The organism is Billgrantia endophytica (assembly GCF_002879615.1).
In the GTDB taxonomy this organism is placed as follows: Bacteria; Pseudomonadota; Gammaproteobacteria; order Pseudomonadales; family Halomonadaceae; genus Halomonas; species Halomonas endophytica.
The window spans coordinates 1-115,343 of record NZ_PNRF01000013.1; the positions used below are offsets into that span (position 1 = coordinate 1).

Sequence of the window (115,343 nt, forward strand, 5' to 3'; positions counted from 1 at the left end):
TAAGTGGCTTTTCAAAATTAATCGCGTACTCAGATCCGTAGCCACCGAGTAGGCGATCGACCTCGTTGCAGAGCCGATCAAACGAGAGATAGGCACTCAACGGCAACCATGCGTACTTCATCTGCCGCCACAGAATCTCAATCAGATTCAGCTCCGGCGAGTAAGCCGATAGGTAGACCAGGTGTACACGATGCGACATCCACTCCACTATCTTCCGTCTGAAGGCTTTGGAACGATGCATGCTGGCATTGTCGAGCACCACGACGGCGAAGGTATCGGGGTCTTTCTGGGCCACAAACTGGTCAAACGCTTCGATGACCGTCTCGGTGGTCACCGCTTTGGTGGCGGTGTGGTAGATCAGCTTCCCGGCACGGCTGAGGAACCCCAGTACGTTCAGCCTTCGGCTATGAGAGTAAGCGGTCACCTCGCAGGGCTTGCCGATGGGGCTCCATGCATATGGGACCGATGACGATTGTGAGAAGCCCGATTCATCAAAGTAGTAGAGCTCATGTTCCCCTTGGTCTTCACGCTCCTGGAGCGCTTTCAGCAGGCCCTGAGTGTTGCGGAAATCCGTCTCGTCACGCCGCGCCTTGAGGGAGTGCCGAATGCGCTTGAAGCTGAAGTCATTTTTTTTTCAATGCCCGGCGAAGGGTCACCGTGCTGACCGTCTTGCCGGTCTCTTCTTGCAGACGTGCCTGCAAAGATCGAATCTGATGAGGTTGCTCGGCGACCAGCTCCTGCAGCCGCTGGTGATCGCACTCATCCAGGATCGGCGTGCGTCCACTGCGTGGCTTATCGATGAGCCCGTCGAGGCCCGACGTCTCCCACTGTTTGAGCCATCGAGATACGGCATCGCGGCGGACCTGCAGTATCTCACTGATCTGGTCGATGGTATGGCCTTGATCACTCAGCAGGATGGCATGCGCACGCCGACGTGAGGCGCGCTTCTCACCGTGGTGATAGGCGGAGGTCAGCGTCTGCTGCTCAGATTCAGTGAGAGGGGCAACGAAGCGCCTAGCCATGGTTCCATCCGTGTTAGAGATCCTAGCATGGATTCTACACGAAAATTTTTGATCAGGTACTTAACGCACGGCGAAGCCCACGCCGTTCGTTAGCGGCTAGCTTGGTTGCACCGGACCGCTCAATCAGTGCCTCTGCAGTCAACTGCTGGTCGAAGCGCAACCTCAGCACATCCGAGAAAAGGCTTGCCTCGGCTGCCGGCGCGGCCTGGAAGGGTCTCTCTTCGAAAAGATGGTGGTCAAGGCCAAGGTGGTCAGCAATTAACCGCGCTGAGTGCTGATGTCGGCACAAAATAGCGACCTTATCTGCCGATGCAACTTGGTAGTAGTGCATGAGATGGGGAACGGCGGTTGCCAACCAGGCACTCATCTCACGTTGGTCACCATTGATCGTCTTGATGAACACTCGCATGTCGTTCGTCGACACGATCGGGTGATTCGGGTCAAGTAAGCGACGCGCAAAGTTGTTGATGGACGGATGGCTACGGAAGTTGGTGGTAATGGAAAAGCACGCAAAGCCGCTGCCTGGCTGCGTAAGGTCCCTCAAGTAAGTTGGGTCTTTATGGGCGAATGCGTAAATGGATTGATCAAGGTCACCGACCGCGACAGCGATCAATCCTAGAGCCTTGAGCTGCTGAAAAAGTCGATTCTGAAAATACCCGCAGTCCTGATACTCGTCGATATACACGGCGCGATACCTTGCAACGAGGTATTTCTGACAGGCAATTGACTGTTTGACAATGTAGCAGGCAAGCATACCCACCGCTTCAAGGGGGACGAATCCCTGTGCCAGCGCCCCCTGTAAAAAAGGCAGGGATTCTAGCGTGTCTGCAACGATAACGTTCTGGATCGGTTTTACCGGCAGCAGGCGTGTCACTGACTCGGGCAGCTCCCTGATCTTGACCGTCTTGATTTCAGCGGCCACAGGCATCAGCTGCCGCGCGAACGGAAACACGATCTCACGAAGGCTGAAATCGTCTATCGTGCCGAAGAAAGAACTCTTCACATCGAAAGCGTCGGCTTTGCAGCGACGCTCCAACTCATCGCTCGCTTTGTTAGTGAAGGAAATGGCGATGATGCCTTGGTAGGGGCGCAGCTCCGAAACTAGCTGCCTGACCTTACATGACAGAACGCTGGTTTTTCCGCTACCGGGACGGGCGACAATAACCATGTTGCTCTGGCATTGAATGGCTTGGTCTTGTTCCGCACTTGGAATGAAGGGAGCCATTATTAGGCCTGCGCAGTAGCGTTTATGCAATAGAGCAGCGGCTTTAGCAGATGCCCATGGGCCGGTGCGCTGAGCTGATCACCGCAGTGTTCAACAAACTCATGCATACGGATGGCTTTCTTGCCTTGCAGATAATCGACAGCTTGAGCCAATGCATGGCCCTTGAAGCCGTTCAACAGCATCGGGAGCTCGGTGGCAATGTCATGCTCCAGATCGATCTGCGAGAGAAATATGCCATAGGGGGCAACGGCGACACTGACTGCTTGCCAGGTGCCATCTGCTAACGTGGCTCTTTGATCGTATGGCGTCCGGCGGTGTGGCTGGGTAGGCATACCTGCCAACGACAGAGCGCGATTGATGCCAGCAACTTGGCGCCACACCACTTGCGACCCTTGGGGGCCGAGCTGGATATTGGAGATGTCGTTGTCGGTTCGCATGGCCCATGGAATTTCCAGCGCGTCCAACACACGCTTGTAAACCTCAAACGCCACCCCATCGACAGACAGCAGGGATATATTGTGATGATCAAGATCGAAGCCGTGTGCGCGTGCCAGCGCGGCGTAGAACAGCATTTCCGACGGACCCTCGACCAGCATGACTGCTGAGGCGAAAAACGCTTCCGCAGGAAGGATGCTTATTCGATAGCCAAGCCCTGTCCATGCACTCTCGATGCAATCAGAGCGCCCCTGACTTGCCGCGCGAGACGCTCCGTTGTCACGTAGTAGGCGGACGACCGAGTCAGGTCGGTAGCTTGCAGCGATCTGCGGAGAATGCGAGGTTACAATGGTCTGGCCGGGCAACGCGCTGATAAGATAGCTCGCAAGCTTGCGCTGCTGATGGGGGTGCAGGTGCGCTTCGGGCTCTTCGATACAATAGATCACCACCTCGCTGCTTTGATCGTGCTCAAGCACGCTCTTGGCCTTCCACAAGGCCAGCAGGATTTGGTTATTGCGGCCGTCGCCCCCGAGCATCACGCGCGAGCCGTTGGTGCTTGCCCCCAGCTCCAACTGTTCGATGAACTGCTGAATGCCGATTGCACCGGTATCCAGCGACACGTTGTACCCTGCATGATGATGGGAGAGCGCCCTCAATTCGTCGTTGAGGTCTTTGGTCGCTTCGGCTACGTAGTGTAGATTCTTCACCCCATCATTCACAGACTCCAGCAGCACATTTAGCGCCTGCAGTTGCTGGGCGTCGGCATCCGCCTCAGCCTGGCTGCGGGCCGCCTGCGCAAGACGTAGTAGGTGACGCTTCTCCGAGCGGATATATCGCACCAAGTCACGCTGGGAATGGATGTACTTCAGATGAAGATACTTCAGATAGAAGCGGCTAGGAATAACCTCCATCGCATCGGGGTCATGGCCGGCAGCAATCTCATAGCTGTGGTCCGCCCTGGTGGCGCGGAACTCAAGGAAAAAGTGACCAGTAGCACTCACAAGGCCCTTGAGCTGGGAAAGAACGGCGTCCTGCGTTACTTCGGAGAACGCAACCCGAATGAAGAAGTAATCAGCCTGCGTGCTATCTTGCGCACAATGGAAATCACGTGTTGACGGCTCGATATCCGCTTCCGACATACTCTTGTCCAGCAAGAGCCGCAACGCATGGATCATGTTCGTTTTTCCAACGTCATTGCTTCCGATCACCAGGCTTTTGTTGGCCAGATTGATGTGAGCATCAGTAAAATTTCGGTAGTGCTTTAATTTTACGTAGTCAATTTTCATAAGAAATGTAGAATAGCGTGCCGTGTGTTATTGGGAAGCCTACTAGAAAATGGAGCCTAATGATGGGGAACCATAAGTTTGGATAAATAGTCCATAACGCCATGCTAGCCGCTAAGATTTCAAAGGAGCCAGCAGCGCGCGCCGAAAAGAGCACCCAAAAGGCCGTCTAGGGTCGCCATCTTCCAAGTTCGTTTCATCAGCCTAGACTCAAATTTCTCATTCAGGCCGAAGCGGCCATTGAGATTTTTTTGATATACAGCCCCTGAGCTCTGGTGCGTTTAAAACAACACCTGTTTTCGGTAGAAAAATGGGCAGTGGCTCTAATATCACCTGCATCGATTTGTTAGGCTTTTCCTGTCATGAACCAATAATCTTCCTCACAAATCTCTCTTATCGCGATTACAAGGGATACAAAGCATCTGGCAGTTTTCCGCTACCGTCTTGCCCCCTTTTGACCACGGGGTGATATGGTCACCATGCATTTCTTCAAGCTCAAAGACATGACGACCATCATCGTTTCCTGGTGTTTTGCACTTGGCTCCGGCGCCACACATGCCGTTTTGGGCTTGGTAGGCGGCATGTTTCATATTGTCATCAAACTGCCGGATGCTCAGGTGCCGCTCATCTCCGGTGAGTATGTACGTATAGATCCCTTTTTTCTTGGTCACATCCGGATCACGCACTAAGGCGACAATCCTCTTCTCTAGCTCGGCCGGGTCGTACGGCTCATCCTTGAACTTGTCGTAGAGCGGCCCCCACTCGATACCTTTCATCTCTTTACGGTATGTTGTGAACGTTAGCTGAACCCACTCTATTACGTTCCGGAAGTAAGTCCATAGCTCGTTGGCAGTTGGATCGTGTTGATGATCGGACATGTAGTACTCGATCTTGCCGCCTGACTTCCACTTGAGCGCAATCTCCAGCAGCTCCTGACGAATGGGTGAGCCCGGGACATACTTGCTAGCCAGTCCGTAGGCCGCTCCGTTGGATTTGCTGAAAATTGACTTAGCGTGAGTCAGCCAAGGCCCAGTATAGACGGCATTGCGCAGTTCTTGATCGGTAAGCTTTTCACCAGCAATATTAATCGTTCGGAACCAGTCGAGCTTTTCGGTTTCGTTGCCTTCACAAACATAGACCATCAGCTCGTAGTCGAGAATAGCCTCTTTCTGGGGTTGTGTGAGATTATGGAAGGCCATCGGGCGGCCATCAATCGAAATCGAGAAATCACCAGCAACATACTGACAAAATGAGATCGTGCGTTGCTGACCATCTAACACCTCGTAGGTGCCATCCTCATTAAGTGCCCAATAAATAACATTCAATGGGAATCCTCTTCGGATCGTATCTAGGACAGCTCCTCGCTTTTTCTCATCATAGACAAACTCCCGCTGATACTTTGGTCTTATATTGAGCTTGCCTTTATAGCCGGTTACGCCTTGCTCATCGTTATCAACGAAGTCTTCGGCGACATCGCGGATTGTCACCTCTTTTAGCTCAATCTTCACGCCTCACCCCCCCTCACATGCTTAATTACAACACGCTGATAAACGCCGCGGTGCTTTCCGTCCCCGATAGGGACGAAAAATTTTCCGGTTCCACCCACAATACGACCGGATGCGCTGGCGTAGTCTTCCTTTGCCGCATATCGTGACATGGGTTCTGCAAGCTCTATGCTTTGACCAATAATTTCAAACTGGTCAGGACTATACTTATCCAGAAAAGTTACAGGGACACCCATTTCTTTATCGTAGTTCATCGGTATTTCGGAAACCTTTGAAACTTCAATTGCCGGATAATTAGTATAGGTTGGATATTCCTCGGGGGAATAACGCTTATACAGGGTTAAGGGCTCGTGGCGCTTACTGTGGTCAAGGTTTGTAAACCAGCATGCTCGTCCCATGCTGAAGTATTTAACCCCGTCAACGATTTTCTTGCGTGTTTCTGTCTTTATCTCGTAGTCGTTGGGCACTCGGAACCATTTTGTGCCGCCGTTGTTATAGCCGAACCACAGTTTATTGTTCTGAATTTCTCGAAATATCTCGCGATACGTCACGAAATTCTGATCGCCGAGCACGAGGAATTGCTTACCGTGGTCCAAGAGCAGTGGGATGAATGACCGAATCAAGCTCCATGGGGGGTTCGTTACAACAATGTCGGCCTCGCTCAGCAGAGCTACACATTCTGGACTGCGGAAGTCGCCATCATCTTGCAGTGGAATAACAACATTCGAGTCGTAGCGCAGAAGGTGCTCAACGTCAAGCAGATCAATTGCACCGTCAGCATTGAGGTCTGGGACTTCGGTGATCTCAACCTTGTAAACGCCACGAACGGGTCGAGTGGTGCGCAGACCTTCAACATCGAAAAGAGACAACTGCTTGCCAGTGATTGGCGAGCCGGCATAGCTGGTCGATATTAGCTTCTTTAGGCCAAGGTGATGGAAGTTCATGGCAAAGTACTTGAAGAAATTGCTCTCGAACGGATCGTCGCAATTGCACAGTATGACTTTCCCCTGAAAATGTGCACGGTAGTGCCGCAGTTCATCTTCGATATCGGCAAGCTGAGTGTAGAACTCATCTGCTGAGTTCCGATTTCTTGCGCTCAACGCCTCGTTAAGTGCCATTCGTGATGCCTCCTAGCAGACAGTTGTTCTGTTTCGCCCCTCATTGTACCTGCTGGAGCATTGGCTGTCCCTCGGAGAAGCCTAAAGGCATTGACGCCCAAACTCTTCGGTGGCGATAGAGCGTAGCGGAATTGCCATCCGATGCAGCGTCTGGTTCGGCTTCAGCACCTCGCCACCACAATTGAGGCTATTTGGTTGACAGGACCGGGATCAATCCTAGGCATTCGCCGGAAACCATTCCCAGCATCCTTATACGCAACATAGATATCCGAATTCTCGGTAGGCCTGAGTTCAACTGTCCCAGTGGGGAGAGTGATCGTAGGGATGTTATTTTGCCAACGCCAATTTTGAATACGTGTTCGCATCGAGGTAAGTTCTGCGGCCACATCCGCCGTACTTGCCAATCTATTATTTGGATCAGGGTGCGTCATTCGTTTAATCGCCCGCCGAGATGCACCATCTATCCATCCTGGCAGCGTACTCATGTCAACCATTCGTCCGGCTTCTGCCTTTTGTTGAATCACGTCGTCTATGAAGAGTGATCGTTCAACCTCGTCAGCGATTGCAGCATATTCGTTCCTCTGGCGCGCTGAAAAATATTCGGTCCCGTCGTACGGCAACAACCCACCGAGAAGCTGATAGGTAACCAAGCCAATCTGATAGACATCACCTCTTACTGAATAGCGGCCAGATCCGAAGGATTCTGGCGGCCTATAAAGAATGCTGTGTTTAGATGCATTAATATCTTCTGTATCATTAGAAAGCCGCCTGACACTACCAAAATCGGCGATTCTTGGCTGTCCTGACGAAACCACGATATTGCCTGGCTTGAGATCACGGTGAAGCATTTTAAGAGCATGGATTGCGCTACACCCTGAACATATACCGAGAGCCACATCAATCGCACGGTGCGCTTCCGGGCATGCACTTATCAAGTCATCCAAATCACCTTCAAAACAACGCGGCGTAATGAAGTAACCCCACTCATCGGAAACCACCCTTGCGTCCAAAATCTGCAATACATTAGGATTGGCTACCGCGGTCAACTGTCTGGGCTCATCGTGCCTACCATCACCGGGTTCTCCGTAATAAAACTTGATAGCAACATCCATGTGAGAAACCGAATTTCGCGCGAATATCATGTATCCATTTGCGCCTCGATCGTTTCGTTCGAAGCCTTCGTAATGTTTCTGCAGATGATCCAAAGCTTCGATTATCGCTGGCGGCAGATCGTCAGTTTCCATAAAAAGTATTATCCTAGGGCTACTACGGCGGCCCTTAGCGCAGGCTCAAAGTACTTTGGCAGCACTCCCCGAGAAGCTGTGCATTGATTTATGCGGGCACCAGAGATAAATTCGACAGGGCAAGGGGCGTTTGCCAATGTGATTCCCTCCATTTTTAACGCTGCAGCGCCCGCCTTCATCCTGCCTGACTCCGGTTTTTCCTTTATTGCTACGCGGTCCGGCGCAGTGGCGTTGTATAATGTCTGCATCGCATTTTGAAATGCAATCAACGCATCTCGGGAACGGGTTTCGGCAAGCACCAGGCGATTACTCTGGAGAACCTGGAAGTCTTCTCCGCCTTCTTCCACTAGCACATAGTGAAGGCTGTTGCCGCTGAATTCGATTCCCAATACTTTCATATTTATCCTAGGCAGGCCTCACATGTATGACGTCGAACAGAGAAAAACGTGCACGTCACTTATTTGGTAATGCACGCTACCGCCCGGGGATGACATCCTTTCCCTGCGACAGCCCTGTCTGCGTTGTGCTACCTGTTCTATCGGCGGTCGTCTCAGCAACCTTAACCTGAGTTAACTAGACCCTGTAACGAATTGCAAAGAAAAAGGGCCTACCCTTTGGTAGACCCTTGATCCCGATCATCTTAGCCGCATCAGACGTTCTGCCTAGGCGTGCCTCACTCCCACTCAATCGTCGCCGGCGGCTTGCTGCTGACGTCGTACGTCACGCGGGATACGCCAGCGATCTCGTTGATAATGCGGTTGGAGACGGTCTCCAGCAGCTCGTAGGGCAGATGCGCCCAGCGGGCGGTCATGAAATCAATGGTTTCCACGGCGCGCAGGGCGATGACCCATTCGTAGCGGCGGCCGTCGCCGACCACGCCGACGGACTTCACCGGCAGGAACACGGCGAAGGCCTGGCTGGTCTTGTGGTACCAGTCGGCGTTGTGCAGTTCCTCGATGAAGATGGCGTCGGCTTCGCGCAGGATGTCGGCGTACTCCTTCTTCACTTCGCCGAGGATACGCACGCCCAGGCCCGGTCCCGGGAAGGGGTGCCGGTAAACCATGTCATACGGCAGGCCGAGTTCGACGCCGAGCCGGCGCACTTCGTCCTTGAACAGCTCGCGCAGCGGTTCGACCAGCTTGAGCTTCATGGTCTCGGGCAGGCCGCCGACGTTGTGGTGCGACTTGATCACGTGGGCCTTGCCGGTCTTGCTGGCGGCGGATTCGATCACGTCGGGGTAGATGGTGCCCTGGGCCAGGAAGTCGACGCCTTCGATCTTGCTGGCTTCCTCATCGAACACGTCGATGAAGGTGTTGCCGATGATCTTGCGCTTGGCTTCCGGGTCGTTCTCGCCTTCCAGCTTGCCGAGAAAGAGCGCTTCGGCGTCGACGCGGATCACCTTGACGCCCATGTGCTTGGCGAAGGTCTCCATCACCTGCGCGCCTTCGTTCTTGCGCAGCAGGCCGTTATCGACGAACACGCAGGTCAGCTGGTCGCCGATGGCGCGGTGCAGGAGTGCGGCCACCACGGAGGAGTCGACGCCGCCGGAGAGGCCGAGCAGCACGTGGCGGTCGCCCACCTGGTCACGCACGCGGGCGATCTGGTCCTCGATGATCTTGGCCGGGGTCCACAGGCATTCCGCTTGGCAAATACCGACCACGAAGTGCTCAAGGATGCGCTGGCCCTGCAGGGTGTGGGTTACCTCGGGGTGGAACTGCACGCCGTAGAAGTGCTTTTCGGCCCAGCTCATGGCGGCGATGGGGCAGCTCGGGGTGGAGGCCGTCACGGTGAAGGTGTCCGGCGCGCGGGCGACCTTGTCGCCGTGGCTCATCCACACGTCGAGCAGCGCCTTGCCGTCGTGGTCCACATGGTCCTTGATGTCGCGGAACATGTCGTCGCTGCTGTCGATGGTGACCTGGGCGTAGCCGAATTCATGCTTGTTGGAGCCTTCCACGGCGCCGCCGAGCTGCTCGGCCATGGTCTGCATGCCGTAGCAGATGCCCAGCACCGGCAGGCCCAGCTCGAACACGCACTGCGGTGCCCGAGGCGAGCCCTCAGCCACGGTGGACTCCGGCCCGCCGGAAAGGATGATGCCGTTGGGGGCGTACTCGCGGATCTCGTCTTCGGTGATGTCGAAGGCGCGAACCTCGGAGTAGACGCCGATCTCGCGCACGCGGCGGGCAATCAGCTGAGTGTACTGGGAGCCGAAGTCGAGGATCAGGATCTTGTGGGCGTGAATATCGGTCATCTGGGCGTCTCTACTGGCAACGTAATGCGGCGGGCCAAGGGCAAGGCATAGGTAAGAGCGAGCGGTGTCGCTGGCTGAGCGTCAGGCTAGGCGAAAACGGCCGAAGCAGCGGAGTTGACGTGGTTGTCAATGAGCATGCTGAGGCCGTTTTCGACAACGCATGGCGCCAGATCAGCGGCGCCGCTATCCCGCTCGATAGTTCGGCGCTTCTTTCGTTATCTGCACATCATGCACATGGGATTCGGCGAAACCGGCACCGGTGATCTGCACGAATTCCGGCTTGGTGCGCATCTGCAGGATGTCGGTGCAGCCGGTGTAGCCCATGGAGGCGCGCAGGCCGCCCATCAGCTGGTGGACGATGGCGCTCATCACACCCTTGTAGGGCACGCGGCCTTCGATGCCTTCCGGCACCAGCTTGTCGGTACCGGCGTCCTTGTCCTGGAAATAGCGGTCGGAGGAGCCCTGGCTCTGGGCCATGGCACCCATGGAACCCATGCCGCGGTAGGCCTTGTAGGTACGGCCCTGGAACAGCTCGACCTCGCCCGGGGCTTCCTCGGTGCCGGCCAGCAGGCCGCCGACCATCACCGCGCTGGCACCGGCGGCAATCGCCTTGGCCAGGTCGCCCGAGAAACGCACGCCGCCATCGGCGATCAGCGGGATATCGTAGGGCTTGAGCGCCTCGGCCACGTTGGAAACCGCGGTGATCTGCGGCACACCGACGCCGGCCACGATACGGGTGGTGCAGATGGAACCGGGGCCAATACCGACCTTGACGCCGTCGGCGCCGGCTTCGGCCAGGGCGCGGGCGGCATCGGCGGTGGCGATGTTGCCGCCGATCACCTGGATGTGCGGGAAGTGCTCCTTCACCCAGGCGACGCGGTCGATCACGCCACGGGAATGGCCGTGGGCAGTGTCGACGATGATGGCATCAACGCCGGCTTCGGCCAGGGCGGTCACGCGGTCCTGGGTCTCGGGGCCGGTGCCGACGGCGGCGCCAACCAGCAGGCGGCCGTCGATGTCCTTGGCAGCGTTGGGAAAGGTACGGGCCTTCTCGATATCCTTGAAGGTAACCAGGCCGCGCAGGTGGAACTGGTCGTTGACCACCAGCATCTTCTCCACGCGGTGCTCCTGCATCCTGGACTTGATCACGTCCAGGGTGGTGTCCTCGGTCACGGTAACCAGGCGCTCGCGAGGGGTCATGATGTCGGCCACGCGGTCGCCGTGGTTGGGCTGGAAGCGCATGTCGCGCTCGGTGACGATGCCGACCAGGGTCTCGCCCTCCACCACCGGGAAGCCGGAGAAACCGTGCTCCTCGGCCATGGCAAGCAGGTCTTCGAGCTTGGCCTTGGGGCCCACGGTAACAGGGTCCTTGACGATCACGCTTTCGTGCTTCTTGACCTTGCGCACCTCTGTCGCCTGCTGCGCGATAGTCATGTTCTTGTGAATGATGCCGATGCCGCCTTCCTGGGCCATGGCAATAGCCAGTCGCGCTTCGGTCACGGTATCCATGGCGGCGGAGACGAGCGGAATGTTGAGAAAGAGGTCGCGGGTCAGGCGGGTCCGGAGGCTGACATCCTTGGGCAGGACCTCCGAGTAGCCGGGTACGAGCAAGACGTCATCGAACGTAAGAGCTTCTTGTGCCATGCGGAGCATAATCGGCAACACCCAGTGCGCTGGTGGGAGGGGAGAAGGTTAATCGACCATTATAACGGGCGGGCTCGGGGTCGGGCAATGCGTAGACGCGGGCCGTGGCAGCAGCGAAAGCGGAAACATTTTGCAACCCAAGGAAACGTCTTCTCACTTACAGGATGGCAATCCTGATCTAGGGTGAGAAGTGCATGCATGGAATCACTCGAGGCGGAACCACTCAAGGATAGGAGTGTTGACATGAACTGGGACCAGATCGAAGGCAAGTGGAAGGAAATGAAAGGCAAGGCTCGTTCCAGTTGGGGCGACCTTACCGACGATGAACTGGATCAGGTCGGCGGCAAGAAAGATGAGTTGATCGGCAGGGTGCAGAAGCGGTATGGCCTGGAGCGCGAGGAAGCGGAACGCCAGGTCGACGATTGGGCCAAGGGTCTCTAAGAACTGAGACAGGGCTTCAATCGGCAAGGAAGCAGGAAAGGCAGTTTTCATGGATGTCAGCAAATCAAGATCCAAGGTCTAAGGATAGGTCTAAGGAGAATCAAGATGAAGAAGCGTGTAATGACAATCGCTGTTGCGGCCATGGCCGGTGGGCTTGCCTTCGGTACCCAGGCGGTTGCAGAGGAGGATCTCAGAACGGCACAGGGTCTGTATTCAGCCAATGATATTATCGGTGCCAATGTCTACCACGCTGATGATCCCGACGATGAAGTCGGTACCGTCGAGAACATTCTTCTGGACGATGACAGGCAGGTAACCGCGCTGGTGGTGAACGCCGGCGGTCTGTGGGGCATGGGTGGCGATGACGTCGTCGTCGATGTCGATCAGTTCAGCCTGGAAACCGAACTCGACGACGACCAGATGTTCGGTGATGGCAATGTCACCCACCGCATCGTGGTCGATGCCAGTGAGGAAGAGCTGGAAAACTTCCCGGAATACAACGAGGATTGGTTTAACGAAGAGCGTGAGCAGCGCCGCACCGACGGTGAAGGCTCCTGGTAGGGTAAGCCACACTGGAAACCGTCATGACCCACCGGTCATGACGTACTGAACGATGATGACGCCGGGCCTTGCCCGGCGTCATTTCGTTGGTGCCCCGTATGATAAAGTAGTGCCTTCCCCGTCAGGAAAGACACCGTATGCCCCGCTCCGACGACCCAGCCCTTTCGGTCAGTGAAGTGAACCGCCGCGCCCGGCAGCTGCTCGAGAGCGGCATCGGCGAGCTGTGGGTGGAAGGCGAGCTGTCCGGAGTGTCTCGCCCTGCCTCGGGGCATATCTATTTCACCCTCAAGGATGCCTCCGCTCAGTTGCGCTGCGCACTGTTTCGCACCCGTGCCCGCTTCGTGGCGGCCCCGATGCGCGATGGCGATAGGGTCAAGGTACGCGGACGCGTGTCGCTGTTCGAACCCCGTGGCGACTACCAGCTGATTGCCGAAGCGGTGCAGGCCGCCGGTGAAGGCGAGCTTCTCGCGGCATTGGAGCGATTGAAACAGCGCCTGGCCGCAGAAGGGGTCTTCGCCAACGCACGCCCCCTGCCCTGCCCGCCGCGCCACCTGCTGGTACTCACCTCGCCTACCGGAGCGGCGATCCGCGACGTGCTGGCGGTACTGGCCGCTCGCTGGCCGCTCGCCCAGGTCACGCTGATTCCCGTGCCAGTGCAGGGGCATGAATCGGTGCCGGCATTGATCGCCGCCCTCGGGCTGCTCAACCGCCAGCAGACGCTCGACCCTGGCCAGGACGTGATATTGATCACCCGCGGCGGCGGTAGCCTGGAAGACTTGTGGGCGTTCAATGACGAGAACCTGGCCCGGGCCATTTTCCATTCACGGCTGCCGGTGATGTCGGCGGTGGGCCACGAGGTGGACACTACTCTCTCGGACCTGGCTGCCGACGTGCGTGCACCGACACCCTCGGCGGCGGCGGAACAGCTGGTACCGGACCGACACGACCTGCTTCGCGGCCTGGATAGCCTGGAGCGTCAGCTAACACGCACCACCCAGGCCCGACTGAATCGCGAGGCGCAGCGCCTGGATCACCTGAGGGCACGGCTGCGCCACCCCGGCGAGGTGTTGGTCCGTCAGCGGCGCATGCTGGACGAGGTCGATGCCCGCCTGTCCCGGGCCCTGAAACGCCGGATTGGCGAAGAATGCTACCGCCTGGACCAGTTGCAGCGGCGCCTTTCGGCGCGACCGCCCAGGCGTGAGGTGGAGCTGGCCGGCAAGCGGCTGGCAAGTGCCGGGGCCCGACTCGGCCAGGCCATGCAGCACGGCCTGACCCGCCAGCACGAACGGCTTGCCGGCCTGGTCCGCCAGTTGCAGGCGGTGAGCCCGCTGGCGGTATTGGGGCGCGGCTACGCCATCCTGCAGGACGATTCGGGCAAGGTGGTGCGGCGGGCGGCCGACACCCAGCCCGGCCAGGCACTGACGGCCCGGCTGGGCGAAGGGAAGCTGAAAGTGGAAGTGAAGCGCCGCCTGAAGTAGGGAGAAGTTAAAGGTTTCTTCTGCGTCGCCGATATACCTAATATTCCTTTCTCCGCTACACGGAAGCTGCCCATGGAAATGGCCAACGGCCTCGGCCCGACTTTCCGTCCCCTGCCTTCCACCGGCGAGTCGCCGCTGGCTAAGCGCATGCAGACGCAGCTGAAACAGTTGCAATCGCTACCGAGCCCCGATGAGATCAAGAAGGAGAAGGATCGCAACAAGATCGGCATGTTGCTAATGCGCCTGGAAATGCTCAAGGCGATGTTGAAATACGCCTCGCCCCAGCAGCTCAAGGCATTGGCCCGGGAGATCAAGGAGATCGCTCAAGAGCTGGCTGCCCTGGCCAAGCAGGCCGGCAGTACATCGCGCGCCACGGATCACCGCGAAGGGCTGGTCCAGCCCCAGGTAGAAGGCACGCCGGAACCGGCCGAGGCTGCATCGGTCGCTCCCACACAGCCACCTTCCGCTTCCGCCACTGGCGATGTGGAGCTGCGTGCCTTACTGGAGCTGGCAAAGGAGAGGTTGCAGGAGGTAATGGACCTGCTGCGTACGCGGGCGGCCGAACTCGACCGAGAATCGAAGCGTGATCTGAAAGAGGCCGAGGAGGCCTTGGGCGAGCTCACCCGCGGCCTCGACGCCACACCTCGCGGCGATTCGTTCTATGACAGCTTGGGCCAGATCGGTTCCACCGCCTTGGGCGGGGGAGTGGGGTTGGTCTCAGTCGACGTCTAGCAAGCTTTTCGAGCAAGTTGAAAGCAAAGGCTACCGCACTCGCCGCCGTATCACTCCGGCTTGAAGGTGCTCGGCTCCAGCTCATGCCGGGCCAGCAGCTTGTAGAAGTCGGTTCGGTTACGCCCGGCGATACGGGCCGCCTGTGTCACGTTGCCCTCGGTGATCTTGAGAACCTTGACCAGGTAACTGCGCTCGAAGGTGGCGCGGGCGTCATTGAAGGTGGGCAGGGCACACTCTTCAGCGACCAGGGCCTGGGCCACCAAGGCCTCGGGGATCATCGGCGAACGGGTCAGTGCCACACACTGCTCTACCACGTTGACCAACTGACGCACGTTGCCCGGCCAGGCGCTGGTCGCCAGCAGGTTGAGCGCTTCCGGCGAGAAACCTTTCACGAAGGGCTTGTGCCGCGCCGCCGCCAGGGCCACCAGGTGGCGCGCCAGCAGCGGCACGTCCTCGGCACGCTCCTTGAGCGGCGGAAGCTTGAGATTCACCACGTTGAGCCGGTAGAAAAAGTCCTCGCGGAACTCGCCCTGGTGCATGGCCTGACCGAGGTCCCGGTGGGTCGCGGAAATGATGCGCACGTTCACCGGCATCGAGGTGGTGGAGCCCAGCGGGCGAATCTGGCGCTCCTGCAGGGCCCGCAGCAGCTTGACCTGCAGGGCCAGCGGCATGTCGCCGATCTCGTCGAGGAAGAGCGTGCCGCCGTCGGCCGCCTGGAAAAGGCCCTGGTGTTCGCTCACGGCGCCGGTGAACGACCCCTTGGCATGGCCGAAGAGTTCGCTCTCCAACAGTTGCTCCGGCAAGGCACCGCAGTTGATGGCGACGAAGGGCTTGCCGGCTCGCGGACTCGCCTGGTGAATGGCCCGGGCCAGCAGTTCCTTGCCCGAACCGGAGGGGCCGGTGACCAGTACGCTGACGTCCGAGGCCGCCACCATGCGCGCCTGTTCCAGCACCCGCTCCATCTCCGGGCTGCGCGTAATGATCTCGGCACGCCAGGCGTCGTCGCCCTCGCCGCCTGCCGGCGCCTGTGACAGGGCTTCGTCGATGGACTGGAAGAGCTCGTCCCGATCCACCGGTTTGGTGAGAAAGCTGAACACGCCCTGCTGGGTGGCATTGACCGCATCGGGTATCGAGCCATGAGCGGTCAGGATGATGACCGGCAGGCCCGGCACCTGGCGCTGGATCGCCTGGAACAGCGCCAGGCCATCCATTTCGTCCATACGCAGATCGGAGAGCACCAGATCGGGCCGCTCGGCACTCAGGCAGCGCAGCGCTTCCGAGCCACTCTCGGCCGTGGTGACACGAAAGCCGCGGCTCTCGAGCCGCATGCCCAACAGGCGCAGGAGACTGACGTCATCGTCTACCAACAGAATATGTGCGCTGGATACCTTCGCGCCGGGTATCCGGACGCTGGCATGTCGAGCCTCGGACTTACGAGCATCAGTCAGTCGAGCCGCATCCATCACGTCGTTTCTCCCATGTCGCTCAGGGCGACTGCTGTCTCAAGTTGATATTCTGCTCGATGGCGGTCAACGCCTCGAGCTTTTCGGCGAGCTGTTCGTTTTCCTGCTTCATGGCGGCCACGTCGCCGCGGGCGCGCGCCAGTTGGCCGGACATGGAGCGTCTTCCCTCCAGCTCATTGAGCCAATAGCGCAGCAGCGGCTGCAGCTTGGCAGGCGCCTCGTGGAGGTTGTCCCTGTAGAGGTCCGCAGCCTGTGACCACTGGCGCTCACTCCCCCAGGCCAGGGCCACGGCCCGGGCCAGGCTCAACTCGATCTCTCGCCCTGCCAGCCGTGCTTCCAGCGTTTCCAGCTTGGCGTTACGCCACGTGCTGTCGCCTCGCTGGGAGGCCAGCCCGAAGGCGATCCAGTCGGGCAGCAGACAAACTTCCTCGTCAAAGGTCGGTACGGTGGCATGGCATTCCAGCGCCTCGGCTGCTTCTTCTGGCCGGGCGTGAGTCTGTTCGGGCAGAAGCTCGCAACCCGCCAACCACAGGGCCGAAAAAAAGGCACAGAAAATCTTCGTCGTCTTCATCGTTCGCTCCTTGCGCCGATACCCGCCTGCACGGGTTTCCTATTATTTATAGTGGTACTCAGCGGTACCGCCCGATGCGGCAGCGTCAGGCGGAAACACACATCCAGCTGCCTATCCTCGACAAGCTGCAGGCTGCCTTGATGAAGCCGGGCGCAGTCGGCGGCCACGGAGAGCCCGATGCCCGAACCCTTGAGCGGCCCCTTGCGCCGGGAGCGCCCCTGGTAGAAGGGTTCGAAAAGCTGCATGCGGTCATGCTCGGCAATGGGCTGGCCACTGTTGGCCACGTCCAGCACCAGATGCTCATGCCCTGCATGTGCCCGGATCAGCATGACGCCGTCATCTTCGCCGTAGGCGATGGCGTTGGACACCAGATTATCGAGAATGCGCCCCATGGCGGTACGATCGACGACCCATTCCAGCGGGCCATCGAACGCGGTCACCCGCATGCCCTTCTGCTCCAGCGCCAGCCGATGCTTGGCGAGGGTGCTCTTGACCAACGTAGCCAGATCCACGGGCTCGAGGGTAAGCCGATGGTTATGCTGCAGCAAATTGTAATCGAGAAGCTGCTCGATCAGTCGCTGAAGCTCGCTGCCACTCGCGTCGATCAATGTGAGTATCTCGCGCTGATGCGGGCTCAGCTCACCCGCCACCCCATCGGCAAGCAGCGCGGAACCTTCCCGGACGCTGGCCAGCGGGGTCTTGAGTTCATGGGACATGTGACGCAGGAACTGCTGCTTCTGTGCCTCCAGCTCGTTGAGGCGAGACGAAAGCCAGGTCAGCCGTTCGCCCAGTTGCACCAGTTCTGCCGGGCCCTGGATCTTCTCCATCTCGGTATCTTCAACACCGCTGCCGATACCCAGGATACGGCGCTCCAACTGACGCACGGGCCGGATGATCAGCCAACTGAACAACAGCATCAACAGCAGACTGGCCGAGACCAGGGCGCCAGTCTGCAGCCAGAGCCGCGACTGCACGGCCACGGCCTGCTCACGGATCATCTCGATACGAGCATCGATGTGGCGGTTGGTGGCCCGCCGCATGGCTTCGGTATGCTGGGCGAAGGGGGCGAAGAGCGACAGCCAGACCTCCAGCTCCTCGGCATTCAGCTCCGGCAGCTGGGACAACAGCAGCAATTGTTCACCCAGGGCAATGACGTCGGGGTTATTGGGCAGCAAACGACGCTGCTGCGCCAGCAGATCCGCGAATTCGGCATGCCGCTCGGCATAGATATCGAGCAGGCTCTCCTGTTCGATAACCGCATACTGGCGGGCGCTGCGCTCCATCTCCAGGGCCAGGCTGCTGAGTACTCGGGCGCGGCGGGTTTCTTCGATTGCCTGACGCGCGCTGACATCCGCCAGTCGGGACAATTCGGAAAGGGCCTGACCAGCCTGGAACATCAAGATACCCAATGGCAGCATCACTACCAGAAAGGCCATCAGCACCAGCTGCGGCAGAGAGCGTGGACGCCATTGGCGCGAGACCCGTTCGGTCATGACCAGTGTTCTATTCAATAATAAAGAGGGAACCACCATGGTGCATGCCTGAAGGATAACAGAAATCGTCGCATTTAACGGCGCCTGGTTCAGCCCACCGTGCGCCTTGGTCCTATAAAAAAAGAGGCCGGCATAGCCGGCCAAGTACGCAGGGAACTGAAGGGGTTGAAAAATATGGGCATCGGTCGCCTGGCCGAGCCATGTCCATACTTTTCATGGGCCCGAGGGCCCCGAAGCACTGTTGCCGAACCATGGCCACCAGGAGCAGGCCGAAACAGGTGAGCGGTGAACCACTCGGCTTCGTTTCCGTTGCACCACCGCCGGTGTCGCTTAGCCAGCGGTGGTCGTGCGCAATTCGATCCCCCGAGGGGGAGAGGCATCCTTGCCGGGGCATCCTTGCCCTACTGGTACCATTCCTTGCCTGTTGGCGGTACCCGTCTCATCGCAACCTAAGTTACACATCGCGGAGCAGACGCCGATCATCGTTGGGCCCGGGTGCACAGGGCATGGGGGGTGGTACCCGAGCTTCCCGATGATCAAAAGTGGTTCGAGCCGTTTGAACCACTTCCGTTGCTCACCATGCATAGTGCCAAAGGCATGCCATAAGCAGTAAATTTCATGTAAATGAATAAGTTATACCCAAAAAAACATCCAGCTCGTTTATTGATCCGCAAAACAGGAGGAAAAAGCGGGCTCGCAAGGCCTTTTCTGTCACCATATGGCGACAGTAAAATCACTTAAATACATATAGCCTTTTGAATCAATGGTTTGAAACGTAGCTTTTTAGAGACAAGGCTTCAGGCAGCGTTGCCCCGAAGCGACAACCCGCCGCCATCGGCGGGAGTCGGGGCAACAAGGTCTTCACGCGAGGGATTTGATAAGGATTTTCGACTTGCGGGCATGGTTATAGGTGTCCCGCTTCAACGGCGGGAGCGCCTCTATATCGGCATCGCGGAAGCCTTGCTCGACGAACCAGTGCGCCGTGTGAGTCGTCAGTACGAACAGGGCAGAGAGCCCCATTCGCCGGGCCCGGTGTTCGATCGCAGCCAGCAATAGCGCTCCCCGGGCTCCACCCCGGTAATCGACGTGGATCGCCAGGCAGGCCAACTCGCCCATCTCGGCCTCACCGAAGCGATGCAGCGCCGCGCAGCCGATGATCATCCCGTCCCGGTCGATCACGTGATAGTCGTCGATTTCATGTTCCAGTCGCTCGCGAGAACGCGGCACCAGCATGTCGCGGCGTTCCAGCGGCTCCAGCAGCTCCAGCAGACCACCGATGTCAGCCAGTTCCGCGGGACGAAGCTGTTCATATCGATGCTGGGTGATCATGGTACCCACCCCGTCGCGGGTGAACAGTTCGCCGAGCAGGGCGTTGTGATCGTGCCAAGACAAGAGGTGGGTTCGCGCCACGCCATGGCGGGCGGCCGCACAGGCGGCGGCCAGATGACGTGCCTGCTCGCTGCCCGGCTCGGACTGCCCCAGCAGCGGTTCGGCTTCGGATGGCGTCAACTGACGCTGCAGGGCCCCGCTTTCATCGTAGAGACCGACGGCCTCGCCCAGCAGGATCAGTTTGTCGGCTGCCAGTGCCATGGCCGCATGCTGCGCCACCTCGGAGGCATCCAGGTCGAATACCTCGCCGGTGCTGGTAAAGCCCAGTGGCGGCAGCAGCACCAGCGAACCCCGGTCCAGCAGCCCCTGAACGGCCGCCGCCCTCACCCGGCGTACTTCGCCACTATGGTCGAAGTCGATGCCCTCACGTACGCCCAGGGGCTTGGCCATTACCAGATTGCCCGATACCGCCGTCAGCTCGACGCCGTGCAAGGGCGTGTTGGGCAGGCCCAGCGAGAGCCGGGCCTCCAGCCACAGGCGCTGTTCGGCGGCCACCCTTTCCACATGCCCCATGATGGCGGCATCGGCTACCCAGCGGCCAACATGGCGAACCGGATCGATTCCCGCGGCGTCCAGCGCCTGCTGCACCTGGGGGCGAATACCAAACACCACGACCAGTCGCACACCCAGCGTATGCAGCAGCGCCAGGTCCTGGATCAACTGCTCGCCTCGCCCTCGCGCCATGGCTTCTCCTTCGATGAGAATCACGAAGGTTCGGCCCCGATGCGCATTGATATAGGGCGATGAATTGCGGAACCAGTCAACGAAAGGGAAACGAGTATCCAAGGCCGCTCTCCGGCAGCAGATGAAAAGGAAGTGTCTGCTTTTCGACTATATCAGAGCAGCGAAACGGCGGTAGGCATGTCGCCGTTTCGCTGTTGGAAACAGGCCAGGGCGTCAGCCGCCGAAAATGGCCTTGAAGAGGAAGAAGAACATGATGGCCAGGCCGGCGCCAGCCGGCAGGGTAATCAGCCAGGACATGACGATGGTGCCGATCACGCGCATGTTGAGTGCCGCCATGCCTCGCGCCAGGCCCACGCCCAGCACCGCCCCCACCAGGGTGTGGGTAGTGGAAATCGGCAGGCCGGTTCCCGAAGCCAGTACCACCGTGGTGGCGGCAGCCAGGGTGGCAGCGAAGCCACGACTGGGGGTCAGCTCGGTGATACCGGTACCGACGGTGGCGATCACCTTGTGGCCATAGGTGACCAGGCCGACCACGATACCGCCGCCGCCCAGTATCAATACCCACCAGGGTACCAGGGCCGATGTATCGATCATCCCGTCGCTGTGGACAACACTGATGACCGCGGCCAGCGGGCCGACGGCGTTGGCCACATCGTTGGAGCCGTGGGCGAAAGCCATGGCGCAGGCGGTGAAGATCATCAGCACGCCGAACACGCGCTCGACGTTGTCGTAGCCGAACTGGTCGCCGGCACGGCGTTCGACCTTGACCCGATTTTCCAGCACGATGCCGATGCCCGTGATGACGAGCCCCAGCGCCACCGAGAGCATGAAGCTTTGAGCGAAGGTGAAATCCAGACCCACATGGGTGAGACCCTTGGTCAGGGTCACCATGGAGACGACGAAGCCGACCAGGAAAATGTAGAACGGCACGGTGCGCTTGGCCGCGGCGAAGGGGTCGCGGGCTTCGAAGATGAGATGCTGTACCGACTTGAACAGGATGAAGGCAACGGAGCCGGCCAGCAGCGGCGAGAACAACCAGCTCGAGGCGATGATGCCGACCTGGCCCCAGGCCACGGCCTCCACACCCAGCCCCACCGCGCCAAAACCGACGATGGCGCCAACGATGGAGTGGGTGGTCGAGACCGGCCAACCCTTGGCCGAAGCGATCAACAGCCAGATGGCCGCCGCCAGCAGCGCCGACAGCATGCCGTATACCAACAGATGCGGGTCGTTTCGCAGCAGGTCCGGATCGACGATGCCGCCACGAATGGTCGCGGTGACTTCACCACCCGCCAGCCAGGCACCGAGGAATTCGAAGATGACGGCGATGATGATCGCCTGCTTGATGGTGATGGCCTTGGACCCCACAGAGGTACCCATGGCATTGGCGACATCGTTGGCACCGACACCCCAGGCCATGAAGAAACCGAAGAGGCAGGCCAGGATGATGAAGATTTCACCATGCTGCGCGATGATCGACATAGGGGGTTGGTTCCTATGTGGCTGTCAAAGTGGGAGAGCATCGCCCCGGGATCGCTGGGGGGAAGGCTGTCTTACCGGGCAGTGAGTATCTGCAGGCGGCTGCCGACACGTTCAGCACGGTCGGAGAGTTCACCCACCCAGTCGATGATCTTGTAGAGGAAGATCACATCCACCGGCTTGAGCCGGCCCTCCAGGTCGAAAAGCTGGCGGCGAATCGCCACCTGCTGGTGGTCGGCCTGCTGTTCGAGAATGTGCAGCTCGCGAATCATGTTCTGCATCACGTCGGAGACATGCCTGCCGAAGCCGGATTCCAGAAGATCCTCGAGCTCTTCCAGGGCCTGGCGGGCCTGGGCCACACAGGCGACGGCCGTCTGCATGTAATCGCGCATGGGCTGGGCCAGCTCGGCAGGCACCTGCATCTTGCGGCCCAGCATGATCCCGGTGATGTCGCGTACCTTGTTGGCGATCTTGTCCTGTACGGTGATCAGGTCCAGCAGGTCGCTGCGGGACACCGGCAGGAAAAGTGTATTCGGCAGGTTGAGGCGCAGCTCGGTCTTCAGGCTATCGGCTTCATGTTCGAGCCGGGTGATGGTCTCGCGGACCCTGCCTGCCTCCTCCCAGTCACCTGTCAGTGTGGCTTCGAAGAAGGGCAGCAACTGATCGGCACATTCACTGGCCTTGACGATATGCGCCAGCAGGGGCTGGAACGGCGAGCGACCGAACATCGCGGAAAACGGATTGGGTTTGACCATGGCGTATCATGCGCTTGGGAAATGGCGGCGCCAGTATAAAGACAGCCGCCCTGCTACGTCATTGAAAAATTACCGATGCTTGTACTGACCAGGGTCGTTTCACAGGGAGCCGTACCGTGAGCCAAGAGATCGAACTCAAGCTGGCACTGGGTAATGAAGGAGCCGAAAGCCTTTGTTGCCATTCACGTCTGTCCACTCTGCAGGCGGAAACACAGCGGCTCGCCAATACGTATTTCGATACACCCCAGGGCGATCTGGAAGCCGCACGCATGGCCCTTCGGCTGCGGTGCCGGAACGACAGATGGATACAGACCCTGAAGACCAGCGGCAAAGCCTCGGGGGGGATGAGCCACCGCGGCGAATGGGAGTGGACGGTAGCGGGCCCGGAACTCGACCGGGAAGGACTTGCCGCCCTGCCGCCCTTGGCGGAGCTTGGGGCCTCGGTGCTCGACCGGCTGACACCACGCTTCACCACCGATTTCCAGCGCCGGCTCTGGCTGCTCGACCACGCCGGCGCCACCATCGAGGTGGCACTCGACCAAGGCGAGATTCGCACTGCCGGCCATGCCGTGCCGATCCGCGAGCTGGAACTGGAGCTCAAGCGTGGCAACCCCGACGCACTGTGGGAACTAGCTGTCGGGCTTGCCGAGACGATACCGCTGCGCCCCGCCGACGCCAGCAAGGCCGCCCGGGGTAGCGCCCTGCTCGCCGGCCACTGGACGCTGCCGGAAGGCGACACTGCCAGCGAGCGGCTGCACCACGCCATCCTGGCGTTGGACGCCCTGGGCGATACCGGCAACGATACCTGGAGGATGACGGCCCGGGATGCCTTCAGGCAATTGGCCGAGAACGGCGAGACCGAAGCCGGCGCGCTCGCCGCCATGCTCGACGAGCCGGACTGGCTGAGCATCGACTTCGGCAGACAGGCACTGAGACTCGCGCATCGCCTGGCCCCGTGAGACGGCACAACCAGCAGGGGATGTCACGCTAATGAGCGAAGCACGGCAGGGAGCAATCGTATGACCGAGCCATTTCGGCCGGCCGAAGACGGCCTGCGCACGCGCCTGTTCCAGGTCATCTTCGAATCGGACACGCCTCTGGCCAAGGGCTTCGATATCGCCCTGATACTGATGATCCTGGCCAGTGTGCTGGTGGTAATGCTCGATACCGTCGAGCGGTTCGGCGCCACCTATGGCGTATGGTTCTACTGGATCGAGTGGGGCTTTACTCTCGCGTTCACCATGGAGCTTGCGATACGTATCTACATTCTCGACAAGCCGCTGCGCTACCTGCGCAGCTTCTACGGCATCATCGACATCGTGGCTATTTTACCCACCTGGTTGATGCTGTTGATTCCAGGCACCCAAACCCTGGTGATCGTGCGCCTGCTGCGCGTGCTGCGCATTTTCCGCGTGCTGAGGCTGATGCAGTTCGTCGGTGAAGGACGCCTGCTGGTGGAAGCACTGAAGAACAGCTGGCATCAGATCTTTCTGTTCCTGTTCACGGTATTCCTGCTCGTCACGCTGTTTGCCGCGCTGGTCTACATGATCGAACCCGCCGAGGCCGGCTTCACCAGTATCCCCATCTCGGTCTATTGGGCCATCGTCACCATGACTACGGTCGGCTATGGCGACATCGTTCCCGTCACGCCCCTCGGCCAGGCCATCTCGACCCTGGTGATGCTGATCGGCTATTCGATCATTGCCGTACCCACCGGGGTGTTCTCGGCCGAAGTGATCCGCTCGATCCGCGCCGACCGCTACTCCGACCAGGCCTGCCCCGGCTGCGGTCACGACCGTCACGAGAAACGCGCGCTCTACTGCCTCAAGTGCGGCACCTGGCTCGATGAGGAGACGCAGGACCCCAACGCACCAAAGGCGGGGGATGAGCGGTAACCCCGCTCCCCCCTTTACACCCTGAACGGTGTCAGGTCGCCACGTCCCTCTCGGACGATCGTTGGCGGCAGTTCGCGCAGGTCGATGACGCTGGTGGCGTCCAGGTGACAGGCGCCGCCGTCGATGATCAGGTCGAGCTGTGTACCGAAACGGTCGCGGATCTCTTCCGCATCGGTCATCGGCAGGTCGTCGCCCACCGGAATCAGCGTCACGCTCATCAGCGGCTCGCCCAGCGCCTCGAGCAGCGCATGGGTGATCCGATGATCCGGCACCCTCACGCCGATGGAGCGCCGTTTGGGATGCAGCAACAGGCGCGGCACTTCGGTCGTGGCGTTGAGGATGAAGGTGTAGGCCCCGGGCGTATGCGCCTTGAGCAGCCGGAATACCGCATTGTCGACCTTGGCATAGGTCCCGATCTCGGAGAGGTCGGAGCACACCAGGGTGAAATTGTGCTTGTCATCCAGTGAACGCAATCGCTTGATGCGCTCGACGGCCTTCTTGTCGCCCAGATGGCATCCAAGGGCATAACCCGAGTCGGTGGGATAGGCCACGACACCGCCATTGCGAATGATCTGGATCGCCTGGTCGATCAGACGCTTCTGGGGGTTCTCCGGATGCAGCTGGAAATACTGGCTCATGATCACTCCCTGACGGTCATCGTTCAAAGCGGGTCGACTCCTAGTCTCGTGCGATGCCCCAGTTTATCGTGCGGCCGGGCCATGCGCGACATCAGGCCGGGTCGTTGGCTGACTGGAGAAAGCCGGCCAGGCGCGGGTGCGTCCAGACCGGCGCCACGGCGGTACGAGGAACCGGGCTCATGCTCCCCGGCGCCAGGTGGCCACCGAGGAAATGGAAGTCGCTGCCCACCGAGGCATAGAGTTCCCGCTCGTCGAGCTGGCGGGCCAGGTCACGGGTGACATCGGCATTCTGGAAACCGCTGATCAGCTCAGCGGCTTGCCCGCCGGTCTCGCGGAAGTCGTCCAGCAGCAGCCCCCTCTTGCGACGGGTCAAGCCATGCCGCAAGGGGTGGGCCAGTACCGCCACGCCACCGGAGTCGACGATCCAGCCCACGACTTCGCTCATGGCCGGCCAGTACGCCTTGACATCACCGGCCTTGCCGTTGCCCAGATGCTTCTTGAAGGCAGTCGTGATGTCCGGCACCAGCCCCGCCGCCACCAGTGCACGAGCAAAGTCCGGGCGACCCAGCGGCCGGTGCGGCCCGGCCTGTTCACGGGCCAGGGCCAGCGCGTCATGCAGGCCAACCTTCTCGAGCCGCCTGGCAATATCCACGGCACGCGCTTCACGTGCCTCGGCCTGGGATTGCAACCCCAGGGCCAAGGCACCGCTGGCTCCCTGGGGCAGCAGGCCCACCACATGGATGTTGATGCCATGCCAACGGGTCGAGAGCTCGGTGCCCGGCAGCAGTCGAATCGCCAGACGGCTGGCCGCGTCATGGGCCTCGTCGATGCCGGCCATGCTGTCGTGGTCGGTCAAGGCCATCAGCCTCACCCCCCGTTCGGCACACAGGCCGACCAGGTCGGCAGGTGCCAGGGCACCGTCCGACGCAGTGGAATGCATGTGAAGGTCGACACCCAGAGGCACGGGATCGCCGGTAAAATTGGCGGGAAATAAGGACATTGGCATGACGCAGGGGAGCGATTTTGTCAGAATAATGGCCCCATGGTGCGCGCCCGGCGATGACCGGTCAATGTCAGCGCCCCGTTCGAGACCTGCGGCTCACGCCGCGCAAGCCCGAGGAAACACTGCGATGCTTTACGCAATCATCAGTGACGACGTCAAGAACAGCCTGGAACGCCGCCTGGCTGCCCGTCCGGATCACTTGGCACGCCTTGAGAAACTGCGTGACGAAGGCCGCCTGGTGCTGGCCGGCCCCCATCCCGCCATCGATGCCGACAACCCCGGCGACGCCGGTTTCAGCGGCAGCCTGGTGGTGGCCGAGTTCGACAGCCTCGAGACCGCTCAGGCCTGGGCCGATGCCGACCCCTACATGATCGCAGGCGTCTATGCGAAGGTCACGGTGAAGCCGTTCAAGAAAGTCCTGCCCTGAGCGCGAGCCGACAGCTTCCGGTTCCATATCGTCATCCCCTGACGAACGAGAACACGGCTGGCCGCAACGGGAATCGAGGCCGCTGAGCCATAGCCTGCGGTCATGGAGGGGCAGCCATTGTCCACGGTCATCATCCACAACGCGTTACTCACAGCTCCTGTGGATAACACTGTTGAAACGACGAGTATGGCCGCCGCTACGCCCCATGATCGGCCGCTGACATGAAATTGATCATATCTTGAGCACCGGCCAACCAGCTCGTGCTCCCTGGAGAGGCCCGTGTCCGCCAGCCCCCCTACCCTGCCCCCACTGGCCGGCCTCGAGACGGCCAAGCTCGACTGGTCGACCAACGACCTCGGCGAGACGGCCCCCCTGTCGGCCCAATTCGACGATGTCTATTTCTCTCGACAGGATGGCCGAACGGAAACCGAGCACGTCTTCCTCGCCGGCAACGACCTGTCGAACCGCTTCGCCAGTTGGCCGGCCGGCCGCCCCTTCGTGATCGGCGAGACCGGCTTCGGCACCGGGCTCAACATGCTCTGCGCGTGGGCCTGCTTCGATGCCCACGCGCCGTCAGCGGCACGGCTGCACCTAGTGTCTACCGAGCGTTATCCGTTGTCCCGGGAGGATATCGAACGGGCACTGTCCGCCTGGCCGACGCTTGCGTCGCGCGCCGAGCGGTTGGTGCGCCAGTGGCCCCAGCCGGTGGCCGGCGTGCATCGCCTGTGGCTGGATGAACGGGTCACCCTGGACCTGCATTTCGGGGATGCCGCCGAGCGGCTGCAACTGCTGGAGGGCGAGGTCGATGCCTGGTTCCTGGATGGCTTCGCACCATCGAAGAACCCCGACATGTGGCGACCCGAGCTTTTCGCCGCCATGGCGTCACGTTCACGGCCGGGAGCCACCTTTGCCACCTTCACCTGCGCGGGTATCGTCAAGCGTGGACTGGCCGAAGCGGGCTTCACCTGGCGCAAGGTACCGGGTGTCGGCCGCAAGCGGGAAATACTCACCGGCCACATTGCCGAACCACCGACACTGGCGCTGCGGGGATCGTCCCCCTGGTTCACCCCGCCTCCCCGCCGTGCAGCCCGGCACGTGGCGGTGATCGGCGCCGGTATCGCCGGCACCAGCATGGCCCGCTCACTGGCCCGGCGCGGCCTGCGCGTCACCCTGCTCGACCGCGAGGCACCGGGCGCGGGCGGCTCCGGCAACCGACAGGGAGTGCTCTACATCAAGCTGGCAGCGGACCCCAACGACCACAGCCGTTTCTACCTGGCCGGGCTGCAGCATACCTTGCGCTGGCTGCAGCACCTGGACCCCGGCCATGAGCTCTGGTCCCCCTGCGGACTGCTGCAGCTGGCCATGACCGACCGGGAAGCCCGGCGCCAGGTGCGCTTCCTTGCCGCCCATCGTCTGCCCCAGGCGCTGCTCGCCGGCGTCGATGCCGACACGGCCACGCAGCAGGCGGGCGTCGAGCTCGATCACAGCGGGCTGAGTTACCCGGCCGCCGGCTGGGTCCGCCCCGGGGCCCTGTGCCAGTTCCTGGCCAGCGGCCCAGGCGTCGACTTCCGTCGCGGCGAAGTCACGGCGCTGGATGTCACGCAAGCCGGCTGGAAACTATCGCTGGCCGACGGCGAAGCCCTGGAGGTGGATCAGGTGGTTATCGCCAATGCTGACACGGCCAACCGCTTCGCACCCACCCATGGCCTGACGTTGCAGGTCATTCGCGGCCAGATCAGCCAGTTGACCCTTCCCGAGGGGGCCCCGGCGCTCTATCGCGTCGTCTGCGGCGGCGGCTATGTCACCCCGGCGCTGGATGGCGTACTGACGTTCGGTGCCACCTTCCTGCCCAACGATGCCGGCACGGCCATCCGTGAAGATGACCATGCCGCGAACCTGGCGGAACTGGAAAAGGGACTGCCGGCCTTCACCCGTGCGCTGCGCGAGGCCGGTGTGTCACTCGACCCGGCGAGCTGCCAGGGGCGCGCCTCCGTGCGTGCCGCCAGCCCCGACAAGTCGCCCTACGCCGGCCCGGTGCCGGATGTCGCCGCCTGGCGCAAGGACTACGCCGTGCTGGCCAAGGACGCGACCCTGAGACCGGCCGTGGCCGGCAGGCACCATCCGGGTTTGTGGATCAGCGCCGCCCATGGCGCCCGCGGCATGGCCAGCGCCCCGCTGTGTGCCGAACTGATCGCTTCGAGGATCTGCGATGAGCCGCTGCCACTGGAGTGGCCGCTGGTGGATCACCTGCACCCGGGCAGGCGGGTGCTGCGCGACCTGGCACGTGGGAAGTAGGGCGGCGCTGGCGGACAGCCTTGTCTACCGGGCCGTCCGCCGGGTCAGTCGGGGAAAGTGAGCCGATACGGCTGCCTGGCGGGGGCTCGATCCATGACAAAATTCAGCGACGGCCGCCCCAGGTGATAGCCCTGTCCGAAGTCGATGCCCAGCTCCGCTACCGCCGCGAGCACGTCCTTGTCCTCGATGAATTCGGCAACGGTACTGACTCCCAGGCTCTGGGCCAGGGTCACGATACTCTTGACGAAGGCCATGTACTTGTCATCGTCGAGCATGTTGCGGATGAAATCGCCCTCGATCTTGATCACGTCGATGGGGAACTGCTTCAGGTAGCGGAACGATGAGTAACCCGAACCGAAGTCGTCGATGGCGAAATTGAAGCCTTCCAGCTTCAGGTCGAGCACGAATTTTTCCAGCAGCTTGAGGTTGCTGACGGTTTCCCGCTCGGTCAGCTCGAAGACGATGCGTTCCGGCAGTATGTCGTAGTCGATGGCGAGCTGGTGAATGTGGCCGATGAACTCACCGATGATGAGGGACCTGGGCGACAGGTTGATGAACAGCAGGCCCTGGTAGCCCTGATCGTGGATCTGGGCGAAGGCCTTCTCGATCAGCAGGTAATCCATCTTGTGGATGACGCCGATGCTCTCGGCGATATCGATGAATTCGCCCGCCGGCACGATCCGGTCATCGACCTGGATACGCATCAGCAGCTCATGGATGTGCACCTGCCCCGTGCGTACATCGACGATGGGCTGGAAATAGGGCACGATCCGCTCTTCCTCCAGCGCGCTGAGCACCATCTGGTTCTTTGCTCCCACCTCGCGGAAGACCGCGGCCACTTCCTCGCTGTCAGGCAGGGCAACGCAGTTTTTCCCCTTGCGTTTGGCCTTGTACATCATGTTGTCGGCCATCAGGAAGAGATCGCGGGCATTGGTGGCATGGCGCGGGTAGGTGGCAACGCCGATCGAGATCGTCGCCCTGACGGTCGACCCGTCCGGGGCGGCCAGCGCCTGGCTGGTCAGGCTGTCGGCGATGCGCAGCGCCACGGAGTAGGCCTGCTGGTCCCCGGTTTCCGGCAGGATGATGGTGAACTCGTCGCCGCCATAGCGCGCCAGGAAGTCGCCGGGTCGCACCGAGCGTGTCAGGGTCTCGGCAACCGCCTGGAGGAAATGGTCGCCGAAGGCGTGGCCATGCCGGTCGTTGACGGTCTTGAAGTTGTCCAGATCCAGCATCAGCAGGCTGAAGTGATCCTGGTGCCGGGACGCCCGGCCCACTTCGTAGCTGAGCATGTCCTTGAAGATGCGCTGGTTGTGCAGGTTGGTGAGGGGATCGCGTGTGGCGTAGAACTCGAGGTCCTGCGTGTACTTGTAGATGGCCTTGACCGACCCCACCAGGTTCAGCAGTGTCGAGAGGATGCCGTCGATGACGATGTGCCGGATGGGGTCCTGTGCCAGATCCGACTGCACGCCGATGCCGACGATGCCGCCGATCTTGGGCGCTTCCAGCAGCAGCGACTTGGTCTGCAGCCGGATGTCATCGGGAGTCAGATCCATCACCATGCGCTCCCCCGGCCCACAGGGGTGAACGGTGTGGTGGATCACCTTGAGTACCGTTGCTCCCGTCAGTCCCTGGGGCTTGTCTTCCAGCAGCTGCGTCAGGATTCGCTCGAAGGTTTCGCGCGTTTCCGCCGACACCTCGCGGTGCCAGAAGATTTCCAGCTCATAGCCTTCCTCCTCCACCTGGAAAATGGTCACCAGCGTATGCGCCTGGACGATGGTGTTGATATCCGACAACAGCTCCTTGATGAATTCCCGCCAATCCCTCACCACGTCGGAGGTGATGATGAACTTGCTCAGCAGGCGAATCTCGAACTCCAGGATGTCCTTATCGACGGCAACGTTCTTGAGCCGCCCCACCAGCTCATTGACGTGCTGGAAGGCAGCGTCGAGCTCCCTGAAGTGCACATTGGCGACGCTCACATCCAAGTGGCGGAAGTCTTCGACGGAATTCACCGCCGAGAGACGCGAGCGGAAGGTATTCAGCGATTGGCGAATACGGCTGGCAAAGAACGTGGAAAGGGCCATGGCCAGCAACAGCACCATCATGGAGGCAGCGAGGAACAGGGCCACGTAGTTGCCACGCATTTCGCTGCTGATGGGGGTCATGTCGTGCTGGATATCGATGACTCCGAGCACGTCCCCGATAGCGGCGTTCTGGTGGCAGCCCAGGCAGTCGGACGTGGCCACCAGCGGCATGACGCGACGCACCTGGCCACTCTCCCGGTAGACGCGCTCCTCGCCGGATTCGAAGGCCTCCCCGATGGCGATATCCCGTGGTGGCTGATCGATCTCGCCGTACCGCTCGGATACCAGCTCACCGCGATATATCTCGAACTGGTAGGGAGAGCCGGCGTGAATGCTCCTGGTGTCGGCGATGAAGGCTTCCCTCTGCTCCCGGCTCCAGCCCTGGCGCATCACCTGAAGCATGGAATTGAAGCTCTGTCGCGCCAGGGTTTCGGAAGTTCGTTCGGCCTGCCGGGCGATGATGTCCTCATAGAGCAGGGAAGCGACCAGGGTGACGCCGAGAAATACGATCAAGGAAGTCGACAGGATGGCCACCAGCACGAACCCCTTGAGGGTTCGCAGGTAGGCAAGGAGAAGGCGGGCCATGGTTAGCATTGTTATCCCCATCGCACGAAGACAGAATCCTGCCAAAACCATTACCCTAGATTAACGGCCGCCAATTCAGATACTAAAAAATTCATCCCCCATGGGGCAAAAAAGCCATGCCCTGACATGGATCAATTCCCGGTGAACCTCTCAGGCTACGGAGCTTGGACGATGGTAGGGCTCGCATTTCTCTAGCCCTCCTCCTCGTCATCCGCCAGGTCGCGACCGAAGGCACGCCACTGGGCAAGCGTCATGACTTCGGTCGTCTCGGTCCGCAGGTCGTGAGCGATGAGCAGATCACCGCGCTCGAGCTGCTTGCTGAGTTCACCGACCCAGCCTTTCATCCCCTCCCCCGTATCGGTCGTGTCGTACCCCTGGCGCGTCACGAAGCTCTCGAGCAGCGCTTCCAGCGTATCGGGAGGAAGCATGCGATAAGGCACCTCGATGAAACGACCGCTCATGATCCCGTCTCCCACGCCCGCAGCCGTTCGAGAAAGGCTGGCTCGTCGAGTACTGGCACGCCAAGCTCCTCGGCCTTGGTCAGCTTGCTGCCGGCCGCCTCACCGGCCACCACGCCGGCGGTCTTCTTCGACACGCTACCGGCCACCTTGGCGCCCAGCGCCTGCAGGCGCTCCTTGCCCTCGTCGCGGGTCATGCTCTCCAGGGTACCGGTGAGTACCCAGGTCTGGCCGGCCAGGGGCTGGGGGCGCTCGCCAATCTCCTCCTCTTTCCAGGTCAGGCCCAGGGCACGCAGTTCGCCGATGGTGTCGCGATTGTGGGGCTGACGGAAGAAGGTGTGCACATGGGCGGCGACCACTGGACCCACGTCCTCGACGGCTTCGAGGTCGGCGACTTCGGCCTCCATCAGGGCATCCAGGGTGCCGAAATGGCGTGCCAGGTTGGCGGCCGTGGCCTCGCCCACCTCTCGGATGCCCAGCGCATAGACGAAGCGCGCCAACGTGGTATCCCTTGCCTTGTCGAGGGCCGCCGCCAGGTTCTCGGAGGACTTCTTCGCCATGCGCGGCAGTTCGGCGATGCGTTCGGCGTCGAGGCGAAACAGGTCGGCCGGGGTCTTTACCCAGCCCCGCTCCACCAACTGGTCGATCAGCTTCACGCCCAGGCCGTCGATATCCAGTGCGCGCCGCGAGGCAAAGTGCTTGAGCGCCTCCTTGCGCTGGGCACCGCAGTAGAGCCCGCCGGAACAGCGCGCCACGACTTCGCCCTCGAGCCGCTCGATCTCGGAATCGCAGACCGGGCAGCGCTCGGGAAAGACGATGTCGCGGGCATCGGAGGGGCGCTGCTCTTCCAGCACTCGCACCACCTGGGGGATGACATCACCGGCGCGACGAATCATGACGGTATCGCCGATCTTCACACCCAGGCGGGCAATCTCGTCGGCATTGTGCAGGCTGGCGTTGGACACGGTGACGCCGGCCACCGTCACCGGTTCGAGCCTGGCTACCGGTGTGATCGCCCCGGTGCGGCCGACCTGGAATTCCACATCGTTGAGGCGTGTCGTCTCTTCCTGGGCGGGAAACTTGAAGGCGATCGCCCAGCGCGGCGCCCGGGCCACGAAGCCCAGCTCCCGCTGCAGGCGCAGGTCATCGACCTTGATGACCACACCGTCGATGTCGTAGCCAAGACCATCGCGCTGCTCGCCCAGCCTGCGGCAATAGTCGATCAGCTCCTGGCTCCCCGTTACCACCTTGAGTTCCGAACCGGAGCGGAAACCCAGGTCGCCCAGGCGGGCCATCAACGCGCTGTGCGTGCTGTCGCCCAGGTCGGGCTCGATGCGCGCCACCTGATAGGCACTGAATTCCAGCGGCCGGGTAGCGGTGACCTTGGGATCGAGCTGACGCAGGCTGCCGGCGGCGGCATTGCGTGGATTGGCGAATATCTTGCCATCGTCCTCACGCGCCTTGTCGTTGAGCTTCTCGAAGCCTGCATGGCTCATGATCACCTCGCCACGAACTTCCAGCAGTTCGGGATACTCCTTGCCACGCAGTTTCAGCGGAATCGAGCGCAGGGTACGCAGGTTGGAGGTGATGCCTTCGCCGGTACGACCATCGCCGCGGGTGGCGCCGCTGATGAGCACCCCCTTCTCGTAAACCAACGATACCGCCGCGCCATCCAGCTTGGGCTCGCAGCAGAAGGCCAGGGACTCGGCATCGGCCTCCAGCCGGTCGGCGACCCGCTTGACGAATGCCGTGAGCTCACCCTCGCTCAAGGCATTGTCCAGGGACAGCATGGGGACCGCATGCTTCACCGAGGGGAAGCCGGCGTCCGGCGCGGCACCTACCCGCTGGGTGGGTGAGTCCGGCGTCACCAGCTCGGGATGCGTCTCCTCGAGCTGGTGAAGACGGCGCAGCATGCGGTCGTAATCGGCATCGGTGAGCCGTGGGTCGTCAAGCACGTAGTAACGATAGTTGGCGTCATCGAGCTCGGCGCGCAGACGCGCCACCTCGTCGAGAATAGTCTGGCTGGGCTGAGTCATGCGTGTCGGTGTCTCGGTCGATGTCTCTCAACAAGACAACCCCGTGATCGCTCACGGGGTTGTCGGTACGGCAGGCAGCAGCTGGCTTCGTGCAGGCCTTCAATTGACCTGGTAGCGATTGAGGCGGTTGCGGCGCTCGAACTCCTGAACGCGCTGACGGGCGAATTCCACGGTCTGTGCCGTCATGACACTATGGTTCTCGTCCTTCAGCTCACCACCCAGGTGACGCACGATGACCATGGCTGTCTCCACCATGGCCTCGAAGGCGGCAGCGGTGTCCAGCGCGCCCGGCAAGGGCATCAGCAGGGTGATGCCCGGCGTGTGGAAGTCGTCCATGGCTTCGATGGGGAAGGTGCCCGGCTTGAGCACGTTGACCATGGAGAACTGCAGTTCACTTTCCGGATCCTCGGTCTCGAAGCGGTGGAAGATGCCCATCTCCCGGCTGTAGCGCAGGCCGCAGGCCAGCATCAGGTCAAGCAGCGCCTCGCCGGAGAAACCCTCCTCCTGGCGGGACAGAACGCTGATGACGATGACTTCGTCGGCATGGCTGAGCGTATCCCGGGCACGCTCGGCGTTGACATCGTGGCGCAGTGCCTTCGCCAGGCTCGGATGCGCACGCACCACGTCATCATCGAGAGCAGCCTCTTCGGCCGCACCGACGTCTTCCGGCCTGGCAGCAGCGCTGCCAGACACCGGCTCGAAGCTGCTGTCAGCGCTGTGATCGAACGCCTCGTCTCGGGCCGTCGGAGACGCCGAGTGCCGTGGACGCGGTGGCGCGAACAGTGGATCGTCGTCATCGGCCTGCTCGATGGCCTGGGCTTCCAGGCGACGGCGTTCGGCGTCCCTTGCCGCCTGCTCGGCTTCCGCCTCACGACGACGCTGGGCATCCAGGGCGGCCTTTTCGGCACGAGCCTTCTCGCGACGCAACTTCTCCTCGCGCTTCTGTTTACGACGCTTGGCCAGTCGCCGCTGCATCGAGACGCCGAATCGCTGAACCGATTGGCCCATGCGGCGTGAGCCGCTCTTCAGGGAGTCTCCCATGCCTTCCAGGTCGACGAGCCGGTAGCGCTCGTCTTCGTCGCGGAGTTCTTCATGATCCTCGGGATCGGCTGCAAGCGGCTCGGCAGCCGTGGCGGCGGGCGCCTCGTCGTCATCCAGCGCAGAGAGCGTCGGCTCACGACGCTCCGCCCGTGCCTCGGGCGAGCCCGAGGCTTCCGCGCGCGCATCGGCGATTTCCTCGTCTTGACGCTGGGTCTGGCCCGTCGGTTCCGAGCTCATTTGGACCACAGGTTCTACGCTCCGCGACTCGGCGGAACGGGACTTGACGGGTTCAGGCGCAGCAGGCTCGGCAACATCGTCCCTGGCGCTCATGGCCGCGGTCTCTGCTTCTTCTGCACGCGCGGAAAGGCCGGCATCAGAAGCCGACGAAGACGAAATCGGAGCAGCGGGTTCACGCCGGGCAGCATCGGGCCGCAGTGGCGTTTCGCCACTGCGGGGCGCTGCCACGTCATCCGACAGGCTCGCACTCGACAGGCCGGGCTCGGGCCGCCCGGGAGACACCGGCGCCCGTTCCGCCCGGAGGCTAGCCAGCACCCGAGACGGCCCGGGGTGCTCCTGACGCTTCAGCTTCGGCTTGCCCTGCACGCGTTCATAGCTGGCGGGCTTGACAACACGAGCCCCTCCATTGGGCAGTTCCCAGTTGGTGTCATCCCCAGACTCGGCAATCGCATCGGTGCCCTTGCCGTCGAGGTTCCTGTTATCCCCTACCTGGTCCAGGCGGGGCACTCGGCGCTGGCGTTTAAGGCGACGAACCCCATCTACAACGATGAGGGTCACCAGTGCCAGCCCCAGAATGATCAGCCATTCTCTAAGTTCCATGGGTCGTCTTGCCTATCACTAGGGCGCCATGCCGGATGGATGTCCGTCAACAGCATAGCGCGATTGCCAAAAAAAGGGCTACTTTTTTTGTTTGTCAAGCCCAGGCATTCTCGCTTGAGAGTCCAATCGACCCTGCGCCTTTCCCTGTCATATCACTTTTCAAGAGAGCGATACGACCATGATGATCTTTCTGATATCGCGTTTAATACGCGCTTGCAAGTCCTGTCAGGCTTCAGCAAGGGCGGCCGCTTCTTCCACCCCAACGGCAACCAGTCGCGAGACCCCCGGTTCTTGCATGGTCACCCCCATCAATCTTTCCGCCGCTTCCATGGCGATCTTGTTGTGAGTGATATAGATGAACTGTACCGAATCGGACATGTCCTTCACCAGCTTTGCATAGCGTCCTACGTTGGCATCATCCAGTGGCGCATCCACTTCGTCTAGCATACAGAAAGGAGCCGGGTTGAGCTGGAAGATGGCGAAGACAAGAGAGAGGGCAGTCAATGCCTTTTCCCCACCCGAGAGCAAATGAATGGTGCTGTTCTTCTTGCCGGGAGGGCGCGCCATGATGGCGACACCGGTATCGAGCAAATCCTCCCCGGTCAGCGTCAACCATGCGGCTCCACCGCCGAAGACTCGAGGAAAAAGCGACTGCAGACCCTGGTTGACACGCTCGTAGGTGTCACGAAAACGGGTGCGGGTTTCCTGGTCAATGCGACGAATCGCCTTCTCCAGTGTTTCCAGCGCTTCATTCAATTCGGCCTGCTGAGCCTCCAGATAGTCGCGCCGCTCGGCCTGTTGGTCATACTCCTCGATGGCGGCCAGGTTGATGGCGCCCAGCCGTCGGACCCGGTCGCCGACCTCCTCCAGCCGGGTTTGCCAGGCGGATTCCGTGGCGCCGGGGTCCAGCGTTTTCGTCAGTGCCGCGGCGTCGTGGCCCAGCTCCTGTAGCTGTTCGTCCTGGGTCTCGGCCTTGAGCGCCAGTGCCTGTACCTGCATGCGGGCTTCCTGCAGGCGCTCGCGTATGCCGTCCAGGTTACGCTCGTGTCCCTGGCGTGCCAGCTCATCCTCACGCAACCGCTCGACCAGCTCGGCGGCCCGGCCACGGACCTCGTTCAGGTCGCGCTCGTCGCGTTCGCGCCGATGCAGCAGCTCGTCGAGGCGCTCACGCTGCTCTTCATCCGGTTCTCGCAGTCGCTCCAGGGCTTCCGCCAACTCGCTGCAGCGCGCGGCGAGCCGCTGTCGAGCGTCGCCAGCGCGCCCTTGCTGTTCGGCCAGACCGGCACGCTCGGTGAGCAGTCGCTCGTGCTCCAGCGCCAGCTGTTGGGTACGCTCGTTCAGCGGACGCTGTCGGGCACGCAGCGCGGCAAGCCTTTCCCGAGCCTCGCTGCGCGCACGCTCGAGCCGTTCACGACGTTCGGCTCCCTCCTCCAGCCGGGCCATGACCAGTTGCCACTGCTCCCGGGCCTGTTCGATGGCCAAGCGCGTCTCTTCCCCGGTTTCACGCAGAGCCTCTATTTCGTCGGTCAATTCCGCAGAACGGCCCTTCAGGTGTTCGAGCCGGCTGGCCAGGCCAGTGTCCTGAACCGCCAACTGTTGGTGTTCTGCGGCGAGGCGGCGCTCGTCCTGCCGAATCGCCTCGAGGGCCTGATCCGCCTGCTCGACCCTCTCCCGCTCCTCGGCAAGGGCCGTATCCTGAATGGTCAGACAGGTTTCCACCTCGTCGAGTTCCGCGACGACTTCATTCCGGCGGCGCCGGCTGACCAGCAGGGCGTCAGGACCCGCGCCCTCTCCCCGGTGCCGGACCCAGTCGACTCCCAGCCAGAGTCCCTGCGGCGTGACCAGACTTTCGCCAGGCGCCAGGGTGTGGCGCTCGCTCCAGGCCTGTCGAGGCTCTTCCACGCAACGAATCGGCGCCAGCCAGGCCGCTGCCGCACCGGCCCCCCGGACCCGGGCCGCCAGGCTTCGGGGCGATACCTTGATGTCAGTATCGGGGGATAACGCTCCCAGCTCGGCGGGCGGCGCGCCCGTGGCGGCCTGAAAGGAGTCGGGTGTGGCGAGCCTCGCCTTGAGCCATGGTGCCAGTACCCAGGAGACGCTGGCCTCCCAACCGGAATCGACCTCGAGGGACTCACCCAGGCGCGGTGCGTTGCCCAGCCCATGGTCGGCCAGATGCGTTGCCAACGCGTCGTCAGGATCGGTCAGGGCGGCCTGTATCAGTGCATCCAGTGAGGAGAGCTCACCTTGAAGGGTGCTGCGCCGGGCACGCTGCGCTTCGCGTTCCTGCTCCAGCGACGCGGCGCCTGCCCGGGCGGTATCACGCTGTTCCTGCAACTGCCGACGTCGCGCCTCGACGCTCTCCTGTTCCAGGGTGAACTCGGCCAGCCGCTCACGCAGCTCGTCCCGGCGCGCCTGCAGCTCGGCAAGGTCGGGCAGTTCCTGCTGCTGCTGACGACGGCGCTGCTCGTCGGTATCCAGTCGTGCCAGCCGGTTCTCCAGCTCGCGCAGGCGATCCTGGGCGCGCTCCGCCTCGCGGCTTGCTTCACGCCAGCTTTCATTGAACGTTTCAAAGGCCATCTCGGCCTCTTCGGTACCCGGCTCGGCCTCCTCCAGCATGGCCTCAAGCTCGGCGAGCTGTCCGGCGAGCGCCTCCTGTTCGGGGCCTACGGTCTCGAGCCGCGCTTCCAGCCCAGCCAGGCGCTCGTCGTCATCCTCGCCAAGGAGATCGAGTTCGGCGAGCTCCCGGCTGGCATTCTCCAGGTCCCGCGCCAGCTGCGCTTCACGACTGCGAGCGTGCTCCAGAGTCTGTTCGAGGCGGGCGATGGCGTTGGTGGTCTCGAAGAAGCGCGCCTGGCGGGCCTCGAGGGTTTCGGCCAGCTCATCGTGGTCGGCACGGGCCTCCTCCAGGCGGGCCTCGCACTGGCGCATGCCGAGGATCTCGCGTTCCACGGCGGTTTCGAGCTCGCGGACCCGTGTCTCCTCCTCGCCCTGCCGGGCACGCAGGGCACGGCCGCGCAGCAGCGCCAGCTCGCCCTTGAGCCGGTGTTCCTCCTGCTTGAGGGTCTGGTAGCGGCGTGCCGCCTCGGCCTGGCGACGCAGGCGCTCCAGTTGCTTGTCGAGCTCCTCGCGGATGTCGTCCAGGCGCTCCAGGTTCTCGCGGGTCCGCCGCATGCGGTTCTCGGTTTCGCGGCGACGCTCCTTGTACTTGGAGATACCGGCGGCCTCCTCGAGGGTGGCACGCAGTTCCTCGGGCCGCGCCTCGATGAGACGCGAGATCATGCCCTGGCCGATGATGGCGTAGGAGCGGGGGCCGAGACCGGTGCCCAGGAAGAGATCGGCGATGTCGCGGCGGCGACACTTCTGGCCATTGAAGAAATAGGCGGACTGGCCGTCGCGGGAGACCTGGCGCTTGACGGCGATCTCGGCGTACTGGGCGTAGAGGCCGCCCATGCCGCCGTCGCTGTTGTCGAAGCGAAGTTCGATGGCAGCGAGCCCCACCGGCTTGCGCGCGGTGGAGCCATTGAAGATGACGTCGGTCATCGATTCGCCGCGCAGGGTCTTGGCCGAGGACTCGCCCATGACCCAGCGCACCGCATCGATGATGTTCGACTTGCCACAGCCGTTGGGCCCCACGATGGCGGTCATGTTGCCATCGAAGGGTACCGTGACCGGGTCGACGAACGACTTGAATCCGCTCAGGCGGATCGAGGTGAGTCGCATCCTGGCTACTCGATGACGCGGTCGATCACGACCTCCGCGGGTTCTCCGTCGACACTCCCCACGGCAACGCCGTCCAGGTCGCCGTACATGTCGCCCGTCTCGGGGGTGGCATCGCCGCTGACCGTGACACGCACCAGCAGGCGCACCTCGCTTACCTGGGAGAGCGACGCCTCGCCGGACATGGCATGCCGGTCGTCGAGCACCAGCGTCGTCGGCAGGTCACCCAGCGTCACCCGAGCCACGGCCAGGGGAGGCAGTTCGCCCTCCATGTCCCGGGCCACGATGAACACGCGGGTATCGTCACCGAGCCGGCCCTGCAGGGCCTCGTCCAGACTCACCCGGAGATTGATGCCGGGCCCCTGGGCAACCGGCTCCGGCTCTTCCGGTGCCACACCCATGCGCTGCTGGGCAATGCGAATCCCTTCACGCAGGGCTTCCGACGAACTGGAGTCGGACATGCCGGCGATGGCACGCCGCCAGTTATCGATGGCCAGTTCATAGTCGCCGCTGTCGAATGCCTGGACGCCGAGCATGCCGAGGATGGTCGGCTCCCGGGGGTCGCGTTCGAGGGTTTCATCGACCAGTGCCTGTACCTCGGCGGTCACGTTGCGGTCGGCCATGAAGAATTTCAGCTGCGCCTTCTGTGCCAGCAGCGATGGTACCCGCCCTTCCAGACCGATCAGGTTCTCCAGCGCATTCAGGGCATTGTCGCCCTGGCCGGAGTCGCGATAGATGGGATAGAGGGACGCCCAGACGTTGGGATTGCCCGGCTGACGTGCCGCCTCGCCTTCCAGGCGCTCCACCAGCGTCGGCAGGGAATCACTCTCCTGGTAGGCGTTGTACAGGGCCAGGTCTCCCTCGGCCCCATGCTGCTGATACCAGACCACCGATACGATCACCACGGCCACCGCCACCAGTGGCACGACAAAACGCCCGGATGTCGGCGAGTGCAGCGGCCCACGCTTCAGGGACTCGGTGTCCTCGAGCAGGCTGCGGTCGAGCTCCAGGCGATCCTCCTCGAAGGTCGCCTGGTCGATATCGCCCCGTTCCAGCGCGGCCTCCAGCGATGCCAGCCGGCGACGATAGATCGACACGTTCTGCTCCGCAGACTGGTCGTTGGTCTCGAAGGCGGTCTGGGCATCGTAGACCAGGCGTGCCCGGCGCAGCGGGGCGACCAGCAGCCAGAGGGCGGGCAGCAGCAGGACGGCAAAGGCAATCCACAACAGGATCATGGGGTTCTCCCGCGATTGATCAGGGCCTCGAGACGCGCGCGTTCTTCCTCGCTCAGGGCGCGAGCCGAGGCGTTACGCCGCGCCCGCACGACCAGGACCACCAGAATGCCGCCGAACACCACCAGGCCCCCCGGCAGCCCCCACAACAGATAGGTGCGGCCATCCAGGCGCGGGTTATACAGCACGTAGTCGCCGAAGCGCTCGACCATGTGATCGCGGATCTCCATATCCGCTCTGCCGTCCTGCAGCATCATGTAGATACGGTCACGCATGTCGCGTGAGACCGGCGCGTCGGAATCGTTGATGGCCTGGTTCTCGCAGGTCGGGCAGCGCATGGAAGCCGTCAGGCTACGGTAGCGCTGCTCCATGACCGGGTCGTCGAATTCACGGACCTCGATGGCACCGGCCTGCGCCAGGCCGGCCATCAGCAACAGCGCGAGGCCAGCGAGCGTCAATCGAATCACTGCCATTTTTCCACCTCCGGCAGGATGTGTTTACGGATGTCTTCCGGCGAGATATAGCCGGTATGGTGATAGCGGATGATGCCGTCGCGATCCACCAGGAAGGTTTCCGGCGCCCCGTAGACGCCGAGCTCGAAGCCCAGGTCGCCTTCGGGGTCAAAGATATTGACTTCGAAGGGGTCGCCGAAATCCTGCAGGAAACCCATGCCTTTCTCACGGGTGTCCTTGTAGCTGATGCCCACCAGGCGGATGCCACGGTCGGCGAGGTCCAGCAGCTGCGGCATCTCGCGCTTGCACTCCGGACACCACTCGCCCCAGACGTTGACCAGGGTGACCTGCCCGCGGAACAGGGACTCATCCACCCGGCGCTCGGGATCTTCCAGGGTTTCCTTGTCGAAGACCGGGAAGTCCCGTGCCATCAAGGCGGAATCGCGATGAAACGGGTTCAGCGACAGGCCCTGGTAGAGAAACACCGACAGCACCAGGAAGCCGATCAGTGGCAGCAGCAGCAGCAGACGACGGATCATGCGGTGGCCTCCCGGGGCTTGGCCACGGTCGCTGCCTCTTCTTCCGGGTCGCGAGACGTCGCCAATCGACGATAGCGACGGTCGATCACGGCCAGGACACCGCCACCCGCCATCAGCAGGCCGCCCAGCCACAGCCAGCGCACGAACGGCTTGTACTGCACGCGCATGGCCCAGCTGTTGTCGCCAAGATCTTCACCCATGGCCACGTAGAGGTCGCGGAACAGGCCAGGGCGCAGGGCGACCTGGGTCATGGGCATGCCACGGGCGATGTAGAGCCGCTTCTCCGGCGTCATGGTGAAGCTGCGACGGCTGCCGTCACGCTGCACCTCGATCACCGCGCGGTCGGCCAGGAAGTTGGCCCCGCGACGGCTGGTGAGCTCGGTCATGGTGAAGGTATAACCCGCCACCTGGGCGCTGTCGCCGATGCTCATGCGCACGTTGCGCTCAATGTTGTAGTTGGATACCACCGCGACACCGATGATGGTCACCGCCACACCCAAATGGCCCAGCTGCATGCCCCAGTAGGCCAGCGACAGCTTCTTCAACCCGGCGAGGCGCGTCGGTGCATGACGGGTCTTCTCGAAGATGTCCCGGAACATCGGCAGCACGATCCACATGGCGGTCACCAGGCCGATGGCGACCCAGGCGTTCCACTCGTTGCCGAAGATGAACGGCATGATGATACCGATGGCCAGCGCCGCGACACCGGCAAGCCACAGCCGCTTGACCAGTGCGCGGGCGTCGGTCTGCTTCCAGCGAGCTATCGGCCCCAGACCCATGAAGATGCACATGATCACGGTGAGTGGCACGAACAGGGCATTGAAGTACGGGGGGCCCACGCTGATCTTGCCCAGGTCGAGGGCGTCGAGCAGCAGCGGATAGACGGTGCCCATCAGCACGGTGACGGTGATGATCACCAGCATGATGTTGTTGATCAGCAGCAGGGCGTCACGGGAGAGCCAGTTGAAGCTGGTCTTGTGACTGACCCGCGGCGCCCGCAGAGCGAAGATCAACAACGACAGGCCGACGGTGATACCGAGCAGCACCAGGATGAAGAAGCCGCGGGACGGATCGTTGGCGAAGGCATGTACCGACGTCAACACGCCGGAGCGCACCAGGAAGGTGCCGAGCAGCGATAGCGAGAAGGTGGTAATCGCCAATAGCAGCGTCCAGCTCTTGAAGGAGCCGCGCTTCTCGGTCACCGCCAGGGAGTGCATCAATGCGGTGCCCGTCAGCCAGGGCAGCAGCGAGGCGTTCTCCACCGGGTCCCAGAACCACCAGCCGCCCCAGCCCAGCTCATAGTAGGCCCACCAGCTGCCCAGGGCGATGCCGATCGTGAGGAAAGCCCAGGCCAGATTGGTCCAGGGGCGCGCCCAGCGTGCCCAGGCCGCATCCAGGCGCCCTCCCAGCAGCGCGGCGATGGCGAAGGCGAAGACCACCGAGAAGCCCACGTAGCCCATGTAGAGCATTGGCGGATGCAGGATCAGGCCGATGTCCTGCAGCAGCGGGTTCAGGTCGGCGCCATCCTGCGGCACGTTGGGCAGGATGCGCTCGAAGGGGTTGGAGGTGATCAGGATGAACAGCAGGAAGCCGACGCAGACCGCCCCCAGCACGCCGATGACCCGGGCCACCATGTCGCGTGGAAGTTCACGGGAATAGCGCGCGGCGAAGAAGCCCCAGCCGGCCAGCATCAGGCTCCACAGCAGTACCGATCCCTCGTGGTTGCCCCACACGGCACTGAACTTGTAGTACCAGGGCAGCATGGAGTTGGAGTTGTTGGCCACGTTGAGCACGCTGAAGTCGTCCAGCATGTAGCTGGCCGTGAGCGCGGCATAGGCAATGGCCACGAACAGGAACTGCCCGCTTGCCATGGGGCGGGCATAGGCCATCAGCAACGGCCGGCGCAGGGAGGCGCCGGCCAGCGGCATCAGCGTCTGGGCCATCGCCAGCAACAGGGCGATGACCAGGGCGAAATGGCCGATTTCGGGAATCATCTGGATCTGCATGGACACTCCGGATCAGTACTGGCTCGCGCCTTCACTTTCCTCTCGTTCCTCGACGCGCTTGGCTACCTTGGCGGCCTTGGTCTGAAAGTCGGCGGGTGAATAGCCGGCCGCTTCCAGGGCATCGGCCACCTCGGGCGGCATGTAGTTCTCGTCGTGACGTGCCAGCACCTGGTCGGCACGGAACAGGCCATTCTGCTGGAGTTGGCCGACCACTACCACGCCCTGTCCCTCACGGAACAGGTCCGGCAGGATACCACTGTAGGAAACGCGAAGGTCCTCGACATAGTCGGTAACGGTGAACTCGACGTCCAGGCTGTCCGGATTTCGGGAGACGGTCCCTTCCCTCACCATGCCGCCTGCCCGGATCTGGCGTTCATAGGGCGCATCGCCGGCCGCGATCTCGATCGGGCTGAAGAAGAGGTTGATGTTGGAGCGCAGTGCATAGAGCGTCAGGCCCACGGCAATTGCCGCAAGTGACACCAGGCCGAGGATCACGAACAGTTTCTGCTTACGTTTAGGCGTCATTGGTGCTTCCACCCCTGCTAGTTTGAATCGGTTGCGCCCCGGCGGCCCGGGTCGCCAGACGGCTTTCACGGCGAACGCGACGCGCAAGCTGCCGCAGCAGCTGTCGGCGCTCGGCGCGAGCATGTATCACGGTTCCCAGCAGCAGCGCTGCGGTAACGCCCCAGGCCGCCCAGACATAGGGGGCGTGGCCGCCCATGGCGAAGAAATCCTGCAACGTGTCGAATGCCATCAGTTCGCCTCCCCGGCCAGCTCACGGACCCAGCGCTTGTTGGCTTCCCGGCGCAGTATCTCGCTGCGGGTGCGCATCAGCGTCAGGGCGATGAAGAAGCTGTAGAAGCCCAGCACCATGATCAGCAGCGGCAGCCACATCTCCATGGGCATGGTCGGGCGGGATGTAATGGTGAAGGTGGCGGGCTGGTGCAGCGTATACCACCAGTCCACGGAATACTTGATGATGGGAATGTTGATGACCCCCACCATGGCCAGCACCGATGCGGCCCGGGAAGCGCTGTCGCGGCTGGTGAAGGCACCGCGCAGGGCGATCACTCCCAGGTAGAGGAACAGCAGGATCAGCATCGAGGTCAGGCGCGCGTCCCACATCCACCAGGTTCCCCAGGTGGGTACCCCCCAGACCGCCCCGGAGAACAGTGCAACGAATGTCATGGCGGCCCCGAGAGGCGCCATCACGGCAGCCGCCATATCGGCGATCTTGATCTTCCAGACCATGAAGATCACCGCCGATACGGCCATCGATACGAAGATGGACTGGGCCAGGAAGGCGGCCGGCACATGGACGTAGATGATACGAAAGCTGTTGCCCTGTTGGTAGTCGGCCGGGGCGAAGGCCAGCCCCCAGATGCTGCCTACCACGATGAGGATCAGCGCCGCCACCCAGAACCAGGGCTGGAGCCGTGCACTGATACCGTAGAACCACTTGGGAGAACCCAGCTTATGAATAAAGGCCCACATGCCTCGTCAACCTCTCAACCGTTGATACTGATACGCAGCGACGCCGCGATCGCCAGGGGTGCCAAGATCAGCGCGAGCGCCAGCAGCGCGCCGAGAATCGCCAGATGCGCCATGACACCGTCACCCAAGATGGCGGCCTGCACGGCCCCGGCGCCGAAAATCAGCACCGGTATGTAAAGGGGAAGTACCAGCAGCGACAATAATACGCCGCCACGGGACAATCCCACCGTCAGCGCCGCTCCGATGGCACCGATCAAGCTGAGGCTGGCACTGCCCAGTGCCAGCGATACGGCCAGCACGGCATAGCTGCCGGCCGGCAATGCCAGCATGATGCCCAGCAGCGGCGCCATCAGCGCCAGCGGCAGGCCAGTCAGCAGCCAGTGCACGGCCACCTTGGCCAGCGCCAGCAGAGCCAGCGGCTGTGGCGTCAGCAGTAGCTGCTCCAGGGAGCCGTCGTCATAATCGGCCCGGAACAGGCTGTCCAACGACAGCAGCGCGGCGAGCAGGGCCGCCACCCACAGCAGGCCGGGAGCGATGGCCGCCAGCAGCTGCGGATCGGGCGAGATGCCGATCGGAAACAGGGTGATCACGATGGCGAAGAAGACCAGCGGGTTCATCACCTCGCTGCGACGACGAAGCAGAAGCACCAGATCACGCTTGAGCGTCGCCCAGAATGCGACCGTCAGGCCACCGTGGGGTTCCCCACTCGTCAGCGTCATGGCTTTCCCTGTCAATGTGCCGTCAGTTCCCGTCATCGAGGCCTCCCCCACCGAGTCGAATGCGGCGCAGCTCGGCACAGGGCGTCAGCTCGTGGTGGGTCGTCACCAGCACGCAGCCACCCTGGCGAGCGTGGTCGACCAGTCTCTGTTCCAGGGCATTGACACCGTCACGGTCGATGGCCGTGAAGGGCTCGTCCAGCACCCACAGCGGACGCGGCGTCAGCACCAGGCGAGCCAGTGCAACCCGCCGCTGCTGCCCGGCGGAGAGCTGACCCGCCGGCAGGTCCTCGAATCCCGCCAGGCCCACGTCTTCCAGGGCGGCGTAGCGGGCGGCTTCGTCCCGAGGCTGCCCTGCGATGGCCTGGTACCAGGTCAGGTTCTCCAGCGGCGTCAGCGCCGCCTTCACCCCTGGCGCATGGCCCAGGTAAAGCAGGTTGGTCAGGAACGACTCACGGGCATCACGCATGGGACGATCGTCCCAGAAGAGATCCCCTTCATAGTCGGCGAGCTGACCGGACAGGATTTTCAGCAGGGTGGTCTTGCCGCTGCCGTTGGGACCCTCGACACGCACGATTTCGCCTGTGCGGATGTCCAGATCCAACTCTCTGAACAGCCAGCGGTCGTCGCGCTCACACGCCAGATTTCGCGCTTGCAGACGCAGGCTCACGGCTCTCTCCAGGAATGGCATTTTCGCCGCAAACTCTACACGGAATGGGTTTTTGCCGCTAGTGACCGGCCCGCGTCACGGCGTCACTCTTGCCACAGGTCAAGGGTTGTTTGTGACAAGGGAACTTGCCAGCGGGCACCCTGCTGCTATGATGTTTGATACCTGTACATTTCAACAGGCTCGTCCAGAAGGAAAACGCCACATGTCGCAGGCTTCCACGCACTATCTGCACCGACGTCCCAACCTGCCCCTGGCCCATTCCTGGGTCAGCATCGAGGGCGTGGACCTCGTCGAGATCCCGTTGCTGGGGGATGTCTCGGCCGGCATGCCCATCGAAGCCTGCCCCACCAACGGTTCCATTCGGGCTCCGTCCCGCATGGTGCGCCGCAATACCTACGCCTTGAGAGTTCGCGGCGACTCCATGATCGATTGCAACATCTTCGATGGTGACGTGATCATCATAGAGCGCCAGGAAAGCGCCGAGAACGGCGAAACGGCAGTGGTCCTGATCAACCATCAGGAAGTCACCCTCAAGACCCTCTATATCGAGAAGACCGGGGTGAGGCTGCAGCCGGCCAATACCAGCATGCCGCCCATCTACCTGAAGAACAGCGATATCCAGGTGCTCGGCATGGTCATGGGGGTGGTGCGCCAGCGCGAGCTGACCCACTGATGCGTTACCCCGTGCCCGACATTGCCCCCGGCCAGTGGCTGGAACACGAGCTTATCGTCGAAAGGAGCCGTTTCATCGCCTGGGTCTGTCACGCCCCCGACGTGGCGAACTTCAATGTCTTGCTGACAGAAGCCCGCAGGACCCACCCCAACGCCAGCCATCATTGCAGCGCCTTTATCGCTGGAGCCCCCGGCGAACAGAGCGCCATCGGTTTTTCCGACGATGGCGAGCCCGGCGGCACCGCCGGCCGCCCCATGTTCCAGGTGCTGGAAGGCGCCGGCCTCGGCCAGGTAGGCTGCGTGGTCACGCGTTACTTCGGCGGCACCAAACTGGGAACAGGGGGACTGGCCCGAGCCTATACCCAGGCCGTGAGTCAGGCCCTGGCCATGATCCCACAGCGCCTGGTGACCGAAAGGACCCCGCTGAGGCTGATGGTCGATTTCGCCGGCGAGGCCGAGGCACGCCACTGGCTCGCCGAACGGGAGATCCCCGTGAAGGCCGCCGACTATCACGCCAGCGGCGTGACCCTTCAGGTCGGCTGGCCCACCGGCGAAGACAGCGCTCACCTGAATGAGCTGGCCTCGCGGCTCAAGGGGCGACTCAACGTCACCGCCTGACCCTACTTGCAGCTGCCCAAGGCCACCTCGTAGGAGCGCTCGATATGGTCTTCGAGTAGCGCCCGCGCCGCCTTGACGTCGCGCTCCAGCGCCAGCTCGACCAGCTCACCGTGCTGGGCATCGAGGATCCGGCGTACCGCCGGTACGCCGGGAGCCATGCGTCGGTAACGGTCGAACTGATCATGCAACTGGTCGATGAAGCGCAATAGCCATACCGACCCGCAGGGCGCCACTAGCGTGCGATGAAAACGTCCGTGAAGTCGCTCCCACTCATCCACCTTGTCCAGAGACAGATCCGCACGCTTGAGGCGATGAGCCGCCGCCAGCAGTTCCGATTCCCACTCGGCATCGCCGTTGAGAATAGCCCGCTCCAGCGCCATACCCTCCAGCTCGCGACGCATGCCCGCGATATCATCGAGTTCGCGACGATCGAGGCGCGGAACACGAAAGCCGCGCTGATTCTCCTGAACCAGCAGGCCGTATGCCGCCAGTCGATTGAGCGCCTCCCTCAGAGGGCTCAGCCCCACCCGGTACTGCTCCTTGAGCCCATTGATGGCCACTTTCTCACCAGCCGCGAAGCGGCCGTTGACCAGATCCTGACGCATGGCGTCGAAGACTCTGCTGGAGGTCGTGGCACTCTCCTTACGTTCCTTGCGCTGCGGTATGTCCATCTCGCTTCGCCCCCCACGGGATGACCTTTCAATGATGACAAAGCTTGACGCATGCGGGGAAAATAATCTACTTTTCGATCTCAAAATCGATTTATTCATACCAAGACGATTACTGATGAAAAAATCACATTCTAACCAGGCAACAACAGCCGCAGGCGGGGCTAGGCGATGAACCACTCCTCGACCGAGCGGCTTCACGCCAGCCAGCGCGATCTATTCTGGACCTTCCTGCGCGTGGGCCTGCTGGGCTACGGCGGCGGTCCTTCGATGATCCCGCTCGTCCAGCAGGAGGTCGTCAAGCGACACGGTTGGTTCAACGATGAGGAGTTCGCCGATATCCTCGCCATCGGCAATACCCTCCCCGGCCCCATCGCCACCAAGATGCCCGGTTACATCGGCTATCGTCTGGGCGGCACCCTGGGCTGCATCAATGCCGTGCTCGCCGTGATTCTTCCCACCATTATCATCATGGTCCTACTCTTGGTAGCCTTCACCCGCTACCGTGATATCGGCTGGATACACGGTATGGGCAAGGGCGTCGTCCCGGTGGTGATGGTGATGATGGCCCAGTTGACCTGGGATTTCTGGGCAAAATCGCGCCAATCACTGGGCTGGATGATCAGCCTGGGCATGGTGGTTACCGCCGGGGTATTGATCTATGTGCTCGGAGTCCATCCGGGGGTAGTCATTGCGCTATTGCTGGCCACCGCCCTGCTGAGCCCCGGAGCCAAGCGGGAGGACGCGCCATGATTTACTGGCACGTATTCCTGGCCTTTTTCATACCTAACATCATTGGCTATGGCGGCGGTCCTGCGACGATTCCCCTGATAGAAGCAGAAGTAGTGGGCCGCTATGGCTGGATGAGCAGCCAGGAATTTGCCGAAACATTAGCGCTAGGCAACGCGCTGCCCAGCCCTATCAACACCAAGATGGCCGGCTACATCGGCTATGAGGTGGCGGGCTTGAGCGGAGCCGTAATCGCCGTACTGGCCACCGTGGTGCCATCGCTGCTGCTGATGCTCGGTGCCCTGGGGTTGCTCTATCGCCACCGCGACTCGCCACGCGTCAAGCGCATGAGCCAGTGGGTACGCCCGGTGGTCGCGCTGATGATGGCCTGGCTGACCTGGAGCTTCTTCAGCGAGGGGCTGGCCAATGCGGGGCTGATCCACACCCTCATCATCGGTGGTATGGCCGCCATTGCATTGCTGCGCTTCAACGCTCATCCGGCCTTCGTGGTCATGGCCGCCCTGGCCTATGGAGGAGTGTTCCTCGGCTGAGAAAACCCCGTCTCTTCTTCGGTCTTTCTCCTGCCACCTCTCTTCCGATCACTTCCCTTTCAGCAACCTCTTAGCGCACTGGTCCGCCACGCCGGGATGATTTTCCTCATTCCCGGCTTGGCGTTTTCGGCGTATTACGATGGTCCCCTGCGGGCCGATCTCTCTCCATCTTGGTGCGCGAGCAGCATCCGGCAGCCTCTTTCACTGACCGATGTTTTTTCCTTAAATACTTTATAACAAAGAAAATCGATTTTATGGCATGACGCTTGCAGAGCAAGGAATGTCAGCACCACGTCCATAACAATTGCAAAGGTGACTTTCATGACCTTCTCGCGTCGCAAATTCCTGACTACCGCCGCTGTCTCCTCAACTGCCGGCATGATCATGGGCGCACCCGCCATTGCCCGGGCCCAGCCTGCCGAGTCCTTCAACTGGCGCATGACCAATGCCTATGGCCCCAGTGCTCCGTTCTATACCGTAGGCCCCGGCAGCCCCACCGATGTCATCCAGAAGATCAACACCATGTCGGGTGGCAGGCTGAATATCCAGCACTTTGCCGCCGGCGAGTTGATCCCCGCCTTCGAAGGATTCGAAGCCGTGCAGAGCGGCACCATCGAGATGAATGCAGCGAACAGCTATTTCTGGTCCGGTAGTACCTTTGCCGCGCAGTACTTCACCACTGTGCCCTTCGGCATGAGCTATATGGGCCATATGGCCTGGCTGTACCACGGGGGCGGTCTCGAGCTGTGGCAGGAGGTCTATGAGCCCTACGGCCTGGTTGCCCTACCGCTCAACAATACCGGCGTGCAAATGACAGGCTGGTTCCGTGAGCCGATCGAGGACGTCAGCCAGTTGAACGGCCTGCGGATGCGGATCCCCGGGCTGGCGGGTCAAGTCTATTCCGCCCTTGGAGTGGACGCACGGGCACTTCCGGGGGGCGAAATCTTCCCCGCGCTGGAACGCGGCGTCATCGATGCGGCGGAGTTCGTCGGCCCCTATCAGGACCGACGCCTGGGGCTGCAGAATGCCGCCAAATATTACCACACCACCGGCTGGCACGAACCGGCCACCACCGGCGAGTTGCTGATCTCGAAATCTCACTGGGACAACCTGCCCGAAGACCTGCAGATGATCGTACGCACCGTTTGCCAGGCTGCCTGCCTGGAAAGCTTGAGCTGGTCCGAGGCGGTGAATGGTGAGGCACTGACCGACCTGGTGGAAAATCACGGTGTAACGGCGTCCGTGCTGCCCCCTCCTGTCGTGGATGCACTGCGCGAAGCCACCCTCGACACGTTGGAAACGGAAGCGAATGCCGACCCCCTGGTGCGCAGGGTTCACGATAGCTACATGACCTTCAAGGCCAACCATGACCGTTGGGCGGCCATCAGTGAAGGCCCATGGCTCAAAGATATCCTGGGAGTCGTTTGAGATGAGAGCCGTAGAACGGTTGGTTCTAGGGCTTGAGGCGGTGGTCTGGTTCTTTGGCTGGGTCGCTGCCTGGACCTGCATGGTGCTCGTTCTGTTGGTCACCGGAGATGTTGTCATGCGTTCTCTGTTTCGGATGGGGGCTATCTGGCTGCAGGAACTGCAATGGCACCTGATTTCCCCCATTGCGCTCTTCGGCATGTCCTATGCCCTTTACTGCGGGGAGCAGGTACGGGTGGACGTGTTTTACGAACGTTTTCCCGATGGGCTGCGCCGTGCGATCGAGGTGACGGGCGGGCTGTTACTGATGGGTATCGGGCTTTACATCGCCTGGCTGTCATTACCCTGGCTGATCCAGTCCTGGGGGCGAAACGAGGGATCGCCCAATCCCGGTGGCCTGCCCTGGCGGTGGGCGCTGAAAGCCTTTATCCCGCTCGGGTTCGTACTGCTTGCCCTCCAGAGCCTGGCCCACGCACTGCGTCACGGGTTTGCCCTTACGCCGAGAGGTGAATGATCGATGTCTCCCAACGAACTGCTCGCGATCGGCATGGTCGCGACATTTTTCGTGCTGCTGTTGGTTGGCTTACCGGTTGGAATCGCCATCGCCATCTCGGCGTTTTTTTTTGGCTATGTCGGCTTCGGCCCCTCCCTGTTCAACCTCCTGCCGTCGCGCATCTATGGCGTGGTGACCAACTACACCTTCATGGCGATACCGCTGTTCGTATTCATGGGGGTGATGCTGGAGAAGTCACGACTCGCCGAAGAGTTGATCGATGTCGTCGGGCATCTTTTCGGGAATATCTCCGGCGGCATGGGCGTGGCGATCATCTTGGTTGGCGTCCTGTTGGGTGCGGCCACCGGCATCGTCGGGGCGACCATCGTCACCCTGGGCCTGCTGACCCTGCCGACACTGTTGCGGCGTGACTATCCCAAGGCACTGGCGACGGGAATGATCTGCGCCTCGGGCACCCTGGGCCAGATCATTCCTCCGAGCCTGGTGCTGATCCTGCTGGCCGAGATACTGGGGGAGTCGGTGGGCACCATATTTGCCGCGGCGATGGTCCCCGGGCTCACTCTGGCCACGATCTATCTCGTGGCGATTCTGGTACTGGCGACCCTTCGCCCGGACCTGATGCCGCCGATCCCGGCGGCAGAGCGCGCGGCGCTGTCTCGGAGACAGCTGTTGCGCAAGCTGGTGCTGGTGGTCGGCCCGCCGGTGGGCCTGGTGGTAGCCGTACTCGGCTCGATCATCGGCGGTATCGCGGCACCGACGGAGGCAGCGGCCATGGGGGCGTTCGGTGCACTGCTGTTCGTCGGCCTCTCCGGTCGACTGACCATCAGGTTGCTGGCGCAGGTAGTCAAGGCCACGCTGCTCATCTCGGCCATGGTGTTCTTCATTCTGATCTGTGCACAGGTATTCGGCCTCGCCTTCCGCGGGCTTGGCGGCGAACACCTGGTAGGCCGGATGTTCGACTGGATACCGGGGGGCACCACCGGCTCCCTACTGTTCATGCTACTGCTGGTATTCGTGCTGGGCTTCTTCCTCGAATGGATCGAGATCACCTATATCGCCTTGCCATTGTTCCTGCCATTCTTCGTCCAGATGGGAGTGGATGTGGTCTGGATGGGCATACTGGTCGCCCTGGTCCTGCAAACCTCATTTCTGACTCCGCCGTTCGGCTGGTCGCTGTTCTTCCTCAAGGGCGTGGCTCCCAAAGAGGTCAGCACCCTGGATATCTACAAGGGAGCGATACCCTTCATTGCCTTGCAAGTCCTGGCAGTGGGGGTGGTATTCGTATTTCCACCCATCGCCACCTGGCTACCCGTGGCAATAGGCTGGTAAGCATGACGAACAATCAAGGGTATTGCATGATTCACACTCGACGCAGTTATGGCGGCATGTGCGTAGCCCCTCATCATCTCGCCGCCGAAGCCGGCCGCGACATCCTCAAGGAGGGCGGCAACGCCGTCGAGGCAATGGTCGCTGCCGCCGCTACCATTGCCGTGGCCTACCCCCACATGAACGCCCTCGGTGGCGACGGCTTCTGGCTGATCCACGAACCCGGCCAGCCACCAGTCGCCATCGATGCCTGTGGCCCCGCCGCCGGCTTGGCAACACCCGAGCTCTATGACGGCCACGATACCATTCCCGAGCGCGGCCCCCTGTCGGCACTGACCATGGCCGGCACCGTCGGTGGTTGGGATGCAGCACTAAGCGTGGCCAGCGGTTGGGGCCGGGGGTTGACGCTGACGAGATTGCTGGGCGATGCCATCCATCATGCTCACCAGGGCGTTGCCGTCTCGGCCAGCCAGCAGCAGCTGGCCACCAAGCACCAGCGACATCTCTCTCAGAGCCCCGGCTTCGGCGATACCTTCCTCGTCGACGGCAACGTGCCGTCAGAAGGCCACCGCTTGCGTCAGCCACGCCTGGCGACCACCCTCGAACGTCTGACCGATGCCGGGCTGGACGACTTCTATCGCGGTGAGCTGGCCGCCGGCATGGCCCGCGACCTGGAAACACTGGGCAGCCCATTGCGCCAGGCCGACTTCGCCAACTATCGCGCCCAGTACGTCACACCGCTGGAAGTCGCGCTCAATAGCGCCACGCTCTACAACCTGCCTGCGCCAACCCAGGGCGTCGCGTCGTTGCTGATTCTGGCACTTTATGAACGACTGAAGGTCGCCGAAGGCGAGAGCGTGGCCCACCTGCATGGTCTGATCGAAGCCACCAAGCGAGCCTTTATCCTGCGCGATCAGCATGTCACTGACCCTCAGCGCCTGCCCACACCACTGCAGGACCTGCTCAGCGATGCGGTGATCACCCGTGAAGCCGACCGGATCGATATGGCCCGTGCCCTGCCCTGGCCCCACGAGCCAGCCCCTGGCGACACCATCTGGATGGGCACTGTCGATTCCGAGGGGCGCGCAGTAAGCTTCATCCAGAGCATTTACTGGGAATTCGGCAGCGGTGTGGTACTGCCCGAAAGCGGCGTGCTATGGCAGAATCGTGGCATCGGTTTCTCTCTCGATGCCGACTCGTTGCGCGGCCTCGGCCCGGGCCGCAAACCCTTTCATACGCTCAATCCGGCATTGGCACTCTTCAAGGACGGTCGGACGATGGTCTACGGCACCATGGGCGGCGAAGGACAGCCCCAGACCCAGGCTGCGGTATTCTCTCGCTACGCCCTGCACGGCATGCCACTCCAGGAGGCCGTCAGCGCACCCCGCTGGCTGCTCGGACGCACCTGGGGAGAAACCAGCACCAATCTGAAGCTCGAAGCACGCATTGCCCAGCCGACCATCGATGCTCTGCGCGCTGCTGGCCACGATGTGGAAATACTGGACGCAGCCTTCAGCGATACCATGGGCCATGCCGGTGGCATCGTATTGCACCCGGATGGCCTGATGGAAGGCGCTCACGACCCGCGTAGCGACGGCGGCGCCGCAGCCTGTTAGATCCCAAGGAGCCTGTATTCAGCGTTATGACGTGGTCCACTGCAGCGAACGAACGCCCCGATAAGTCTCATAATGGAGACGAAAGAGGTGTTCATGACCAAGAAGACTCGACGTCAATACCAGAGTAGTAGCGCTGCCTCTTGACGGGTCCGCCCATCACGAACAATCCCACGTCCATATCTGGTTCGGCGCCGTGGTCCAACTGCTCGGAATAGACACGCGGCGCCGACAATACTAGATGATCCCTGAGCATTCATCGGTCTCTACCACAGCGGTGTACTTGCCCCGGAAGGACCAGCCGTCCGCCCCTTGACCCCAAGGAGGGAGGGAGGCGGGCAGACAGCGACCCTCGGCATGGATTCCCTTGCGCCACTTGTAGACGGACCCAACGAGATCCCCCCCTACTCCCCCACCTCCTGCGGGGAGAGGTTGTGAGGGGTAGCGGCTTGGCCACCACGGCTTGTCGGCATTCCTCGGAATAGCGAGGCATGAACGTCTCCTTTCGCCCCTTGGTCGGTTTATAAAAATAGGGTATCAGAGGGCACGACAGTCATCCTGACACTGGAGCGCTAAGCAGCTCACAAAATAAAAAATCGTCATATAAAGAGCCAGGACGAGCACAAAACAATATTTATCATTCCAATGAATAGGACTTACAATGTATTTGAATAATAAAAACGGTAAGACCCTCTAGGTTTACCCTTTCCTGCAGCACGCGAGCTATCAAAACACGAATCAGGTCAACACTATTGGCTTTGTCTTCGTGTTTGGCCTCGCACAGGGAGGAAGCTTATGAATATGACTAACCGAAGCCTAGAGATTGTGCCAGGCGGCACCTCCAACTTGGCTGATGATGCCTATCATCGTATACACAGAGATATTATTTCGTGTCGTCTATTACCCGATTCGACAGTGACCGAGCCAATGCTGATGGAAACCTATCGAATTGGAAAGAACAGCTGCCGCAGTGCTCTTGCTCGTCTTGCTCACGACAACCTGATTATCTCCCGACCAAGAAAAGGTTATAGAATCTCCCCTATTCTTCTCCAAGATGTAGAAGAGATATTTACCATGCGAGCCGAATTGGAGCCTTTGGCGGCACGCTTGGCTGTCGGAAAAGTAAACATCGAAAGCCTTAAGCAGCTAGAAGCGGCTTGCCGTCAGCGTCATAAAGTCACTTTACCGGAGCGGATCGGGATATTCATGGACGCCAACAAGCTATTTCATCTGGAAATTGCAAAAGCGTCGGGCAATCAGCGCTTATTTTTAACACTTTCACGACTAATGAATGAAATGTCACGCCTGGTCGCTCTGGGTTACAATGTCCAAGGAACGCAACCAGAAATAAAACATGACCATAATGCCATGATAGAGGCATTCATTAAAGAAGATAGCGACAAGGTGGAATCTATAACAAAACAGCACATACACACGTTTCAGAAAATGACATATGAGCATTTATACTCGACATTAAAATCATCTAAAACGATACTACCCTTGATTGACAGAAGGATTTTTGGATGACTACCGAGGAGAAGACAAAAACGAAAACACTTGGTAAAGCTGCGATATCTCTCAATGGAGTAGGGAAGAAATTCTCCAACACTCAAGTGCTTGAAGGCATCAGCCTAGATGTGTCAGAGGGAGAAATTGTTGCCCTACTGGGAAGGTCGGGATGCGGCAAGAGCACTCTGCTCAATATTATCTCGGGATTACTGCCCTTTGATCAAGGCACAGTATCTATCGAAGGAGTCATATCCAAGAATTACACTGACTGGCACTCTATCGCATACATGTTCCAAGAGGACCGATTATTACCATGGAGGAGTATAATAGAAAATGTTTGCTTAAGCTTGGAAACCGGCTCGTCAAGTTTTAACGAACGCAGACAACGCGCCATGAAAGTATTAAAAATCGTGGGGTTAGAACAAGTCGCTCATGCTTGGCCATATCAGTTATCCGGGGGAATGCGCAGTCGTGCTGCATTAGCTCGCAGCTTGGTCATAAACCCTAGCATTCTTTTAATGGACGAGCCTTTTTCAAAACTCGACCCCCTGACGCGAAGTCTGATGCACACTGAAGTTCTCCGGCTTCAGCGTGAGCGGAAAGTGAGTGTTCTTCTTGTAACCCATGATGTTGAAGAAGCGGTAGTCCTCGCTGACCGGATAGTCGTATTAGCTCCTTCTCCAGGAAGAGTTGCCACGATCGAGCCAAACCAGCTTTCTCATCCCCGCGTACCGACCGATCCGTTGGTTGCGGAGAAGATTCGTCAGCTTAGATTGAAGGTCTGACCCATGTCTATCATCAATCAACATTGGAGCCTGATTCTACAACGTCTCGTTCTTGTTTCCGTGTTCGTTATTGTATGGTGGCTGGCTTCTCTACAAATGCCTGCTTTCATACTGCCGGGACCACAAAGAGTTATCGAAGCCGTTCGAAGGTTGTTTGAAACACCATCGTTTCTCAACGATGTAAGTGCCACGTTCCGACGCGTACTCCTCGGCTTTACGCTAGCGATGATCGTAGGAGCTACCCTCGGCTTGCTCCTCGGTGCCAACAAGATATTGGCAAGATTTTTTGAGCCAGTCCTTGCTGTGATCAACACTGTGTCATCTGCCATCTGGGCCATCTTCGCCATTATCTGGTTCGGCATCTCGGATGCCACAACGGTTTTCGTAGTTTTCATGACAGCTATGCCTCTGATCCTAACCAATGTCTGGCAAGGAGTGCAAACAGTGGATCGACAGTACATTCAGCTGGCGTTGAGCTTACGCATGTCAAAACTGGCGATTCTTCGTAAGATAGTTTTTCCGAGTATTCTTCCTTATTTTTTTTCCAGCGCCAGGTTAGCTTTCGGATTCGGCTGGCGTGTCTCACTGGTAGCCGAAACCATTGGTGCATCCGAAGGTATCGGCTACCGATTACGGCAAGCGGCAGACTTAGTGCAAACCGATCAAGTGTTCGCTTGGACCCTATTGCTTGTCATGATGATGCTATTCATCGAATCCAGTGTATTAAAGCCACTAGAAAAAAGGTTGTTCCGCTGGAAGGCAACCACTTAAACAACCCCTCTATCATACCAAGGATAACGAAATGAAAAAGTCTATCTTGATTGCGACCATGACTGCGGGAGCACTGCTTTCCATGACTTCTAAAGCTGATGATATAATTCGAATCGGCTACTGGACCAGCGGTGTCAGCCTGGGCTATGGCTCCGTACTTGAAGCGAAAGGTTTCTTAGCAGAACGAGGGGTAGAAGCGGAATTCATGCACTTCCCCAGTGTCAATGCGCCGATGCAAGCTTTGGCTTCAGGATCAATTGATTTAGCCTTTGGGGCACCAGCAGCCGGAGTTCTGAACTCGGCATCTGAGGGAATACCAATAAAAATATTTGCCGCTACACAACCTGCAAATGTGCATTTCGTGGTACCGGAAGATTCGAACATCCAGTCGATCTCGGAGTTCAGAGGAAAGTCAATCGGTATGTCTCCAGAAGGATCATCAGTAGCGGTTATCGCTAGCGCCATCCTCGAGGAAAACTATGGAATCTCGTCCAACGATTTTTCATTGATAGGGGGAAACGAATCCCGGCTAGTTCAGTTTATCGCTCAGGAGCAAGTCGATGCAGCGGCACTCAGAGCGGTAACGGTTGAGCAGCTTAGTGATGACTTAAAGGTCCGTAAGCTAGGTAGTTTTGCTGAAGAATGGAGCAAGCTAACCCAATCCGACGCTGTACCCTATATTGGCGTTGGCGCCGTCTCTAGCAACTTGGTCGACAACAATCCTGAAATCATCGCCAATGTCATTTCCGCCTTGCGCGACACCTTAGAATGGGGAAGTAATCACCAAGATGAAGTCGCACACATTCTTCAGGAAAATGCCAACCTGCCGGCACATGATGCACAAGTCTATGCCGGGTTGTGGGATGAAATGTATAGAATTTCACTTGAGCCGGAAGATATCGACACGCTGACATTGCAGCATCAGATATTTATGGATAATGGTGTCATAAGAGAAGAAATGCCGGACGACTTATTCGCCACCCGACCCTACGAACTCGCTACCAATCAATAAGATTGATCAACAAGGAGAAATTTATGATAAGTCAAATGCGAGCCTTAGTGTTAAGTGAACATGGAAACCTTGATCAGCTTCAGGTAGTGGATGACTATGCGTTGCCCATTGCTGACAAGGGCCATGTGGTCATCCGAGTCGGAGCCTCCTCTTATAATTACCATGATGTTTTCACGGTAAAGGGCATGCCGGGTATCAAAGTACCCTTGCCAGTGATTATCGGACTGGATATTGCCGGGACCATCACAGAGATCGGTCCAGACATTGAGGGGTGGAAAACTGGAGACCGCGTATTGGTGAACCCGCTTAAGCCCAATGTGGGATTGATGGGCGAAATGGTTAACGGAGGAATGGCCGAATACGCCCGGGTTGATGTGAATCAACTGATACGGTTGCCAGATCAGGTCAGTTTCGAGCAAGCGGCTTCGCTACCGGTTGCCTATGGTACCGCACATCGTATGCTCATAACCCACGATACGATAAAGACCGGTGACCGGGTCATGATTCTAGGGGCCAGTGGTGGGGTAGGTACCGCCTGTGTAGTACTGGCCAAGTTGCTGGGCGCCGAAGTCATTGCCTGTGTCGGTAGTGATAGCAAGGGTGAGCGGCTTAAATCTCTCGGTGCAGATCACACTGTCAATTATCGCACCACCGATTTCTCCAAGTGGGCCATTGCCGAGTATGGCAAACCTCAGCGACGTACCTACGAAGGCGGTGTCGATGTGGTGATTAATTTCACCGGTGGTGAGACTTGGGTGCCCTCTCTCAAATGTCTTAAGCGGGGCGGCAAGTTGCTTGTCTGTGGCGCCACGGCAGGTCATGACCCTAAAGAGGATCTGCGTTATGTCTGGAGTTTCGAACTAGAAATAAAGGGTTCAAACAGTTTTTATAAGGAAAATTTAGAGGCGCTACTGCAGTTGGTCGCGGACAAGAAAATCGATCCCGTAATTGATCGAATCTTACCCCTTGAGCATGCGGCCGCTGGTCTCGCTCTGATCCGAGATCGCGAAGTATTGGGAAAAGTCGTCGTAACTCCCTAGTTTTAATACTTCTTCAGCCCACCTTCATTGGCGACGATATTGCTTCGTCGTGCCTACCTGGTTAGTTAAGGAGCCAGCATGGATATAACCGAATCTACCATTTTGACGGCACAAGAGGTGCAGGCACTGTTACTTAAAGGCCCGTTTCACCAGTGGCTGGGGATAGAAGTCGCCCAAGTCGGGGAGGGTACCATCGAACTGAGCGCTACTTGGCGTGAAGAATGGGTAGTCAACATTGCCGGGGGTTACACACACGGAGGGATCCTGGCGACGTTGATAGACCTGACCGCCGACTGGGCACTAGTATCGAAGACTAGACGCGGGGTGCCGACCATTGACATGCGAGTTGATTATCACCGACCAGCGAAAGGTAACTTGCGTTGCTACGGCAAGGTCATCAAGTTTGGTCGTAAAACCTCAGTGGCCGAAGCGCAAGTGCTCGATAGCGATAGTCAATTGGTCGCCAGCGGCCGCGGAGTCTACGCCATGCCCAGCGAGAGGGACTGAAAAATGTCAGGTGTCCTTGACCACCTCGTGATTAATACGAAGTTTGACACTGATGCAGTCTTCGATATTTTTCAAGCGCTTGGATTTACGTTATCCCCTCGTGGTTATCATTCACTTGGTTCGATTAACCATGTAATAGTTTTTCCCCAAAGCTATCTAGAACTGGTCGGATTGCCGGTGGGAGGGGAGCGACTCCGTCAGGAAATACTCGACAGTCCCATCGGAATAGATGGGTTGGTCATGGCGAGTGACGATCCTGAGAAAACACGTAACACCCTGCTTGAGAAAGGTTTCGATGTTCAACCAGTCCAGAGATTTTCACGGTTGGTTGACCTCGAAGAGGGTGAGCGGATGGCCAGCTTCGCCACGGTTCGCCTTGCACCAAATAGCTTCGCCGCGGGTCGAGTCTATTTCTGCCACCACGTTACACCGGAGCTGGTATGGCGCAGCGCGTGGATGGATCATGCCAACGGGGTAGAAGCGATCGTCGGACTCACGATTGTCAGCGAGTCTCCGTCGTCTACTCGCGCCCGTTACGCCAAGCTAGGCGATTTCGATGAATCATTTCAAATAGACATCATCGACGCCTCTACCTTTCACGAACGCTTCGGTTCGTTAGCAATATATGCCGGTGACCGCCGTGAACATTTCGCTGCTATTACGCTACGCACGGCAAGCCCTAGCACTCTTCGTGACAGGGCGTCGAGTCAAGGGTTGCCTCACTGGATGGATAAGGACGGTCACCGACTAGTGATCGCACTGCCCCAGCAAGCCACTCTTCTGGAGATTTTATCGTGAAAGAAAAGACGAATCTCGGATATATACTTTCCTCTTCAGCGAGTGGTATGGGCGAACCAGGGGATCAGCCCGCCTTGATCGGGTTGGATTCCGAACGTCGCGAAACGAGAATTAGCTATCCTGAGCTGGATCACCTGGCCGACGGGGTCGCTGCCGGCCTGATCGACCGTGGGTACCAACCCGGCGATCGGATCGCCTTGCTTGCCGCGAACTCGATCGCCCAGGTTGCTGTGCTGTTGGGTGGCATGCGTGCCGGGGTGGTGGTCGTCCCGGTCAATTATCGCTTTCCTGCCGAGATGATTGCCTACGTGATTGAGGACTGTGGGGCACGACTCATCTTCCATGACCTAGAATGCGCCTCTTGCCTTCCTCCAGCGGTAACGGCGGTGGCCTTGGACGGCGATGAAGGCCTTTCAGGCTTCATCAGCGCTGAACGCTATCTCCCCTACCTTCCCGGAAAGCACGATCCCGCCTTGATGCTGTACACCTCTGGCTCAACCGGGCGCCCGAAAGGCGTGCTGCTTTCGCATGCCAGTCAATTATGGGTGGCGAAGGTACGCCAGACCGAAGGGTCACTCGCCAATGAGCGCGCCGTAATCGCGGCCCCGCTTTACCATATGAATGCGTTAGCCTTGGTATTTCTTAGTCTTTCCTCGCAATCGACGACTATCTTATTGCCACGTTTCGAAGCGGCTCTCTACATTGATGCTATTCAACGATACCGAGCCACATGGCTCACGGCCGTTCCGCCGATGGTCGCCATGTTGATGAATACGGGTGACATCCTGGCCAAATCCGATCTCTCTTCGGTGCGGGTCGTTCGCATGGGCTCAGCACCCGTCAGCGCCCAGCTGTTGGAGCAAATACATGAGCTACTCCCCAATGCACGAGTAATTAATGCCTATGGCACGACGGAAGGTAGCCCGGTGGTATTTACCCAACCGCCCAATGAGCAGGCTACTCCCCCTTTATCGCTGGGCGTGGCACATCCGGCAGTGAATATTCGGTTACGCAATGAGAAGGGAGAGCTTAGCGATCAAGGCGTACTTGAACTGAAGAGCCCAGGCCTCATGTTGGGTTACCATAGTAGATCCAAGTCCTCTGCAATCTTTACGGAGGATGGATACTATATCACTGGGGACGTTTTCTACCGTAATGCAGAGGGCTTCTATTTTTTTGTCGGCCGCCATGACGATATGTTCAACTGCGGTGGAGAAAATGTCTGGCCTGGTGAAATCGAGCGGTTGCTGGAGCGACACGATAAAGTTCAGCAGGCCTGCGTTGTCCCTATAGAGGATGACGTCAAAGGATACAAGCCAGTGGCCTTTGTTGTGCCTAGTCACGGCGCCGAAACCGGAGAGGAGGAGCTAAAAAACTTTACGCTCGAGCATGCACCAGCTTACCGCCATCCCCGGCGCATATGGACCGTCGAGTCCTTACCTCTGGCAGCCACGAATAAAATTGATCGTCGTGCACTCATCGATGAAGCCAGGCGACGCTTGCAGAACTGAAGCGTCGGCTGTGGAGCTCATCGCCGCGACCTCATCAACCTGAACGAGCAAATCAGTATGCCAAAAGGATATATGTCACCTAGCTTCGCTTCACTAAAGCTACCGAATATTGAAGATAAAGACTGGGAAAAACGTGCACTGTCCATCTTACAGGGAGACGGACTACGATCTGCCGACACTCACCTCATAAAACCTGTATTTCCCGGGCTTAAGGGTATTGATATTTATCTTAAGGATGAATCAACCCACCCAACGGGAAGCTTAAAACACCGCCTTGCTCGCTCGCTGTTTCTTTACGGAATATGTAATGGAAAAATTAAAAAAGGAACCACTTTGGTAGAGGCATCATCAGGCTCTACCGCTGTCAGCGAGGCATATTTTGCTCATTTACTTCACCTCCCCTTTATCGCGGTGATGCCTTTATCCACAAGCAGAAAAAAAATTGATGCCATAGAAAACTTTGGCGGAACTTGCCACTTCGTCTCCAACCCTTCAGAAGTATACGAAGCAGCTAGTCAAGTCGCTAGGGAAGTCGGTGGTCATTACCTTGATCAATTTACCTACGCGGAAAGAGCCACCGATTGGCGCGGCAACAACAACATAGCAGAAAGCATTTTTAACCAGATGCGGCAGGAAGCTCAACCAACCCCTGAGTGGGTCGTAATGAGTGCTGGTACGGGGGGGACTTCCGCCACACTGGGGCGCTATATCCGATACCGTAATTTCGATACTCGATTATGTGTTGTTGACGTTGAACATTCCGCCTTTTACAATGCCTACTTAACTGGAAACATGCAAGCAACATGTGTAACCCCTTCTCGTATCGAAGGGGTAGGTCGGCCCAGGGTGGAGCCCTCTTTCATTCCCAGTGTCATTGATCATATGATAAAGATATCAGATGCCGCTTCCATTGCCGCGATGCATGTATTATCGGAGCGCTTATGCAGACGTGTCGGCGGCTCTACCGGCACCAATTTTTTTGGTGTCTGCTGGCTAGCGGCAACCATGCTGAAAAAAGGTCAACGAGGCTCTCTAGTCTCTCTTATTTGCGATAGCGGTGACCGTTACAGCTCAACTTATTACAATCCAGTCTGGCTTGAAGAAAACAATATCGACATTGCTCCTTATAAGAAAATGCTGGACTACTTCCTTGACACCGGAGAGTTCATTTGCAACATGAAGACATGACCTAGGTAAGCTTTGAAAAAACAAGACAAAGGTTACATCAGCCAAGTTTCTGATGACATTCAGCACTGGCACTCCCTGGATAGTTAAAGTCGCGCCTCTTTTGTGTTCTGGTATAACGGTATATATAAGTATAATATGCGGATTTTGTCGAACCATCGCGCTGCTCGCCACCGTAGGACCACCACCGAAGCTTGCCATCTCAACGAACCGTAGGAATATTTATGAACATAGAAGCCCTCTACTATCCCGCTCCCTCGCGTCGCATGGCCAGCTTCGGCAGTCGCGGCATGGTGGCCACATCCCAGCCGTTGGCTGCCCAGGTAGGCCTGGCCATCCTGCAGCAGGGGGGCAATGCCGTGGATGCGGCGATCGCAACCGCCGCGGCGCTGACCGTGGTCGAGCCGACCTCCAACGGCATCGGCGGCGATGCCTTCGCCATCGTCTGGGTAGACGGCAAATTGCACGGTCTCAACGCCAGCGGCCCGGCGCCACAAGCTGCTACCATCGAGGCCGTCAAGGCGCTCGGCCACGAACGCATGCCCAAGCACGGCCTGCTGCCGGTGACCGTCCCCGGCGCTCCGGCGGCCTGGGCCAGCCTGTCGGAACGCTTCGGCAAGCTGCCCTTCGCCGAGTTGCTGGCCCCCGCAATCACCCTGGCGGAACAGGGCTTTCCGGTATCGCCTACCGTCCATCAGATGTGGGCAGAGGCCTTTCATGGCTACGGCGTCCATGACGACACCGTCTTTGCGCCCTGGTTCGAAACCTTCGCCCCCCAAGGGCGCGCCCCTCGGCCGGGCGAGCTGTGGTCGTCTCCCAACCACGCCGGCACCCTGCGCGCGATTGCCGAAACCAGGGCCCGCGCCTTCTATGAGGGAGAGCTGGCCGATGAGATCGACGCTTTCTTCCGCAAGCACGGCGGCCTGCTGCGCAAGGAGGACCTGGCATCCTTCCAGCCCGAGTGGGTCCAGCCGATCGGCGTGCGCTACAAGAATCACGATATCTGGGAGATACCCCCCAACGGCAGCGGCATGATCGCCCTGCAGGCGCTGGGCATGCTCGAACGACTGGGAGAGGAAGGGCGTGATCCTGTCGAGACCCTGCACCGGCGCATCGAGGCCACCAAGCTGGCCTATGTCGACGGCACCCACTACATTACCGAGCGCAGCCAGATGGACCCCAGCGTCGAGCAGATGCTGGCCGACGGCTACCTTACCAAGCGTGCCGGCCTGATCGGCGAGCGCGCATGCGATCCGGTACATGGCAACCCCGTCATGGGAGGCACCGTCTACCTGGCCACAGCCGATGGCGACGGCAACATGGTGTCGTTCATCCAGAGCAACTTCCATGGCTTCGGTTCGGGCATCGTGATTCCGGGCACCGGTATCAGCCTGCAAAACCGAGGGTTGTCATTCTCGCTCGACCCCGAACATGCCAACGCCCTGGCGCCGGGCAAGCGCACCTATCACACCATCATCCCCGGCTTCATTACCAGGGACGACCAGGCCATCGGCCCGTTCGGCGTGATGGGCGGCTTCATGCAACCCCAGGGTCATGTGCAGGTGATCACCGCCATGCTGGCGGATCGTCTGAATCCTCAGGCGGCGCTGGACATGCCGCGCTGGCAGTGGGTCAAGGGTAGAACCATCGAAGTCGAGCCGCACTTCCCGGATCATCTCGCTCAGGCGCTGGCACGTCGTGGCCACCATGTCGTCAAGTGTGTCGACTCGCTGAGCTTCGGTCGTGGCCAGATCATCCTGCGTGATGCCGAAAGCGGCGTATTCTGCGGCGGCACCGAGCCCCGCACCGATAGCGCCGTGCTGCCCTGGTAACCGTTATCCGGCCTGGCGCCCACTCTCTCCGGGCGCCTCACCCCTGTTGATGCCGGGACCACCAGAAAAGAGAAAAACGACAAGGCGGTATACCATGATCAATACATTCGTTTTTTCTCATTCTGGACGTACTGCCACAACGTCAATTGCTGACATTGCATGAGCCCCAGCATCCGCCTCGTAACCGGCTCCCCTCCAAGACGGCTCGGTATCCCCCTTCCAACACCAACATTACCGCCTTTTCCTCCCCCTTGGAGCGCCTCCATTACCGTCTCGTCCTGCTGCTCAAGTCCCGTTTCTGGCTACGCACGCCGCAAAACTTGACTCAGGTCACAAAAACGCTTGACAGGCTCCGAGGGAGGAAATTACGCTTGTCACATGGCTTTTGGTATACCAAGAGCCATTTGAGACAGAAGGCATCCCATAAGACAAATTGCCCTGTCTCACCCGATTCCCTTTGGCAGACAAGACAAAACAGACCGTTGCCTGTCAGTCCTTCAGCACCAGGCAACCAAGGAGACTTTCCCATGGCAGAGTTGATGAATCGCGACGAATTCCGCAGCGCCCTCGAAGAAGCCATCAAAGGCAAGAGCGCCAACAAGGCTCCCTTCAGCGTGGCTTGGGCCAGCGGCAAGCTGACTCGTGCCCATCTGGCCAAGTGGGCCGAGAACCACTATCACTACGTCGGCCCGTTTGCCGATTACCTGGCCTACATCTATGCCAACACCCCGGACACCTATACCGAAGCCAAGGATTTCCTGCTGCAGAACATGTACGAGGAAGAGCTTGGCGGGGACCGGCACACCGACCTGTTGATCCGCTTCGCCGAAGCCTGCGGCACTACCGCCGAGCGGGTCGAAGACCCGGACAACATGTCACCCACAACTCGCGGCCTGCAGAGCTGGTGCTATGCCGTGGCCATGCGCGAGCATCCGGTCGTCGCCGTGGCAGGCCTGGTCGTCGGCCTGGAGTCCCAGGTGCCCTCCATCTATCGCAAGCAGACTCCGACCCTGCGCGAGAAGTATGGCTTCACCGATGAGGAGGTCGAGTTCTTCGATCTGCACATCGTCTCCGACGAGATTCACGGCGAACGCGGCTACCAGATCGTGCTGGAGCATGCCGACACCCCCGAGCTCCAGCAGCGCTGCCTGAAGATCTGCGAGATCGGTGCCCAGATGCGCCTGCTCTACACCACCGCGCTCTATCACGACTACGTTGCGGGCGACCTTCCCCTTTCCGAGCTCGAACTGGCAGCCTGATGCACCCCGACGGGGCTCCATTCGTCAGGACACTGCCGCCAGGACACCTGCTGGCCAGCCATGGCCAGCAGTGTCAGCCGCACGACAGAAAGCTCCAATGACCAAACGAGGTGAGCTTCTTGGAAAACGTAACTGAGTTCCTCAATTACATCGATGGGAAGTGGCAGCCGTGTGGCTCGGGGTCGACCTTCGAGAACCGCAACCCGGCGGACCAGGACGATCTCCTGGGCCATTTCCAGGCATCTTCCGCGGAAGATGCCCAGCAGGCCATCGCCGCTGCCGAGAAGGCATTCCCGGCGTGGCGGGACACGCCGATCTCCAGGCGTGCGAAGATCCTTAACCAGGCCGCGGATTACCTGGTCGAGCATATCGAGCAGTTCGCCCAGGAACTGACGCGTGAAGAAGGCAAGCTGCTGGCCAACAGCCGTGACGAGATTGCCCGCTCGGCCCAGACCCTGCGCTTCTATGCGGTCGAAGGCCAGACCATCACCGGGGAAACCTTTCCTCAGGACGATGCCAGGATGATGGTCTACACCCAGCGCGAGCCGCTCGGTGTGGCAACCATCATCACGCCCTGGAACTTCCCTATCTCGATCCCGGCGAGAAAGATCGCGCCTGCCTTGATCACCGGCAACACCGTGGTGTTCAAGCCGTCATCGGATGCACCGCTGATCGCCCATCGCCTGGCGGAAGCCCTGCACCACGCCGGTATTCCCGAGGGCGTCTTCAACTTCATGACTGGCAGCGCCTCGGCCATCGGCCAGGAGATCACCGGCACGCCCGCGGTGCGCGCCGTCTCCTTCACCGGCTCGACGGCCGCCGGGGAGAAGATTCATCGCTCCGTATCGCTGGCGACACGTACCCAGATGGAGCTCGGCGGCAAGAACCCGCTCATCATCCTCGATGATGCCGATATCGATACCGCCGTCGACCTGACCATCAAGGGCGGCTTCGCACTGACAGGCCAGGCCTGCACCGGGACCAGCCGCGTGCTGGTCGCTCGCTCCATCAAGGCCGAGTACCTGAGCCGCCTGGTAGAGCGAATGAAGGAACTGCAGGTTGGCAACGGCCTGGACAAAGGCACGCAGATCGGCCCCCTGGCGACCCGTCAGCAGCTCGATACCGTGCTCGGCTACATCGAGACCGGCAAGCGGGAAGCAACCCATGTCCATGGTGGCGAGCGCCTGAGCGGCGGTGCCTATGACAAGGGCTTCTACGTCTCGCCGGCCATCTTCAGCGATGTGACCCAGGAGATGCGCATCGCCCAGGAAGAGATCTTTGGGCCCGTAGTGGCCGTCATCGAGATCGACGGTTACGACGATGCCATCGTCAAGGCCAACGACACGCCGTATGGGCTGTCTGCCGCCCTGGTGACCCAGAACATCGACTATATCCAGCGTTTCCCCCTCGATATTCAGGCCGGCACCGTCAAGGTCAACCGGACCACGACGGGCAATCTGATCAACGCGCCCTTCGGTGGCTTGAAGCAGTCCAGCACCTCGACCTTCCGCGAATCCGGTCGCGCTGGCCTCGACTTCTTTACCCAGACCAAGACGGTTTACGTGGGACGTTGATCCCGGCACATACGACAAAAAAGGTGATCCCATGAAGAAGATCTTTCGTCTCGAACTCGAGGAAGCCAAGTTGATGGTCGAAGCGGCCAAGCAGAAATCCGAGGAGATCAATGTCCTCGAGAGCATCTGCATCGTTGATGACGGCGGCTATCCGCTGGCGCTGGAGCGCATGGACGGCGCTCGCATCACCGGCCCGCAGATCGCCTGGAACAAAGCGTTCACGGCTGCCGGCCACAAGCGCTCCACGCACTTGTTCAACACCGCTCCCAACGGCCCGGCGCTGCCTGGCAACGAGGCGTTCGGGATCCAGTGGAGCTTCGAGGGCAAGTTCGCCGTGTTCGTTGGTGGCTTTCCGATCGTGGTCGACGGCGAAGTCGTCGGTGGCGTCGGCCTCAGCGGCGGCAACGGCGAGCAGGACACCAAGGCCGGCCTTGCCGCGCTCCAGGCCCTGCAGGAACACCTGAGCGCCGCCGGCCACGAAGTGATGGTCGAAGCCGACATCAAGAAGTAATACCCGAGTCCGTCGGCAAGGCGGCCTGCCCTTGCCGGCGCATGACAACGACTGGGCCTTGTGCGAAAAGTCGTCGAGCGTAGGCCAGACAAGGCAAAAATCGGCGAAAGGACGGAGTTTACACGGTGTAAATGAGTATTTTGAGCCGATGTTTAACGCCGTATGGGCAAGCGCAGGCACTCTTCGTACAGAGCCTAGTCAGGTGCGACACCCGCCCATAAGAACAAAGCCATGCCAATGACACGGGTTTGCCTCAGGAGGTTGCCATGACATACCGAATCACCCTCACCGATACCTCTGACTCCTTCGAGGTCCAGCCTGGCGAGCCGCTTCTCGAGGCGGCCGAACGGGCGGGTTTTCCTCTCGTTCACGATTGCCGCTTCGGCGGCTGTGGCACCTGCCGAATCAAGTTGCTGGAGGGCCAGGTCGCCTACGAGGAGATGCCGATGGGGCTCTCCGAAGAGGAGCAGCAACAAGGCTACGCCCTGGCGTGCCAGGCAATTGCCCAGAGCGACCTGACCATCAGCGCAGAGGTGTTTCCAGCCGGCTATATTCCGCCCGATTATCATGAAGCCACGATCGTGAGCCTGGAGAAACTGAGCCACGACGTGACCCACCTGGTGCTGAGCATTCCCACCGCCAGCGAGGTGAGGTTCCTGCCGGGGCAGTATCTCAACATCATGCTGGATGACGGCACGCCCCGCAGTTTCTCGATGGCGTCTCCGCCGCGCAGCGATACCTTCGACTTCCATATCCGCCGGGTGCCGGGCGGCTACTTCACCGAGCGCCTCGATACTCATTACCAGCCTGGCGACACCCTGGACGTGGAGCTGCCCCTGGGCGCCTTCAAGCATGATGCCGAAAGCGCGCGCAGCCTGCTGATGGTAGCCGGCGGCACTGGCCTGGCGCCGGTCAAGAGCATCATCGAATCGCTGAAGGATGAGCCGCATGCGCCACACATCAAGCTCTACTGGGGTGTCCGCAAGGCCGAGGATCTCTATCTCGACGAACTGCTCGTTCACTGGGCCAGGACCCTGCCCAACTTCAGCTATGTCCCCGTCCTGTCGGAGGCGGATCAGGAGTGGGGGGGAAGGCGCGGTTACGTCCACGAGGCCGTGTGCCAGGATCATCCGGAGCTGAACGAATTCGATGCCTATCTCTGCGGTCCGCCACCGATGATTGCCGCGGCGAAAAAAAGCTTCTCCGAAAGAGGGTTGTGCATCGAAAGAATCTATTCCGACAGCTTCAACTTCACCCATGAGCTCAACGACAGCGTGGCTTGAAACCCAGCGGCCATAGAGAGGTTGTCGCCATGTTAGATATCACCTTCATCACCAATGACAACAAGACCATTTCCGCCCCGGAGGATTCCAATCTGCTGCGTGTCTCGCTGCGTGAAAAAGGCGGAATCCCCTTCAAGTGTGGTGGTGGCCTCTGCGGCACCTGCAAGTGCCGTATCGAGGAAGGCATCGAGAACACCGATGCCGTGAAGAAGAAGGAAGAGAAGCTGCTGAAACCGGATGAGATCGAGCAGGGCTACCGTCTGGCCTGCCAGACCTTCCTCTCGGGCAGCGTCAAGGTCTCCTGGGAAGAGGGCAAGACCGGCAAACCCTCGGCAGCCCGGCAGGTACGGCCGAAGACAGAGGCATAAGCCCCGGGATGCCTTCGGGCAGTAGCGGAAACAACGGATGACGCGCGGCGAAATTTTCCATGCCCGCTGGCGATTCAGCAATCTTGCGAGGTCATATGATACGCGTTGGACTCATAGGCTATGGCACGGCCGGCAGGGATGTCGCGGACGCCATCCTGGCCGGCCGGGCCGGCGACAGCGAGCTGACCAGCATTCTGGTCAGGAACGCAGGCAAGCTGGACGGCCTTGATATTGAAGGATGCCAGCTCACCGACAGTGCGGCGCAGTTCTTCGCCAGACAGCACGATGTGGTCGTCGAAACGGCAGGCCACGACGCGGTTCGGCTCTATGCACAAAAGGCGCTGGAGCATGGCAGCGACTTCATGGTCGTCTCGGTAGGCGCCTTCTGCGACCAGGGGCTGCTGGACCGGGTGACCGCTACCGCCAGGGCCCATGGCAGGCGTGTACTCATACCGTCTGCGGCCATAGCCGGCCTCGACCGTATTGCGGCAGCCGCACAGGGACCACTCGCCAGCGTGACACTGACGACCAGGAAGCCCGTGAAGGCCTGGCGAGGGACCTTTGCCGAGGAGGTCGTCGATCTCGAGACGGTCAGTCAGCCCACACTGATCTTCGAAGGTAATGCGCGCGAATCCTCCCGTGTGTTTCCCGAAAGCGTCAACGTCTCGGCCGCCCTGAGCCTGGCTGGCGTCGGTTTCGAGTCGACACGGGTACGAGTCCTGGTCGATCCCACGATCGAGAAGAACGTGCATGAAGTCGCCGCCGAGGGCCTGTTCGGCGAGGTTCGGATCGACGTCCGGAACACGCCATCTCCCAACAACCCAAAGACTGGCCACATCGTGGCGATGAGCGTCAGCCAGTCACTGAAGAACCTCACCAGCCCGCTCGTCATAGGTTGACGAACCGGTCAGCTCGCTCGGCAGGTCAGGCCTCTGCCCTGCTGACGTAGGCTTTCCGGGATTTCTCCAGATGGATGCGGGTAAAGTTCTCGGCCAGGTCGGCTTCTCCACTCTTCACAGCCGACAGTATGTCCTGGTGTTCTCTCAGTGCCTCTTTCGTGCGCCCCGGCAGGCTACTGCTGAGGTTTGAAAAGGCCCGCACGTAATCCTTCAGGTCGACGAGCATCTCATGAAGCTTGGGATTGCCGGAAGCCCGCCCTATCAGCTCGTTGTACCTCACATTCAGCTCTACCGCATCCTCACCGTTGCCGTTCTCCAGCGCCTCGTCCATCTCGGCCATGAGTCGATCGATTTCGGCGGCGATCCTGTCGTCGACCTTCTGTGCGGCAAGGCGGGCGGCCAACGACTCCAGCGATGCCAGGATCATGAAGACCTCGAGGATCTCCGCCTGGGTTATCTCGTTGACCACCACCCCCTTGCGTGGCACCGTACGGACAAAACGCTGGGTTTCCAGCCGGAACAATGCCTCACGAATAGGCGTACGGCTGATATTGAGTCTATCGGCCAGTACGCGCTCGACCAGGCGATCACCCGCCTTGTACTCTCCGCGCAGAATCGCGTCTTTCAAGTAGGCGTATACTTTATCTCTAATCGGGGAGAGTTCTTCCTGCGTCCAGGGCTCTGCCATCAGGGACACCTTCATGCGGCAAACAGGTAAAAGAGGGGCACTATATTATCACAGAGTGTCATTCCGGCATACGAGGCGCCAGGTCGTTTGACATCACGCCCTGAGCCCCGTCAAGGACGGTAAAAAAATGAAACCCCATCTGGCAGGGCCGATGGGGTCCATACACCGGGAGGCCGGCCGTGCAGTCAATGTCGTCAACGACTACAGGGGGGCGGAAACTCTCTCGAGACGCGTATCGATCGTGCCGAAAGTCACCAGTTGCTTCAGCTCTTTTCGAGCCTCTTCCACCGTTTCGAATTTTTCGAAGAACTTGATCGGCACGCTATTGGTCTGCCCGTTCTCGTCGCACTCGACGATACTTACCCGCTTGCCATCCGCCACCACTTCCGCAATGGTAAAGTCGGCCTTCTTCTTGTCGTAAAAATAATATTCATACGACTCGATCGGCATGATGCCCTCTTCGGGCCTGGCATCATATTCGTCAATCTTGCTTGTCAGGATGATATACATTGCAATGCCCTCCAGTCATTTCTAGTCATTGTGTGGTAAAGGCAGGGGTGCGAAAGCCCCCCTATGTCAACGAGGCATTTTCCGCCGGAACCGCCACGTCGGGCGCCCCATCGAGAACCTGCCGAACCGCCGTGGCAAGGCCTTCCAGCGCCTCCTCCACGATGGCCCTGCCTATTTCGTAGCTGGCCTGGGTGGCGTCCCCGATGCAGCCGTTCCGGGTCATCTCCTCATACCGGTAGAAACCCTGCAGCGGGTTGCCAGGACGCAACCCCTCCCAGCGACCTCCCTCCACGATATCGCCCTTCTCCAGTCGCTCGGGTCTGACCAGATGGGGCGCCAGGTAATAGGCCTCCGACACTTCCCGTTCACAGCTGTGGCCATAGAGCATCGAGTGAATGTGCTTCTTCATCGCCACCTTGGCTGCCGCCGTCGTCTTGGCGTAGTAGCACTCCACTCCCAGTTCCTGGGTAAAGGTGGCACAGGCGATGCTCAAGGTGGACTGATTACCGCCGTGCCCGTTAAGGAACAGAACCTTGGTGAGGCCATGCTGTTTCAGGGACGTCACCATGTCCCTCAATAGGGCCAGCAATGTCTCCGGGCGCAGGCTGATGGTGCCGGGGAAATTCATGTGGTGCGGTGAAATACCCATATTGACGGTAGGCGCCACGACGACCTCGGGGTAGAGAGCGGTGGCGAGACGCTTGGCCATTTCGGTAGCCAGCACCGCATCACAGCTTTCGTTCATGTGTGGCCCGTGCTGCTCATGGGCTCCCACTGGAATGATGGCCATCCTGGCGGTTTTCAATGCATCCTCGACCTCTGGCCAGGTCATCTCGGTCAGCACATAACTGTTCATCCCGCTTTCTCCTTTCGGGCCTTGCTCACGCCAAGAACCAAAGCCAATCCGTCGAGGCAAGACCTTCGTATCGTCAGGTCATCAGGGTAGCACTGGAGGCGCCATTATCGAATCATGGTATACCATATGCCAAAAACTAGCGGAAATGCAGCCCCCTGTAAAGCCTCTGCCCTATCCTGAACAAGGGGTCAGCGACAGCTGCGCCACCTGACTGGAAAGCGTGATGTGATCTTCGATCAGCTCCCTGGCGCCTTTGCGATCCCTGGCCAAGACCAGATCCACCAGCTCCTTGTGCTGCGCATCCAGCCTTCCTCTCAGCTCGGGCGAACCGGGCGCGACACGCCGATATCGATCGAACTGGTCATGCAGCTGACCGATGAAGCGCAATAGCCATACCGAGCCACAAGGCTCTACCAAGGCGTTATGGAAGCGGGAATGCAAAAACTCCCATTGATTCACCGAAGTGCTCTCGTCGGTGAGCGACAGCCGGTGGTTGGCGGCTAGCAGCTGGGATTCCCACTCGTCATCGCCGTGCTCGATGGCGCGTTCGATTGCCATGCCTTCCATCTGGCGCCGCATCTCGGTGATGTCGTCGAGCTCTCCCCGCGACAATTCCAGTACCCGAAAGCCGCGCTGGTTTTCCTGGCGCAGCAGCCCATAGGCTGCCAGCCGGTTGAGCGCTTCACGAAGCGGGCTCAACCCCACCTGATAGGTATCCTTGAGCGCGCTGATCGATAATCTTTCACCTGCACCAAACCGGCCGTTGAGCAGGTCCTGACGAAGCACCTCGAAGATCCTGCTGGATGCCGTCGCTCCTTGCTGATTGGCGTTCTTTGTCATGGCGTGCTTCCCACTGAGATTTTTTGGAATTTGGTATACCGATGCCTTGACGTCTCTCTCCCCTACATCATACTCTAAGTCAAATAATCGATTATTTCTAGAAAAAAATATTACCTGAGCCAGCTATGTCATTGTTTACGAAATCGTTTCATCCCGACGGCAACCAAGGAGCCATTACGTCATGAGCACATCGCAGCAGGGAAAGATCGTTGTCTCCTTCCTGCGAACCGGCCTGCTGGGCTTCGCAGGAGGCCCCTCCATGACTCCTTTGGTACACCAGGAAGTGGTCAAACGCCATGGTTGGCTACATCGGCTAGCGCATTGGCGGCCTGCTGGCTGCATCGGGACCGCCGCCATTGCCTCGTTGCGCTTCACACACCCCGCATTCGTTGTGCTGGGCGCTCTGTCCTATGGCGGCGTCATGCTGGGCTAGACGATATGACAACCGGCTTCGAAGAAGCCGACAAAGGAGGAAACAGCCATGTTGCAAGACAAACTGCGATGAGCCTCGAACCCGCATAACGAGACGGTAGCCTTCATGCCAGGCATGACGGACCAATACCGCGACAGCGCAGCTTACAAGAACAACGACTGATGGCCGTCATGATCCGAGATGACACCGACCATCGCTCCCAAGCCTGACAACACAATAGAAGGTGGAACATGGAACAATTGGAACAGGTACAACTAACGGCATCGCACTGGGTGTTCCTGCTGGTCATTCTGGCGATTTTCGTCTCCATCGGCTTTCGCAAGGGAGTGATCATCCCTTCCATAGCCGGTATCTTCATGCTGGGCCTGCTGGCCGAGGCGCCTCATGATGGTGCGCTCAACCAGCTCATCTTTGCCGTTCAAGTCGTTTTTCGAGCCCTGCTGAATGCCGGTATCGAGCTCTTCGATATCATGCTGGTCATTGCGCTGATGGTGGCCATGCTGAAGTCGTTACAGAGCCAGGGCGCTGACCGGCTCATGGTGGCACCGATGAAGAAGCTGATGATTGGTCCCTGGACCGCCTTCTTTGTCCTCGGTGTCACCATGTACATTGCAGCGGCTTTCTTCTGGCCGACACCGGCCGTTGCCCTGGTCGGTACCGTGCTGATCCCGGTGGCCATGCAGGTTGGCCTGCCGGCGATCGGTGCTGCCATGGCAGTCAACCTCTTCGGCCACGGCATGGCGCTGTCTGCCGACCCGGTGATCCAGGGCGCCAGCCGCCTTACCGCCAGCGCCGCGGGCATCGAGACCAGCGCCCTGTTGCCCTATACCCTGCTGTTCTCGATCACGGTGGGTGTCGTGGCCATTACCATCGCCTGCCTCAACCTTCGCCGCGACATGCGCTCTGGCGTACTACAGGCGCCACAGACCGACGAGGTATTCACGCCCCAATCAGTGGGTGCCGCCGCGGTCGAAGCCGACACCATTTCGAAAACGCCTGAGCCTGAGCCTGCGCCCGGCCCCTATGCACGCTTCTTTGCCGTGGCCGTGCCGGTGATCCTGATTGGTGTCGCCGTCCTGATGATCTACCGGGCCCTGTTCGTGCCCGACCAGGCGATTCAAGGTGGCGGCGCCACGGCCCTGCTGGGCGGGACGGCCACCGTGCTGCTGGTGCTCTCGTCGTTCGCCGCGCACGGTCATCATGCCCTCGACGGCATCAGCAGCTATACCCGGGAAGGCTTCTTCTTCGCCATCAAGATCTTCGCGCCTATCATCCCCATTGCCGGCTTCTTCTTCCTGGGTCATCCGGAACATTCGGCCCAGGTCATAGGCAGCGGCTCGGCCGGTTACCTCTTCGACATCGGTAACAATATCGGTCGTTACATCGATGGCAATGTGTTCCTGCTGACCTTCGGCATGGCCTTCATCGGTCTGCTGACGGGGATGGACGGCTCCGGCTTCTCCGGCCTGCCGCTGGTGGGATCGCTGTCGGGCGCGCTAGGCACAGGCGCTGGAGTCGATGTCCACGTACTGGCCGCACTGGGTCAGGTGGCAGCGATCTTCGCTGGCGGCGGCACCTTGGCGGCATGGGCCTTCGGCGTGGCGGCTGACGCCGGTATCGCCGGTGTCAGCCCAGCCGCCCTGGTTCGTCGCAATTTCGTGCCGGTGATCTCGGGCATCGTGGTGGCATGTGGCCTGGCCATCATCCTGATGATATAGCCTGGATTCGGGGTCGGCGAGCACTGACCAACTGGCGGTACGACGACTGTCCCGGCGCCATACGGCGCCGGGATGCTCTTTACACGGTGACCGCGGCGGCCACTGTCCCGACAAAACCGGATGAAACGCAGGCGGCAGGAGGGCTTGACGAAACGCTTCACGTATAACATGGTATACCAAATACCATCATGGCAACGAATGTCTGTTGGCCCACCAGAAGATGGCATACAGACGAAACGCAGAACGGACCAAGGAAGAGAAAACCCGCTTCGAATAGCTAGGTGAATACTATGCCCCTGATCAAGATCCATAAGAATGGTGAAGTTTACGAAGGCGAGGTTCAGCCCAATACCAACCTGGTAGTGCGAGCCGGTATTCGCCAGTTCCCCTACCCTCACCTCAGCTACGGCTGCGGCATGGGCAAGTGTGCCAAATGCATGTGCCGGGTCGTGAAAGGGGGTGAGTCACTGCCAGAGCCGAACTGGAAGGAGAAGAAGATGCTGGGCTCGCGCCTCGAACAGGGCTACCGGCTCGCCTGCCAGCTCTGGGTGGAAGAGGATCTGGAACTGGCACAAGAGAGTTCCGGCGCGTCCTCAAGTCAGGGTAAGTCTGACGCCGTCACTACGTCGTAGAAGCGCATCGACCAAGGCAAAAAGCCCATCAGGTCCACCTGATGGGCTTTTTCGCGAGGCAGGAACCTCAGCCCAGGTACTTGATCATCACCCCGGCCGCGACCGCCGAGCCAATGACACCGGCCACGTTCGGCCCCATGGCGTGCATCAGCAGGAAGTTGTGCGGATTGGACTCCAGCCCCACCTTGTTGGCGACGCGCGCCGCCATGGGTACCGCCGAGACACCCGCGGCACCGATCAGCGGGTTGATCGGCATCTTGCTCGTCAGGTTCATGATCTTGGCCATGATCACCCCGGCGGCCGTGCCAATGGCAAAGGCCACGATGCCCAGCGCCATGATCCCCAGGGTTTCGACGGCAAGGAAGGTCTCGGCCATCAGCCGTGAACCGACCGCCAGGCCCAGCACGATGGTGACGATGTTGATCAACGCGTTCTGGGCGGTGTCGGACAAGCGCTCCACCACGCCACACTCGCGCATCAGGTTGCCGAAGCAGAACATCCCCAGCAGCGGCACCGCATCGGGAAGGAACAGTGCCACCAGGATCAGCAGCAACAGCGGGAAGACGATCTTCTCGAGCTTGGAGACTGGCCGCAACTGCGTCATGCTGATCTCGCGCTCCTTGCGCGTGGTCAGCAGTTTCATGATCGGCGGCTGGATCAGCGGCACCAGCGCCATGTAGGCATAGGCCGCCACGGCGATCGCCCCCAGCAGTTCCGGGGCCAGCACGCTGGAGACGTAGATCGAGGTGGGACCGTCCGCGCCGCCGATGATGCCAATGGCGGCCGCCTGACTGAGCGAGAAATCCATCCAGCCCAGGCTCGTCAGCGCCACTGCCCCGAATAGAGTGGCAAAGATGCCGAACTGGGCCGCCGCCCCCAGGAACAGGGTCCGGGGGTTGGCCAGGAGCGGGCCGAAGTCGGTCATGGCCCCCACCCCCATGAAGATGATCAACGGAGCGATGCCCGAGGCCACGGCCACCTGATAGAAGGTGTAGAGCAGGCCGTCACCGTAGCCCACGTTGACCGCGACGTCGTGAGCGGCACGCAGCTGGTCCGGCGAGGCACCGTTGTCGATGAGAGCCTTCAGGGTGGAACGCCACACGTCCTCGCCAGCCAGCGGGTCCAGGGTCGCCCCCAGCGCCGAGGCGACCTGGTGCAGTACCGCCGGGCGCGCCACGTCAATGGCCTGGCCCAGCGCCGAGATGGCCAGTCCCGCCTCGGGAATATTGGCGAGCACACCGCCAAAACCGATCGGCAGCAGCAGCAGCGGCTCGAACTTCTTGTGAATCGCCAGGTAGAGAAGCACCAGGCCCACCACGATCATGACCGCCTGGCCCAGCGACAGATTGTAGAGGCCCGAGCCCTCCCACAGGATCAGTAGCTTGTCCATGAGGAGCCGCCCTTACAGCACGATCAACGCATCGCCGACGGATACGCTGTCGCCTTCGCTGACCTTGACCTCGGAGACGGTGCCGGCGCTTGCCGCCCGCACCTCGGTTTCCATCTTCATGGCCTCGAGGATGATGACCACGTCACCCTCCTTGACCGCATCGCCCGGCTTGACGTTGACCTTGAAGATATTGCCCGCCAGTGGCGCGGCGATGGTCTCACCGCTGGGCTTGGCCGGGGCCGCCGGGGTCGAGGCTGCGCCGCTCTGCTCCGACACCTCGCCGATCTCGCCGCCTTCGGCCACTTCCACCACGTAGGCCTTGCCGTTGACCGTGACGGTATAGGTCTCGGGGCCGGCAGGGGGCCCGCCTTGGGGCAAAGCGGCCGGCACCTTGGCTTCGCTCCCGCCCTGTGGGGAAGCGACCGGCTGGCTGGCGGTTGCCTGGGCGCCCGGAGCCTGGGGAGCCGGTTCGAAGGCATCCGGGTCGTCGCGATTCTTGAGGAACTTGAGCCCGATCTGCGGGAACAGGGCATAGGTCAGGACGTCATCGATCTCGCGCTCGCCGTCGGCCAGACGAATACCGTCGGCCGGGGCCTTGTTCCTGAGCTCGGCGGCCAGCCTGTCCATTTCCGGCTCGAGCAGGTCGGCGGGGCGACAGGTGATCGGCTCGCCGCCGTCCAGGACCCGTTGCTGGAGTTCACGATCGAGGGGGGCCGGCGCGGCACCGTATTCGCCCTTGAGCAGCGCCTGGACCTCCTTGGAGATTGACGCATAGCGGCTGCCCATCATCACGTTCATGACCGCCTGGGTACCGACGATCTGCGAGGTCGGGGTGACCAGCGGGATATAGCCCAGGTCCTCGCGCACCCGGGGAATCTCGCTCAGCACGTCGTCGAGCTTGTCGCCGGCCCCCTGCTCCTTGAGCTGGCCTTCCATGTTGGTCAACATGCCGCCCGGCACCTGGGCGACCAGGATGCGCGAGTCGATGCCCTTGAGCGAACCCTCGAAGGCGGCATATTTCTTGCGCACCTCGCGGAAGTAGCCGGCAATGTCCTCCAGCAGCGCCAGGTCGAGCCCCGTGTCACGCTCGGTCCCCCGGAGGATGGCCACCACCGATTCCGTGGGGCTATGGCCATAGGTCATGGACATGGAGGAAATCGCCGTATCGACGTTGTCGATACCGGCCTCCACGGCCTTGAGGATCGAGGCGGTGGACATGCCGGTGGTGGCGTGGCACTGCATGTGGATGGGGATCGACAGCGCCTTCTTCAGGCGTGTCACCAGTTCGAAGGCATCATAGGGCGTCAACAGGCCGGCCATGTCCTTGATGCACAGAGAGTCGGCCCCCATGTCGGCAATGGTCCGGGCCAGTTCCACCCAGCTGTCGAGGGTATGGACCGGGCTGACGGTATAGGAGATCGTGCCCTGGGCATGGCCTTGCACGTCGCGCACGGCCTTGATGGCCCGTTCGAGATTGCGTGGATCGTTCATGGCATCGAACACACGGAACACGTCGACACCGTTGGTCCTGGCACGCTCGACGAAGCGGTCCACCACGTCGTCGGCATAGTGCCGGTAGCCCAGCAGGTTCTGGCCGCGCAGCAGCATCTGCTGCGGGGTATTGGGCATGGCCTCCTTCAACGCCCGTATCCGCTCCCACGGGTCTTCGCCGAGATAGCGGATACAGGCGTCGAAGGTGGCGCCGCCCCAGGACTCCAGTGACCAGAAGCCGACACGATCGAGCTTTTCTGCGATCGGCAGCATGTCGTCCAGACGCAGGCGTGTGGCGAACAGCGACTGATGGGCGTCGCGCAGCACGACGTCGGTGATGCCCAGCGGGCGTTTGGTCTCACTCATGACGATGACCCCGTAGGAGATGGCAATGTCGTTATGTCGTAATAGTGGCGGCCGCGCGCCATGGCCACCGTTCAGCGACGATGGCGGCGGCGATAGCGATGTACGGCGGCGCTGATGACGGCCATCCGTTCGGCATCATCGGCATTGTCAGAAACGGAGGCGGCATCGGATTGCACGGCGAGCGTCGGCGTCAGGCGGCACACCACCCGCGACATCAGGGTCGTGGCGAACACAAGAGCGGTAAGAAAAACAAATACGAACCCCATGCCGAGGCCCATAAGGACCAGGCCGTCCAGCAACAGCTGCATATCCTGCATGCGGTTTCTCCCGTAATCTACTCGACTTGACTGCGATCGGACGGCATCAGGCCGAATAGCGTAAAAATCCGGTCGTCTAAACTGCCACACTCTGGATAGATTGCAAGCACCCTATGGTGGAAGCCAACGTTGTTAATTTACTACAAGAAGATCGAATCTCGGGTCGAATCGGTCTCGCCCCCATGGAAGGCGTGATCGATGACGTCACCCGCGACCTGCTGACCCGGCAGCCTGGCTTCGACTGGGCTGTCACGGAGTTCGTCCGCGTCGTCGATGCGCAACTGCCGCCGCGAGTCTACTACAAGCACTGCCCTGAATTGCTCCGGCAACCGGTAACCACGCCCTCCGGAGTGCCGGTACAGCTACAGCTGCTCGGCAGCGATCCTGCCACCCTTGCCACCAATGCCCACCAGGCGCTTCTGCTTGGTGCCATCGGTATCGATCTCAACTTCGGCTGCCCGGCCAAGCTGGTCAATCGCCATGACGGCGGGGCCTCGCTGCTGCGGGACCCGCGGCGGGTACATGTCGCGGTAGCCGCAGTCCACGGCGCCGTCGGCGACACCATCCCCGTCACGGCCAAGATCCGGCTCGGCTTTGCCGACCGCCGCCTGGCACTGGCCTGCGCCAGGGCCGCCGAAGACGGTGGCGCCGCACAGCTCGTCGTTCACGCCCGTACCCGTGACGAAGGCTACCGACCGCCGGCGCACTGGGAATGGATCAGCCGCATACGCCGCCATGTGTCCATTCCCGTCGTCGCCAACGGCGACATCTGGACCCTGGAAGACTACTGGAAGGCCAGATCCCTCTCCGGTTGCCGGGACGTCATGATCGGCCGTGGCGCACTAGCCGACCCTTGGCTGGCCATGCGAATTCGGCACTGGCTCGATACCGGCGAGCGTCTACCGGAAACCCTGTGGCAGGCCAGGGCGTCGATACTGACCGCCTATGCTGCAGCGCAGCGCGAAAAACTGCAAGCCAAAGTCGTGATTTCCCTGGTGAAGCAATGGCTGAACCAGATGCGCAGCCGCGACCATGAAGCAGCGCAGCGCTTCGAAAGCCTCAAGCGCATCACCGACCTGGACACACTGCTGGCAGGATTACGGGCCACGCCAGAGAATCGCTACCCGCACCAGGCACCAAGCGTTATCCGAAAACTCAACGAGTGAAAAAAGCAGACAAGGCGTAGCCTGAACGCTCTCCCAGACCGCACCCAACGCGACGACTGGCCATGAAAAGAACAAAAAAAAGGTGCACGTCGCAAACAACGGCACCCAAACGATCGCCCGATCAGCATCGGCGTGCAGAGCACGCCGATGGCTCGGCTAGCAGACAACTCATGGGCCATGTACCCCAAGAAGGAGATCGTAGACCACAAACAGGAAGACCCGCCCTCCGTAGAGAGCGGGTCGAAATCTGGCGCGCCCGGGAGGATTCGAACCTCCGACCACCTGATTCGTAGTCAGGTACTCTATCCAGCTGAGCTACGGGCGCTGAGAGCAGAACCCTATACTTGGATCATGTGCTGCTTGATCCATTCAACAAGCTTGCATCACACGTGGGTCACACGATGCCTTGAAACATGAACCTGGTGAATGACGTTGGCACCCATACAGGTGGCGCGCCCGGGAGGATTCGAACCTCCGACCACCTGATTCGTAGTCAGGTACTCTATCCAGCTGAGCTACGGGCGCATTCTCTTCACGTTTCGACTTGCCATGTGTCGCATGGCGGAGAGGGAGGGATTCGAACCCTCGATGGGGCTATAAACCCCATACTCCCTTAGCAGGGGAGCGCCTTCAGCCACTCGGCCACCTCTCCCTCAACGACACGGCGCATATCCTATCGTTCCCGTGCCCCTTTGTCCAGCGTATTCAGGGATTTGTTTCCCGGTATCGGAATCGCGAGGCCAATACGCGTACCTCACGAACCTGCGGTACCACCCCCTTCTTCATCAGACTTCTCGCGCTGAATGCGCTGATAGATTTCCTCGCGGTGTACCGCAACATCCTTGGGCGCATTGACGCCGATGCGGACCTGATTACCCTTGACGCCAAGGACGGTCACGGTGATGTCATCACCGATCATCAGGGTTTCTCCGACACGGCGGGTCAGAATGAGCATGACTGATCTCCTTCTCAGACGATTGGCAACGGGATATACGCCGCTCCAAGCGACGCTCAGCGTATTATGTGACACGACACCGCCGTGCACCAAATCTAGTGCACCATGACATCATGACTGCGTTGAAGGGAAGCCCACGAAAAAGACAATATGGACCGCCTATTTCAAGCAAAAGACGCACCGATGGTAACGGAGTCTTCTCGCGTCACTCGCTTTCGATATCGCTCTTGTCCAGGCCGAAAGCCTTGTGCAAGGAGCGAACCGCCAGCTCCATCTGCTTTTCATCGATGACCACCGAGATCTTGATCTCCGAGGTGGAAACCATGCGGATATTGATGCTTTCTTCGGAAAGCACACGAAACATCTTGGCCGCCACTCCGGCGTGAGAGCGCATGCCCACACCCACCAGCGAGACCTTGGCGATGTTGTCGTCGCCCTTCACCTCTCCCTCACCCAGATCCGGCAGCACCTGTTCCTGCAGGATGCGCATGGTCTTCTTGTAATCGCCCTTGGCGACGGTGAAGGTGAAATCGGTGTAGTCGCCAGCCGGCGCCACGTTCTGCACGATCATGTCGACTTCGATGTTGGCATCGGCGATCGGCCCCAGGATACGGGAGGCCACACCGGGCACGTCGGGCGTATTGAGCAGCGTGAGCTTGGCTTCGTTGGCGGTAAAAGCGATACCGGAGATCAGCGGTTCTTCCATGGAGTCCTCGTCTTGGTCGGAGTCTGCAACGATCAGGGTGCCGGGGCCATCCTCGAAGCTGGACAGCACACGCAGCGCGACATTGTACTTGCCGGCAAATTCGACGGCGCGGATCTGCAACACCTTGGAGCCCAGGCTCGCCAGTTCCAGCATTTCCTCGACGGTAATGGTGTCGAGCCGCTGGGCCTTGGAGCAGACACGGGGGTCGGTGGTGTAGACACCGTCAACGTCGGTATAGATCTGGCACTCGTCGGCCTTGAGCGCGGCAGCCAGCGCCACGCCGGTGGTGTCCGAGCCACCACGCCCCAGGGTCGTGATGTTGCCCTCTTCGTCGACTCCCTGGAAGCCGGCGACCACCACGACCTTGCCTTCGTCCAGGTCTTCGCGCATCTCGTCGGTCTCGATGCGCTGGATACGCGCCTTGGTGTGGGCGCTGTCGGTCAGGATACCGACCTGGGAACCGGTATAGGAGGTGGCAGGCACACCCAGCTTGTGCAGCGCCATGGCCAGCAGCGAGATCGTGACCTGCTCGCCGGTGGAGACCAGCATGTCCATTTCGCGCGGCGTCGGCTCGTCATTGATCTCGTTGGCCATGCCGATCAAGCGGTTGGTCTCGCCGCTCATGGCGGAGACCACGACGACGATCTGATGGCCGTTGTCGCGAAAGCCCTTGACCTTCTCGGCCACGGCCTTGATGCGCTCAACGGAGCCCACCGAGGTGCCGCCGAACTTCTGAACGTATAGTGCCATATGCGGTTTTCCCTCGTTATTTTCGAGTGCGTAGCGCTCGGATGGGTGAAGGGTGAATGAAACCGATGGAGGCCGGCGCCACTGGCAGCCGGCCTAGGGGGAACAGGACGCTTACTGGAGGCGACTCTCCAGCCAGGCCGGCACGCTTGCCAATGCACCCGGCAGGGCAGCGACATCGTTGCCGCCGGCCTGGGCCATGTCGGCACGACCGCCTCCCTTGCCGCCGACCTGGGAAGCCACGTGGTTGACCAGTTCGCCGGCCTTCACGCGTCCGGTCAGGTCGTCAGTGACGCCGGCGATCAGGCTGACCTTGCCAGCCTCCCTGTCCGCCACTCCGAGCACCACGATTCCCGAGCCCAGCTTGTTCTTGAGCTGATCGAGGACGCCGCGCAGCTCCCTGGCGGACACTCCCTCGAGACGAGTGGCCAGCACCTTGATGCCGCCGATCTCGCGAGCCTGGCTCAGCATGTCGCTGCCGGCGGCGCTGGCCAGCTTGGCCTTGAGCCGCTCGAGCTCCTTTTCCAGGGCGCGATTGCGCTCGACCAGCGACTCGACGCGCTCCTCGACCTGCTCCGGCTTGGCCTTGAGCCGTTCGCCGATGCGATTGACCCGGGCTTCCTGCTCACGGAACCAGGCGAGCGCTCCTTCGCCGGTGATGGCCTCGATACGGCGCACGCCCGAGGCGATGCCCTGCTCGCTGACGATATGGAAACAGCCGATGTCACCGCTGCGCGTCACGTGAGTACCGCCGCACAGCTCGATGGAGAAATCGTCGGCGCCGATGGTCAGCACGCGCACGCTATCGGCGTACTTGGCCTCGAACAGCGCGGCGGCCCCCTTGGCCTTGGCCTCGTCAAGGGTCATCTGCTCGATGAGCGTCGATGCGTTGGCCAGTACCTGTTCGTTGACCAGACGCTCCACCTCGGCCAACTGGTCGGACGTCATGGCCTCGAAATGGCTGAAGTCGAAACGTAGACGTTCGGGCGTGACCAGCGACCCCTTCTGCTGCACGTGGTCGCCCAGAACCATCCTCAGCGCCTTGTGCATCAGGTGGGTCGCCGAGTGGTTGCGTACCGTGGCCGCACGCAGCCTGGCATCGACCTGGGGACGAACCTCGGCGCCGACCGCCAGTCCGCCCTCGAGCAGTACGCCGTGATGCAGGTGGTGCCCGCCCTGCTTCTGTGTATCGGTGACCAGGAAACGCCCACCCTCGACATGCAGATAGCCGGTGTCACCCACCTGCCCACCGGATTCGCCATAGAACGGCGTGCGGTCGAGCACCACGAGGCCACGCTGCTCGGGTTCGAGTGACGCCAGCGCATTGCCTTCACGGTCGACGATGGCGGTGACGATAGCGCGATCCTCGAGCCGGTCGTAGCCGGTGAACTCGGTTTCGCCTTCGAGCGCCAGTGACGCACCGTAGTCGGCACCGAACTGGCTCGCCGCCCGGGCCCGCTCGCGCTGGGCCTCGAGATGACGCTGGAAACCGGGCTCATCGAGAGTCACGCCCCGCTCGCGGCAGACATCGGCCGTCAGGTCATAGGGGAAGCCGAAGGTGTCGTAGAGCTTGAAGACCGTCTCGCCGGGCAGCACGTCGCCATCGAGCTCCTCCAGCGCTTCCTCGAGCAGGCTCATGCCGTGCTCCAGGGTACGGGCGAACTGTTCCTCTTCCTTGAGCAGGACGCGCTCGATCTGGTGGCGTGCCTCGCGCAGCTCCGGATAGGCCTCGCCCATGACCACGTCGAGCGCACCCACCAGCTTGTGGAAGAAGTTGCCCTTGGCGCCGAGCTTGTGCCCATGGCGAACGGCACGACGAATGATCCGGCGCAGCACGTAGCCACGCCCCTCGTTGGAAGGCAGTACGCCATCGGCGATGAGGAAGGCGCAGGAGCGGATATGGTCGGCGATCACCCGCAGCGACGGCGTGGTGGTATCACCATGGCCGGTGGCCCTGGCCGCAGCCTCGAGCAGGTACTGGAACAGATCGATCTCGTAGTTGGAGTGCACGCCCTGCATTACCGCAGCGATGCGCTCCAGACCCATGCCGGTGTCGATGGAAGGCTTGGGCAGCGGATTCAGGTTACCGGCCGCGTCGCGGTCGAACTGCATGAAGACCAGATTCCATATCTCGATGTAGCGGTCCCCATCCTCCTCGGGGCTTCCCGGCGGCCCACCCCATACCTCGGGGCCATGATCATAGAAGATTTCCGAACAGGGCCCGCAGGGGCCGGTATCGCCCATCTGCCAGAAGTTGTCCTCGTCGAGCTTCGAGAAGCGTGACGGATCGATACCCACCTCGTCCTTCCAGATGCACTCGGCTTCGTCATCGCTGATATGCACCGTCACCCAGAGCTTCTCTTTGGGCAGCCCGAGGGTCTCGGTGAGGAACGCCCAGGCGAAGCGAATGGCGTCACGTTTGAAGTAGTCGCCAAAGCTGAAGTTGCCCAGCATCTCGAAGAAGGTGTGGTGACGTGCGGTGTAGCCGACGTTGTCCAGGTCGTTGTGCTTGCCGCCGGCCCGCACGCAGCGCTGGGAAGACACCGCCCGGACATAGGGGCGCGGGTCGCGGCCCAGAAAGACGTCCTTGAACGGTACCATGCCGGCATTGGTGAACAGCAGGGTCGGATCGGTGCCCGGCACCAGGGAGCTGGACGGCACGGTGATATGGCCATGCTCCTCGAAGTAACTCAGAAATGCCTGTCTGATGTCTGCGCTTTTCATTGGGTATCCGTGGCGATAAGCATGGTGACCCGGCGGGCAGGCGAGAATCCACGGCCAGACGATCAGGCCGAAAAGGCACGCCGGAGCGCACAGAAGCGCCACCCGGGGCGTTCGCAAAGGGGGATATTATAACGTAGTTGTCAAGCGACTGAAGAGTAGGGGCAGCGACGGGCTTAAATCAGTCGTCGTGCCAGGCATGGGCAAGGGCGTGGCGGAGCTGTTCGAAATCGAAGCCGCGGCTGGCCAGGAAGCGTTCGCGACGCGCTCGCTCACGGGGGGTGTCGCCGGGCCCTGCAAAGCGTCGCGCCAGGGTCACGGCGGCCAAGGCGAGCCAGTCTGCCTCTCCCTGCCGTTCGGCTTCGGCGAAGGCGGCCGCTATCCTGTCACGGTCGATGCCGCGACGAGCCAGCTCGCCGCGAATCTTCAGCGGCCCCTGGCCCCGAGCGATGCGCGAACGCAGGAACGTCTCGGCAAAGCGGGTATCCGATTGCAGGCCTTGCTCAACCAGGGCATCCAGGCACTCTCCGATCGCAGGCCCGGCATGCCCCTTCGCGGCAAGCCGCTCCGCCAGCTCGGCGCGCGAGTACTCGCGCCGGGCCAGCAGGCGAATGGCATCCTCCCGGGGGAAGGCCTCGCGGCCCGGAGCAGGCAGGCCCATCATGGCTTAGAGCAGGCTGCCTTCGTCGGCGTCATCGGCCAGCTCGGCAGTGGCTTCCTTCTCCTTGGGCTCTACTGTCGCCAGCAGCTGACCGCGGATCTGGCTCTCGATTTCCTCCATCACCGCCGGGTTATCCTCGAGGAACTGAGCGGCATTGGCCTTGCCCTGGCCGATCTTGTTGCCCTTGTAGCTGTACCAGGCACCCGCCTTGTCGACCAGGTTGCACTGCACGCCCAGGTCGACCACTTCACCGGCATGATAAATGCCCTTGCCATAGAGGATCTGGAACTCGGCCTGACGGAACGGCGGCGCCACCTTGTTCTTGACCACCTTGACCCGTGTCTCGTTGCCGGTCACCTCGTCGCCCGACTTGACCGAGCCGGTGCGGCGAATGTCGAGGCGCACGCTGGCATAGAACTTCAGTGCGTTACCCCCGGTCGTGGTTTCCGGCGAGCCGAACATCACCCCGATCTTCATGCGGATCTGGTTGATGAACACCACCATGCAGTTGGCGTTCTTGATGTTGCCGGTGATCTTGCGCAGCGCCTGGGACATCAGGCGCGCCTGCAGGCCGACATGGGAGTCGCCCATCTCGCCCTCGATCTCGGCGCGCGGGGTCAGAGCCGCCACCGAGTCGATGACGATCACGTCGACGCCGCCGGAGCGCACCAGCATGTCGCAGATTTCCAGTGCCTGTTCGCCGGTGTCGGGCTGTGAAACCAGCAGGTCGTCGAGATTGACGCCGAGCTTCTCGGCATAGCTGGGGTCGAGTGCATGTTCGGCATCGATGAAGGCGCAGGTCTTTCCCTGCTTCTGGGCCTGAGCGATCACCGACAGGGTCAGGGTGGTCTTGCCCGAGGACTCCGGCCCGAAGATCTCGACGACACGCCCAAGCGGCAGGCCACCGATACCCAGGGCGATATCCAGGCCAAGGGAACCGGTCGACACCGATGGCATGATCACCCGGGGCGTATCGCCCAGCCGCATCACGGTGCCCTTGCCGAACTGGCGCTCGATCTGGGAAAGGGCGGCATTCAGTGCCTTGGAACGGTTGTCATCCTGTGCCATTTGGCTCTCCTCGCAGAACGTATTTGCAAACGTGTCATGAATCCCGGCTTCGCCGGATGTCTTTACACAACCAGTCTTGTAAAACAAGACCTGCAAAACAATGGCGCTGGCGAGCCGGAATGGCACCCGCCGCCATACTGTATGATTGGCCAGTAGTATGGCGAAAAAATCGACGCGCGACTAGATGCAAACTCACTCTCGTGTCGACGTGGCTTCCACGTAGCGGATCAGGCCGACAATGGCTTCGCGCACAGCGCGCTCGCGCACGGCCCGCCGGTCGCCGGGAAAATGCCGTTCTTCGACCTGCTGCCGCTCGCCATTACCCCAGGCGAGCCATACCGTGCCCACTGGCTTGTCCACCGTTCCGCCACCGGGGCCCGCCACGCCGCTGACGGCCACGCCAAGCTGTGCGCCACTGTCACGACAGGCACCGGCCACCATGGCCTGGACCACGTCACCGCTAACGGCGCCCTGTTCCGCCAGCGTGTTTTCCGGCACCCCGAGCAGCCGAGTCTTGGCGGCATTGGAGTAGGTAACGTATCCGATCTCGAAGTAGTCCGAACTGCCGGCAACCGACGTGATGGCACTGGCCACGCCCCCCCCGGTACAGGACTCGGCAACGGTAAGCGTCACACCACGCTCACGACAGCGTCGGCCAAGACGCTCGGCCAGGGTGCTCAGGTCGAGATTGGCAAGACTGGAGGCACTATGGGACATGGAGATGCTCCTCGAAACGGATCGCGCTGTGCTCATTCATCGTATCACCTCACCGCCTGTCGACTCTTCGCAACGCATGAAGTTCTTCACCCGTCCTTACACCTTTTCACCCGACGCCCCCTTGCACTGCGGCAAATTGCACTGCGGCAAATTGCTGCAGGTCCCGCAATGTCGGTCGCAGTCTGTTTCTCGACGCCTTAGGATGGAATCTCGTATCACGAAACCGTAAGAGGGGTTACACCATGCTTCGCTGGATTGTCGTCGCTTTACTGCTACTCTTGGCCAGTTTTCCGGTTCTTGCCGCCGAGTGCGAGGTGGATATTGCTGCCACCGACCAGATGACCTTCGATACCGACGCCATTGAGATCAGCAAGAGCTGTGACACCTTCACCGTCAACTTGACCCATGAAGGCACCATGCCCGTGACTTCCATGGGACACAATTGGGTATTGGCCAAGGAGAGCGAGATAAATGATCTCGCTAGCGATGCCGTCGCTGCCGGGGCCGACCAAGGCTACCTGCCGCCCGACGATGAGCGCGTCATCGCCCATACCGATATGATCGGTGGTGGTGAAAACACCTCGGTCACCTTCGACGTGGCCAAGTTACAAGAAGACGAGGAATACCTCTTCTTCTGCAGCTTCCCCGGTCATTCCATGATGATGCGCGGCAGCGTGACTCTGGTCGACTGACCGGCAACCGAATCACCCACTGCCAGGGAGCGCCTGGGCGCTCCCTGACTTATATCATCGGACCACCTTCCCTGCCCCAGTGGCGCGATATCACCTCTCCGGCTTGTGCCGCCTGTCGAAACCGCCCCAGTCGGTTCCCGGCCCACTCCCGACCATGGCATGACACCTCCACCGACGCTCCACCAAAAACTCCAGCAGCGGCCACTGACACCGCCGCGCAAAGGCGCGGAGTTTTGCGTAGAATATCGCCTTCGCCTACGGTGCGCTGGGGCGACCAAGATCACGCCAGCGCATCATCCCAACCGACGCAACACCACGGGATCGCCATGAGCCAGGCCAGCCCTTCTCACACGCCGATGATGCAGCAGTTCCTGACAATCAAGCGCGAACACCCCGACGTGCTGCTGTTCTACCGCATGGGCGATTTCTACGAGCTCTTCTTCGACGACGCCAAGCGCGCTGCGGCGTTGCTCGACATCACCCTGACACAGCGCGGCCAGTCGGCGGGTAAACCGATTCCCATGGCCGGCGTCCCCTACCATAGCGCCGAAGGTTACCTCGCCCGCCTGGTCAAGGCTGGCGAATCGGTGGCGATCTGTGAACAGTTCGGTGACCCGGCCACCAGCAAGGGGCCGGTGGAGCGCAAGGTGGTGCGTATCGTCACCCCCGGCACCCTCTATGATGAAGCCCTGCTGGATGCCCGCCGCGACAACCTGCTGGTGGCCTTGCACCCCGTGGGGCACTGCTGGGGGCTGGCCTGGCTGGAGCTCTCCAGCGGCCGCTTCAGCGTGCTCGAAGTCGAGGGCGAAAGCGAGATGCTGGCCGAACTCCAGCGCCTGGATCCCGCCGAACTGCTGGTTCCGGAGAGCCTGATTCTGCCGTCCGGCCTGGAAGGCCGCCGGGGCCTGCGCCGCCAGAGCGACTGGCTGTTCGATCTGGAGGGCGCCACCCGCACCCTGTGCGACCAGTTCCAGAGCCAGGACCTGCGTGGTTTCGGCTGCGCCCACCTCGAGGCGGCCATTACGGCCGCCGGCGTACTGATCGAATATGCCCGGGACACCCAGCGCTCGCGCCTGCCCCATGTGACCGCCCTGGGTGTCGAGAGCCGCGATGATGCCGTCGTCATCGATGCCGCCAGCCGTCGCAACCTGGAGATCGATACCAATCTCGGCGGCACCGGCGACAATACCCTGGCCAGCGTGCTCGACACCACCGCAACCGCCATGGGTTCCCGGCTGCTCAAGCGCTGGCTCAACCGTCCACTGCGGGATCGTGTCCAAGTACAGAACCGACAGGCGGCGGTGGCCCTGCTGCTCGACCAGGAAGGCTTCGCTGCACCGAGAGACCTGCTAAAGGCCATCGGCGACGTGGAACGCATTCTGGCCAGGGTAGCGCTTTACAGCGCCCGGCCACGGGACCTTGCCCGGCTGCGTGATGCCCTGCTCGCCCTGCCGGCGCTACAGGGCGAGCTGGCCACCTTCAGTGGCGGCACCGCCCTGGACGATCTGCAACATCATGTTCGCCCCTACCCCGAGCTGGCCGACACCCTGAGCCGCGGCCTGATGGACAACCCTCCGGTGGTGATCCGCGACGGTGGAGTGATCCGCGAGGGGTTCGACGCCGAGCTGGATGAGTACCGCGGCCTTGCCGAGCATGCGGGCGACTATCTGGTCCAGTTGGAGAGCCGGGAGCGTGAGCGTACCGGCCTGCCCGGCCTCAAGGTCGGCTACAACCGCGTGCATGGCTATTACATCGAGATTCCCCGAGCCCAGGCCCAGGAGGCACCGGTCGACTATATCCGACGGCAAACCCTGAAGAATGCCGAGCGCTTCATCATCCCCGAGCTCAAGGAGTTCGAGGACAAGGCGCTATCGGCCAAATCTCGTGCCCTGGCTCGTGAGAAGCTGCTTTACGAGAGCCTGCTGGACCAGCTCAATACCGAGCTGGACGCACTGCAGGCCACCGGACGTGCGCTGGCGTCGCTGGATGTATTGGCCACTTTCGCCGAGCGCGCCCGGGCGCTCGACTTCGAGCGCCCTCGGCTGCTCGACACGCCCGGCATCGAGATCCGTGGTGGACGCCACCCGGTGGTGGAACAGGTCAGCGACGCTCCCTTCGTGCCCAACGATCTCGTCATGGACGATGGGCGAAGAATGCTGATCATTACCGGCCCCAACATGGGCGGCAAGTCGACCTACATGCGCCAGGCTGCCCTGATCACCCTGCTCGCCCATACCGGTAGTTTCGTACCGGCCGACCATGCCTGCATAGGGCCCGTAGACCGCATCTTTACCCGGATCGGCTCCAGCGACGACCTTGCCGGCGGTCGCTCCACCTTCATGGTGGAGATGACCGAAACCGCCAGCATCCTGCACAATGCCACTGAGCAGAGCCTGGTATTGATGGACGAGATCGGGCGTGGCACCAGCACCTTCGATGGCCTGTCCCTGGCCTGGGCCAGTGCCGAGCACCTGACCCGCACCCGAGCGTTCACCCTGTTTGCCACCCACTACTTCGAGATGACGGCACTGCCCGAGCAGGCCGAGGGGGTGGCGAACGTGCACCTCACCGCGGCCGAGCACAAGGACGGCATCGTTTTCATGCACCGGGTAGAGGAAGGTCCGGCCAGCCAGAGCTATGGCCTGCAGGTAGCCCAGCTGGCGGGGGTCCCACAGACCGTGATCGTACGAGCACGCGAGAAGCTGGCACAGCTGGAGCAGCAGGAAATCGACCAGGGTAGCCGTGTCCCGGCTCGCACGGATGGCGAGACGGCGCCCTTGCAGACCGACCTGTTCGCCAGCACGCCGCACCCGCTGCTGGAGGCGCTGTCGGGTCTCGACCCGGATGACCTGACGCCACGCCAGGCACTGGCACTGCTTTATGAGTGGCGCGAGCGGCTGTAGCGGCTTGCCCCGGTCGGAGCGCATGTCTAGAATGAAGCGTTTATCGATTTCAGGCTTCTAAAAAGTCTATTTCTTATAACCAGCAGGCCTAAGTGCCTGGCACCCAAATTACCATCACCCGGGCACTGCACACCCCGGCCCCTAGGAGGGAGACAGGCATGACATTTGTCGTTACCGAGAACTGCATCAAGTGCAAGTACACCGACTGTGTCGAGGTCTGCCCGGTGGACTGCTTCTATGAGGGCCCCAACTTCCTGGTCATCCACCCGGACGAATGCATTGATTGCGCTCTATGTGAGCCGGAATGCCCAGCCGAGGCCATCTTCTCGGAAGATGAATTGCCGGAAGGACAGGAGGAATTCATCGCCCTCAATGCCGAGCTGGCCGAGGTCTGGCCGAACATCTCCGAGAAGCAGGACCCGCCGGCCGATGCGGAAGAGTGGGATGGCAAGCCAGGCAAGCGCCAGCACCTGGAGCGCTGAGCCGGCCTGGATTCGGCACGCAAATCGCCGAATATCCGGCGATTCCACGAATGATACGCAAAAAGGCGACCCTAAGGTCGCCCGTTCCCAGCCGTCCCTGGACGGATCCTTCCGTCCTGTCTCCTGTGGCAACTTCCCTGCCCGGAAGCAACTTCCTGTTACACCGGGCGCACCACCTGTAATGCATCCCGTTGCATCCTGCCGGAGAGCTCTCCCGCTCTCCCTTGTCCCACCTGTATTGTGGCATTTCCGGCCTGGGACGCAAACGGCGCAAAGCATTAGACCGTTCTTGACCCAAGCTGAGCCGCCAAAAAAAATACTCGCAAAAACAACACTATTAAAAAAGGCCGACGCGATTGACGCCAGCCTTCCTGCTATGAATCAAGCTTGGAACGTCGCTTTTTTGTAGGCAATTTCCTACGTGGATAGTCGGCGATATCGCCGCTTCAACGGTAAAACATCGGCTCGAAAAAACTACTGTCCCCTGATGGCGGCACGCCCCGGATAGGCGGCCTGCCCACCCAGCTGTTGCTCGATCACCAGCAGCCGGTTGTACTTGGCCACGCGGTCCGAGCGGCACAGTGAACCGGTCTTGATCTGGCCAGCCGAGGTACCGACCGCCAGGTCGGCGATGGTGGTGTCCTCGGTCTCGCCGGAACGGTGGGAGATCACTGCGGTAAAGCCGGCATCCTGGGCCATCCTGATGGCATCAAGCGTCTCGGAGAGCGAGCCGATCTGATTGAACTTAATCAGGATGGAGTTGCCGATCTGCTCGTCGATACCACGCTTGAGGATGCGGGTATTGGTCACGAACAGGTCATCACCGACCAGTTGGACCTTGCTACCGAGCTTGTCGGTGAGCGCCTTCCAGCCATCCCAGTCGGACTCGTCCATGCCATCCTCGATCGACACGATGGGGTAGTCGTCACACAGGCCGGCCAGGTAGTCGACAAAGCCATTCGCATCGAAGGATTGGCCCTCCCCGGCCAGGTTGTACTGGCCGTCCCGATAGAACTCGGAGGCAGCGCAGTCCAGTGCCAGGGTAATATCGCGACCCAGCTCATAGCCGGCATCGGCCACGGCCTGCTTGATCACCGCCAGCGCTTCGGCGTTGGACGCCAGGTTGGGAGCGAAACCACCCTCGTCGCCCACGGCGGTGGCAAGTCCTCGGGCGGACAGCACTTTCTTCAGGGCGTGGAAGATCTCGGCGCCCATGCGCAGGCCTTCACGGAAGTTCGGCGCGCCCACCGGCTGAATCATGAACTCCTGGATATCGACATTGTTGTCGGCATGCTCGCCACCATTGAGGATATTCATCATGGGTACAGGCATGCTGTACTGGCCCGGCTGGCCATAGAGTTCGGCGATATGCGCGTAGAGCGGCACGCCCTTGGCGTTGGCAGCCGCCTTGGCGGCGGCAAGGGATACGGCGAGGATGGCGTTGGCGCCGAGCGTGGCCTTGTTGTCGGTGCCATCGAGCTCGAGCATGGCATCATCCAGGCCACGCTGATTCCGGGCGTCCATGCCCACCAGCCTGGTGCGAATCGCCCCGTTGACTGCCTCGACGGCTTTCAGCACGCCCTTGCCCAGATAGCGCGACTTGTCGCCATCACGCAGCTCCAGCGCTTCACGCGAGCCCGTGGAGGCACCGCTGGGCGCGCAGGCCACGCCCACTGCACCACTTTCGAGCCGCACGTCAACCTGCACGGTAGGGTTGCCGCGGGAATCGAGTACTTCAAGGGCGTGGATATCGACAATCTTGGTCATCGTGTATCGTCCTTTACTAATGGTCAGCGTTGAGTGGAGCAGTCGTGAACAGCCATCAATTTATCGTCAGCGCCGGCAGGCCCTTGACCAGATCATCGAGGGCCTTGAGCTGAGCCAGGAAGGGCTCCAACCGATCCAGGGGCAGCGCGCAGGGGCCGTCACAGAGTGCCGCGTCCGGATTCGGGTGGGCCTCCAGAAACAGCCCGGCCAAGCCCACGGCAACACCGGCACGCGCCAGTTCAGCCACCTGGGCTCGACGCCCACCGGCACTGTCGGCTCGCCCGCCAGGGCGCTGGAGAGAGTGTGTGACATCGAAAAAAACCGGGTAACCCGACTGCTTCATGTCACCAAAGCCAAGCATATCCACCACCAGGTTATTATACCCGAAGCTGGAACCGCGTTCGCAGAGCAACAGTCGGTCGTTGCCGGCCTCCTCGCACTTGCGCAGGATGTGGCGCATTTCATGGGGCGCCAGGAACTGTGGCTTCTTGATATTGATCACCGCCCCGGTCCTGGCCATGGCCACCACCAGGTCGGTCTGCCGGGCCAGAAAGGCCGGCAGTTGGATGATGTCGGCCACCTCGGCGACCGGGGCCGCCTGCCAGGGCTCATGCACATCGGTGATGATCGGCACACCGAACCGGGCCTTTACCTCGGCCAGCATCTCCAGCCCCTTCTCGAGGCCCGGGCCGCGGAAGGAGTGGATGGAACTGCGGTTGGCCTTGTCGAAGCTCGCCTTGAACACGAAAGGCATGCCGAGCCGGCCGGTGACATCGACATAGGTTTCAGCGACCTCGAGAGCCATCTCGCGAGATTCGAGGACATTCATGCCGCCCAGCAGCATCAGCGGCAAAGAATTGCCGGCCTCTAGGCCGGCAAATTCGATATGACGCTCCGGAATGTGATGGTCGGAAGCAGACATGACGTTCACTCCTGATGCGAAGGCTGGACGCGGGTGCGGGCTGCCTTGTGCTCCAGCGCCGCGTTGACGAAGCCGGTGAACAGTGGATGGCCGTCGCGAGGCGTGGACGTGAATTCCGGATGGAACTGGCAGGCCACATACCAGGGGTGGTCGGGCAGTTCGATCATCTCCACCAGGGAGTTGTCGACGCTCTTGCCGGAAACCACCAGTCCCGCCTTCTCCAATTCGTCGATGAACTGGTTGTTGACCTCGAAGCGGTGACGATGGCGCTCGACGATCTCGTCGGCCCCGTATGCTTCACGCGCCCTGGTGCCCGCTTTCAGACGGCAGACCTGGCCGCCCAGGCGCATGGTGCCGCCCAGATCCGACGCCGAGTCACGCAGCTCGATCTTGCCTTCGGCATTGAGCCACTCGGTGATCAGCCCCACCACCGGGTGCTGGGTGTCGTGGGTGAACTCGGTGGAATTGGCATCTTCCCAACCGGCCACGTGCCGGGCATATTCGATGACCGCCACCTGCATGCCGAGGCAGATTCCGAGGTAAGGGATGTCGTTCTCGCGGGCGAAACGAGCGGTCAGTATCTTGCCCTCGACCCCACGCTCGCCGAAGCCGCCGGGGACCAGGATGGCATCCTTCCCCGCCAGGCGGCCGATGCCGTGGCGTTCGATGTCTTCGGAGTCGATATAGTCGACGTTGACCTTCACCCGGGTCTGGATACCGGCATGGATCAACGCCTCGTTGAGCGACTTGTAGGCGTCGAGCAGCTCCATGTACTTGCCCACCATGGCGATATTGATCGACTTGAGCGGGTTGAGCTTGGCATCCAGGACATGAACCCACTCGGTGAGCTCGGCCGCGTCCGCCTCGAGGCGCAGCTTGTCGCAGACGATCTCGTCCAGGCCGTGCTCATGGAGCATCAGCGGGATGCGATAGATGGTATCGGCATCCTGCAACGGGATGACGGCCCGCTCTTCCACGTTGGTGAACAGAGCGATCTTGCGGCGCTCGGTCTCCTCGAGCTCCACTTCACTGCGACAGATCAGGATGTCCGGCTGGATGCCGATGGAGCGCAGCTCCTTGACGCTGTGCTGGGTCGGCTTGGTCTTGGTCTCGCCCGCCGTCTTGATGTAGGGCACCAGCGTCAGGTGCATGAAGAGCGCCCGGCTTGCGCCCAGTTCACTGCGGATCTGACGGATCGATTCCAGGAAGGGCAGCGACTCGATGTCGCCCACGGTACCGCCGATTTCCACCAGGGCCACGTCGAAACCCTCGCCGCCGGCATAGACACGGCGCTTGATCTCGTCGGTGATGTGCGGGATCACCTGCACGGTGCCGCCCAGGTAGTCGCCCCGACGCTCGCGACGCAGCACGTGCTCATAGACGCGGCCGGTGGTGAAGTTGTTGCCCTGGGTCATCTTGGTACGGATGAAGCGCTCGTAGTGGCCCAGGTCCAGATCGGTCTCGGCGCCATCTTCGGTGACGAACACCTCGCCGTGCTGGAAGGGGCTCATGGTGCCCGGATCCACATTGATGTAGGGATCGAGCTTGAGCATGGTGACCTTGAGGCCACGGGCCTCGAGAATCGCCGCCAGCGAAGCCGACGCGATGCCCTTGCCGAGAGAGGACACAACGCCGCCGGTCACGAAGATATATCGTGTCATGAAGAACCTGTCGAAACGTGATCATGAGGCTCGGCAGAAAGCCGCGCCGGGATGGGACGACAGAGTAGCAGATTACGACCAATGGCTCAATTTCGGCCGACTCGGCAACCTTGAGCGCGGCTTGATCGGGGACAGGCCGAAGCGAGGGTCTTTTTTCAGGGATGGAAAAAGTAGCGCCCATGGACGGGTTCACAGCGCCCCCGCAGAGGCCTGTCGCCGGAAAAGCCGGACTTCATGCCTAGCGGCGCCGGGGGCAGGCCGAAGCGGGGGTCTTTTTCCAGGGATGGAAAAAGTAGCGCCCACGGACGGGTTCACAGCGCCCCCGCAGAGGCCTGTCGCCGGAAAAGCCGCGGGGGCAAAGCCACCGAAGCCGGCAGCCTCGACCCGTCGTGGTCTTAGACCCCCAGGTAGTCGAGAATACCTTCACCAGCCTGGCGGCCCTCGTAGATGGCGGTAACCACCAGGTCGGAGCCACGCACCATGTCGCCACCGGCGAAGATCTTCTCGTTGGTGGTCTGGAAGGGATAGGCCCCCTGCTCCGGCGCCTTGACCCGGTCACGTTCGTCGAGTTCGATGCCCACCTCGGCGAACCAGGGCGCCGGGCTCGGCTGGAAGCCGAAGGCAATGACCACGGCATCGGCCGGCAGGATCTCCTCGGAACCCGGCACGACTTCGGGACGCCGGCGACCATTCTCGTCGGGCTCCCCCAGGCGGGTCCTCACCACCTTGACACCCTCGACCTTGCCTTCGCCCACCACGGCCACCGGCTGGCGATTGAACAGGAACTCCACGCCCTCCTCGCGGGCATTCTTCACCTCGCGCTTGGAGCCCGGCATGTTCTCCTCGTCGCGGCGGTAGGCACAGGTCACCATCGAGGCACCCTGCCTGATGGCCGTGCGATTGCAGTCCATGGCGGTATCGCCGCCGCCCAGTACCACCACCCGCCGGCCTGCCAGCGAAACGTAATCGGCCGGGTCCTTCTCGAAGCCCAGGCAATGGTTGGCGTTGGCGATCAGGTAGTCGAGCGCCTTGTGCACCCCGGGGAGATCCTCGCCCGGAAAGCCGCCCTGCATGTATTTGTAGGTACCCATGCCCAGGAAGACGGCATCGTACTGCTCAAGCAGCCCGTCGAAGGGAATGTCCTTGCCCACCTCGGTATCGAGCCGGAACTCGATGCCCATCTCCTCGAATACCGCCCGGCGGCGCTCCATTACCGTCTTCTCGAGCTTGAACTCGGGGATACCGAAGGTCAGCAGGCCGCCGATTTCCGGATACTTGTCGTAGACCACCGGTTTGACGCCGTTGCGTACCAGAATATCGGCACAGCCAAGCCCCGCCGGGCCGGCACCGATGATTGCCACCTTCCTGTCGGTCCAGGCCACCTGGGACATGTCGGGGCGCCAGCCCATGGCGAAGGCGGTGTCGGTGATGTATTTCTCCACCGACCCGATGGTGACCGCACCGAAACCGTCATTGAGGGTGCAGTCGCCTTCACACAAGCGATCCTGGGGGCAGACCCTGCCGCACACCTCGGGCAGGGTATTGGTCTTGTGCGACAGCTCCGCCGCCTCGAGGATATTTCCCTCGGCCACCAGTTGCAGCCAGTTGGGAATATAGTTGTGGACCGGGCACTTCCATTCACAGTAGGGATTGCCACAGTGCAGGCAGCGATGCGCCTGACTGGCGGCCTCTTGCGGCTTGTAGGGCTCGTAGATTTCGGAGAACTCCCGCGAGCGGGTGCGCACTTCCTTTTTCCGAGGGTCCTGACGACCCACGTCGATAAACTGAAAATCGTTTCTGGTCAAACGGTTGGCCATGATCGTTTCTCCTGGAAATCCGGCTTACTCGGGGCGCCTACGGGATTCGTCGAGCAGGCTGCCCAGGCTTGCCGCCTTGGGCTTCACCAGCCAGAAGTGACGAACGAAGTCGCTGAAATCATCGAGAATCGCGCGCCCTCGGGCAGAGCCGGTTTCGGCAACGAACTCCTCGATGACTTCCCTCAAATGCCGCCGGTAGGCCTCCATGGCCTCGGTATTCACCCGGTGGATCTCCACCAGTTCATGGTTGTAGCGGTCGACGAAGGAGCGATCCTCGTCGAGTACGTAAGCGAAGCCGCCCGTCATGCCCGCACCGAAATTGACGCCGGTCTCGCCGAGCACGCAGACCTGGCCGCCGGTCATGTACTCGCAGCAGTGGTCGCCGGCCCCTTCGATGACCGCATGGGCGCCGGAATTGCGCACCCCGAAGCGCTCACCGGCGGTACCGGAGGCGAACAGCCTGCCGCCCGTGGCGCCATACAGACAGGTATTGCCGATAATGGCCGTCTCGTGGCTGGCGAAGCGGCTGTCTCGCGGCGGCACGATGACCACCTTGCCGCCGTTCATGCCCTTGCCCACGTAGTCGTTGGCATCGCCCTCCAGATAGAGATGCAGCCCACGCGCGTTCCAGACACCGAAGCTCTGGCCGGCCACCCCCTCGAAGCGCAGGGTGATGGGCGCATCCTCGAGCCCCGCCTCACCATACCGCTTGGCAATGGCCCCGGAACTGAGCGCCGGCACCGAGCGATCACAGTTGGTAATGCGGAAGGCGAACTCGCCGCCGGACTTCTGCTCGATGGCATCGGTCAACGCCGTCAGCACCTCCTGGTTCTTGGCACCCGGATCATGGGGCACGTTGCGCCGGACCTGACAGAACTGCGGCGCATCGGCCGGTACGAAGTCGTTTGCCAGCAGTGGCGTCAGGTCGAGCTTGCGCTGGGAAGCGGTGTCGCCCTCCAGTACCTCGAGCAGATCGGTGCGGCCGATCAGGTCGGTGAGCTGACGCACCCCGAGCATGGCCATCAGTTCGCGCACCTCCTCGGCAATGAAGCGGAAGTAGTTCTTGACCATGTCCACGGTGCCGCGGAAATGCTCGTCACGCAGGTACTGATGCTGGGTGGCGACCCCGGTCGCGCAGTTGTTGAGATGGCAGATCCGCAGATACTTGCAGCCCAGCGCCACCATCGGGGCGGTACCGAAACCGAAGCTTTCGGCACCGAGGATGGCCGCCTTGATCACATCGAGGCCGGTCTTGAGGCCGCCGTCGGTCTGCAGGCGAATCTTGTCACGCAGCCCGTTGATGCGCAGCGCCTGATGCACCTCGGGCAGGCCCAGCTCCCACGGGCTGCCGGCGTGCTTGATCGAGGTCAGCGGGCTTGCCGCGGTGCCGCCGTCATAGCCGGACACGGTGATGAGATCGGCATAGGCCTTGGCCACGCCGGTGGCGATGGTGCCGATGCCGGGCTCGGATACCAGCTTCACCGAAACCTGCGCCTCCGGATTGACCTGCTTGAGGTCGAAAATCAGCTGCGCCAGATCCTCGATGGAGTAGATGTCATGGTGCGGCGGCGGCGAGATCAGAGTCACGCCGGGCACCGAATAGCGCAGCCGGGCGATCAGGTCGTTGACCTTGCCACCGGGCAGTTGGCCTCCCTCGCCGGGCTTGGCGCCCTGGGCCACCTTGATCTGCAGCACCTCGGCGTTGACCAGATAGGCCGGCGTGACGCCGAAGCGGCCCGACGCGATCTGCTTTATCTTGGAGGAGCGAATGGTGCCGTAGCGTGCCGGGTCCTCTCCACCCTCGCCGGAGTTCGACCGCCCACCGGCCTCGTTCATGGCCTGGGCCAAGGCTTCGTGGGCCTCGGGCGACAGGGCGCCCAGCGACATGCCGGCACTGTCGAAGCGCGGAATCAGATCCTCGACCGACTCCACCTCCTCCAGGGAAAGCGGTGTCTCGGCGAGCTTCAACCCCAGCAGGTCACGCAGGGTGGCGGCCGGACGCTCATTGACCAGGGCAGCAAACGTCTTCCACTTGGTGTAGTCACCCTCTTGCACGGCCTCCTGCAGCGCCTTGATCACGTCCGGGTTATAGGCGTGATACTCATGGTCGTGGACATACTTCATCAGCCCACCCTGAGAGATGCCCTTGCGCGGCGTCCAGGCATCCCGCGCCAGCAGTTCCTGCTGCAGCTGCAGCTCGGCGAAGCCGGCTCCTTCGATACGCGAGGCCATGCCGGTGAAGCACAGCTCCATCACCTCGGAGGAAAGACCCACGGCCTCGAACAACTGGGAACCGCGATAGGAGGCCAGCGTCGAGATACCCATCTTGGAGAGAATCTTGTAGAGGCCCTTCTGCAGCCCCTTGCGGTAGTTCTCACGGGCATCCGCCGGGTTGCCGGTCAGTTCCCCGGTGCGGTGCATGTCGGCCATCACCTGGTAGACCAGCCACGGAAAGACCGCGGTGGCGCCCACGCCGAACAGCACGGCCATCTGGTGAGCGTCCCGGGCATAGCCGGTTTCCACCACCAGGTTGACCCGTGGGCGCAGCGCCAGCCGGGCCAGATGATGATGGACCGCACCAACGGCCAGCGCCGCGTGAATGGGCAGTTGGCCCTTTTCGAGATGGGCGTCGGAGAGCACCAGCAGGACCTTGCCTTCACGCGTGGCGGCTTCGGCAGCTCGACACAACTCGACCAACGCCGCCTTGAGGCCGATCCGCTCGGGATCGTACCCCAGGCTCAGCGTGTGGCTGGTGAAAGCCGGGTCGTCCTGATCGAGCAGCGCCGCGAACTTGCGCGGCGACAGGACCGGGGTGGTCAGGATGATCCGGTGGGCATGCAGGGGCGTGGCCTTGAACACATTGAGTTCGGGCCCGATACAGGTTTCCAGCGACATCACGATCGCTTCGCGAAGCGGATCGATGGCCGGGTTGGTGACCTGGGCAAACTTCTGCCGGAAGTAGTCGGTCAGCAGGCGGTGCTTGCGCGACAGCACCGCCATGGGCGTATCGTCGCCCATGGAGCCCACCGCCTCCTGGCCGCTTTCACCCAGCGGCCGCAGCACCTGATCTCGCTCCTCGAAGCTGACATGGAACATCTTCTGCCAGGTCTTGACCGCCTCGTGATCCATGTTCTGGAAGCTGGCCAGCTCGGTCAGGGCCGATTCCAGATAGTGAGCCTCCTCCTTGAGCCAGCGCTTGTAGGGATAGGCCGACTTGAGGCGAGCGTCGATATCCTCGGTATGCAGCACCTCGCCGGTCTGGGTATCCACGGCCAGAATCTGACCCGGGCCGACGCGCCCCTTGGCCACCACGTCCTCCGGCTTGTAGTCGTAAGTACCGATCTCGGAGGCCAGGGTGATATAGCCGTTCTTGGTGATGACCCAGCGGGCCGGCCGCAGGCCGTTGCGGTCCAGCATGCAGACCGCCTGACGACCATCGGTCATGACCACCCCTGCGGGGCCATCCCACGGCTCCATATGCATGGAGTTGTATTCGTAGAAGGCACGGAGCTCGCCCCCCATGGTTTCCACATTCTGCCAGGCCGGTGGCACCATCATGCGCACGGCACGGTGCAGCTCCATGCCGCCCATCAGCAGCACCTCGAGCATGTTGTCCATGCTCGACGAGTCGGATCCAACGGTATTGACGATCTCGTCCAGCTCGGCGATGTCGGGCAACCGCTCGTTGACGAAGTTTTCCTTGCGCGAGTTGGCCCAGCCGCGATTGGCCTCGATGGTGTTGATCTCGCCGTTGTGCGCCAGCAACCGGAAAGGCTGAGCAAGCGGCCAGCGCGGGGCGGTATTGGTGGAGAAGCGCTGGTGGAAGACGCAGATGGCCGTTTCCAGACGCTTGTCGCTCAGGTCATGATAGAACGCCGGCAGATCCACCGGCATCACCAGGCCCTTGTAGGAGACCACCTGCGAGGAGAGCGAGCAGACATAGAAATCCTGCTCGTCACGCAACATCTGCTCGGCACGGCGCCGCGCCATGAACAGGTCGACGTCGAAACGCTCGGGGTCGCTCAACTTGCCGGGCTCGACGAACAGGTGCCGTATGCGCGGCAGGCACTCCAGCGCCATGGGGCCGCAGAACGCGGGGTCTACCGGCACGTCGCGCCAGCCACGGATGACCAGGCCACAGGCACGCAACTCTCCCTCCAGCACACCTCGCGCACGGGCCTCTCCAGCATCATCATCGGGCAGGAAGATGACACCGACGGCAAAGCGTTCACCCAGGGAGACATCCAGGGCCTCGGTGGCGACTTCCCGCATGAACTCATCGGGCATTTTCAGCAGAAGGCCACATCCATCGCCGGTCTTGCCATCGGCCGCGATGCCACCGCGATGGGTCATGCAGGTCAGGGATTCAATGGCGGTACGAAGCAGGTCATGGCTGGCCTGCCCCTCCATGTGGGCGATCAGCCCGAACCCACAGTTGTCACGGAACTCGCCTGGGTGATGAAGGCCTCTGTTCATGGGCGTGCCTCAAAAAAATACTATTGACCTAACAGCAGAAAATTTATATCTTATCCGGTTTTTTTATTTTTTATTAGGCCTGTAGTGGCCAGCTGCTGTCGCGAATAAAGGACGCCTAGCATAGACACCCACGGACACGACACGCAATTACCTGCCCCTCCCACGCCTCAAAAATTCCCGTCAAATCCGCAACTTGCCATACGCCTCGGCAGGAAAAAAACCAGCAGTTCAATGACTTGCGCTGGCCATAAACGATTTTCAAACGACCATTGATGGATGCTAGACTTTAGTCTAATGCCTGCCGAAATCATCATGCCGATATGGCATGAGGCATGCTGATTTATGGAATCCAGGCATCCAGGCTGCTCAACAGCACCAGCGAACTGGGCGGGATCATCAACATGGTGTGTAAGCGTCCCGGCGATACCCTTCACGGTGAGCCAAGGACGCAACTTCTACGCGGCGGGCGGACTGGAGCAGTCACCGAGGCCGGGCAAGGAGGGTGGCGAGCGGGCGCGGCGGGCCGCCTTGTCCGCTCAATGCCGTGCGCCGCGCACCCCTTCGGCGAGTTGGGCACAAAGGTCGAGCACGGCATCGATGGCCAGGGCGCGGTCGCCGTTGGCAGCGATCCGGTCGACCAGCGCCGAGCCGACCACCACGCCGTCGGCCAGCCGGGCGATGCTGGCGGCATGTTCCGGCGTGCGGATACCGAAGCCGACGCACACCGGCAGTTCGGTATGCCGACGCAGGCGTGCCACGGCCTGTTCGACATGCTCCAGGGTCGCCGCGCCGGCACCGGTCACGCCGGCCACCGAGACGTAGTAGACGAAGCCGGAACTGCCGCCGAGCACGGTCGGTAGACGCCTGTCGTCGGTGGTCGGCGTGGTCAGGCGGATGAAGTCGATGCCGGCGGCCCGGGCCGGGTCGCAGAGGTCCGAGTCATGTTCCGGCGGCAGGTCGACGACGATCAGGCCGTCGACGCCGGCCTCCCTGGCCTCGGCGATGAAGCGTGGCACGTCGTACCGGTGGATCGGGTTGAAGTAGCCCATCAACACCAGCGGCGTGTCCGAATCCTCTTCGCGGAATTCGCGCACCATGCGCAGGGTCGCGGCGAGGTTCTGACTGTTCGCCAACGCGCGAACATTGGCCAACTGGATCGATGGGCCGTCGGCCATCGGATCGGTGAACGGCATGCCCAGCTCGATCACGTCGGCGCCGGCTTTCGGCAGCCCCCTGAGAATCGCCAGGGAGGCGTCGTAGTCCGGGTCACCGGCGGTGACGAAGGCCACCAGGGCGGCGCGGTTCTGCCGCTTCAGCTCGGCGAAGCGGGTATGCAGGCGATTCATGCCTCGTTCTCCTTCTCGGCCGTGGCAGCCATGTGGTGCATCACGGTCTGCATGTCCTTGTCGCCGCGACCCGAGAGGTTGACCACCATCAGGTGTTCGCGGGACAGGGTCGGTGCGCGCTTGAATACTTCGGCCAGGGCGTGGGCGCTTTCCAGCGCCGGGATGATGCCTTCCAGACGGCAGCAGGTGTGGAACGCGTCCAGGGCTTCGTCGTCGGTGATCGAGGTGTACTCGACGCGGCCGATGTCGTGCAGCCAGGCATGCTCGGGGCCGATGCCGGGGTAGTCGAGGCCGGCGGAGGCCGAGTGGGCATCGATGATCTGGCCGTCGTCGTCCTGCAGCAGGAAGGTGCGGTTGCCGTGCAGCACGCCGGGCATGCCACCATTCAGGCTGGCGGCATGCTTGCCGGTCCCGATGCCGTGCCCCGCCGCTTCCACGCCGACGATCCGTACGCTCTTGTCATCGAGGAAGGGGTGGAACAGGCCCATGGCGTTGGACCCGCCGCCGATGCAGGCGACGAGCGAATCGGGCAGGCGCCCTTCCTTCTCGACGAGCTGTTCGCGGGTCTCCTTGCCGATCACCGCCTGGAAGTCACGGACCATGGCCGGGTAGGGGTGCGGGCCGGCCACGGTACCGATCAGGTAGAAGGTCGAATCGACGTTGGTCACCCAATCGCGCAGCGCTTCGTTCATGGCGTCCTTGAGGGTGCCGGTGCCGGAGGTGACCGGAACCACCTCGGCGCCCAGCAGCTTCATGCGGAAGACGTTGGCCTGCTGGCGGTCGATGTCGGTGGTGCCCATGTAGATCACGCATTGCAGGCCAAAACGTGCGGCCACGGTGGCGGTGGCCACGCCGTGCATGCCGGCGCCGGTCTCGGCGATGATACGCCGCTTGCCCATGCGCCGCGCCAGGAGGATCTGGCCGATGCAGTTGTTCACCTTGTGTGCGCCGGTGTGGTTCAACTCCTCGCGCTTGAGGTAGATCTTCGCCCCGCCGCAGTGCTCGGTCAGGCGCTCGGCGAAGTACAGCGGGCTCGGCCGACCGATGTAGTCGCGCTGGAAATAGGCCAGTTCCTCGTGGAATTCGGGATCGTTGCCGGCTTTCCCGTACTCGGCGGCCAACTCGTGGATGAGCGGCATCAGGGTTTCGGCGACGTACTGGCCGCCGAAGGTGCCGAACAAACCGTTGGCATCGGGGCCGTTGCGCAATGACGTCATGGTGGCTCCTGCTCTTTGCGTTTCCTATGCCGTCATTCTTACCCCTGGCCACCATTCGGAAAAGCGATTAGATTGCCATGACCTGTCAGAAAAACTCACGGATATCATGAGCCGAGACCTGCCGTCGCTGAATGCCCTGCGTGCCTTCGAAGCCGCCGCCCGCCTACAGAGCGTGAGCCATGCGGCGGCCGAACTGCATGTTACCCATGGCGCCGTGAGCCGCCAGATTCGTGCCTTGGAGGAACAGCTTGGCGTGACTCTGTTCGACAAGGATGGCCGCGGCGTGAAACTCACCACTGCCGGTCTGCGCCTGCGCGACGTGGCCTCCGAGGCCTTCGAACGGCTGCGCGGCGCTTGCGCCGACCTGCGTCGCGAGGCCGAAGATCGGCCGTTCGTGCTGGGCTGCCCTGGCAGCCTGCTGGCGCGCTGGTTCATCCCGCGCCTGGATCGACTCAACCGTGAGCTGCCGGAGCTGCGCCTGCAACTGTCGGCCAGCGAGGGTGAGCTGGACCCGCGCCGACCGGGGGTGGACGCCTCCCTGCTGTTCGCCGAGCCGCCCTGGCCGACGGACATGGAGGTCCTCGAACTGGCCACGGAATGCATTGGTCCGGTGGTCAGTCCCCACTGTCCCGTTTTCGACGCCGTGCGCAATGTCGAGCCCGCGGTGCTGCTGAAGCTGCCTGTACTGCACACCATGTCGCGTCCGCAGGCCTGGCCGCAGTGGCTACGGGCGCAAGGGCTGGAAACGCACGACCTGCACCTCAGTCAGGGCTTCGAACATCTCTACTTCCTGCTGGAAGCCGCCACCGCCGGCCTCGGTGTCGCCATCGCCCCCAAGACGCTGGTGGCCGGCGACCTCGCCGCCGGCCGCCTGGTGGCGCCTTGGGGCTTCGTGGAAACCGACGCGCGCCTGGCGCTCTGGGTGCCTCGCAGGCACGGCGACCCTCGCGCCGAGCGCCTGGCCGGCTGGTTGCGCGGCCAGTTGCAGGCGAGACGAGTGGAACATGCTTCTTGAATTCGCCGTCATGTTGCGCAAGAACCGCGCAACATGAAAAGCGCAGACGCAGACGCCCGCACAAGGCGGGCGTTGCCTGGCATCAAAATGCCGGGGACAGAGAAAAATCAGCAGCGGGGAAACGTGTCCAGCAGCTCTTCCAACAGCGCTGGCGGCGTCTCGTCATGGACACGGGCATCGCCCAGGCGACGAAGCAGGATCAGGCGCAGGCGGCTGTCGATATTCTTCTTGTCCAGCCGCATGAGGTCGAGGAAGGCTTTCACATCCATCTCGCCGGGCGCCGTCAGCGGCAGGCCGGCTTCCTCTATCAGGCGCCTTGCACGCGCCACGTCGGCATCGGACAGCCAGCCCAGACGGTGAGACAGCTCGGCGGCCATCAGCATGCCGGCTCCCACGGCTTCGCCATGCAGCCAATTGCCGTAACCCTGGTGCGCCTCGATGGCATGACCGAAGGTATGCCCCAGGTTGAGCAAGGCCCGCACCCCCTGCTCGGTTTCATCCTCGGCAACGATCTCGGCCTTGATGGCACAGCTGCGTTCGATGGCCTGTGTCAGCGCTGCGGCATCGAGCTCGCGCAAGGTGGGTATTTCGGCCTCCAGCCAGGCCAGGAAGCCGGCATCTCGGATCAGGCCGTACTTGATCACCTCGGCAAGCCCCGCCGACAGCTCACGTGGCGGCAGGGTCGCCAGGGTATCCGTATCGATCAAGACCGCACGCGGCTGCCAGAAGGCACCGATCATGTTCTTGCCTCGGGGATGGTTCACCCCGGTCTTGCCGCCCACCGAGGAGTCGACCTGGGAAAGCAGGGTGGTCGGCACCTGGATGAAGGCGACTCCACGCTGATAGCAGGCGGCCGCGAAACCCACCATGTCACCGATGACGCCTCCGCCGAGGGCGATCAGCGTACAGCGACGATTGAAACCGGCCTCGAGCAGCGCATCCCAGATGCGGCTGACGTGCTCCAGCGTCTTGGTGGCCTCCCCGTCGGGCAGCACCAGTTCGCGAACCTCCAGCCCCTCGGGCAACCCTTCCCTCAAGCGCGCGAGATAGAGCGGGGCCACCGTCTCGTTGGTGACGACCAGTACCTGCCGCCCCGCCAGATGGGGTGCGATCCACCGAGAATCGCCCAACAGGCCGGGGCCGATATGAATGGGGTAGCTACGCTCGCCCAGCGAGACCTGAAGGCTGCGCATGGCGTCTTGGCATTCACTAGTGGACATGGGATTCAGGCCTTGGCTTGAAGGGGGTCGATCAACCGCTCCACGCGGCGCACGATTTCATTGACGACCGCTCGCGGGCTGCGCCGGTCGGTACGCACCACCACGTCGGCGGTAGCCCGATAGAGAGGGTCCCGCAGGGCGAACATGTCGCGCAGCAGTTGTTCCCGATCACCTCGCTGGAGCAGGGGCCGGTTGCGGTCCTTGGCAACTCGCTTGAGCTGTTGCTCGACGGTGGTGAAAAGGTAAATCACGGTACCGCGCTCCCGCAGCCGTCGCCGGTTGTCCTCGCGCAGCACGGCACCGCCACCGGTGGCAATCACCACACCCTCGCGTTCGGTCAGCGCCTCGATCACCTGGGCTTCACGCTGGCGGAACCCGGATTCGCCTTCCACGTCGAAAATCCAGGGTATGTCCGCGCCACAGCGTGCCTGGATCTCGTGGTCGCTGTCCTGGAAGTCACGTGACAGCTCGGCCGCCAGAAGGCGGCCAATGGTACTCTTACCGGCCCCCATGGGGCCGACCAGTATCAGATTGGGCAAGTCCTGCATCAGCGAATCGCCAGACCGTCGTCGAGTATTCGTGGAGTGATGAAAACCAGCAACTCCACCTTCTGGTTGCTCTGCTCATTGTACCGGAAAAGCCTTCCCAGCACAGGCAGATCGCCAAAGAAGGGGGTTTTCGCCAGGCGGCTCAACTGCTCGGTGGTGAGTATCCCACCCAGTACCACCGTCTCGCCATTGTCGACCAGCACCTGAGTTTCGATACGGTTGGTATCGATAGGTGGCTCGGCGCCGGGGAGGGCCTGCCGGAAACTGTCGTTCTTGATCACCAGGTCCATGATGATGCGGTCGTCCGGGGTGATCTGCGGCGTCACTTCCAGGGAGAGCTCGGCCTCCTTGAACTGCACGTCAGGGTTGCCCTGCGCATCCACACTCTGAAAGGCGCGCTCTTCACCCTGGATGATGGTGGCCTTTCTCTGGTTGGCGGTTATCACGCGGGGCTGGGAGATCGTCTGGCTCTTGTTCTCGCTTTCCAGCGCGCGCAGCTCCAGGTCCAACAGGACGTCGCCGGACAGGTAACCGAACCCGAAGCTCGTCATCGGATTGACACTGCCCAGGTCGACGGCAAGCCCGCCACGCCGGAACAAACTGCCTCCCGGCCCCTCGAACTGGCCCGTGTACTCGCCCTGGGAGAAACGCTGCCCATCCCGGGTGATCGGCTCACCCGACGAGGCCCCGCCCAGGTTCACCCGGCCGCTCCCCCTGGACGAAACGCCCCAGTTCACTCCCAATTCCCTGCTGACGCTGTCCCGGGCAATCACGATGCGTGCCTCGATCTGGACCTGCCGCACCGCGACATCGAGTCTGTCGAGAGTCCGCAGAATCTCCTGAATCTGGTCTGCCGTATCCTGGATCAGCAGCATGTTGGTACGCTGGTCCACGGCTACCCGTCCGCGCTTCGTGAGCAGGCCGAAGTCATCTCCTCCGCGAAGTAGCCGAGCAATATCCTCGGCTCGGGCGTATCTGACCTCGACATATTCCGATACCAGGGGAGCCAGCGTTTCGGCTTGCGCCCTTGCCTCGATCTTCTGGCGCTCGATATTGGCCAGTTCACTGGCGGATGCCACGACGAGGACATTGCCTTCCTGACGGCTGGCCAGGCCATGGCTCTTGAGCACCAGATCCAGCGCCTGGTCCCAGGGGACCTCTTGCAGATTGAGCGTGACACGCCCGGTCACGCTATCGCTGGCCACCAGGTTGAGGCCGGTGAAATCGGCAATGACCGCCAGCGCCGATCGCACGTCGATATCCTGGAAATTGAGCGTGATGCGCTCACCCGTGTAGGGAAGCTGCTGGCGCACCCACTGATTCCGCTCCTGCCGGGTGACCGGCTGTGCCCCGATGGTCGACTGACGTCCGCTCTGGGTGGAAAGCATGGGCACTCGGCTTGTCACGGCCGGTGGTGCCGCATGCGGCGTCGATGGGGTCGCCACCGGCGTTGGCGACGCTCCGCCGCCGATCGAGAGCCTCAACCGGTCGTCCTGCCGGGTCGCATCGTAGGGCAGCGGTTCGTCCAGGTCGAAGACAAGACGGGAGCGTGATCCCGCTTCCCGGGCGGTTACCTGCTGGACACCACCGACGCCCAGGTCGACACGCCGCCGCGCCAGTCGATTACCCGTGTCCACCAGGTCGATGATCAGCCGAGCCGGCTCGTCCAGGCGGTAGCCACGCACCTCCGGTACGCCGCCACTGAACGTGAGGTCTACCTGGAGCTCTCCGCTTGCTCCCTGGTGAAACTCCAGATTGGTCAATGCAGTAGCCGCCAGCGCGACCGTACCGCTCATCAGCAGGCAGAACCCCATCACTGTACGAATCGTCTGCTTCATCGTCTCCCCTGCCTGAAACCGCTCGCCCCTGCTCCGGCCGCGGCCATGGCCCCCCATCTAATCGCCGCCCAGAGTCATCCGGGTGCTGCGTTCCACCCAGCCGCCCCCACCGGTCGATACCAGCTCCACCACCTGCATCGCGGAACTCGTGATACCGACGATGCGCCCATGATCCATGCCCAGATAACTGCCGATCCCCAGTCGGTGCACTTTCCCGCCCGGCTCCCTGACCAGCACATGGGAGGAGCCACCCATGGTCAGCACGCCAACCAGTGTCAGCTCCTCCAGCGTGAACGCTTCCAGAGGCTCACGCTGGCGCTCGACATCAGGCGACAACACGCCATTGCCCTCACCTCTTTCTGCCCCCGGTTCCGGCAATTGAGGTTGGAAGGGGCTCCGTCGATCGCCCTCTTCATACGACGGGGCCCGATAATCCGGCACCTCGGGCATCTCCAGGCGGGGAAGCACACCGGGATTGGCCCGAATCTCGCTCAGGTCGCGATCAAGGGACGACAGCTGAGGGTCCGCACAGCCTGCGAGAAGGGACAGGGCAATCGCCGTTGCCACGCAACGACCGTGAACAGGCATCAAGACCCCCCTTCTGCTTCCGCCGCTGACGGGTGATAGCTGTAGGTACGTGCCAGCATCGACAACCGCAGGCGCTCGCCACCTTCCACCGGGGCCAGGGTGAAGTCATGCTGGGTCACGATACGAGGCAGGGCCGCCACACCGGCCAGAAAAGCGGCAATATGGTGATACTCCCCCTCCACCTGGATATCGAAGGGCCTCTCGATATAGAAGTCATGCCCGACCGTGCTGCGCAGGCGGATGAAATCAATGGAAAGCTGCTGATCGATGGCAATCTCGCTGATACTGTCGATCAGTGACGGGATTTCGGCGCCAGAAGGCAACATGGCCGTCAGGTCGTCCATGCGGGACTCGAGGACCGTCATCTGCTCGAGCATGTCGGGCAATCTTGCCGCCTGGGCGGCCCTGCTTCGGTAGTCTCGCAGCAGGCGCTCCTCTTCGGCCCGCACCTGATGCAGTTCAGCCACCCTGGGGCTGGCAAGATACCAGTACAGTCCGGCAAAGATCAGGCAGCAGGCCAGGACACAGCAGGCGAGTTGCAGCGACCAGGGCCAGCTACCTGACTCCCTGATATTCAGTTCCCGCCAGTCCAGCTCACGCAGCCGACGCATTTCCGCCTGGAAGCTCATGGCGTCTCCTGTACCGTGCCACCGGAGTCCAACGGGGCCGTGTTCGCCAGCTGAATCACACTGAGGCTGAATCGTCGACGGTCGCCACCCTCCGACTCGACCTCCAACAACACCGGCTCGGCAAGCGAGGGCATGGTGGAGAGCCCCCTTAGTTGATCGGAGACCTGGTGATTGCTTTCAGCGCGACCCGACAGCCTGAGCTGGTCGCCCTGGCGGCTCACCTGGGTGTAATGCACTCCATCACTCAGGCTGAGCGTCAGGTCACGGAACACCTGGACAGTCTGCGAACGCCCCTGCTGGAGCTCGCTGAACACCTCGATCTGGCCAACCATCCGCTCACGAATCGATTCGTATTCACCGATCGAGAGAATATCCGGGTCGAGACGCGACGCCTGGTCCTGAATATGGGCGTTGCGCTGCTGCTGGGCCGCCAGGGTCACCTGGAAGTGGTGCGTCATGCCCAGCCCGCCCGCGACACCCGTCAGCGCCATGAATGCCATGGTGACATGGAAGCGTCGGCTGCGATGTGCTCGCTGCCGTTCGCGCCAGGGCAGAAGATTGATCTCGATGGTCATTTCGCCGCCCTCATCGCCAGTCCAAGTGCGGTGAGCATGGTCGGGGCATCGCTGGCCAGGGCCTGAACGTCGAGACGGGCATTGATCTTCATGCGCCGAAACGGGTTGGCGATCACGACCTCCATTCCGCTCTCTCGCGCAAGCCGTTCCGCCAGGCCGGGAATGACGCTGGAGCCACCCGCCAGCACCATGCGGCGCACCTCATGCTTGCGGTCAACGGTGTAGTAGAGCTGCAGCGAGCGACCCACCTGCTGTACCAGGGTATCGAGAAAGGGAGCCAGCACGCCGGCATGGTAGTCGTCGGGCAGGCCACCATGCTTCTTGGCCAGCCCCGCCTCCTCGAGGGTCAGCCCGTAGCGGGCGCGGATCTCCTCGGTGAGCTGGCGCCCGCCGAACATGGTGTCCCGGCTATAGGCAATGCGCCCGCCATGCAGCACGTGGAAGGCATTCATGGTGGCACCGATATCGACCAGAGCAATGCAATCTTCCCCGGTGCCGACCGGCGGCAACTGGTGACGCAGTTCCTTGAAGGCGCGCTCCATGGCGAAGGTCTCGACATCGACCGCCGCTGGCGTCAATCCCGCCTGGGTCAGCGCCTCCGTCAGTTGATCGACGTCCTGCCGACGACAGGCGGTCAGCAGCACGTCCTGCTGTCCGGCATGGGGGGAGTCATGTCCCAGCCGCTGAAAATCGAAGGCAACCTGGCTGAACGGAAAGGGAATATGCTTGTCAGACTCCAATCGAATGCGCGCCTCGATCTCATCGTCATTGAGCGAAGCGGGAAGCGTCAACGTCTTGGTAATGACAGCGCTGCCAGGAACGGCAGCCACGGTATGCTTCGAGGAAGGCCTGGCACGCTCCACGGCACGCCGCAATGCATCTGCCACGTCATCCATGTCACGAATACGGCGCTCGACGACGGCCCCTTCACGCAACGGCGCGACAGCGTAGCTGTCGATCTGGTGGTGGGAGCCGGCCTGCCTGAGCTCGATCAGCTTGATTGTTTCCGACGTGATATCGACGCCGATCAGTCCCTTGCCCGAGGCCCTGAGTCGCATCAATTCCTGCCCCTGCGTCATTCGTTACGATAGCCGCTTGTTACCGTCGCGCCTAAAGCCGTACATCAGCGATAAGAGATAAGACTGAGAAAGATCATACCCTGCTCTGCAGGAACGAGATTACATGATATTGCCGATGCTCACATAAAGTTGGACGAAGCACCCCTCAACGCTGGTGGCCGGCGGCCTGGCTTCATATAATGGCCGACGCCAGTGAAGGCTTGATCATCATCGCCATTTCCTTCCTGCTCTCACCACGGATACCGCATTTTCATGAAGTGGATTAAGACCCTGATTTTTTCAGCCTTCTGGCTGATGATAGCGCTGTTGACAGCGGCCCTGCTCAGCGTGGCCGGCGCGGCCCTCTATTTCACTCCCGGGCTGCCCGACGTGCGTCAGCTCCAGGATTTCGAACTGCACACGCCACTGCGGATCTTTACCCGTGATGGCAAGTTGATTGGCGAGTACGGTGAAGAGCGGCGCATGGCGGTGGAGTTCGACGAGATTCCCGAGGACTTCATCCAGGCGCTCTTGGCGGCCGAGGATGCTGCCTTTTTCGACCACCGCGGCGTCGATCCCCGCGGCCTGGCCCGTGCGGCCGTTGAACTGGTTTCCAGTGGAGGCGATATTCAGTCCGGTGGTTCCACCATCTCCATGCAGGTGGCCCGCAACTACCTGCTGACCCTGGACCGGACCTTCACCCGCAAGATTCGTGAAATCCTGCTGGCCCTGCAGATGGAACGCATCCTCAC

101 protein-coding genes and 3 tRNA genes (1 of these 104 running past the window's edge) are annotated in these 115,343 nt (G+C 61.2%); 41 read left to right on the plus strand and 63 right to left on the minus strand.

Annotation, left to right across the window (positions count from 1 at the left end; translation table 11 throughout):
• The 9 genes from C1H69_RS06670 to guaB all read right to left on the minus strand — a co-directional run.
• Positions 1-1,022, minus strand: a protein-coding gene (locus tag C1H69_RS06670) for an IS630 family transposase (protein ID WP_102651695.1) whose coding sequence is annotated in 2 segments (ribosomal slippage) — positions 1-634 and positions 636-1,022 — 1,021 coding nt annotated over the 2 segments. Because the reading frame shifts where the segments join, the coding sequence is not laid out codon by codon here. This gene is flagged as partial in the annotation.
• Positions 1,023-1,074: 52 nt separating this feature from the next.
• On the minus strand, positions 1,075-2,247 hold the full coding sequence (locus C1H69_RS06675) for a UvrD-helicase domain-containing protein (protein WP_102652631.1): 1,173 nt from the start codon (positions 2,245-2,247) through the stop codon (positions 1,075-1,077).
• 2 nt (positions 2,248-2,249) lie between these two features.
• Positions 2,250-3,968, minus strand: a complete 1,719-nt coding sequence (locus tag C1H69_RS06680) for an ATP-dependent nuclease (RefSeq protein WP_102652632.1) — start codon at positions 3,966-3,968, stop codon at positions 2,250-2,252.
• 377 nt (positions 3,969-4,345) lie between these two features.
• Complete coding sequence (locus C1H69_RS06685) at positions 4,346-5,473, minus strand: HNH endonuclease family protein (RefSeq protein ID WP_102652633.1); 1,128 nt, start codon at positions 5,471-5,473, stop codon at positions 4,346-4,348.
• Entirely contained in the window at positions 5,470-6,588 is a 1,119-nt protein-coding gene (locus C1H69_RS06690; protein ID WP_102652634.1) for an adenine-specific methyltransferase EcoRI family protein, read from the minus strand. The genes C1H69_RS06685 and C1H69_RS06690 overlap by 4 nt, the downstream gene beginning before the upstream one ends.
• A gap of 161 nt (positions 6,589-6,749) precedes the next feature.
• Positions 6,750-7,832: a protein kinase domain-containing protein gene (locus C1H69_RS06695; RefSeq protein WP_102652635.1), complete on the minus strand. Its 1,083-nt coding sequence runs from the start codon at positions 7,830-7,832 to the stop codon at positions 6,750-6,752.
• 8 nt (positions 7,833-7,840) lie between these two features.
• Positions 7,841-8,230: a DUF3010 family protein gene (locus C1H69_RS06700; protein ID WP_102652636.1), complete on the minus strand. Its 390-nt coding sequence runs from the start codon at positions 8,228-8,230 to the stop codon at positions 7,841-7,843.
• Between the two features lie 275 nt (positions 8,231-8,505).
• Complete coding sequence (gene guaA / locus C1H69_RS06705) at positions 8,506-10,080, minus strand: glutamine-hydrolyzing GMP synthase (protein WP_102652637.1); 1,575 nt, start codon at positions 10,078-10,080, stop codon at positions 8,506-8,508.
• A 183-nt stretch (positions 10,081-10,263) separates the two neighbouring features.
• On the minus strand, positions 10,264-11,733 hold the full coding sequence (guaB, locus tag C1H69_RS06710; protein WP_102652638.1) for an IMP dehydrogenase: 1,470 nt from the start codon (positions 11,731-11,733) through the stop codon (positions 10,264-10,266).
• A gap of 234 nt (positions 11,734-11,967) precedes the next feature.
• Here guaB and C1H69_RS06715 point away from each other — a divergent pair, with 234 nt between their 5' ends.
• The 4 genes from C1H69_RS06715 (at position 11,968) to C1H69_RS06730 (ending at position 14,936) form a co-directional block, all read left to right on the plus strand.
• Positions 11,968-12,165 (plus strand): CsbD family protein, encoded by a 198-nt coding sequence (locus C1H69_RS06715; protein WP_102652639.1) that lies wholly within the window; start codon positions 11,968-11,970, stop codon positions 12,163-12,165.
• Between the two features lie 105 nt (positions 12,166-12,270).
• Entirely contained in the window at positions 12,271-12,726 is a 456-nt protein-coding gene (locus C1H69_RS06720; RefSeq protein WP_102652640.1) for a PRC-barrel domain-containing protein, read from the plus strand.
• A gap of 137 nt (positions 12,727-12,863) precedes the next feature.
• Positions 12,864-14,204 carry an exodeoxyribonuclease VII large subunit gene (xseA, locus tag C1H69_RS06725; protein WP_102652641.1) on the plus strand — a complete coding sequence of 447 codons (1,341 nt, stop codon included), beginning with the start codon at positions 12,864-12,866 and terminating at the stop codon, positions 14,202-14,204.
• Positions 14,205-14,276: 72 nt separating this feature from the next.
• The gene (locus tag C1H69_RS06730) at positions 14,277-14,936 is read left to right on the plus strand and encodes a hypothetical protein (protein ID WP_102652642.1); all 660 of its coding nucleotides are present in this window, start codon (positions 14,277-14,279) and stop codon (positions 14,934-14,936) included.
• 50 nt (positions 14,937-14,986) lie between these two features.
• On the opposite strand, the gene glrR is transcribed toward C1H69_RS06730, so the two are convergent.
• The 6 genes from glrR to C1H69_RS06760 form a co-directional block, all read right to left on the minus strand.
• Positions 14,987-16,399 carry a two-component system response regulator GlrR gene (gene glrR, locus C1H69_RS06735; RefSeq protein WP_422666889.1) on the minus strand — a complete coding sequence of 471 codons (1,413 nt, stop codon included), beginning with the start codon at positions 16,397-16,399 and terminating at the stop codon, positions 14,987-14,989.
• Positions 16,400-16,421: 22 nt separating this feature from the next.
• Positions 16,422-16,970, minus strand: a complete 549-nt coding sequence (locus tag C1H69_RS06740) for a hypothetical protein (protein WP_102652643.1) — start codon at positions 16,968-16,970, stop codon at positions 16,422-16,424.
• Positions 16,967-18,463, minus strand: a complete 1,497-nt coding sequence (locus C1H69_RS06745; RefSeq protein WP_102652644.1) for a sensor histidine kinase — start codon at positions 18,461-18,463, stop codon at positions 16,967-16,969. Before C1H69_RS06745 ends, C1H69_RS06740 begins: the two co-directional genes overlap by 4 nt.
• 861 nt (positions 18,464-19,324) lie before the next feature.
• Positions 19,325-20,638 (minus strand): amino-acid N-acetyltransferase, encoded by a 1,314-nt coding sequence (gene argA / locus C1H69_RS06750; protein ID WP_102652645.1) that lies wholly within the window; start codon positions 20,636-20,638, stop codon positions 19,325-19,327.
• Between the two features lie 111 nt (positions 20,639-20,749).
• Positions 20,750-22,018, minus strand: a complete 1,269-nt coding sequence (locus C1H69_RS06755; protein ID WP_102652646.1) for an inorganic phosphate transporter — start codon at positions 22,016-22,018, stop codon at positions 20,750-20,752.
• Between the two features lie 71 nt (positions 22,019-22,089).
• A complete protein-coding gene (locus tag C1H69_RS06760; protein ID WP_102652647.1) occupies positions 22,090-22,770 on the minus strand; it encodes a TIGR00153 family protein in 681 nt (226 codons plus the stop codon).
• Between the two features lie 116 nt (positions 22,771-22,886).
• Between C1H69_RS06760 and C1H69_RS06765 the strand changes: the two genes are divergently transcribed.
• A complete protein-coding gene (locus C1H69_RS06765) occupies positions 22,887-23,729 on the plus strand; it encodes a CYTH domain-containing protein (RefSeq protein ID WP_102652648.1) in 843 nt (280 codons plus the stop codon).
• A 60-nt stretch (positions 23,730-23,789) separates the two neighbouring features.
• Positions 23,790-24,665: an ion transporter gene (locus C1H69_RS06770; RefSeq protein WP_102652649.1), complete on the plus strand. Its 876-nt coding sequence runs from the start codon at positions 23,790-23,792 to the stop codon at positions 24,663-24,665.
• 14 nt (positions 24,666-24,679) lie between these two features.
• Here the strand turns inward: C1H69_RS06770 and C1H69_RS06775 are convergent, their stop codons facing one another.
• Both C1H69_RS06775 and C1H69_RS06780 read right to left on the minus strand, forming a co-directional pair.
• Positions 24,680-25,303, minus strand: coding sequence for an L-threonylcarbamoyladenylate synthase (locus tag C1H69_RS06775; RefSeq protein WP_102652650.1), 624 nt, complete (start codon positions 25,301-25,303; stop codon positions 24,680-24,682).
• A 91-nt stretch (positions 25,304-25,394) separates the two neighbouring features.
• On the minus strand, positions 25,395-26,309 hold the full coding sequence (locus tag C1H69_RS06780) for a PHP domain-containing protein (protein WP_102652651.1): 915 nt from the start codon (positions 26,307-26,309) through the stop codon (positions 25,395-25,397).
• A gap of 124 nt (positions 26,310-26,433) precedes the next feature.
• Here C1H69_RS06780 and C1H69_RS06785 point away from each other — a divergent pair, with 124 nt between their 5' ends.
• Entirely contained in the window at positions 26,434-26,733 is a 300-nt protein-coding gene (locus tag C1H69_RS06785) for a YciI family protein (RefSeq protein WP_102652652.1), read from the plus strand.
• 279 nt (positions 26,734-27,012) lie between these two features.
• A complete protein-coding gene (mnmC, locus tag C1H69_RS06790; protein WP_102652653.1) occupies positions 27,013-29,028 on the plus strand; it encodes a bifunctional tRNA (5-methylaminomethyl-2-thiouridine)(34)-methyltransferase MnmC2/FAD-dependent 5-carboxymethylaminomethyl-2-thiouridine(34) oxidoreductase MnmC1 in 2,016 nt (671 codons plus the stop codon).
• Positions 29,029-29,072: 44 nt separating this feature from the next.
• On the opposite strand, the gene C1H69_RS06795 is transcribed toward mnmC, so the two are convergent.
• The 14 genes from C1H69_RS06795 to ccmA form a co-directional block, all read right to left on the minus strand.
• Entirely contained in the window at positions 29,073-31,697 is a 2,625-nt protein-coding gene (locus C1H69_RS06795) for a putative bifunctional diguanylate cyclase/phosphodiesterase (protein WP_240609850.1), read from the minus strand.
• Between the two features lie 191 nt (positions 31,698-31,888).
• A complete protein-coding gene (locus tag C1H69_RS06800) occupies positions 31,889-32,158 on the minus strand; it encodes a YheU family protein (protein WP_102652655.1) in 270 nt (89 codons plus the stop codon).
• Entirely contained in the window at positions 32,155-34,191 is a 2,037-nt protein-coding gene (ligA, locus tag C1H69_RS06805) for an NAD-dependent DNA ligase LigA (protein ID WP_102652656.1), read from the minus strand. Before ligA ends, C1H69_RS06800 begins: the two co-directional genes overlap by 4 nt.
• 99 nt (positions 34,192-34,290) lie before the next feature.
• Entirely contained in the window at positions 34,291-36,069 is a 1,779-nt protein-coding gene (gene zipA / locus C1H69_RS06810) for a cell division protein ZipA (protein WP_102652657.1), read from the minus strand.
• 225 nt (positions 36,070-36,294) lie between these two features.
• Entirely contained in the window at positions 36,295-39,789 is a 3,495-nt protein-coding gene (gene smc, locus C1H69_RS06815) for a chromosome segregation protein SMC (RefSeq protein ID WP_102652658.1), read from the minus strand.
• A gap of 5 nt (positions 39,790-39,794) precedes the next feature.
• Complete coding sequence (gene ccmI / locus C1H69_RS06820; protein ID WP_102652659.1) at positions 39,795-41,021, minus strand: c-type cytochrome biogenesis protein CcmI; 1,227 nt, start codon at positions 41,019-41,021, stop codon at positions 39,795-39,797.
• The gene (locus C1H69_RS06825) at positions 41,018-41,491 is read right to left on the minus strand and encodes a cytochrome c-type biogenesis protein (RefSeq protein ID WP_102652660.1); all 474 of its coding nucleotides are present in this window, start codon (positions 41,489-41,491) and stop codon (positions 41,018-41,020) included. The genes ccmI and C1H69_RS06825 overlap by 4 nt, the downstream gene beginning before the upstream one ends.
• Positions 41,482-42,009 carry a DsbE family thiol:disulfide interchange protein gene (locus C1H69_RS06830; RefSeq protein WP_102652661.1) on the minus strand — a complete coding sequence of 176 codons (528 nt, stop codon included), beginning with the start codon at positions 42,007-42,009 and terminating at the stop codon, positions 41,482-41,484. The genes C1H69_RS06825 and C1H69_RS06830 overlap by 10 nt, the downstream gene beginning before the upstream one ends.
• Positions 42,006-44,015 carry a heme lyase CcmF/NrfE family subunit gene (locus C1H69_RS06835; protein ID WP_102652662.1) on the minus strand — a complete coding sequence of 670 codons (2,010 nt, stop codon included), beginning with the start codon at positions 44,013-44,015 and terminating at the stop codon, positions 42,006-42,008. Before C1H69_RS06835 ends, C1H69_RS06830 begins: the two co-directional genes overlap by 4 nt.
• A 12-nt stretch (positions 44,016-44,027) precedes the next feature.
• The gene (gene ccmE / locus C1H69_RS06840; RefSeq protein WP_102652663.1) at positions 44,028-44,540 is read right to left on the minus strand and encodes a cytochrome c maturation protein CcmE; all 513 of its coding nucleotides are present in this window, start codon (positions 44,538-44,540) and stop codon (positions 44,028-44,030) included.
• A complete protein-coding gene (ccmD, locus tag C1H69_RS06845; RefSeq protein ID WP_102652664.1) occupies positions 44,530-44,769 on the minus strand; it encodes a heme exporter protein CcmD in 240 nt (79 codons plus the stop codon). The genes ccmE and ccmD overlap by 11 nt, the downstream gene beginning before the upstream one ends.
• Positions 44,769-45,509 (minus strand): heme ABC transporter permease, encoded by a 741-nt coding sequence (locus C1H69_RS06850; RefSeq protein ID WP_102652665.1) that lies wholly within the window; start codon positions 45,507-45,509, stop codon positions 44,769-44,771. Before C1H69_RS06850 ends, ccmD begins: the two co-directional genes overlap by 1 nt.
• A 14-nt stretch (positions 45,510-45,523) precedes the next feature.
• The gene (ccmB, locus tag C1H69_RS06855; protein WP_240609851.1) at positions 45,524-46,228 is read right to left on the minus strand and encodes a heme exporter protein CcmB; all 705 of its coding nucleotides are present in this window, start codon (positions 46,226-46,228) and stop codon (positions 45,524-45,526) included.
• Between the two features lie 22 nt (positions 46,229-46,250).
• On the minus strand, positions 46,251-46,895 hold the full coding sequence (ccmA, locus tag C1H69_RS06860; protein ID WP_102652667.1) for a cytochrome c biogenesis heme-transporting ATPase CcmA: 645 nt from the start codon (positions 46,893-46,895) through the stop codon (positions 46,251-46,253).
• Between the two features lie 202 nt (positions 46,896-47,097).
• Between ccmA and C1H69_RS06865 the strand changes: the two genes are divergently transcribed.
• Together C1H69_RS06865 and C1H69_RS06870 are read left to right on the plus strand one after the other, a co-directional pair.
• Positions 47,098-47,568, plus strand: coding sequence for a LexA family protein (locus C1H69_RS06865; RefSeq protein WP_102652668.1), 471 nt, complete (start codon positions 47,098-47,100; stop codon positions 47,566-47,568).
• Positions 47,568-48,185, plus strand: coding sequence for an IMPACT family protein (locus C1H69_RS06870; protein ID WP_102652669.1), 618 nt, complete (start codon positions 47,568-47,570; stop codon positions 48,183-48,185). The genes C1H69_RS06865 and C1H69_RS06870 overlap by 1 nt, the downstream gene beginning before the upstream one ends.
• Positions 48,186-48,187: 2 nt before the next feature.
• Here C1H69_RS06870 and C1H69_RS06875 read toward each other — a convergent pair whose 3' ends face one another.
• Positions 48,188-48,856: a GntR family transcriptional regulator gene (locus C1H69_RS06875; protein ID WP_102652670.1), complete on the minus strand. Its 669-nt coding sequence runs from the start codon at positions 48,854-48,856 to the stop codon at positions 48,188-48,190.
• 168 nt (positions 48,857-49,024) lie between these two features.
• On the opposite strand from C1H69_RS06875, the gene C1H69_RS06880 reads away from it, so the two are divergent.
• Together C1H69_RS06880 and C1H69_RS06885 are read left to right on the plus strand one after the other, a co-directional pair.
• A complete protein-coding gene (locus C1H69_RS06880) occupies positions 49,025-49,606 on the plus strand; it encodes a chromate transporter (protein WP_102652671.1) in 582 nt (193 codons plus the stop codon).
• On the plus strand, positions 49,603-50,133 hold the full coding sequence (locus C1H69_RS06885; RefSeq protein WP_102652672.1) for a chromate transporter: 531 nt from the start codon (positions 49,603-49,605) through the stop codon (positions 50,131-50,133). Before C1H69_RS06880 ends, C1H69_RS06885 begins: the two co-directional genes overlap by 4 nt.
• A 134-nt stretch (positions 50,134-50,267) precedes the next feature.
• On the opposite strand, the gene C1H69_RS23240 is transcribed toward C1H69_RS06885, so the two are convergent.
• Positions 50,268-50,456, minus strand: a complete 189-nt coding sequence (locus C1H69_RS23240) for a hypothetical protein (RefSeq protein WP_133154957.1) — start codon at positions 50,454-50,456, stop codon at positions 50,268-50,270.
• Here C1H69_RS23240 and C1H69_RS06890 point away from each other — a divergent pair.
• The 20 genes from C1H69_RS06890 (at position 50,455) to nadX (ending at position 71,855) form a co-directional block, all read left to right on the plus strand.
• Positions 50,455-51,561, plus strand: a complete 1,107-nt coding sequence (locus tag C1H69_RS06890) for a TRAP transporter substrate-binding protein (RefSeq protein ID WP_102652673.1) — start codon at positions 50,455-50,457, stop codon at positions 51,559-51,561. The two genes, C1H69_RS23240 and C1H69_RS06890, sit on opposite strands and share 2 nt — an antisense overlap.
• A 79-nt stretch (positions 51,562-51,640) precedes the next feature.
• Positions 51,641-52,072: a TRAP transporter small permease subunit gene (locus tag C1H69_RS06895; RefSeq protein ID WP_276308753.1), complete on the plus strand. Its 432-nt coding sequence runs from the start codon at positions 51,641-51,643 to the stop codon at positions 52,070-52,072.
• A 3-nt stretch (positions 52,073-52,075) separates the two neighbouring features.
• Entirely contained in the window at positions 52,076-53,401 is a 1,326-nt protein-coding gene (locus C1H69_RS06900; protein ID WP_102652675.1) for a TRAP transporter large permease, read from the plus strand.
• 26 nt (positions 53,402-53,427) lie between these two features.
• Complete coding sequence (locus C1H69_RS06905) at positions 53,428-55,014, plus strand: gamma-glutamyltransferase family protein (protein ID WP_102652676.1); 1,587 nt, start codon at positions 53,428-53,430, stop codon at positions 55,012-55,014.
• A 792-nt stretch (positions 55,015-55,806) separates the two neighbouring features.
• Positions 55,807-56,538: a GntR family transcriptional regulator gene (locus tag C1H69_RS06910; protein ID WP_205738429.1), complete on the plus strand. Its 732-nt coding sequence runs from the start codon at positions 55,807-55,809 to the stop codon at positions 56,536-56,538.
• Positions 56,535-57,305, plus strand: a complete 771-nt coding sequence (locus C1H69_RS06915) for an ABC transporter ATP-binding protein (RefSeq protein ID WP_102652677.1) — start codon at positions 56,535-56,537, stop codon at positions 57,303-57,305. The genes C1H69_RS06910 and C1H69_RS06915 overlap by 4 nt, the downstream gene beginning before the upstream one ends.
• Positions 57,306-57,308: 3 nt before the next feature.
• The gene (locus C1H69_RS06920; RefSeq protein WP_102652678.1) at positions 57,309-58,076 is read left to right on the plus strand and encodes an ABC transporter permease; all 768 of its coding nucleotides are present in this window, start codon (positions 57,309-57,311) and stop codon (positions 58,074-58,076) included.
• Between the two features lie 31 nt (positions 58,077-58,107).
• Positions 58,108-59,088: an ABC transporter substrate-binding protein gene (locus tag C1H69_RS06925; protein WP_102652679.1), complete on the plus strand. Its 981-nt coding sequence runs from the start codon at positions 58,108-58,110 to the stop codon at positions 59,086-59,088.
• Positions 59,089-59,111: 23 nt separating this feature from the next.
• Positions 59,112-60,128 (plus strand): zinc-binding dehydrogenase, encoded by a 1,017-nt coding sequence (locus C1H69_RS06930; protein WP_102652680.1) that lies wholly within the window; start codon positions 59,112-59,114, stop codon positions 60,126-60,128.
• A 78-nt stretch (positions 60,129-60,206) separates the two neighbouring features.
• Positions 60,207-60,635, plus strand: coding sequence for a PaaI family thioesterase (locus tag C1H69_RS06935; RefSeq protein WP_102652681.1), 429 nt, complete (start codon positions 60,207-60,209; stop codon positions 60,633-60,635).
• A gap of 3 nt (positions 60,636-60,638) precedes the next feature.
• Positions 60,639-61,433, plus strand: a complete 795-nt coding sequence (locus C1H69_RS06940; RefSeq protein ID WP_102652682.1) for a VOC family protein — start codon at positions 60,639-60,641, stop codon at positions 61,431-61,433.
• A complete protein-coding gene (locus C1H69_RS06945) occupies positions 61,430-62,944 on the plus strand; it encodes a class I adenylate-forming enzyme family protein (RefSeq protein WP_205738430.1) in 1,515 nt (504 codons plus the stop codon). The genes C1H69_RS06940 and C1H69_RS06945 overlap by 4 nt, the downstream gene beginning before the upstream one ends.
• Positions 62,945-63,001: 57 nt before the next feature.
• Complete coding sequence (locus tag C1H69_RS06950) at positions 63,002-64,132, plus strand: PLP-dependent cysteine synthase family protein (RefSeq protein WP_165789433.1); 1,131 nt, start codon at positions 63,002-63,004, stop codon at positions 64,130-64,132.
• Positions 64,133-64,353: 221 nt separating this feature from the next.
• A complete protein-coding gene (locus tag C1H69_RS06955; protein WP_102652684.1) occupies positions 64,354-65,961 on the plus strand; it encodes a gamma-glutamyltransferase family protein in 1,608 nt (535 codons plus the stop codon).
• Positions 65,962-66,488: 527 nt separating this feature from the next.
• A complete protein-coding gene (locus tag C1H69_RS06960; protein WP_102652685.1) occupies positions 66,489-67,220 on the plus strand; it encodes an iron-containing redox enzyme family protein in 732 nt (243 codons plus the stop codon).
• Positions 67,221-67,330: 110 nt separating this feature from the next.
• Positions 67,331-68,794 carry an aldehyde dehydrogenase family protein gene (locus tag C1H69_RS06965; protein WP_240609855.1) on the plus strand — a complete coding sequence of 488 codons (1,464 nt, stop codon included), beginning with the start codon at positions 67,331-67,333 and terminating at the stop codon, positions 68,792-68,794.
• Positions 68,795-68,825: 31 nt separating this feature from the next.
• Positions 68,826-69,305: a GlcG/HbpS family heme-binding protein gene (locus C1H69_RS06970; protein WP_102652686.1), complete on the plus strand. Its 480-nt coding sequence runs from the start codon at positions 68,826-68,828 to the stop codon at positions 69,303-69,305.
• Between the two features lie 266 nt (positions 69,306-69,571).
• Positions 69,572-70,588: a 2Fe-2S iron-sulfur cluster-binding protein gene (locus tag C1H69_RS06975; protein ID WP_102652687.1), complete on the plus strand. Its 1,017-nt coding sequence runs from the start codon at positions 69,572-69,574 to the stop codon at positions 70,586-70,588.
• Between the two features lie 29 nt (positions 70,589-70,617).
• Positions 70,618-70,956, plus strand: coding sequence for a 2Fe-2S iron-sulfur cluster-binding protein (locus tag C1H69_RS06980; RefSeq protein ID WP_102652688.1), 339 nt, complete (start codon positions 70,618-70,620; stop codon positions 70,954-70,956).
• A 95-nt stretch (positions 70,957-71,051) separates the two neighbouring features.
• Complete coding sequence (gene nadX, locus C1H69_RS06985; RefSeq protein ID WP_102652689.1) at positions 71,052-71,855, plus strand: aspartate dehydrogenase; 804 nt, start codon at positions 71,052-71,054, stop codon at positions 71,853-71,855.
• 25 nt (positions 71,856-71,880) lie between these two features.
• Here the strand turns inward: nadX and C1H69_RS06990 are convergent, their stop codons facing one another.
• From C1H69_RS06990 to C1H69_RS07005, 4 genes are all read right to left on the minus strand, one after another.
• Positions 71,881-72,543 carry a GntR family transcriptional regulator gene (locus C1H69_RS06990; protein ID WP_102652690.1) on the minus strand — a complete coding sequence of 221 codons (663 nt, stop codon included), beginning with the start codon at positions 72,541-72,543 and terminating at the stop codon, positions 71,881-71,883.
• A gap of 201 nt (positions 72,544-72,744) precedes the next feature.
• Positions 72,745-72,993, minus strand: coding sequence for a ferredoxin (locus tag C1H69_RS06995; protein ID WP_205738431.1), 249 nt, complete (start codon positions 72,991-72,993; stop codon positions 72,745-72,747).
• Positions 72,994-73,114: 121 nt separating this feature from the next.
• Complete coding sequence (locus tag C1H69_RS07000; protein ID WP_102652692.1) at positions 73,115-73,909, minus strand: creatininase family protein; 795 nt, start codon at positions 73,907-73,909, stop codon at positions 73,115-73,117.
• Positions 73,910-74,080: 171 nt separating this feature from the next.
• On the minus strand, positions 74,081-74,749 hold the full coding sequence (locus C1H69_RS07005; protein ID WP_102652693.1) for a GntR family transcriptional regulator: 669 nt from the start codon (positions 74,747-74,749) through the stop codon (positions 74,081-74,083).
• A gap of 181 nt (positions 74,750-74,930) precedes the next feature.
• Here C1H69_RS07005 and C1H69_RS23180 point away from each other — a divergent pair, with 181 nt between their 5' ends.
• The 3 genes from C1H69_RS23180 (at position 74,931) to C1H69_RS07020 (ending at position 77,532) form a co-directional block, all read left to right on the plus strand.
• Positions 74,931-75,182 carry a chromate transporter gene (locus tag C1H69_RS23180; RefSeq protein WP_108724230.1) on the plus strand — a complete coding sequence of 84 codons (252 nt, stop codon included), beginning with the start codon at positions 74,931-74,933 and terminating at the stop codon, positions 75,180-75,182.
• 230 nt (positions 75,183-75,412) lie between these two features.
• Positions 75,413-76,900, plus strand: coding sequence for a hypothetical protein (locus C1H69_RS07015; protein WP_102652694.1), 1,488 nt, complete (start codon positions 75,413-75,415; stop codon positions 76,898-76,900).
• A gap of 290 nt (positions 76,901-77,190) precedes the next feature.
• Positions 77,191-77,532, plus strand: coding sequence for a 2Fe-2S iron-sulfur cluster-binding protein (locus C1H69_RS07020; protein ID WP_102652695.1), 342 nt, complete (start codon positions 77,191-77,193; stop codon positions 77,530-77,532).
• A 67-nt stretch (positions 77,533-77,599) separates the two neighbouring features.
• On the opposite strand, the gene C1H69_RS07025 is transcribed toward C1H69_RS07020, so the two are convergent.
• The 3 genes from C1H69_RS07025 to C1H69_RS07035 form a co-directional block, all read right to left on the minus strand.
• Complete coding sequence (locus tag C1H69_RS07025) at positions 77,600-78,922, minus strand: sodium ion-translocating decarboxylase subunit beta (protein WP_102652696.1); 1,323 nt, start codon at positions 78,920-78,922, stop codon at positions 77,600-77,602.
• A 12-nt stretch (positions 78,923-78,934) separates the two neighbouring features.
• Positions 78,935-80,779 (minus strand): sodium-extruding oxaloacetate decarboxylase subunit alpha, encoded by a 1,845-nt coding sequence (oadA, locus tag C1H69_RS07030; RefSeq protein ID WP_102652697.1) that lies wholly within the window; start codon positions 80,777-80,779, stop codon positions 78,935-78,937.
• 71 nt (positions 80,780-80,850) lie between these two features.
• A complete protein-coding gene (locus C1H69_RS07035) occupies positions 80,851-81,096 on the minus strand; it encodes an OadG family protein (RefSeq protein WP_102652698.1) in 246 nt (81 codons plus the stop codon).
• Between the two features lie 182 nt (positions 81,097-81,278).
• Between C1H69_RS07035 and C1H69_RS07040 the strand changes: the two genes are divergently transcribed.
• Positions 81,279-82,262, plus strand: coding sequence for a tRNA dihydrouridine synthase (locus tag C1H69_RS07040; RefSeq protein ID WP_102652699.1), 984 nt, complete (start codon positions 81,279-81,281; stop codon positions 82,260-82,262).
• Between the two features lie 248 nt (positions 82,263-82,510).
• Here the strand turns inward: C1H69_RS07040 and C1H69_RS07045 are convergent.
• From C1H69_RS07045 to C1H69_RS07085, 9 genes are all read right to left on the minus strand, one after another.
• Positions 82,511-82,587 (minus strand) — tRNA-Arg (locus tag C1H69_RS07045).
• A gap of 123 nt (positions 82,588-82,710) precedes the next feature.
• Positions 82,711-82,787 (minus strand) — tRNA-Arg (locus C1H69_RS07050).
• A 34-nt stretch (positions 82,788-82,821) separates the two neighbouring features.
• A tRNA-Ser gene (locus C1H69_RS07055) sits at positions 82,822-82,914 on the minus strand.
• A 102-nt stretch (positions 82,915-83,016) separates the two neighbouring features.
• Complete coding sequence (gene csrA / locus C1H69_RS07060) at positions 83,017-83,217, minus strand: carbon storage regulator CsrA (protein ID WP_102652700.1); 201 nt, start codon at positions 83,215-83,217, stop codon at positions 83,017-83,019.
• Positions 83,218-83,422: 205 nt separating this feature from the next.
• Positions 83,423-84,673: an aspartate kinase gene (locus C1H69_RS07065; protein WP_102652701.1), complete on the minus strand. Its 1,251-nt coding sequence runs from the start codon at positions 84,671-84,673 to the stop codon at positions 83,423-83,425.
• A gap of 111 nt (positions 84,674-84,784) precedes the next feature.
• Complete coding sequence (gene alaS / locus C1H69_RS07070; RefSeq protein WP_102652702.1) at positions 84,785-87,394, minus strand: alanine--tRNA ligase; 2,610 nt, start codon at positions 87,392-87,394, stop codon at positions 84,785-84,787.
• A 178-nt stretch (positions 87,395-87,572) separates the two neighbouring features.
• A complete protein-coding gene (locus C1H69_RS07075; RefSeq protein WP_102652847.1) occupies positions 87,573-88,052 on the minus strand; it encodes a regulatory protein RecX in 480 nt (159 codons plus the stop codon).
• A gap of 6 nt (positions 88,053-88,058) precedes the next feature.
• A complete protein-coding gene (recA, locus tag C1H69_RS07080; protein WP_102652703.1) occupies positions 88,059-89,120 on the minus strand; it encodes a recombinase RecA in 1,062 nt (353 codons plus the stop codon).
• A gap of 192 nt (positions 89,121-89,312) precedes the next feature.
• Complete coding sequence (locus tag C1H69_RS07085) at positions 89,313-89,837, minus strand: CinA family protein (protein ID WP_102652704.1); 525 nt, start codon at positions 89,835-89,837, stop codon at positions 89,313-89,315.
• Between the two features lie 242 nt (positions 89,838-90,079).
• On the opposite strand from C1H69_RS07085, the gene azu reads away from it, so the two are divergent.
• From azu to fdxA, 3 genes are all read left to right on the plus strand, one after another.
• On the plus strand, positions 90,080-90,529 hold the full coding sequence (gene azu, locus C1H69_RS07090; RefSeq protein ID WP_102652705.1) for an azurin: 450 nt from the start codon (positions 90,080-90,082) through the stop codon (positions 90,527-90,529).
• Positions 90,530-90,855: 326 nt separating this feature from the next.
• Positions 90,856-93,432, plus strand: coding sequence for a DNA mismatch repair protein MutS (mutS, locus tag C1H69_RS07095; protein ID WP_102652706.1), 2,577 nt, complete (start codon positions 90,856-90,858; stop codon positions 93,430-93,432).
• A 158-nt stretch (positions 93,433-93,590) separates the two neighbouring features.
• The gene (gene fdxA, locus C1H69_RS07100; protein WP_102652707.1) at positions 93,591-93,914 is read left to right on the plus strand and encodes a ferredoxin FdxA; all 324 of its coding nucleotides are present in this window, start codon (positions 93,591-93,593) and stop codon (positions 93,912-93,914) included.
• Positions 93,915-94,388: 474 nt separating this feature from the next.
• On the opposite strand, the gene eno is transcribed toward fdxA, so the two are convergent.
• The 7 genes from eno to trpB all read right to left on the minus strand — a co-directional run bounded on the left by eno (position 94,389) and on the right by trpB (position 107,120).
• Entirely contained in the window at positions 94,389-95,681 is a 1,293-nt protein-coding gene (gene eno, locus C1H69_RS07105; RefSeq protein WP_102652708.1) for a phosphopyruvate hydratase, read from the minus strand.
• Positions 95,682-95,736: 55 nt separating this feature from the next.
• The gene (gene kdsA / locus C1H69_RS07110) at positions 95,737-96,603 is read right to left on the minus strand and encodes a 3-deoxy-8-phosphooctulonate synthase (protein WP_102652709.1); all 867 of its coding nucleotides are present in this window, start codon (positions 96,601-96,603) and stop codon (positions 95,737-95,739) included.
• 5 nt (positions 96,604-96,608) lie between these two features.
• Positions 96,609-98,264 carry a CTP synthase gene (locus C1H69_RS07115; protein WP_102652710.1) on the minus strand — a complete coding sequence of 552 codons (1,656 nt, stop codon included), beginning with the start codon at positions 98,262-98,264 and terminating at the stop codon, positions 96,609-96,611.
• A gap of 395 nt (positions 98,265-98,659) precedes the next feature.
• Positions 98,660-100,081, minus strand: a complete 1,422-nt coding sequence (locus tag C1H69_RS07120; protein ID WP_102652711.1) for an FAD-dependent oxidoreductase — start codon at positions 100,079-100,081, stop codon at positions 98,660-98,662.
• A gap of 24 nt (positions 100,082-100,105) precedes the next feature.
• Positions 100,106-104,557: a glutamate synthase large subunit gene (gene gltB, locus C1H69_RS07125; RefSeq protein ID WP_102652712.1), complete on the minus strand. Its 4,452-nt coding sequence runs from the start codon at positions 104,555-104,557 to the stop codon at positions 100,106-100,108.
• 536 nt (positions 104,558-105,093) lie between these two features.
• A complete protein-coding gene (gene trpA, locus C1H69_RS07130) occupies positions 105,094-105,903 on the minus strand; it encodes a tryptophan synthase subunit alpha (RefSeq protein WP_102652713.1) in 810 nt (269 codons plus the stop codon).
• Complete coding sequence (gene trpB / locus C1H69_RS07135) at positions 105,900-107,120, minus strand: tryptophan synthase subunit beta (protein WP_102652714.1); 1,221 nt, start codon at positions 107,118-107,120, stop codon at positions 105,900-105,902. Before trpB ends, trpA begins: the two co-directional genes overlap by 4 nt.
• Positions 107,121-107,226: 106 nt before the next feature.
• On the opposite strand from trpB, the gene C1H69_RS07140 reads away from it, so the two are divergent.
• Positions 107,227-108,135 (plus strand): LysR family transcriptional regulator, encoded by a 909-nt coding sequence (locus C1H69_RS07140; protein WP_102652715.1) that lies wholly within the window; start codon positions 107,227-107,229, stop codon positions 108,133-108,135.
• Positions 108,136-108,242: 107 nt separating this feature from the next.
• On the opposite strand, the gene aroB is transcribed toward C1H69_RS07140, so the two are convergent.
• From aroB to pilM, 7 genes are read right to left on the minus strand one after another with little or no spacing between them, the layout of a single operon-like run.
• Positions 108,243-109,355 (minus strand): 3-dehydroquinate synthase, encoded by a 1,113-nt coding sequence (gene aroB / locus C1H69_RS07145; protein ID WP_102652716.1) that lies wholly within the window; start codon positions 109,353-109,355, stop codon positions 108,243-108,245.
• 5 nt (positions 109,356-109,360) lie between these two features.
• Positions 109,361-109,903: a shikimate kinase AroK gene (gene aroK / locus C1H69_RS07150; RefSeq protein WP_102652717.1), complete on the minus strand. Its 543-nt coding sequence runs from the start codon at positions 109,901-109,903 to the stop codon at positions 109,361-109,363.
• Entirely contained in the window at positions 109,903-111,741 is a 1,839-nt protein-coding gene (locus C1H69_RS07155) for a type IV pilus secretin PilQ (RefSeq protein ID WP_102652718.1), read from the minus strand. The genes aroK and C1H69_RS07155 overlap by 1 nt, the downstream gene beginning before the upstream one ends.
• Positions 111,742-111,798: 57 nt before the next feature.
• Positions 111,799-112,329, minus strand: coding sequence for a pilus assembly protein PilP (locus C1H69_RS07160; RefSeq protein WP_102652719.1), 531 nt, complete (start codon positions 112,327-112,329; stop codon positions 111,799-111,801).
• The gene (locus tag C1H69_RS07165) at positions 112,329-112,958 is read right to left on the minus strand and encodes a type IV pilus inner membrane component PilO (protein ID WP_102652720.1); all 630 of its coding nucleotides are present in this window, start codon (positions 112,956-112,958) and stop codon (positions 112,329-112,331) included. The genes C1H69_RS07160 and C1H69_RS07165 overlap by 1 nt, the downstream gene beginning before the upstream one ends.
• Entirely contained in the window at positions 112,955-113,533 is a 579-nt protein-coding gene (locus C1H69_RS07170; RefSeq protein WP_102652721.1) for a PilN domain-containing protein, read from the minus strand. The genes C1H69_RS07165 and C1H69_RS07170 overlap by 4 nt, the downstream gene beginning before the upstream one ends.
• A complete protein-coding gene (gene pilM / locus C1H69_RS07175; protein ID WP_102652722.1) occupies positions 113,530-114,591 on the minus strand; it encodes a type IV pilus assembly protein PilM in 1,062 nt (353 codons plus the stop codon). The genes C1H69_RS07170 and pilM overlap by 4 nt, the downstream gene beginning before the upstream one ends.
• A gap of 273 nt (positions 114,592-114,864) precedes the next feature.
• Between pilM and C1H69_RS07180 the strand changes: the two genes are divergently transcribed.
• Positions 114,865-115,343: the beginning of a penicillin-binding protein 1A gene (locus tag C1H69_RS07180; protein ID WP_102652723.1), read on the plus strand. It continues 2,047 nt past the right edge of the window; the window shows 479 of its 2,526 coding nt (coding positions 1-479); its start codon is at positions 114,865-114,867; its stop codon lies off the right edge, out of view.

What these genes read in the sequence shown, in the direction of transcription:
- C1H69_RS06675 (WP_102652631.1), bottom strand. Translation starts at nt 2,247, where the DNA reads ATGGCTCCCTTCATTCCAAGTGCGGAACAAGACCAAGCCATTCAATGC.
- C1H69_RS06680 (WP_102652632.1), bottom strand. Translation starts at nt 3,968, where the DNA reads ATGAAAATTGACTACGTAAAATTAAAGCACTACCGAAATTTTACTGAT.
- C1H69_RS06690 (WP_102652634.1), bottom strand. Translation starts at nt 6,588, where the DNA reads ATGGCACTTAACGAGGCGTTGAGCGCAAGAAATCGGAACTCAGCAGAT.
- C1H69_RS06695 (WP_102652635.1), bottom strand. Translation starts at nt 7,832, where the DNA reads ATGGAAACTGACGATCTGCCGCCAGCGATAATCGAAGCTTTGGATCAT.
- C1H69_RS06700 (WP_102652636.1), bottom strand. Translation starts at nt 8,230, where the DNA reads ATGAAAGTATTGGGAATCGAATTCAGCGGCAACAGCCTTCACTATGTG.
- guaA (WP_102652637.1), bottom strand. Translation starts at nt 10,080, where the DNA reads ATGACCGATATTCACGCCCACAAGATCCTGATCCTCGACTTCGGCTCC.
- guaB (WP_102652638.1), bottom strand. Translation starts at nt 11,733, where the DNA reads ATGCTCCGCATGGCACAAGAAGCTCTTACGTTCGATGACGTCTTGCTC.
- C1H69_RS06715 (WP_102652639.1), top strand. Translation starts at nt 11,968, where the DNA reads ATGAACTGGGACCAGATCGAAGGCAAGTGGAAGGAAATGAAAGGCAAG.
- C1H69_RS06720 (WP_102652640.1), top strand. Translation starts at nt 12,271, where the DNA reads ATGAAGAAGCGTGTAATGACAATCGCTGTTGCGGCCATGGCCGGTGGG.
- xseA (WP_102652641.1), top strand. Translation starts at nt 12,864, where the DNA reads ATGCCCCGCTCCGACGACCCAGCCCTTTCGGTCAGTGAAGTGAACCGC.
- C1H69_RS06730 (WP_102652642.1), top strand. Translation starts at nt 14,277, where the DNA reads ATGGAAATGGCCAACGGCCTCGGCCCGACTTTCCGTCCCCTGCCTTCC.
- glrR (WP_422666889.1), bottom strand. Translation starts at nt 16,399, where the DNA reads ATGGATGCGGCTCGACTGACTGATGCTCGTAAGTCCGAGGCTCGACAT.
- C1H69_RS06740 (WP_102652643.1), bottom strand. Translation starts at nt 16,970, where the DNA reads ATGAAGACGACGAAGATTTTCTGTGCCTTTTTTTCGGCCCTGTGGTTG.
- C1H69_RS06745 (WP_102652644.1), bottom strand. Translation starts at nt 18,463, where the DNA reads ATGACCGAACGGGTCTCGCGCCAATGGCGTCCACGCTCTCTGCCGCAG.
- C1H69_RS06755 (WP_102652646.1), bottom strand. Translation starts at nt 22,018, where the DNA reads ATGTCGATCATCGCGCAGCATGGTGAAATCTTCATCATCCTGGCCTGC.
- C1H69_RS06760 (WP_102652647.1), bottom strand. Translation starts at nt 22,770, where the DNA reads ATGGTCAAACCCAATCCGTTTTCCGCGATGTTCGGTCGCTCGCCGTTC.
- C1H69_RS06770 (WP_102652649.1), top strand. Translation starts at nt 23,790, where the DNA reads ATGACCGAGCCATTTCGGCCGGCCGAAGACGGCCTGCGCACGCGCCTG.
- C1H69_RS06775 (WP_102652650.1), bottom strand. Translation starts at nt 25,303, where the DNA reads ATGAGCCAGTATTTCCAGCTGCATCCGGAGAACCCCCAGAAGCGTCTG.
- C1H69_RS06780 (WP_102652651.1), bottom strand. Translation starts at nt 26,309, where the DNA reads ATGCCAATGTCCTTATTTCCCGCCAATTTTACCGGCGATCCCGTGCCT.
- C1H69_RS06785 (WP_102652652.1), top strand. Translation starts at nt 26,434, where the DNA reads ATGCTTTACGCAATCATCAGTGACGACGTCAAGAACAGCCTGGAACGC.
- C1H69_RS06795 (WP_240609850.1), bottom strand. Translation starts at nt 31,697, where the DNA reads ATGGCCCGCCTTCTCCTTGCCTACCTGCGAACCCTCAAGGGGTTCGTG.
- C1H69_RS06800 (WP_102652655.1), bottom strand. Translation starts at nt 32,158, where the DNA reads ATGAGCGGTCGTTTCATCGAGGTGCCTTATCGCATGCTTCCTCCCGAT.
- ligA (WP_102652656.1), bottom strand. Translation starts at nt 34,191, where the DNA reads ATGACTCAGCCCAGCCAGACTATTCTCGACGAGGTGGCGCGTCTGCGC.
- zipA (WP_102652657.1), bottom strand. Translation starts at nt 36,069, where the DNA reads ATGGAACTTAGAGAATGGCTGATCATTCTGGGGCTGGCACTGGTGACC.
- smc (WP_102652658.1), bottom strand. Translation starts at nt 39,789, where the DNA reads ATGCGACTCACCTCGATCCGCCTGAGCGGATTCAAGTCGTTCGTCGAC.
- ccmI (WP_102652659.1), bottom strand. Translation starts at nt 41,021, where the DNA reads ATGATCCTGTTGTGGATTGCCTTTGCCGTCCTGCTGCTGCCCGCCCTC.
- C1H69_RS06825 (WP_102652660.1), bottom strand. Translation starts at nt 41,491, where the DNA reads ATGGCAGTGATTCGATTGACGCTCGCTGGCCTCGCGCTGTTGCTGATG.
- C1H69_RS06830 (WP_102652661.1), bottom strand. Translation starts at nt 42,009, where the DNA reads ATGATCCGTCGTCTGCTGCTGCTGCTGCCACTGATCGGCTTCCTGGTG.
- C1H69_RS06835 (WP_102652662.1), bottom strand. Translation starts at nt 44,015, where the DNA reads ATGCAGATCCAGATGATTCCCGAAATCGGCCATTTCGCCCTGGTCATC.
- ccmE (WP_102652663.1), bottom strand. Translation starts at nt 44,540, where the DNA reads ATGACGCCTAAACGTAAGCAGAAACTGTTCGTGATCCTCGGCCTGGTG.
- ccmD (WP_102652664.1), bottom strand. Translation starts at nt 44,769, where the DNA reads ATGGCATTCGACACGTTGCAGGATTTCTTCGCCATGGGCGGCCACGCC.
- C1H69_RS06850 (WP_102652665.1), bottom strand. Translation starts at nt 45,509, where the DNA reads ATGTGGGCCTTTATTCATAAGCTGGGTTCTCCCAAGTGGTTCTACGGT.
- ccmB (WP_240609851.1), bottom strand. Translation starts at nt 46,228, where the DNA reads ATGACGCTGACGAGTGGGGAACCCCACGGTGGCCTGACGGTCGCATTC.
- C1H69_RS06865 (WP_102652668.1), top strand. Translation starts at nt 47,098, where the DNA reads ATGTCGCAGGCTTCCACGCACTATCTGCACCGACGTCCCAACCTGCCC.
- C1H69_RS06870 (WP_102652669.1), top strand. Translation starts at nt 47,568, where the DNA reads ATGCGTTACCCCGTGCCCGACATTGCCCCCGGCCAGTGGCTGGAACAC.
- C1H69_RS06875 (WP_102652670.1), bottom strand. Translation starts at nt 48,856, where the DNA reads ATGGACATACCGCAGCGCAAGGAACGTAAGGAGAGTGCCACGACCTCC.
- C1H69_RS06880 (WP_102652671.1), top strand. Translation starts at nt 49,025, where the DNA reads ATGAACCACTCCTCGACCGAGCGGCTTCACGCCAGCCAGCGCGATCTA.
- C1H69_RS06885 (WP_102652672.1), top strand. Translation starts at nt 49,603, where the DNA reads ATGATTTACTGGCACGTATTCCTGGCCTTTTTCATACCTAACATCATT.
- C1H69_RS06890 (WP_102652673.1), top strand. Translation starts at nt 50,455, where the DNA reads ATGACCTTCTCGCGTCGCAAATTCCTGACTACCGCCGCTGTCTCCTCA.
- C1H69_RS23240 (WP_133154957.1), bottom strand. Translation starts at nt 50,456, where the DNA reads ATGAAAGTCACCTTTGCAATTGTTATGGACGTGGTGCTGACATTCCTT.
- C1H69_RS06895 (WP_276308753.1), top strand. Translation starts at nt 51,641, where the DNA reads ATGGTGCTCGTTCTGTTGGTCACCGGAGATGTTGTCATGCGTTCTCTG.
- C1H69_RS06900 (WP_102652675.1), top strand. Translation starts at nt 52,076, where the DNA reads ATGTCTCCCAACGAACTGCTCGCGATCGGCATGGTCGCGACATTTTTC.
- C1H69_RS06905 (WP_102652676.1), top strand. Translation starts at nt 53,428, where the DNA reads ATGATTCACACTCGACGCAGTTATGGCGGCATGTGCGTAGCCCCTCAT.
- C1H69_RS06910 (WP_205738429.1), top strand. Translation starts at nt 55,807, where the DNA reads ATGAATATGACTAACCGAAGCCTAGAGATTGTGCCAGGCGGCACCTCC.
- C1H69_RS06915 (WP_102652677.1), top strand. Translation starts at nt 56,535, where the DNA reads ATGACTACCGAGGAGAAGACAAAAACGAAAACACTTGGTAAAGCTGCG.
- C1H69_RS06920 (WP_102652678.1), top strand. Translation starts at nt 57,309, where the DNA reads ATGTCTATCATCAATCAACATTGGAGCCTGATTCTACAACGTCTCGTT.
- C1H69_RS06925 (WP_102652679.1), top strand. Translation starts at nt 58,108, where the DNA reads ATGAAAAAGTCTATCTTGATTGCGACCATGACTGCGGGAGCACTGCTT.
- C1H69_RS06930 (WP_102652680.1), top strand. Translation starts at nt 59,112, where the DNA reads ATGATAAGTCAAATGCGAGCCTTAGTGTTAAGTGAACATGGAAACCTT.
- C1H69_RS06935 (WP_102652681.1), top strand. Translation starts at nt 60,207, where the DNA reads ATGGATATAACCGAATCTACCATTTTGACGGCACAAGAGGTGCAGGCA.
- C1H69_RS06940 (WP_102652682.1), top strand. Translation starts at nt 60,639, where the DNA reads ATGTCAGGTGTCCTTGACCACCTCGTGATTAATACGAAGTTTGACACT.
- C1H69_RS06950 (WP_165789433.1), top strand. Translation starts at nt 63,002, where the DNA reads ATGCCAAAAGGATATATGTCACCTAGCTTCGCTTCACTAAAGCTACCG.
- C1H69_RS06955 (WP_102652684.1), top strand. Translation starts at nt 64,354, where the DNA reads ATGAACATAGAAGCCCTCTACTATCCCGCTCCCTCGCGTCGCATGGCC.
- C1H69_RS06960 (WP_102652685.1), top strand. Translation starts at nt 66,489, where the DNA reads ATGGCAGAGTTGATGAATCGCGACGAATTCCGCAGCGCCCTCGAAGAA.
- C1H69_RS06970 (WP_102652686.1), top strand. Translation starts at nt 68,826, where the DNA reads ATGAAGAAGATCTTTCGTCTCGAACTCGAGGAAGCCAAGTTGATGGTC.
- C1H69_RS06975 (WP_102652687.1), top strand. Translation starts at nt 69,572, where the DNA reads ATGACATACCGAATCACCCTCACCGATACCTCTGACTCCTTCGAGGTC.
- C1H69_RS06980 (WP_102652688.1), top strand. Translation starts at nt 70,618, where the DNA reads ATGTTAGATATCACCTTCATCACCAATGACAACAAGACCATTTCCGCC.
- nadX (WP_102652689.1), top strand. Translation starts at nt 71,052, where the DNA reads ATGATACGCGTTGGACTCATAGGCTATGGCACGGCCGGCAGGGATGTC.
- C1H69_RS06990 (WP_102652690.1), bottom strand. Translation starts at nt 72,543, where the DNA reads ATGGCAGAGCCCTGGACGCAGGAAGAACTCTCCCCGATTAGAGATAAA.
- C1H69_RS06995 (WP_205738431.1), bottom strand. Translation starts at nt 72,993, where the DNA reads ATGCCGATCGAGTCGTATGAATATTATTTTTACGACAAGAAGAAGGCC.
- C1H69_RS07000 (WP_102652692.1), bottom strand. Translation starts at nt 73,909, where the DNA reads ATGAACAGTTATGTGCTGACCGAGATGACCTGGCCAGAGGTCGAGGAT.
- C1H69_RS07005 (WP_102652693.1), bottom strand. Translation starts at nt 74,749, where the DNA reads ATGACAAAGAACGCCAATCAGCAAGGAGCGACGGCATCCAGCAGGATC.
- C1H69_RS23180 (WP_108724230.1), top strand. Translation starts at nt 74,931, where the DNA reads ATGAGCACATCGCAGCAGGGAAAGATCGTTGTCTCCTTCCTGCGAACC.
- C1H69_RS07015 (WP_102652694.1), top strand. Translation starts at nt 75,413, where the DNA reads ATGGAACAATTGGAACAGGTACAACTAACGGCATCGCACTGGGTGTTC.
- C1H69_RS07020 (WP_102652695.1), top strand. Translation starts at nt 77,191, where the DNA reads ATGCCCCTGATCAAGATCCATAAGAATGGTGAAGTTTACGAAGGCGAG.
- C1H69_RS07025 (WP_102652696.1), bottom strand. Translation starts at nt 78,922, where the DNA reads ATGGACAAGCTACTGATCCTGTGGGAGGGCTCGGGCCTCTACAATCTG.
- oadA (WP_102652697.1), bottom strand. Translation starts at nt 80,779, where the DNA reads ATGAGTGAGACCAAACGCCCGCTGGGCATCACCGACGTCGTGCTGCGC.
- C1H69_RS07035 (WP_102652698.1), bottom strand. Translation starts at nt 81,096, where the DNA reads ATGCAGGATATGCAGCTGTTGCTGGACGGCCTGGTCCTTATGGGCCTC.
- C1H69_RS07040 (WP_102652699.1), top strand. Translation starts at nt 81,279, where the DNA reads ATGGAAGGCGTGATCGATGACGTCACCCGCGACCTGCTGACCCGGCAG.
- csrA (WP_102652700.1), bottom strand. Translation starts at nt 83,217, where the DNA reads ATGCTCATTCTGACCCGCCGTGTCGGAGAAACCCTGATGATCGGTGAT.
- C1H69_RS07065 (WP_102652701.1), bottom strand. Translation starts at nt 84,673, where the DNA reads ATGGCACTATACGTTCAGAAGTTCGGCGGCACCTCGGTGGGCTCCGTT.
- alaS (WP_102652702.1), bottom strand. Translation starts at nt 87,394, where the DNA reads ATGAAAAGCGCAGACATCAGACAGGCATTTCTGAGTTACTTCGAGGAG.
- C1H69_RS07075 (WP_102652847.1), bottom strand. Translation starts at nt 88,052, where the DNA reads ATGGGCCTGCCTGCTCCGGGCCGCGAGGCCTTCCCCCGGGAGGATGCC.
- recA (WP_102652703.1), bottom strand. Translation starts at nt 89,120, where the DNA reads ATGGCACAGGATGACAACCGTTCCAAGGCACTGAATGCCGCCCTTTCC.
- C1H69_RS07085 (WP_102652704.1), bottom strand. Translation starts at nt 89,837, where the DNA reads ATGTCCCATAGTGCCTCCAGTCTTGCCAATCTCGACCTGAGCACCCTG.
- azu (WP_102652705.1), top strand. Translation starts at nt 90,080, where the DNA reads ATGCTTCGCTGGATTGTCGTCGCTTTACTGCTACTCTTGGCCAGTTTT.
- mutS (WP_102652706.1), top strand. Translation starts at nt 90,856, where the DNA reads ATGAGCCAGGCCAGCCCTTCTCACACGCCGATGATGCAGCAGTTCCTG.
- fdxA (WP_102652707.1), top strand. Translation starts at nt 93,591, where the DNA reads ATGACATTTGTCGTTACCGAGAACTGCATCAAGTGCAAGTACACCGAC.
- eno (WP_102652708.1), bottom strand. Translation starts at nt 95,681, where the DNA reads ATGACCAAGATTGTCGATATCCACGCCCTTGAAGTACTCGATTCCCGC.
- kdsA (WP_102652709.1), bottom strand. Translation starts at nt 96,603, where the DNA reads ATGTCTGCTTCCGACCATCACATTCCGGAGCGTCATATCGAATTTGCC.
- C1H69_RS07115 (WP_102652710.1), bottom strand. Translation starts at nt 98,264, where the DNA reads ATGACACGATATATCTTCGTGACCGGCGGCGTTGTGTCCTCTCTCGGC.
- C1H69_RS07120 (WP_102652711.1), bottom strand. Translation starts at nt 100,081, where the DNA reads ATGGCCAACCGTTTGACCAGAAACGATTTTCAGTTTATCGACGTGGGT.
- gltB (WP_102652712.1), bottom strand. Translation starts at nt 104,557, where the DNA reads ATGAACAGAGGCCTTCATCACCCAGGCGAGTTCCGTGACAACTGTGGG.
- trpA (WP_102652713.1), bottom strand. Translation starts at nt 105,903, where the DNA reads ATGAATCGCCTGCATACCCGCTTCGCCGAGCTGAAGCGGCAGAACCGC.
- trpB (WP_102652714.1), bottom strand. Translation starts at nt 107,120, where the DNA reads ATGACGTCATTGCGCAACGGCCCCGATGCCAACGGTTTGTTCGGCACC.
- C1H69_RS07140 (WP_102652715.1), top strand. Translation starts at nt 107,227, where the DNA reads ATGAGCCGAGACCTGCCGTCGCTGAATGCCCTGCGTGCCTTCGAAGCC.
- aroB (WP_102652716.1), bottom strand. Translation starts at nt 109,355, where the DNA reads ATGTCCACTAGTGAATGCCAAGACGCCATGCGCAGCCTTCAGGTCTCG.
- aroK (WP_102652717.1), bottom strand. Translation starts at nt 109,903, where the DNA reads ATGCAGGACTTGCCCAATCTGATACTGGTCGGCCCCATGGGGGCCGGT.
- C1H69_RS07155 (WP_102652718.1), bottom strand. Translation starts at nt 111,741, where the DNA reads ATGAAGCAGACGATTCGTACAGTGATGGGGTTCTGCCTGCTGATGAGC.
- C1H69_RS07160 (WP_102652719.1), bottom strand. Translation starts at nt 112,329, where the DNA reads ATGCCTGTTCACGGTCGTTGCGTGGCAACGGCGATTGCCCTGTCCCTT.
- C1H69_RS07165 (WP_102652720.1), bottom strand. Translation starts at nt 112,958, where the DNA reads ATGAGCTTCCAGGCGGAAATGCGTCGGCTGCGTGAGCTGGACTGGCGG.
- C1H69_RS07170 (WP_102652721.1), bottom strand. Translation starts at nt 113,533, where the DNA reads ATGACCATCGAGATCAATCTTCTGCCCTGGCGCGAACGGCAGCGAGCA.
- pilM (WP_102652722.1), bottom strand. Translation starts at nt 114,591, where the DNA reads ATGCGACTCAGGGCCTCGGGCAAGGGACTGATCGGCGTCGATATCACG.